Annotated in this window: 88 protein-coding genes, 6 tRNA genes and 1 riboswitch (1 of these 95 running past the window's edge); of the genes, 48 read left to right on the forward strand and 46 right to left on the reverse strand. The window is 59.8% G+C overall.

Features of this window, described 5'->3' with window-relative positions; translation table 11 throughout:
- A protein-coding gene (locus H2Z84_RS20125; protein ID WP_181837567.1) for an AMP-binding protein crosses the window boundary here: on the forward strand, positions 1-529 show its end. The gene continues 1,160 nt to the left of window position 1, outside the view; the window shows 529 of its 1,689 coding nt (coding positions 1,161-1,689); its start codon lies off the left edge, out of view; its stop codon occupies positions 527-529.
- Between the two features lie 97 nt (positions 530-626).
- Entirely contained in the window at positions 627-1,304 is a 678-nt protein-coding gene (locus H2Z84_RS20130) for a YecA/YgfB family protein (RefSeq protein WP_181837568.1), read from the forward strand.
- Between the two features lie 263 nt (positions 1,305-1,567).
- Here the strand turns inward: H2Z84_RS20130 and H2Z84_RS20135 are convergent, their stop codons facing one another.
- Positions 1,568-3,352: an acyl-CoA dehydrogenase C-terminal domain-containing protein gene (locus H2Z84_RS20135; RefSeq protein ID WP_181837569.1), complete on the reverse strand. Its 1,785-nt coding sequence runs from the start codon at positions 3,350-3,352 to the stop codon at positions 1,568-1,570.
- Positions 3,353-3,536: 184 nt separating this feature from the next.
- Here H2Z84_RS20135 and H2Z84_RS20140 point away from each other — a divergent pair, with 184 nt between their 5' ends.
- From H2Z84_RS20140 to H2Z84_RS20165, 6 genes are all read left to right on the forward strand, one after another.
- Entirely contained in the window at positions 3,537-4,085 is a 549-nt protein-coding gene (locus tag H2Z84_RS20140) for a DUF2062 domain-containing protein (protein WP_181837570.1), read from the forward strand.
- Entirely contained in the window at positions 4,072-4,629 is a 558-nt protein-coding gene (locus H2Z84_RS20145) for an NUDIX domain-containing protein (RefSeq protein ID WP_181837571.1), read from the forward strand. Before H2Z84_RS20140 ends, H2Z84_RS20145 begins: the two co-directional genes overlap by 14 nt.
- Entirely contained in the window at positions 4,616-4,933 is a 318-nt protein-coding gene (locus tag H2Z84_RS20150) for a PilZ domain-containing protein (protein WP_233578255.1), read from the forward strand. Before H2Z84_RS20145 ends, H2Z84_RS20150 begins: the two co-directional genes overlap by 14 nt.
- A 348-nt stretch (positions 4,934-5,281) precedes the next feature.
- The gene (locus H2Z84_RS20155; RefSeq protein WP_103522915.1) at positions 5,282-7,210 is read left to right on the forward strand and encodes a PrkA family serine protein kinase; all 1,929 of its coding nucleotides are present in this window, start codon (positions 5,282-5,284) and stop codon (positions 7,208-7,210) included.
- A gap of 162 nt (positions 7,211-7,372) precedes the next feature.
- Positions 7,373-8,647, forward strand: a complete 1,275-nt coding sequence (locus H2Z84_RS20160) for a YeaH/YhbH family protein (RefSeq protein WP_059287232.1) — start codon at positions 7,373-7,375, stop codon at positions 8,645-8,647.
- A gap of 32 nt (positions 8,648-8,679) precedes the next feature.
- Positions 8,680-10,194 carry a SpoVR family protein gene (locus H2Z84_RS20165; RefSeq protein WP_103522916.1) on the forward strand — a complete coding sequence of 505 codons (1,515 nt, stop codon included), beginning with the start codon at positions 8,680-8,682 and terminating at the stop codon, positions 10,192-10,194.
- A gap of 4 nt (positions 10,195-10,198) precedes the next feature.
- Here H2Z84_RS20165 and H2Z84_RS20170 read toward each other — a convergent pair whose 3' ends face one another.
- Genes H2Z84_RS20170 through H2Z84_RS20185 form a run of 4 tightly spaced genes read right to left on the reverse strand, consistent with a single transcriptional unit; the run spans position 10,199 to position 13,185 of the window.
- Positions 10,199-10,975 (reverse strand): ATP-binding cassette domain-containing protein, encoded by a 777-nt coding sequence (locus H2Z84_RS20170; protein WP_181837572.1) that lies wholly within the window; start codon positions 10,973-10,975, stop codon positions 10,199-10,201.
- Entirely contained in the window at positions 10,968-11,942 is a 975-nt protein-coding gene (locus H2Z84_RS20175) for a FecCD family ABC transporter permease (protein WP_181837573.1), read from the reverse strand. Before H2Z84_RS20175 ends, H2Z84_RS20170 begins: the two co-directional genes overlap by 8 nt.
- A gap of 44 nt (positions 11,943-11,986) precedes the next feature.
- Positions 11,987-12,793 carry a 4-hydroxy-tetrahydrodipicolinate reductase gene (dapB, locus tag H2Z84_RS20180; RefSeq protein ID WP_181837574.1) on the reverse strand — a complete coding sequence of 269 codons (807 nt, stop codon included), beginning with the start codon at positions 12,791-12,793 and terminating at the stop codon, positions 11,987-11,989.
- A complete protein-coding gene (locus H2Z84_RS20185) occupies positions 12,790-13,185 on the reverse strand; it encodes an outer membrane protein assembly factor BamE (RefSeq protein ID WP_181837575.1) in 396 nt (131 codons plus the stop codon). The genes dapB and H2Z84_RS20185 overlap by 4 nt, the downstream gene beginning before the upstream one ends.
- Positions 13,186-13,285: 100 nt before the next feature.
- On the opposite strand from H2Z84_RS20185, the gene fur reads away from it, so the two are divergent.
- Genes fur through H2Z84_RS20200 form a run of 3 tightly spaced genes read left to right on the forward strand, consistent with a single transcriptional unit; the run spans position 13,286 to position 15,133 of the window.
- The gene (gene fur, locus H2Z84_RS20190; RefSeq protein WP_181837576.1) at positions 13,286-13,714 is read left to right on the forward strand and encodes a ferric iron uptake transcriptional regulator; all 429 of its coding nucleotides are present in this window, start codon (positions 13,286-13,288) and stop codon (positions 13,712-13,714) included.
- Entirely contained in the window at positions 13,714-14,415 is a 702-nt protein-coding gene (gene aat / locus H2Z84_RS20195; RefSeq protein ID WP_181837577.1) for a leucyl/phenylalanyl-tRNA--protein transferase, read from the forward strand. The genes fur and aat overlap by 1 nt, the downstream gene beginning before the upstream one ends.
- On the forward strand, positions 14,402-15,133 hold the full coding sequence (locus H2Z84_RS20200; protein ID WP_181837578.1) for an arginyltransferase: 732 nt from the start codon (positions 14,402-14,404) through the stop codon (positions 15,131-15,133). The genes aat and H2Z84_RS20200 overlap by 14 nt, the downstream gene beginning before the upstream one ends.
- A gap of 69 nt (positions 15,134-15,202) precedes the next feature.
- Here the strand turns inward: H2Z84_RS20200 and H2Z84_RS20205 are convergent, their stop codons facing one another.
- From H2Z84_RS20205 to H2Z84_RS20240, 8 genes are all read right to left on the reverse strand, one after another.
- Positions 15,203-15,658, reverse strand: coding sequence for an outer membrane lipoprotein (locus H2Z84_RS20205; RefSeq protein ID WP_258869505.1), 456 nt, complete (start codon positions 15,656-15,658; stop codon positions 15,203-15,205).
- A gap of 29 nt (positions 15,659-15,687) precedes the next feature.
- Positions 15,688-16,728, reverse strand: coding sequence for a quinone-dependent dihydroorotate dehydrogenase (locus H2Z84_RS20210; RefSeq protein ID WP_181837580.1), 1,041 nt, complete (start codon positions 16,726-16,728; stop codon positions 15,688-15,690).
- 93 nt (positions 16,729-16,821) lie between these two features.
- Positions 16,822-17,412 carry a malonic semialdehyde reductase gene (locus H2Z84_RS20215; protein ID WP_181837581.1) on the reverse strand — a complete coding sequence of 197 codons (591 nt, stop codon included), beginning with the start codon at positions 17,410-17,412 and terminating at the stop codon, positions 16,822-16,824.
- Between the two features lie 35 nt (positions 17,413-17,447).
- Positions 17,448-18,266, reverse strand: coding sequence for a flagellar motor protein MotD (motD, locus tag H2Z84_RS20220; protein WP_181837582.1), 819 nt, complete (start codon positions 18,264-18,266; stop codon positions 17,448-17,450).
- A 25-nt stretch (positions 18,267-18,291) separates the two neighbouring features.
- A complete protein-coding gene (locus tag H2Z84_RS20225) occupies positions 18,292-19,230 on the reverse strand; it encodes a S49 family peptidase (RefSeq protein ID WP_181837583.1) in 939 nt (312 codons plus the stop codon).
- Between the two features lie 41 nt (positions 19,231-19,271).
- Positions 19,272-19,631, reverse strand: coding sequence for a Rieske (2Fe-2S) protein (locus H2Z84_RS20230; RefSeq protein WP_181837584.1), 360 nt, complete (start codon positions 19,629-19,631; stop codon positions 19,272-19,274).
- Complete coding sequence (locus H2Z84_RS20235; RefSeq protein ID WP_181837585.1) at positions 19,607-20,266, reverse strand: HAD-IA family hydrolase; 660 nt, start codon at positions 20,264-20,266, stop codon at positions 19,607-19,609. Before H2Z84_RS20235 ends, H2Z84_RS20230 begins: the two co-directional genes overlap by 25 nt.
- Complete coding sequence (locus H2Z84_RS20240) at positions 20,266-21,201, reverse strand: RluA family pseudouridine synthase (protein ID WP_181837586.1); 936 nt, start codon at positions 21,199-21,201, stop codon at positions 20,266-20,268. Before H2Z84_RS20240 ends, H2Z84_RS20235 begins: the two co-directional genes overlap by 1 nt.
- A gap of 519 nt (positions 21,202-21,720) precedes the next feature.
- Between H2Z84_RS20240 and H2Z84_RS20245 the strand changes: the two genes are divergently transcribed.
- From H2Z84_RS20245 to H2Z84_RS20270, 6 genes are all read left to right on the forward strand, one after another.
- Positions 21,721-24,831, forward strand: coding sequence for an Rne/Rng family ribonuclease (locus H2Z84_RS20245; protein WP_181837587.1), 3,111 nt, complete (start codon positions 21,721-21,723; stop codon positions 24,829-24,831).
- Between the two features lie 85 nt (positions 24,832-24,916).
- A tRNA-Asn gene (locus H2Z84_RS20250) sits at positions 24,917-24,992 on the forward strand.
- A gap of 400 nt (positions 24,993-25,392) precedes the next feature.
- Positions 25,393-27,012, forward strand: coding sequence for a methyl-accepting chemotaxis protein (locus tag H2Z84_RS20255; protein WP_181837588.1), 1,620 nt, complete (start codon positions 25,393-25,395; stop codon positions 27,010-27,012).
- A 218-nt stretch (positions 27,013-27,230) separates the two neighbouring features.
- On the forward strand, positions 27,231-28,988 hold the full coding sequence (locus H2Z84_RS20260) for a type I secretion system permease/ATPase (protein ID WP_181837589.1): 1,758 nt from the start codon (positions 27,231-27,233) through the stop codon (positions 28,986-28,988).
- Positions 28,985-30,358 carry an HlyD family type I secretion periplasmic adaptor subunit gene (locus tag H2Z84_RS20265; protein WP_181837590.1) on the forward strand — a complete coding sequence of 458 codons (1,374 nt, stop codon included), beginning with the start codon at positions 28,985-28,987 and terminating at the stop codon, positions 30,356-30,358. Before H2Z84_RS20260 ends, H2Z84_RS20265 begins: the two co-directional genes overlap by 4 nt.
- Complete coding sequence (locus H2Z84_RS20270) at positions 30,359-31,717, forward strand: TolC family outer membrane protein (RefSeq protein ID WP_181837591.1); 1,359 nt, start codon at positions 30,359-30,361, stop codon at positions 31,715-31,717.
- A gap of 207 nt (positions 31,718-31,924) precedes the next feature.
- Here H2Z84_RS20270 and H2Z84_RS20275 read toward each other — a convergent pair whose 3' ends face one another.
- From H2Z84_RS20275 to rlmD, 4 genes are all read right to left on the reverse strand, one after another.
- Positions 31,925-35,245 (reverse strand): putative Ig domain-containing protein, encoded by a 3,321-nt coding sequence (locus tag H2Z84_RS20275; RefSeq protein ID WP_181837592.1) that lies wholly within the window; start codon positions 35,243-35,245, stop codon positions 31,925-31,927.
- Between the two features lie 63 nt (positions 35,246-35,308).
- A riboswitch (cyclic di-GMP riboswitch) is annotated at positions 35,309-35,398 on the reverse strand.
- 370 nt (positions 35,399-35,768) lie between these two features.
- Positions 35,769-36,665, reverse strand: coding sequence for a GIY-YIG nuclease family protein (locus tag H2Z84_RS20280; protein WP_220272928.1), 897 nt, complete (start codon positions 36,663-36,665; stop codon positions 35,769-35,771).
- 20 nt (positions 36,666-36,685) lie between these two features.
- A complete protein-coding gene (locus H2Z84_RS20285; RefSeq protein WP_181837594.1) occupies positions 36,686-37,054 on the reverse strand; it encodes a YggL 50S ribosome-binding family protein in 369 nt (122 codons plus the stop codon).
- Between the two features lie 262 nt (positions 37,055-37,316).
- Entirely contained in the window at positions 37,317-38,903 is a 1,587-nt protein-coding gene (gene rlmD / locus H2Z84_RS20290; protein ID WP_181837595.1) for a 23S rRNA (uracil(1939)-C(5))-methyltransferase RlmD, read from the reverse strand.
- Positions 38,904-39,041: 138 nt separating this feature from the next.
- Here rlmD and H2Z84_RS20295 point away from each other — a divergent pair, with 138 nt between their 5' ends.
- The 7 genes from H2Z84_RS20295 to H2Z84_RS20325 all read left to right on the forward strand — a co-directional run bounded on the left by H2Z84_RS20295 (position 39,042) and on the right by H2Z84_RS20325 (position 45,313).
- On the forward strand, positions 39,042-39,947 hold the full coding sequence (locus H2Z84_RS20295) for a L,D-transpeptidase (protein WP_181837596.1): 906 nt from the start codon (positions 39,042-39,044) through the stop codon (positions 39,945-39,947).
- Positions 39,948-40,078: 131 nt separating this feature from the next.
- The gene (locus tag H2Z84_RS20300) at positions 40,079-40,675 is read left to right on the forward strand and encodes an Ntn hydrolase family protein (RefSeq protein ID WP_181837597.1); all 597 of its coding nucleotides are present in this window, start codon (positions 40,079-40,081) and stop codon (positions 40,673-40,675) included.
- Positions 40,672-41,553 carry an Hsp33 family molecular chaperone HslO gene (gene hslO / locus H2Z84_RS20305; RefSeq protein WP_181837598.1) on the forward strand — a complete coding sequence of 294 codons (882 nt, stop codon included), beginning with the start codon at positions 40,672-40,674 and terminating at the stop codon, positions 41,551-41,553. Before H2Z84_RS20300 ends, hslO begins: the two co-directional genes overlap by 4 nt.
- A gap of 196 nt (positions 41,554-41,749) precedes the next feature.
- Positions 41,750-42,841: a polyamine ABC transporter substrate-binding protein gene (locus tag H2Z84_RS20310; protein WP_181837599.1), complete on the forward strand. Its 1,092-nt coding sequence runs from the start codon at positions 41,750-41,752 to the stop codon at positions 42,839-42,841.
- A gap of 215 nt (positions 42,842-43,056) precedes the next feature.
- Positions 43,057-43,764, forward strand: a complete 708-nt coding sequence (locus H2Z84_RS20315) for a GAF domain-containing protein (RefSeq protein ID WP_181837600.1) — start codon at positions 43,057-43,059, stop codon at positions 43,762-43,764.
- 85 nt (positions 43,765-43,849) lie between these two features.
- Entirely contained in the window at positions 43,850-44,473 is a 624-nt protein-coding gene (ribA, locus tag H2Z84_RS20320) for a GTP cyclohydrolase II (RefSeq protein ID WP_181837601.1), read from the forward strand.
- Between the two features lie 177 nt (positions 44,474-44,650).
- Positions 44,651-45,313, forward strand: coding sequence for a hypothetical protein (locus H2Z84_RS20325; RefSeq protein ID WP_181837602.1), 663 nt, complete (start codon positions 44,651-44,653; stop codon positions 45,311-45,313).
- Between the two features lie 56 nt (positions 45,314-45,369).
- Here the strand turns inward: H2Z84_RS20325 and H2Z84_RS20330 are convergent.
- The 5 genes from H2Z84_RS20330 to H2Z84_RS20350 form a co-directional block, all read right to left on the reverse strand.
- Positions 45,370-45,445 (reverse strand) — tRNA-Ala (locus H2Z84_RS20330).
- Between the two features lie 56 nt (positions 45,446-45,501).
- Positions 45,502-45,577: transfer RNA gene (locus H2Z84_RS20335), tRNA-Ala, on the reverse strand.
- A gap of 54 nt (positions 45,578-45,631) precedes the next feature.
- Positions 45,632-45,707, reverse strand: a tRNA-Ala gene (locus H2Z84_RS20340).
- 22 nt (positions 45,708-45,729) lie between these two features.
- Positions 45,730-45,805, reverse strand: a tRNA-Glu gene (locus H2Z84_RS20345).
- 29 nt (positions 45,806-45,834) lie between these two features.
- A tRNA-Ala gene (locus H2Z84_RS20350) sits at positions 45,835-45,910 on the reverse strand.
- A gap of 130 nt (positions 45,911-46,040) precedes the next feature.
- On the opposite strand from H2Z84_RS20350, the gene hpnC reads away from it, so the two are divergent.
- From hpnC to H2Z84_RS20390, 8 genes are all read left to right on the forward strand, one after another.
- Entirely contained in the window at positions 46,041-46,853 is an 813-nt protein-coding gene (gene hpnC, locus H2Z84_RS20355; protein ID WP_181837603.1) for a squalene synthase HpnC, read from the forward strand.
- A 133-nt stretch (positions 46,854-46,986) separates the two neighbouring features.
- On the forward strand, positions 46,987-47,832 hold the full coding sequence (gene hpnD / locus H2Z84_RS20360) for a presqualene diphosphate synthase HpnD (protein ID WP_181837604.1): 846 nt from the start codon (positions 46,987-46,989) through the stop codon (positions 47,830-47,832).
- A gap of 7 nt (positions 47,833-47,839) precedes the next feature.
- Positions 47,840-49,144: a hydroxysqualene dehydroxylase HpnE gene (gene hpnE, locus H2Z84_RS20365; RefSeq protein ID WP_181837605.1), complete on the forward strand. Its 1,305-nt coding sequence runs from the start codon at positions 47,840-47,842 to the stop codon at positions 49,142-49,144.
- Between the two features lie 19 nt (positions 49,145-49,163).
- Entirely contained in the window at positions 49,164-49,922 is a 759-nt protein-coding gene (locus tag H2Z84_RS20370; protein ID WP_181837606.1) for an SDR family oxidoreductase, read from the forward strand.
- A 56-nt stretch (positions 49,923-49,978) separates the two neighbouring features.
- Entirely contained in the window at positions 49,979-50,584 is a 606-nt protein-coding gene (locus H2Z84_RS20375) for a hypothetical protein (protein ID WP_181837607.1), read from the forward strand.
- Between the two features lie 21 nt (positions 50,585-50,605).
- The gene (radA, locus tag H2Z84_RS20380) at positions 50,606-51,970 is read left to right on the forward strand and encodes a DNA repair protein RadA (protein ID WP_181837608.1); all 1,365 of its coding nucleotides are present in this window, start codon (positions 50,606-50,608) and stop codon (positions 51,968-51,970) included.
- Positions 51,971-51,973: 3 nt separating this feature from the next.
- Positions 51,974-52,534 (forward strand): sigma-70 family RNA polymerase sigma factor, encoded by a 561-nt coding sequence (locus H2Z84_RS20385; protein ID WP_103526249.1) that lies wholly within the window; start codon positions 51,974-51,976, stop codon positions 52,532-52,534.
- On the forward strand, positions 52,531-52,710 hold the full coding sequence (locus H2Z84_RS20390; protein WP_181837609.1) for a zf-HC2 domain-containing protein: 180 nt from the start codon (positions 52,531-52,533) through the stop codon (positions 52,708-52,710). The genes H2Z84_RS20385 and H2Z84_RS20390 overlap by 4 nt, the downstream gene beginning before the upstream one ends.
- A 48-nt stretch (positions 52,711-52,758) precedes the next feature.
- Here the strand turns inward: H2Z84_RS20390 and H2Z84_RS20395 are convergent, their stop codons facing one another.
- The 3 genes from H2Z84_RS20395 to H2Z84_RS20405 all read right to left on the reverse strand — a co-directional run bounded on the left by H2Z84_RS20395 (position 52,759) and on the right by H2Z84_RS20405 (position 55,668).
- Complete coding sequence (locus H2Z84_RS20395; protein WP_103526250.1) at positions 52,759-53,112, reverse strand: DUF2325 domain-containing protein; 354 nt, start codon at positions 53,110-53,112, stop codon at positions 52,759-52,761.
- Between the two features lie 94 nt (positions 53,113-53,206).
- Positions 53,207-53,974: a hypothetical protein gene (locus H2Z84_RS20400; RefSeq protein WP_181837610.1), complete on the reverse strand. Its 768-nt coding sequence runs from the start codon at positions 53,972-53,974 to the stop codon at positions 53,207-53,209.
- An 11-nt stretch (positions 53,975-53,985) separates the two neighbouring features.
- A complete protein-coding gene (locus H2Z84_RS20405; RefSeq protein ID WP_181837611.1) occupies positions 53,986-55,668 on the reverse strand; it encodes an ABC1 kinase family protein in 1,683 nt (560 codons plus the stop codon).
- Positions 55,669-55,728: 60 nt separating this feature from the next.
- Between H2Z84_RS20405 and H2Z84_RS20410 the strand changes: the two genes are divergently transcribed.
- The 7 genes from H2Z84_RS20410 to nudB all read left to right on the forward strand — a co-directional run bounded on the left by H2Z84_RS20410 (position 55,729) and on the right by nudB (position 61,153).
- The gene (locus tag H2Z84_RS20410) at positions 55,729-56,517 is read left to right on the forward strand and encodes a C40 family peptidase (protein WP_181837612.1); all 789 of its coding nucleotides are present in this window, start codon (positions 55,729-55,731) and stop codon (positions 56,515-56,517) included.
- Between the two features lie 75 nt (positions 56,518-56,592).
- Positions 56,593-56,805, forward strand: a complete 213-nt coding sequence (locus H2Z84_RS20415; protein ID WP_059286722.1) for a hypothetical protein — start codon at positions 56,593-56,595, stop codon at positions 56,803-56,805.
- Between the two features lie 13 nt (positions 56,806-56,818).
- Positions 56,819-58,066 (forward strand): lipoprotein-releasing ABC transporter permease subunit, encoded by a 1,248-nt coding sequence (locus H2Z84_RS20420; protein ID WP_181837613.1) that lies wholly within the window; start codon positions 56,819-56,821, stop codon positions 58,064-58,066.
- Positions 58,059-58,748 (forward strand): lipoprotein-releasing ABC transporter ATP-binding protein LolD, encoded by a 690-nt coding sequence (gene lolD, locus H2Z84_RS20425; protein WP_181837614.1) that lies wholly within the window; start codon positions 58,059-58,061, stop codon positions 58,746-58,748. Before H2Z84_RS20420 ends, lolD begins: the two co-directional genes overlap by 8 nt.
- A 29-nt stretch (positions 58,749-58,777) precedes the next feature.
- A complete protein-coding gene (locus tag H2Z84_RS20430; RefSeq protein ID WP_309545503.1) occupies positions 58,778-60,085 on the forward strand; it encodes a mechanosensitive ion channel family protein in 1,308 nt (435 codons plus the stop codon).
- Entirely contained in the window at positions 60,082-60,717 is a 636-nt protein-coding gene (locus tag H2Z84_RS20435; RefSeq protein ID WP_181837615.1) for a response regulator transcription factor, read from the forward strand. Before H2Z84_RS20430 ends, H2Z84_RS20435 begins: the two co-directional genes overlap by 4 nt.
- Positions 60,707-61,153, forward strand: coding sequence for a dihydroneopterin triphosphate diphosphatase (gene nudB, locus H2Z84_RS20440; RefSeq protein ID WP_181837616.1), 447 nt, complete (start codon positions 60,707-60,709; stop codon positions 61,151-61,153). Before H2Z84_RS20435 ends, nudB begins: the two co-directional genes overlap by 11 nt.
- A 13-nt stretch (positions 61,154-61,166) precedes the next feature.
- Here nudB and chrA read toward each other — a convergent pair whose 3' ends face one another.
- Positions 61,167-62,501, reverse strand: coding sequence for a chromate efflux transporter (chrA, locus tag H2Z84_RS20445; protein ID WP_181837617.1), 1,335 nt, complete (start codon positions 62,499-62,501; stop codon positions 61,167-61,169).
- Positions 62,502-62,771: 270 nt separating this feature from the next.
- On the opposite strand from chrA, the gene H2Z84_RS20450 reads away from it, so the two are divergent.
- A complete protein-coding gene (locus H2Z84_RS20450; RefSeq protein WP_181837618.1) occupies positions 62,772-63,374 on the forward strand; it encodes a phosphatase PAP2 family protein in 603 nt (200 codons plus the stop codon).
- Positions 63,375-63,429: 55 nt separating this feature from the next.
- On the opposite strand, the gene H2Z84_RS21505 is transcribed toward H2Z84_RS20450, so the two are convergent.
- On the reverse strand, positions 63,430-64,599 hold the full coding sequence (locus H2Z84_RS21505; RefSeq protein WP_181837619.1) for a HoxN/HupN/NixA family nickel/cobalt transporter: 1,170 nt from the start codon (positions 64,597-64,599) through the stop codon (positions 63,430-63,432).
- A gap of 74 nt (positions 64,600-64,673) precedes the next feature.
- On the opposite strand from H2Z84_RS21505, the gene H2Z84_RS20460 reads away from it, so the two are divergent.
- The 5 genes from H2Z84_RS20460 (at position 64,674) to H2Z84_RS20480 (ending at position 68,554) form a co-directional block, all read left to right on the forward strand.
- A complete protein-coding gene (locus H2Z84_RS20460) occupies positions 64,674-64,967 on the forward strand; it encodes a metal/formaldehyde-sensitive transcriptional repressor (protein ID WP_181837620.1) in 294 nt (97 codons plus the stop codon).
- A 181-nt stretch (positions 64,968-65,148) separates the two neighbouring features.
- Positions 65,149-65,895, forward strand: coding sequence for an endonuclease/exonuclease/phosphatase family protein (locus H2Z84_RS20465; RefSeq protein ID WP_103525445.1), 747 nt, complete (start codon positions 65,149-65,151; stop codon positions 65,893-65,895).
- Positions 65,896-66,247: 352 nt separating this feature from the next.
- Positions 66,248-66,985 (forward strand): methionine ABC transporter ATP-binding protein, encoded by a 738-nt coding sequence (locus tag H2Z84_RS20470; RefSeq protein WP_181837621.1) that lies wholly within the window; start codon positions 66,248-66,250, stop codon positions 66,983-66,985.
- Positions 66,985-67,671, forward strand: coding sequence for a methionine ABC transporter permease (locus H2Z84_RS20475; protein WP_181837622.1), 687 nt, complete (start codon positions 66,985-66,987; stop codon positions 67,669-67,671). The genes H2Z84_RS20470 and H2Z84_RS20475 overlap by 1 nt, the downstream gene beginning before the upstream one ends.
- Positions 67,672-67,744: 73 nt before the next feature.
- Positions 67,745-68,554: a MetQ/NlpA family ABC transporter substrate-binding protein gene (locus H2Z84_RS20480; protein ID WP_103525442.1), complete on the forward strand. Its 810-nt coding sequence runs from the start codon at positions 67,745-67,747 to the stop codon at positions 68,552-68,554.
- Between the two features lie 102 nt (positions 68,555-68,656).
- Here H2Z84_RS20480 and H2Z84_RS20485 read toward each other — a convergent pair whose 3' ends face one another.
- From H2Z84_RS20485 to H2Z84_RS20530, 10 genes are all read right to left on the reverse strand, one after another.
- Entirely contained in the window at positions 68,657-69,028 is a 372-nt protein-coding gene (locus tag H2Z84_RS20485) for a VOC family protein (RefSeq protein WP_181837623.1), read from the reverse strand.
- A gap of 121 nt (positions 69,029-69,149) precedes the next feature.
- The gene (locus H2Z84_RS20490; RefSeq protein WP_181837624.1) at positions 69,150-69,593 is read right to left on the reverse strand and encodes a VOC family protein; all 444 of its coding nucleotides are present in this window, start codon (positions 69,591-69,593) and stop codon (positions 69,150-69,152) included.
- Between the two features lie 140 nt (positions 69,594-69,733).
- Complete coding sequence (locus H2Z84_RS20495) at positions 69,734-70,417, reverse strand: HD domain-containing protein (protein ID WP_181837625.1); 684 nt, start codon at positions 70,415-70,417, stop codon at positions 69,734-69,736.
- A gap of 86 nt (positions 70,418-70,503) precedes the next feature.
- The gene (locus H2Z84_RS20500) at positions 70,504-71,430 is read right to left on the reverse strand and encodes a pseudouridine-5'-phosphate glycosidase (RefSeq protein ID WP_181837626.1); all 927 of its coding nucleotides are present in this window, start codon (positions 71,428-71,430) and stop codon (positions 70,504-70,506) included.
- Entirely contained in the window at positions 71,427-72,530 is a 1,104-nt protein-coding gene (locus H2Z84_RS20505) for a PfkB family carbohydrate kinase (protein WP_181837627.1), read from the reverse strand. The genes H2Z84_RS20500 and H2Z84_RS20505 overlap by 4 nt, the downstream gene beginning before the upstream one ends.
- A 137-nt stretch (positions 72,531-72,667) precedes the next feature.
- A complete protein-coding gene (locus H2Z84_RS20510; RefSeq protein ID WP_181837628.1) occupies positions 72,668-73,267 on the reverse strand; it encodes a DJ-1/PfpI family protein in 600 nt (199 codons plus the stop codon).
- Between the two features lie 331 nt (positions 73,268-73,598).
- Positions 73,599-75,218, reverse strand: coding sequence for a methyl-accepting chemotaxis protein (locus tag H2Z84_RS20515; RefSeq protein ID WP_181837629.1), 1,620 nt, complete (start codon positions 75,216-75,218; stop codon positions 73,599-73,601).
- Positions 75,219-75,468: 250 nt separating this feature from the next.
- Positions 75,469-76,158: a GNAT family N-acetyltransferase gene (locus H2Z84_RS20520; RefSeq protein ID WP_181837630.1), complete on the reverse strand. Its 690-nt coding sequence runs from the start codon at positions 76,156-76,158 to the stop codon at positions 75,469-75,471.
- Positions 76,155-76,970, reverse strand: a complete 816-nt coding sequence (locus H2Z84_RS20525) for a YggS family pyridoxal phosphate-dependent enzyme (RefSeq protein WP_181837631.1) — start codon at positions 76,968-76,970, stop codon at positions 76,155-76,157. The genes H2Z84_RS20520 and H2Z84_RS20525 overlap by 4 nt, the downstream gene beginning before the upstream one ends.
- 53 nt (positions 76,971-77,023) lie before the next feature.
- Positions 77,024-78,193: a benzoate/H(+) symporter BenE family transporter gene (locus tag H2Z84_RS20530; RefSeq protein WP_258869506.1), complete on the reverse strand. Its 1,170-nt coding sequence runs from the start codon at positions 78,191-78,193 to the stop codon at positions 77,024-77,026.
- Positions 78,194-78,333: 140 nt separating this feature from the next.
- On the opposite strand from H2Z84_RS20530, the gene pdxR reads away from it, so the two are divergent.
- Positions 78,334-79,818, forward strand: coding sequence for a MocR-like pyridoxine biosynthesis transcription factor PdxR (gene pdxR / locus H2Z84_RS20535; protein ID WP_181837633.1), 1,485 nt, complete (start codon positions 78,334-78,336; stop codon positions 79,816-79,818).
- A 226-nt stretch (positions 79,819-80,044) separates the two neighbouring features.
- On the opposite strand, the gene H2Z84_RS20540 is transcribed toward pdxR, so the two are convergent.
- Positions 80,045-81,832, reverse strand: a complete 1,788-nt coding sequence (locus tag H2Z84_RS20540; RefSeq protein ID WP_181837634.1) for an ABC transporter ATP-binding protein/permease — start codon at positions 81,830-81,832, stop codon at positions 80,045-80,047.
- Between the two features lie 227 nt (positions 81,833-82,059).
- The gene (gene dnaE, locus H2Z84_RS20545) at positions 82,060-85,494 is read right to left on the reverse strand and encodes a DNA polymerase III subunit alpha (RefSeq protein ID WP_181837635.1); all 3,435 of its coding nucleotides are present in this window, start codon (positions 85,492-85,494) and stop codon (positions 82,060-82,062) included.
- A 148-nt stretch (positions 85,495-85,642) separates the two neighbouring features.
- Here dnaE and H2Z84_RS20550 point away from each other — a divergent pair, with 148 nt between their 5' ends.
- Positions 85,643-86,245, forward strand: coding sequence for a flavin reductase family protein (locus tag H2Z84_RS20550; protein WP_181837636.1), 603 nt, complete (start codon positions 85,643-85,645; stop codon positions 86,243-86,245).
- A gap of 70 nt (positions 86,246-86,315) precedes the next feature.
- On the opposite strand, the gene H2Z84_RS20555 is transcribed toward H2Z84_RS20550, so the two are convergent.
- The 6 genes from H2Z84_RS20555 to H2Z84_RS20580 form a co-directional block, all read right to left on the reverse strand.
- A complete protein-coding gene (locus tag H2Z84_RS20555; RefSeq protein WP_181837637.1) occupies positions 86,316-87,236 on the reverse strand; it encodes a VirK/YbjX family protein in 921 nt (306 codons plus the stop codon).
- Positions 87,237-87,351: 115 nt separating this feature from the next.
- Positions 87,352-87,603: a PhaM family polyhydroxyalkanoate granule multifunctional regulatory protein gene (locus H2Z84_RS20560; RefSeq protein ID WP_124641341.1), complete on the reverse strand. Its 252-nt coding sequence runs from the start codon at positions 87,601-87,603 to the stop codon at positions 87,352-87,354.
- 76 nt (positions 87,604-87,679) lie between these two features.
- Entirely contained in the window at positions 87,680-89,965 is a 2,286-nt protein-coding gene (locus tag H2Z84_RS20565; RefSeq protein ID WP_181837638.1) for an NADP-dependent malic enzyme, read from the reverse strand.
- Between the two features lie 146 nt (positions 89,966-90,111).
- Positions 90,112-91,440 carry a TRAP transporter large permease gene (locus H2Z84_RS20570; RefSeq protein WP_181837639.1) on the reverse strand — a complete coding sequence of 443 codons (1,329 nt, stop codon included), beginning with the start codon at positions 91,438-91,440 and terminating at the stop codon, positions 90,112-90,114.
- Complete coding sequence (locus H2Z84_RS20575; protein WP_181837640.1) at positions 91,440-92,033, reverse strand: TRAP transporter small permease; 594 nt, start codon at positions 92,031-92,033, stop codon at positions 91,440-91,442. The genes H2Z84_RS20570 and H2Z84_RS20575 overlap by 1 nt, the downstream gene beginning before the upstream one ends.
- Positions 92,034-92,098: 65 nt before the next feature.
- Complete coding sequence (locus H2Z84_RS20580) at positions 92,099-93,103, reverse strand: TRAP transporter substrate-binding protein (RefSeq protein WP_181837641.1); 1,005 nt, start codon at positions 93,101-93,103, stop codon at positions 92,099-92,101.
- Positions 93,104-93,262: 159 nt separating this feature from the next.
- Between H2Z84_RS20580 and H2Z84_RS20585 the strand changes: the two genes are divergently transcribed.
- Positions 93,263-95,560, forward strand: a complete 2,298-nt coding sequence (locus tag H2Z84_RS20585; protein WP_226034293.1) for a PAS domain-containing sensor histidine kinase — start codon at positions 93,263-93,265, stop codon at positions 95,558-95,560.
- Between the two features lie 44 nt (positions 95,561-95,604).
- Here H2Z84_RS20585 and nadB read toward each other — a convergent pair whose 3' ends face one another.
- A complete protein-coding gene (nadB, locus tag H2Z84_RS20590; protein ID WP_103526016.1) occupies positions 95,605-97,185 on the reverse strand; it encodes an L-aspartate oxidase in 1,581 nt (526 codons plus the stop codon).
- Positions 97,186-97,626 lie beyond the last annotated feature (441 nt).

Here is a 97,626-nt window from a genome sequence, read left to right on the forward strand (position 1 = left end):
CGATAACGATGGCCGTATCGTGGCGCATGGCGAAACCGGCGAACTGTTGACCCGTGGCTATTCGGTGATGCTGGGGTATTGGGATGATCCGGCCAGAACTGCCGATTCCATCGACAAATCCGGCTGGATGCACAGCGGCGATCTGGCTGTGATGGACGGGCAGGGCTATGTCAACATCGTCGGCCGGGTGAAGGACATGGTGATACGTGGTGGCGAAAACATCTACCCGCGTGAAGTGGAAGAGTTTTTCTATCGCCACCCGAAGATTCAAGAGGTACAAGTCATCGGCGTGCCGGACGACCGCTTTGGCGAAGAACTATGTGCCTGGATCAAGCTGCGCGATGGAGAAACGGCTAGTGTGGACGACATGCGTGCCTTCTGTCAGGGGCAGATTGCCCATTACAAGATTCCGCGTTACATCGAGTTTGTCGACAGCTTTCCCATGACCATTACCGGCAAGATCCAGAAGTTTGTCATGCGCCAGCAGATGAAGGAAAAGCTGGGGCTGAGCGATGCCCGTACTGCCTGATGGGGGGTGGATCAAGCCTTGTGCGAAATGGCCCCGACGTGCCGGGGCTTTTTTCGATACAATGCGGCCAATTCATTCTGACCGCTAGGAGCGCACCATGACTGATATCGTATTCAATGACGCCGATCTGGCCCGGCTGGAACAGTTGCTGACGCCCCTGTCGATCAGTGGCAGTACCATGCGGCCCGACGAAGCCCAGGGTTTCTTCGCCGCATTGGCCAGCGGCCCGGATGCCCCGGAGCGCGCGATGTGGCTGGCCGAGGTGCTGGGTGATGCTCCTGCCTTTGACAAGCCAGAAGCAAAGGTCGAACTGGAAAACCTGCTGCAAAAGCTGTTCGACGTTACCGCGCATGTCCTGGCCGATGGCCGTGAGCTGGACCTCATCCTCTACGCCGACGATGACAGTGATAGCGACGATGACGAAGCCGACTACTGGCCGTGGTGCAATGCCTATCTGTATGCGCTGGATGTGGTCGACACCGACTGGTTCGAAGTGGCCGACGATGAAGGTTTCGAAGACCTGCTGATGCCGATTCTGGTACTGGGCGGCATGTTCGAGGAAGAAGAAGGCGAAGATCTGGTCACCTTTACCGACGAGGAAAAGGACGACTGCAAGGAACAGCTGCCGCAAGCACTGATCGCAGTCTTCAACTACTGGCGTGCCAAGGCTCAGGCACCGGAAACCGTGCGCCGTGAAGGCGACAAGGTTGGCCGCAACGACCCCTGCCCATGCGGCAGCGGCAAGAAATACAAAGCTTGCTGCGGTAGCAATTAAGCCTGTTTGTTTCAAGTACAAAACCCGCATCAGTGACTGATGCGGGTTTTTTGTCTTGATAACACCGCATGCAAAAAGCATGGCAGGTCGGAATGGTTTTGATTAGAATGAAAAACGAGAGTACGAGCTCTCTTTTTTTCATTCCTTTATTCATAAGCCCGGCATGCCGGGCTTTTTTTTGTCTGGATTTTTCCTGGTCATGGTATCGGCAGCCAATAAAAAAACGGCCCCGCAGGGCCGTATCAGTGGAGTCGAACAAGCAATCAGAAGGCGAAGTGTTCCTCATCCAGCGCCATCAGCGGCGCGGCACCGCCCTTGATGCGGGCGAGCAGGGTGTGCACTTCCGGGAAGAGCTTGGCCATGTAGAAGCGGCCGGTGGCAATCTTGGCCTGGTAGAAGGCATCATCACCCTGGCCCAGGCTGGCGTGCGCCACTTCTGCCATACGTGCCCACAACCAGGCATAGCTCAGGTGGCCGATCAGGCGCAGATAGTCGGTGGCGGCTGCACCGGCTTCGTCCTTGTTCTGCAGGCTGGCCATGCCAATGCCCATGGTCACCTCCCCTACGTCCTTCATCAGTTTGGCCAATGGCGCGATGTATTCGGCCAGCTTGTCATTGCCTTCGTTGGCCTGGCAGAACTGGTGAATCTGCTTGGTGAACTTGCGCAGCTTCTGGCCCTGATCCAGCAATACCTTGCGGCCCAGCAAGTCGATGGCCTGGATGCCGTTGGTGCCTTCGTAAATTTGCGAAATACGGCAGTCGCGTACCAGTTGCTCCATGCCCCATTCACGAATGAAACCGTGGCCACCGAACACTTGCATACCCATATTGGCGGCCTCATAGCCATTGTCGGTCATGAAGGCCTTGGCCACCGGAGTGAGCAGGGCGACCAGATCAGCCGCATCCTGGCGGGCAGCTGCATCCGGATGCTTGTCCTCAATGTCCAGCTGCAGTGCAAGCAGGGCTGTCAGTGCGCGGCCGGCTTCGGTATAGGCTTTCTGGGTCAGCAGCATGCGGCGCACGTCCGGATGCACGATGATGGGGTCGGCTGCCTTGTCCGGACATTTGGCTCCGGTGAGGGCGCGCATTTGTAAACGCTCGCGTGCATAGGCCAGCGCACCCTGGAACGATGCTTCGCCAATGCCCAGGCCCTGCATGCCACAGCCCAGGCGGGCAGCATTCATCATGGTGAACATGCAGGACAGGCCCTTGTTGGCTTCGCCAATCAGATAGCCTTTGGCACCATCCAGATTGATCACTGCCGTGGCATTGGCCTTGATACCCATCTTGTGTTCCAGGCTGCCGCAGGCTACCGGGTTGCGGCTGCCGTCGGCATGGTATTTCGGCACGATGAACAGCGAAATCCCCTTCACATCCTTGGGTGCATCCGGCAGGCGGGCCAGCACCAGGTGGATGATGTTGTCGGACATGTCGTGTTCGCCGGCCGAGATGAAAATCTTGGTGCCGGTAATGCTGTAGCTGCCATCGCCATTGGGTTCGGCACGGGTTTTCAGCAGACCCAGATCGGTGCCGCAGTGCGGTTCGGTCAGACACATGGTGCCGGTCCAGCTACCATCCACCAGGCGTGGCAGGTAAGTGGCCTTCTGCTCGGGGGTACCGTGGGCGTGGATGGCCGCATAAGCGCCATGCGACAGGCCGGGATACATCGACCAGGCCACATTGGACGAGCACTGCATTTCCATGACCGGGAAAGCCAGTGATTTGGGCATGCCCTGGCCACCGTAAGTGGGGTCACAGTCCAGTGCCGGAAAACCCAGCTCGCAATATTGTTTGTAGGCTTCCTTGAAGCCCGGCGGGGTGGTGACTGCCTTGGTGCTGGGGTCGAACTGGCAGCCTTCTTCGTCGGCCTGGCGGTTCAGCGGGGCCAGTTCGCTCTCGCAAAACTGGGCGGCGGCTTCCAGGTAGGAAGTGAAGATGTCCTGGGTGGCTTCCTCGTAGCCGGGCAGGGCGGGGATGATGTCCTGTACCTTGATCAGTTCGTTGAGCACAAAGTCAAAGTCACGCAGCGGGGCTTTGTATGCGGGCATGGGGTCTCTCCTGTTGGTTGCGCTGCCCGGGTTTTCCGGGTCGAATAGCCTGTGGTAGCGGTGCGTTTTTATTAATCCGCTTAATTCAAACGCTTGTTTAAATTATTCCGTGGCGTTTGACAACTTCTTTTGTCGGCCGGTTCATGTCTGTGTGGCTTTACGACAACGGGGAGCAACACCTGCGATGCGAAAATTCCTGCGCCGTGCCAGTGACTATCGACACCAGTTGTTACATCGTCCTGGGCTTGGCTGGCTGGGAAACTGGCTGGATCAGCCTGCCTGCTGGAGCCTGAACCGGCGCAAGGTGGCACGGGGGGTCGCACTGGGTTTGTGTACCGGCTTGCTGCCCGGCCCGCCCAAGCGTCTGTCTGCTCTGGTTCTGGGCCTGTTGCTTAGGGTTAATGTGCCGGCCGCCTTGCTGGCCACGCTGTACAGCAATCCCTTAACCATCCTGCCGATTTATTTTCTGGCGTATTCCTGTGGACTGCTGTTACTGGGCGACCCGGCTGCAGGTACAATGAGCCAGCCTCCGGCATGGGAAGAGCAGAGCGGGTGGCAATGGGCAGGGCAAATGCTGGACTGGCTGCTGGCACTGGGATGGCCCTTGTTGCTGGGCTTGCTGGTGCTGGGACTGCTCCTGTCGATCTTGGGCTATGTGGCGGTCATGCTGAGCTGGCGCTGTGCCGTGGCTCGAAACTGGAAGAACAGAAAGGCAGCACGTGGATCTTGTTGAAAAGAAACTGCAGTCGGAGCTGGTGTATGAGGGTGGCTTTCTCAAGGTACACAAGGACAAGGTATTGCTGCCGGATGAGTCTCATGCCAGCCGTGAGTACATTCTGCATCCCGGTGCCGTAGCGATACTGGCGTTGACGCCGGATCGGCAACTGGTGCTGGAGCGGCAATACCGCTATCCCGCCGGACGGGTGTTTCTGGAAATTCCTGCTGGCAAGATCGACCCCAACGAAGCCCCGGAGCAGACGGCCCGCCGCGAGCTGCTGGAAGAAACCGGCTACCAGGCTGCCAGCTGGCGCTATCTGGGCACGGCCTATCCCTGCATCGGTTATTCCAACGAGCAGATCAGCTACTACCTGGCCGAAGCGCTGCAAGCTGGTGAACGGCAACTGGATGAAGGCGAATTTCTCGAAGTGCTGACCCTGCCGCTGGAGCAGGTGATGCAAATGGCGCTGTCCGGTGAAATCTGCGACAGCAAGTCCATCGTCGGCCTGCACTGGCTGGCTGCCTATCTGGATGGGAGACTGCCTGGTGCCGCCGTTTGACCCCTATCATGAACGCCGTGGTGCGCGCCGCTTGCAGATGGGGTGCAAGGCCCGCATCCGCTCGCTGCACACAGGCGAAACCCACTATGGCGAATGTGTCGACCTGTCGGTAGACGGCATGGCCTTTCGTTCATCTTACGTCCCGCAGCATGGCGAACGCTTGTCGGTCATTGTGCTGGCACCTTCGCTGGGCGGTTTGCCGGGCAAGCCACTGGAAGCGGAGGTGGAAGTGCGCCGCTGCAATGAAGTCAAGCGCGGGCAGGTGTATGAAATCGGCACGCGCATTATCGAACGTAAAAGCTGAAACATCTGCTTGCAAATTGATACATTTTTCTTCCAGCTTGCTCTGGTGAGCTGATGTCTTTCTATGTGTATGATTTAAAAGCTTTATTTTATTAAAATGCCAGTGGCGAATTTGACTCCTTAGTTTTTTCTTTGGTCATATCAAGATATTTCTCAATAAAATTCAGCTACTTATCCGGCTAATGTGCCGAAAGTCCTGATTGCCTCGCTTTTATTCTTGCTCTCCAGCGCATGTGCTATACCCAGAAAAAGAGAACCTGAAAACCAGTCAGTACTCTAAATTTTGCTAGGGGAATGCGGGTGCACCATGCACGCCGTGCGCGCCCCTGCAATCAGCCAGGAGAGAGCCATGCACCCGGACATCTTGAGCCACTACGCCTCCCGCTACGACAAGACGCGTGAAGAGGAATACACCATTCAGGAGTATCTGGAGATCTGCAAACGAGATCCAGCTGCTTATGCCACGGCTTCCGAGCGCATGCTGGCAGCCATTGGCGAACCCGAGTTGGTGGATACCCGCCACGACCAGCGTCTGTCGCGCATCTTTTCCAACAAGGTCATCAAGGTCTATCCCGCCTTCCGCGAGTTCTACGGCACCGAGGAGGTGATCGAGCAGGTGGTGGCCTATTTCCGCCATGCTGCCCAGGGGCTGGAAGAGAAGAAACAGATTCTCTACCTGCTGGGGCCGGTGGGCGGTGGCAAATCGTCGATTGCCGAAAAGCTGAAAGAGCTGATGGAGCAGGTGCCCTTCTATTGCCTGAAAGGCAGCCCGCTGAACGAGTCGCCGCTTGGCTTGTTCAATGTGGAAGAGGACGGCGCCATTCTGGAAGAAGAATTCGGTATTCCGCGCCGCTATCTCAAAACCATCCCCAGCCCGTGGGCGGTGAAGCGGCTGCATGAGTTCAACGGCGACATCGGCCAGTTCAAGGTGGTAAAACGCTACCCGTCCGTGCTGCGGCAGATTGCCGTGGCCAAGACCGAGCCGGGTGACGAGAACAACCAGGACATTTCCTCGCTGGTGGGCAAGGTGGACATCCGCAAACTGGAAAAGTATGCCCAGGACGACCCGGATGCCTACAGCTACTCCGGCGGCCTCTGCCTGGCCAACCAGGGCCTGCTGGAATTTGTGGAAATGTTCAAGGCACCCATCAAGGTACTGCACCCCTTGCTGACGGCCACCCAGGAAAGCAATTTCAAGGGTACCGAAGGTTTTGGTGCGATTCCCTTCGATGGCATCGTGCTGGCCCACTCCAATGAATCGGAGTGGAAGCAGTTCCGCAACAACAAGAACAACGAGGCCTTCCTCGACCGTATCTACATCGTCAAGGTGCCGTACTGCCTGCGGGTGACCGAAGAGATCAAGATCTACGACAAGCTGATCCGCAACTCGTCCCTGGGCAATGCACCCTGCGCACCGGGAACGCTGAAGATGATGGCGCAGTTTGCCATTCTGTCGCGGCTGAAAGAAACCGAAAACTCCAGCCTCTTCAGCAAGATGCAGGTGTACGACGGTGATAACTTGAAAGACACCGATCCCAAGGCCAAGTCGCTGCAGGAATACCGCGACTATGCCGGGGTGGACGAAGGCATGAACGGTCTGTCGACCCGCTTTGCCTACAAGATCCTGTCCAAGGTGTTCAACTTTGATAATCAGGAAGTGGCAGCCAATCCGGTGCATCTGCTCTATGTGCTGGAACAGCAAGTTGAGCGTGAGCAGTTCCCGGCCGAGCAGGAGCAGAAATATCTGACCTTCCTGAAAGAGTATCTGGCTCCCAAGTATGTCGAGTTCATCGGCAAGGAGATTCAGACGGCTTATCTGGAAAGCTACTCTGAGTATGGCCAGAACATTTTCGACCGCTATGTCACCTTCGCCGACTACTGGATTCAGGACCAGGAATACCGCGATCAGGACACCGGCGAAATCTTCGACCGTACCTCGCTCAATGGCGAGCTGGAAAAGATCGAAAAACCGGCGGGGATTTCCAATCCCAAGGACTTCCGCAACGAAATCGTCAACTTCGTGCTGCGCGCCCGGGCCAATAATGGTGGCAAGAACCCGACCTGGACCAGCTATGAAAAGTTGCGCACGGTAATCGAGAAGAAGATGTTCTCCAATACCGAAGAGCTGCTGCCGGTGATTTCCTTCAATGCCAAGGCCAGCGTGGAAGATGCCAAGAAGCACGAAGACTTCGTTAACCGCATGGTGGAAAAGGGCTACACCGCCAAGCAGGTTCGTCTGTTGTGCGAATGGTATCTGCGGGTACGCAAGTCCTCCTGAGCAAGCGCCGGCAGGCGGGTTTCTGCCCGCCGGACCGGCACCGATTCTGGCCCGGACTGTCCAAACAGGGTGGTCCGGCTTGGCCGGGTCGCATGCCGCGACCGTAGCAAAGGCTGGCGCCCGCAGACCAGCCGGGCCGCAGGAGACAACAGCGAGGTTGCCATGTCCCACATCATAGACAGACGCCTGAACGGCAAGAACAAGTCCGCGGTTAACCGCGAGCGTTTCTTGCGCCGTTTCAAGGCGCAGATCAAGGAAGCCGTTTCGCGTGCGGTGAAGGGGCGCAGTATCACCGATATCGAGAGCGGCGAGAAGGTCTCCATTCCGGTCAAGGATATTTCCGAGCCGGTATTTCATCATGGCCAAGGCGGGGTGCGTGAGCAGGTGCATCCGGGCAATGAGGAATTCATTCGGGGGGATCGCATTCAACGCCCGCAAGGTGGCGGGGGCGGTGGTGGTGGCGGCAAGGCCAGCCAGGATGGCGAGGGTGAGGACGACTTCGTGTTCGAGTTGTCGCGCGAAGAATTCCTCAATGTGTTCTTCGACGACTTGGCCCTGCCCAATCTGATCAAGACCCAGCTCATGGGCGTGGAAGAGCTCAAGCAGGTACGTGCCGGCTATACCAATGATGGCACGCCGGCCAATATCAGCATCGTCCGCTCCTTGCGCGGTGCACTGGCGCGGCGGGTGGCCATGGCTGCGCCGACCCTGGCCAGCCTGGGCGAGGCCGAGGAAGATCTGGACCAGTTGCTGGAGTCGGATGAGGAAAGCGCGCTGGAAGTGCGCGACCAGCGCAAGCGCATCCACCTGCTGCGCGAAAAGCTGGCCAGCATCCCCTTCATCGACCCCTTCGATCTGCGCTACAACAACCGCATCAAGCAGCCCAAGCCCACCAGCCAGGCGGTGATGTTCTGCATCATGGATGTGTCCGGTTCGATGGATGAGCAGAAAAAGGACATGGCCAAGCGCTTCTTCATCCTGCTTTACCTGTTCTTGCAGCGGAACTACGACAAGATCGAAGTGGTGTTCATCCGCCATCACACCAGTGCGGTGGAAGTGAATGAAGAAGACTTCTTCCATTCGCGTGAAAGCGGCGGGACGGTGGTGTCCTCGGCGCTCAACCTGATGGCGGACATCGTCAAGAAGCGCTACAGCGGCAGCGAGTGGAATATCTATGCCGCCCAGGCTTCGGATGGCGACAACTGGGACAGCGATTCGGCCAATTGCGGCCGCATCATGGACGAACAACTGCTGCCCTATTGCCAGTATTTCGCCTACATCGAAATCACCGAAGGCGAACCGCAAAACCTCTGGTACGAGTACCTCAAGGTCAAGGAACGTCAGCGGCATTTCGCCATGCAGAAAATCCGCTCGGCCTCCGATATTTATCCGGTCTTCCGGGAGCTGTTCAAACGCCAGCCAGCCACGCGCGCCTGAGTGCCAGGGCCGGCCGCCAAGGGGAATGCAGCATGACACCCATTTCCACCGGGTCCGAATGGACCTTCGACCTGATCGAAGAATACGACCGCGCAATCCGCAAGATCGCCGTGGATGAATTCCAGCTGGATGTCTATCCCAACCAGCTGGAAGTGATTACCGCCGAACAAATGATGGATGCCTATTCTTCGGTCGGCATGCCGGTTAACTACCATCACTGGAGCTTCGGCAAGCACTTCGTTGCCACCGAAAAAAGCTACAAGCGTGGCCAGATGGGGCTGGCCTACGAAATCGTCATCAACTCCAGCCCCTGCATTGCCTACCTGATGGAAGAAAACTCCATGACCATGCAGGCGCTGGTGATTGCCCATGCCGCCTATGGTCACAACAGTTTCTTCAAGGGCAATTACCTGTTCCGCGCCTGGACCGACGCCTCGGCCATTGTCGACTATCTGGTATTTGCCAAGTCCTACATCAGCAAATGCGAGGAGCGCTATGGCATCGACGAAGTGGAAATGCTGCTGGACTCCTGCCATGCGCTGATGAACTACGGCGTGGACCGCTACAAGCGGCCGCAGAAGCTGTCGTTGGCCAAGGAGCAGGCACGGCAGGAGGAGCGCGAGCAATATCTGCAAATGCAGGTCAACGACCTGTGGCGCACCATTCCCAAGCGCGACAAGGACGATGCCAACCGCGAACCAGCGCGCTTTCCGGCCGAACCGCAGGAAAACCTGCTGTACTTCATCGAAAAATCCGCGCCACTGCTGGAGCCGTGGCAGCGCGAGCTGGTGCGCATCGTGCGCAAGGTGGCGCAGTATTTCTACCCGCAACGCCAAACCCAGGTGATGAACGAAGGTTGGGCCACTTTCTGGCACTACACTATTCTCAACCGGCTGTACGACAAGGGACTGGTGACCGATGGCTTCATGATGGAGTTTTTGCAGAGCCACACCAATGTGGTGTACCAGCCACCGGTGACGGCGCGCTGGTATAACGGCATCAACCCCTATGCCCTGGGCTTTTCCATGTACCAGGACATCAAGCGCATCTGCGAAGCCCCCACGGACGAGGACAAGGCCTGGTTTCCCGATCTGGCCGGTACCGACTGGCGCAGCTCGCTGGAATTCGCCATGAAGAATTTCAAGGACGAAAGCTTTATTTCACAATACCTGTCGCCCAAGCTGATTCGCGATTTTCGCATGTTCTCCATTCGCGACGACGACCATGAAGACAAGCTGGAAGTGTCGGCCATCCACGATGAAATGGGTTATCGCGATATCCGCAGCAAACTGGCCGAGCAATACAATCTGGGCTCACGCGAACCGAACATCCAGGTGTGGTCGGTGAATGTGCGTGGCGACCGCAGCCTGACGCTGCGCCATACCATGCACAATCGCCGCCCGCTGGACGAGGGCAGTGCGCAGGAAGTGCTCAAGCATGTGGGCCGCTTGTGGGGTTTTGATGTGCGGCTGGAAAGTGCCGATAGCGATGGCAGCATCACCCAGCGTTTCGAAGTGAAGTCCAATCTGGAATTACAGCGGCTGTAGCGGATCAGCGCCTAGTGTGCGGGACAAAGGCCCGGATGCCAGCATCCGGGCTGATCAATTCTGCCAGGCGGATACCGTAAATGGCTTCCAGCCGCGCTTGTTGCATGATGTCGGCGGTGCGGCCAAAGGCGATGCTGCAGCCATCCTGCAGCAGCAAGACGCGGTCGGCATGGCGCAGCGCCAGGTTCAGGTCGTGCACCACCGCCACCACGCCGATGTGCAAGTCCTGCGCCAGCTGCCGCCATTGCGCCATCTGGCTGTCGGCAATGGCGAAATCCAGCGCGGCGGTGGCCTCATCCAGCAATAAATAGCGTTCCTTTTGTGCCGATGCCAGTAGCTGGCAGAGCGCGCGTGCCAGATGGGCACGCTGCGCCTCGCCACCGGACAGGCTATCGAGCCGGCGTTGCGCCAGCTTGCTGGTGTCGGTCAAGGCCAGCGCCTGCGCCATGGCCGCAGTCTGTTGCCCGGGGGCCGCAAAATAACTGCCAGCCGCGACCAGCTCGCTCACCCGCCAGCCGGATGGTACGGTGGCTTGTTGCTCCACCACCGCCCGCAAGCTGGCCAGCCGTGCCGCGCTTAGCCCCACCGTATCCTGCTCACCTAGCCGGACACGGCCACTGTCCGGACGCAGATAGCCCGACATCACTTGCAGCAGGGTGCTCTTGCCCGCGCCATTGGGGCCGAGGATGACGCACAATTCACCGGGAACCGCTTGTAGCGAGACCTGCCAGAGCAGCCGCTTGCCCGCACGCTGCAAGGATACCTGCTCTAGTTCAAGCACGCGGTGACTCCTGTTCTCGTCGCAGCAGCCACAGGAAAAACGGTGCACCCAACAGGCTGGTGATGACACCAACCGGCAGCTCTGCGGGTGCCAGCAGACTGCGTGCCAGCCAGTCGGCGCTGACTGTCAGCCAAGCACCCAGCAGTGGGGCTGCCAGCAACAGGCGGCGGGCATCGCTACCGGTTAGCAGTCGGGTCAGATGAGGAGCCAGCAGGCCGACAAAACCGATCATGCCGCAGCTGGATACCACTACGCCGGCGGCGATGGACGCGAGGCATACCACCAGCCATGCACCGCGGCGAATGTCAAAACCCAGATGAAAGGCGGCGGCTTCGCCCAGTTGCAGGGCATTAAGCAAGCGCCAGTGACGGAACAATCCCAGCCAGACCAGCGGCGAGGCCAGCAGCAATAGCCAGGCCTGCGGCCATTCGGCATTGGCGAAACTGCCCATCAGCCAGAAGGTGATGCTGCGCAGGGCGCCATCCGGCAAGGTGGTGATCAACAGGGTCAGCAAACTGCCCAGCAAGGCGGAGATGGCCACGCCGGACAGAATCAGCCGGCTGCCATTGCCATTGGGGGAGGCCAGCAGGCGAATCAGCCACAGCGTCAGCAGGCTGCCGGCAAAGCCGGCCAGCGAAACCGGCAAGATGCCGGCACCCAGGCTGAGCGCCAGCGCAGCGGCCAGAGCCGCCCCGCTATAGATGCCGAGCAGGCCCGGCTCGGCCAGCGGATTGCGAAAGCGAGCCTGAATGGCGGCCCCGGCACTGCTCAGCAGCATGCCGCTGCAGATGGCGACCAGCAGTCGTGGCAAGCGTAGCTGCAGCAGTAGCTGTAGTTGCAGTGCCGGCAGTGTTTGATTGCCATGCAGCATGGCCCAGACAATCCCGCTGCCGTGCAGCAGCGAACCGAGGCAAGTCAGTAACAGGGCAACCAGCAGGCACTGGCAGAGCAGGGAGAGGCGGATCATCAGCGGGGGAGGGAGTCGGCCGGGCGGCCAGACTCCCGCAGGCCTTAGTACAGGCCCAGTACGTCTTGCATGTCGAACAGGCCGGAGGGCTTGGCCGACAGCCATTTGGCGGCACGCACGGCACCGTTGGCAAAAGTGGCGCGACTGGATGCCTTGTGGGTGATTTCCACCCGTTCGCCCAGGGTGGCGAACAGCACGGTATGGTCACCCACCACATCTCCGGCCCGCACGGTGGCAAAGCCGATGGTGTTCGGGTCGCGTTCGCCGGTCACCCCTTCACGGCCATACACCGCGCATTCCTTGAGGTCGCGGCCCAAGGCATCGGCAATCACTTCGCCCATGCGCAGCGCGGTGCCGGATGGAGCATCCACCTTGAAGCGGTGGTGTGCCTCGGTGATCTCGATATCGTAGCCTTCGTTGAGCACCCGCGCCGCCATGTCCAGCAGCTTGAAGGTAAGGTTCACCCCGACGCTGAAGTTAGAGGCAAATACGATGCCGATTTTTTCGCTAGCCGCCTTGATGGCAGCCTTGCCGGCATCATCAAAACCAGTGGTACCGATGATCATCTGCACGCCGCGCTGCTGGCACTGTTGCAGATAATCCAGCGTGGCTTCCGGGCGGGTAAAGTCGATGACCACATCCGCACCGGACAGCGCGGCGGCAAAGTCGCTGGAAATCCTGACTCCGGTCTGCTGGCCGATGAACAGGCCGGCGTCCTGGCCGATGAAGTCGGAACCCGCACGATCAATGGCAGCATGCAGACGTGCACCGGGCGTGGCCAGTACGGATTCGATCAGCGTGCGGCCCATGCGGCCGGCAGCGCCGACGATGACGATATTCAGTTCACTCATTGCTTGGGGGCTTCCGGGGCTTGCTTGGCGGGGGCAGAGGCATCCAGTGGCAAAATGGCACGCTCGGCTGGCTGTGCCGTGCCTTCTACCCGCACCATGGTGTCGCCTTCAAAGAAAACGGTCAGCAGCTTCTTGTCGACCAGCTTGCCCTGCTTGCTATCCTGATACGGATAGTCCCAGCGGTTGTTGTGGAAAGAATCGGTCAGCAAGGGAGTGCCCAGCAGGAAACGTACCTGGGAGCGGGTCATGCCGGGCTTCAGTTTGGCCACGGCATCTTCGGTGACATAGTTGCCTTGCTGGATTTCCATCTTGTGGGGGGTAATCCAGTTGATGGGATTCATGGAGGTGCAGCCGGAGAGGGCGATGACGGCAGCGATGATCAGGGCGCGCATGAGACTCCGATGGGCTGAGGATTATATTTAACTGGCGGTGTTAGGCAAAGCCGGAAAAAGGCTTTATCATGCTTCAAAAATCGACCTAATTTATATCACGATGAGCAAAGCCAGTCACCTTAAAGATATCGGCCTCAAAGCCACCGGCCCGCGTCTGAAAATTCTCGACCTGTTCGAGATGACCGACGATCGCCACCTGTCGGCCGAAGATGTCTATCGCAAACTGCTGGCCGAGAATATCGACATTGGCCTGGCCACCATTTACCGCGTGCTCACCCAGTTCGAGCAGGCCGGCATTCTGGTACGCCACCATTTCGAATCCGGCAAGGCCGTGTACGAGCTCAACCAAGGCGGTCACCACGACCACATGGTGTGCGTGAAGTGCGGCAGCGTGATGGAATTCTTCGATCCTGAAATCGAGGCCTTGCAGGACCGCATCGCCGAGCAGCACGGCTTTCGTATTGCCGAACACGCGCTGTATCTGTACGGCGAATGCCTGAGCTGCCAGGGCAAAACCGGCAACAAGTAATGATTCCCTGGCTCGGACACGAGCTGGTTTTTCCTCCGGTTCGCAGCGCACTGGCCGAACCGGACGGTTTGTTGGCTGCTGGTGGCGATCTGTCGCCAGCGCGCCTGCTGCTGGGGTATTCCCAGGGCATCTTCCCGTGGTTTTCCGAGGGCGAACCCATTTTGTGGTGGTCGCCTTCCCAGCGAATGGTGCTTTTCCCGCCGCAGCTGCGCGTCAGCCGTTCGCTGGACAAGACACTGCGCAATCGCCATTACCGGGTAACGCTGGACACCGCTTTCAGGCAGGTGATGGAGGCGTGTGCCGCGCCGCGTGCCGGGGCTGCCGGTACCTGGATCATCCAGCCCATGGTGGAGGCTTACTGTCATCTGCATCAGATCGGAGCCGCGCATTCTTTCGAGGTCTGGATGGAAGGCGAACTGGTGGGCGGACTGTATGGCGTGGCATTGGGACGGATGTTTTATGGTGAATCGATGTTCTCCCGCCGCACGGATGCCTCCAAAATTGCTTTTGTTCACATGGCCCGCCACTTGCAGGCACAGGGCGTCGACATGATTGACTGCCAGATGCATACCCCGCATCTGGCCAGCCTGGGTGCAACACTGATTCCAAGGGCTGATTTTATTGCTACTCTGAAGAACAAGACGCTTGAACCCCAAGCGGACAGCATGTGGAATTATTGTTTCGACCATGAGCCATCGTGATGCCGGACCGGCGGTTGCCATTCATTTTTATGCCACCGCCCCCTATGCCTGCAGTTATCTGGACGGTCGCCAGGCGCGCTCGCAAGTGGCTATTCCTGCCGAAGCCATTGATGCTGCGGTTTACAGCCAGTTGGTCAGGCTGGGCTTCCGCCGCAGCGGCTTGTATACCTACCGGCCTTATTGCGACAGCTGTCAGGCTTGCGTACCGGTACGCCTGCCGGTAGCCCGGTTTCAGCCCAATCGCAGCCAACGACGTAGCTGGAAGCGCTTGCAGGGGATGGAAGTGCAGTTGTTGCCGCTGGAGTTCCGTCAGGATCATTACCAGCTGTACCACGATTACCAGCGGTCACGTCATGCCGGTGGTGGTATGGCCGAGGATAATGTGCAGCAGTATTCCGAGTTCATTCTCAAAAGTGGCGTGGATAGTCTGCTGGCCGAGTTCCGGCTGGATGGCGAGCTGAAAATGGTCAGCCTGATCGACCGGCTGGCCGATGGTCTGTCTGCGGTGTATACCTTTTATGATCCGCAGGATGCCCAGGCCGGCTATGGCGTGTTCAATGTGCTGTGGCAGGTGGAGCTGGCGCGGGCATGGCAGCTGCCCTATCTGTATCTGGGCTACTGGATTGCTGATTGTCGCAAGATGGCTTACAAGTCGCAGTACCAGCCATTGGAGCATTTACACGATGGCCACTGGGCAGTGTTGCCGCCTGGTGCATGAGGGTAGCAGAGACGAAAACAGGCTGACAGTGTCAGCCTGTTTTGCATGCTGGCCGCGGGCCAGGCCGGATTAGTAAGGAACTACCCGGTCGTCGCCGCCACCGCTCAGCAGGCGTACGCGCTGGCCTGCGCTCAGCGGAATGTCGGCATCCTGCACGATGGAAACCATGCGGCCGCTGCCGTCGAGTTTGACTGTGACTTCCAATGCGTTTTTGCTGCCCATGCTGCGCTGGGCAGCCTGCGTGCCGAAACCACCGGCCAAGGCGCCGATGATGCCGCCAGCGATGGCACCCTTGCCGCCGCCGACATTGCTGCCGGCCAGGCCGCCAAGAGCTGCGCCACCCAGTGTCAGCAGCTCATTGTTCTGGCCTTCCATCTTGACGTTGTTGACCGACACCACGGTGCCCAGTTGTACGGTTTGTGCCTGACGCATCTGCCCCTTGGAGTAGACGGCGGCGGAGTCAGAGGTAGCGCAGCCGGAGAGCAGGCCCAGCGACAGGCTGCCAAGCATTACAAGGCGAGTCATCTTGTTGAACATATATCCTCCCTGGGATGTCAATTGCGGGTTTGTTGCTGCAGGTGGCGGGCGATGGCCTGGCTGCACCGGGCAATCAGCGGTGGTCCCTGATAGATCAGGCCGCTGTACAGCTGCACCAGTGTGGCGCCGGCTTGCAGCTTTTCTACTGCATCTTCACCGCTTAGAATGCCGCCTACACCTATGATGGGCAGGCTGCCGTCTAGTTCACGCGCCAGCTTGCGAATCAGTGCGGTAGAACGCTCCCGTACCGGTGCGCCGGACAGGCCGCCAGCTTCGTCCTGCAACGGGTGGCCGGCAATCTCTACTCGCGATAGCGTGGTATTGGTGGCGATCACGCCATCGATCTTGTTAACGGTCAGCAGGCGGGCGATGTCGGCGATCTGCTCATCGTCCAGGTCAGGTGCGATCTTTACCGCCAGCGGTACATAGCGGCCATGCTGCTCGGCCAGTTGCTGCTGGCGGGTCTTGAGTGCAGCCAGCAGGCGCGACAGTTCGTCACCTTGCTGCAGCTGGCGCAGGTTCTTGGTATTGGGCGAGGAGATATTGACCGTGATGTAGCTGGCGTAGGCATAGACCTTGTCCAGGCAGATCAGGTAGTCATCGACCGCGTTTTCAATCGGGGTAACGGCGTTCTTGCCGATATTGATGCCCAGCACGCCGTTGAAGCGGCAGTTGCGCACATTGTCGAGCAATACATCAACGCCACGGTTGTTGAAACCCATGCGATTGATGATGCCCTGATGTTCCGGCACGCGGAACAGGCGTGGCTTGGGATTGCCATCCTGCGGGCGTGGGGTGATGGTGCCGATTTCCAGAAAGCCGAAGCCCAGTGCCGCCAGAGCGTCGATATGATCGCCATTCTTGTCCAGGCCAGCCGCCAGCCCAACCGCATTGGGAAAGGTCAGGCCCATGGCCTTGACCGGTGCCCGGGTCACGGCCGGAGCAGCAAGACCCAGCAGGCGCAGTTTGTGCGCCTTGTCCAGTAGCTGCAGGGTTTGTTCGTGGGCGGTTTCTGCGTCAAATCTGAACAGCAGAGGGCGCAGAAGCGGGTAGAGCATGAGCGTCTCCGGAATGAATGTGCCCGCTAGTATAACCGGGCAATGGCCCTGAGCCGAAGCTCCATGGTCAAATCCACGCCCGATTACCCGGCTTCACAGTATCTGGCAGGCTTCGTCAAAACCAAAGCGTGGAGAGCGGGCATGCAGCTTGCCGGCCTCGCCATAGCCCAGGTTGATCAGGAAATTGGACTGGCAGCGGCCATCGGCAAAAAACTCGCTATCCACTCCGGCATTGTCAAAGCCGGACATCGGGCCGCAGTCCAGCCCCAGCGAGCGCGCGGCCATGATCAGGTAAGCACCCTGCAGTGTGCTGTTACGGGCGGCTGTCGCTTTAATGGCAGCGTCGTTACCTTCAAACCAGCTCTTGGCGTCGGCGTGCGGAAACAGTCGCGGCAGGTGCTCGTAAAACTGCATGTCCTGCGCCACGAGCACGCATACCGGTGCGGCCATGGTCTTGTCGACATTGCCTTCCATCAGGAAGGGACGCAGTCTTTCCTTGGCCGCAGCGGTCTTGAGAAAGACGAAGCGGGCTGGTGAGCAGTTGGCGCTGGTGGGGCAGAGCTTGAGCAGGTCAAACAGCTGGTGCAGGGTCTCGTCGCTTACCGGGCGTTGCTGCCAGTGGCTGTGACTGCGGGCATTGTGAAACAGCTGTTCCAGCGCAGTGGCGGATAGTGGGGTGGTCATGGGCTCCTCCTGATTGGTATTGTGTGGGCGTCTGACTATTTCCCGGCCGCAGCGGCTGCCGGGGCGGGGGGGGTGGATGGCTGCGATGGCAGCACTTCGGCCTCGTTCTGGTCTTCGGCCAGCACGGTAATGGACACGCGACGGTTGGTGGCGCGGCCATCTGGCGTGGTGTTATCGGCTACCGGCAGGTTTTCTCCCCGTCCTACCGCAACCAGTCTGGCCGGGCTGATACCGCTTTCCTGAAACAAGCGCACCACGCTGCCAGCTCGGGCGGCTGACAGCTCCCAGTTGGATGGGTAAGTGGAGGTCTTGATCGGTACGTTATCGGTAAAGCCTTCCACCCGGATTTGGTTGTCTACCTTGGACAGCAGGGCGGCCATGCCGGACATGATCTGGCGCGACTGGTCGTTGGGTGAGGCCTGGCCCACCGGAAATAGCGCCGTATCACGGATATCGACGGTAATGCCCTTGGGGCTCTGGGTGATGTTTACTTGGCCACCCTTGACCAGCGGGTCCATTACCTTGGCCAGATCGGCTGCCAGTGAACCGAGTTTGGCATTCGGCTCGACGTGGTGATCCCCCTTGACCGCCTTGGCAATCGGCTTGGTCTGGGGGATTTCTATCATGGTATTGGCCCCGCCAGTGGGCGGGGTGGTATTGATATTGACAGTGGAGCCGCTGCGAAAGGCATCAACGATGGCCGAGGACAGTACCCGGTACTTGCCTTCGTTGACCGAGGAAATGGCGTACATCACCACGAAAAAGGCGAACAGCAATGTGATGAAGTCGGCATAGGATACCAGCCAGCGTTCATGGTTTTCGTGTTCTTCTTCCTGACGGCGTCTGCGTGCCATATGTGCTCCGCGATGAGGGCTGTTGTCAGAACAGGCGTGTGTTGAACAGGCTGCGCACGCCACCGGCGAATTCGACGCCTATCTTGCGCGCCACGCGGCTGGAAAGGTCGTCCTGCTGGGTGTAGTCCACCGTCTTGGCGGCCTTGATGATGTCACGCGCTACCGAGCGGGTATTACCCAGGCCGTCGGCTAGTCCCAGTGGAATGCTTTTTTCGCCAATCCACACCATGCCGGAGAATAGCTGCGGGTCGCTTTTCAGCCGACTGCCACGGCCATCCTTGACCGCCTTGATGAATTGCTGGTGGATGTCATCCAGCAATTGTTGGCGGATGGCATCCTGCTTTGGATTGACCGGAGAGAAGGGGTCACCCATCGCTTTGTTTTCACCGGCTGTTTTCAGGCGGCGTTCCACGCCCAGCTTGTCCATCAGGCCGGTAAAGCCAAAGCCGTCGGACAACACACCAATCGAGCCGATGATGCTGGCTTTGTCGACGAAGATCTTGTCAGCAGCAGCAGCGATGTAGTAACAGCCGGAGGCACATACTTCCTGCACGGTGACATACACCGGAATGGCCGGGTGCAATTTCTTCTGGCGACGGATTTCATCATAGGCCATGCCTGACAGTACCGGGCTGCCGCCGGGGCTGTTGGCCTCAATGACGATGCCGCGCGTTCCGTGGTCGGCATAGGCGTCTTCCAGTGCGGCGTTGAGTTTCTCGGCAGTATTGTTTTCACTGTCGATGACGCCATCCAGGCTGATGACGGCAGTGTGGCCGCTGCCGGTGAGGGCCTCGGCCGATTTATCTTCATTACGAGCAAAAGCAAAGGCCAGCAGGCTGCCGATGATGCCCAGCCACACCAGGCGGAAAAAGATTTTCCAGCGGCGGCTGCGGCGTTGTTCCACCACGGCGGCCATGGCCAGTTTTTCCACCAGCTGGCGTTCCCAGTTTGGAGTGTCGTTCATTGTGCTTGCCCTGAGTGCGAATGTCGGCAGTCTAGCAAAATTCAGTCAGGCATGACATTCAGCCACACTTGGCCATCTGCTTCATGCAAGGGAAGGGGCTGCAGACTCTGGCCGCGGCAGGGGCCGCCGACGCAGCGGCCATTATTCGGCAGGTAGAGCGCACCGTGCATGCTGCACACCAGATATTGGCCAGACAGGTCGAACACATTGCCATCCTGCAAATCCAGTTCGATAGGGATGTGGCGGCAGGCATTCAGATAGCCATAGACCCGGCCCTGATAGCGCAGGGCGATGGCCGCTTGCGGCTTGCCATCCCGGCCAGGGACGTCAAAGCGTACGGCGCGGCCGCTATCAAGCAGGGCGGCACTGGCGCAGATCAGCCTAGCCGTGCCAGCAGCCATTGCTGCAACTCCGCAAAGCTGTGGACGATGGTCTGCGGCTGGCAATCCTCTAGCAGTCTCACATCGTGCGCGCCGTAGCTGACGCCAACGCCATGCGCGCGGGCGTTCAGTGCCATGTTGAGGTCGTGGCTGGTGTCGCCAATCATCACCGTGCGCGCCAGCTCCACGCCCAGCTGATCGCTCAGTTCCTGCAGCATGGCCGGATGCGGCTTGGAGTGGCATTCGTCTACGGTGCGGGTGGCGTCGAACAGCGGACCCAGCCCGGTTTCGGCCAGCAGGCGATTAAGGCCCACCCGGCTGTTGCCGGTGGCCACGGCCATGAATACGCCACTGTCACGCAAGGTTTGCAGGCCTTCACGCACGCCATCGAACAGCGTCACGCCATCGTCGCTGCTGCGGTAATGGCGGATGAAACATTCGGTCAGCGCCTTGTGCTGGGCATCGTCCAGGCCGGGGCAGGCCAGATGCAGGGCCTGGTCCAGCCGCAGGCCGATGACATGGCTGGCTGCCTGACGGTCTGGCACGGGTAGGCCCAGTTCGCGGCAGGCATTCTGGATGGAATGGGTGATGTGTGCTGTGGAGTCCATCAGCGTGCCATCCCAGTCAAAAACCAGCAGGTCGTAGTGGCGGGCCATCAGTTTCTCAGTTTCTTCAGAAAGCCTTCCAACTCAGCTGGCAGCGGTGCTTCCAGCTTCAGCGGCTCGCCAGTCAGCGGATGCGGCAGGCTCAGGCTGCGGGCGTGCAGGAACATGCGCTTCAGGCCGCGTTTGGCCAATTCTTTATTAAAGGCAAAATCACCGTATTTTTCGTCACCGGCAATCGGGCAGCCGCTGGCCTGCATGTGCACGCGGATCTGATGTGTACGACCGGTACGCAAATGGGCTTCCACCAGGGTGAAGTCGGCAAAGCGTTCGATGACGCTGAAATTGGTGTGGGCAAACTGGCCATCGTCACCCTCGGCCACCTTGACCCGGCGCTCGCCGTCGGCAGTGTGGAATTTGAACAAGGGCAGCTTGACGCTCTTGTTGCTCGGGTCCCACGAACCCAGACCGAGCGCCAGATAGCGCTTGTCCGGGATATTGGCACGCATCATGTCGTGCAGCTTCACCAGGGCTGAGCGCTTTTTGGCCAGCATCAGCAGGCCGGAGGTTTCCCGGTCCAGCCGGTGTACCAGTTCCAGATACTTCCAGTCCGGGTGCGCCTTGCGCAATTGTTCGATCACGCCAAAGGACACGCCGCTGCCACCATGCACAGCCACGCCGGCCGGCTTGTCGATCACCAGCAGGGCATTGTCTTCATATACCACCGGAAAGCTGCCGGGCGGCACGTCATTGACCGGGCGCTCGGCCACGCGGATGGGCGGAATGCGGATATTGTCGCCAGTCTGGATGCGATAGGACGCATCGATCCGGCCCTTGTTCACCCGGACTTCACCCGAGCGCAAGATGCGATAAATATGGCTTTTGGGTACGCCTTTTAGAATGCGTACCAGGAAGTTGTCCAGCCTTTGGCCGGAATCTCCATCGTCCACGTCAAGAAACGTGACGGAGTCTTTGCGAATGTCAGTCATATTGCTTATACTTCGTGCGCTCGACCGCACATTTCAGTGCGATGACAGCGTTCCGGAAAGCCATGGTCACAGGCAGTATTGCCGCGTGATGCTGCTGCGGGAAAGTGAACCGGCCGGCAGGGTGTTGACCCTGACCTGATGCCGCGTCAACCGGCCGCAGCCAAGGTTAACTCGCTCACCAAAAAGCAGCGATGGTAATGCATTTAGTCGCATAACGCACTCACGAGTATTCCATTTCCTGATGCAGAGCCAGTCAGGAGATCTTGCAGCAAAGTTTGACCCGGCACGCAGCCCTCCAGTTTGTCCAGCCCGCCCGCGATGGCGTGCTGGGAGAAAATTTCCGATGCGCTAATGCGCTCAAACCCCCGGGCACGTGTGAATTTAGTCAGGAAGTAGGCTTGATATCTCGGTTGTAATGATCTTTATACCAACACTTCTTTCGGAAAGCGCCCATCAATAGCCTCTGGGCCGTCAAATACTGGCTGCATCCCTTGCGTGAGTGCCGCGCAGGGAACGTTTATGAAACGCATGTTGTTTAATGCAACGCAGGCTGAAGAGCTGCGCGTTGCCATCGTCGACGGGCAAAAGCTGGTCGACCTCGATATCGAAACCGTTGGCAAAGAACAACGCAAAGGGAATATCTACAAGGGCATCATCACCCGTATCGAGCCCTCCCTCGAAGCGTGCTTTGTCGATTACGGCACCGAACGCCACGGCTTCCTGCCATTCAAGGAAGTGTCCCGCTCCTATTTTCAGGGCTATGACGGCGGCCGTCCGCGCATTCAGGATGTGCTGCGCGAAGGCATGGAAGTCGTTGTCCAGGTAGAAAAGGACGAGCGCGGCAACAAGGGCGCTGCCCTCACTACCTATATCAGCCTGGCTGGCCGCTATCTGGTGCTGATGCCCAATAACCCGCGTGGTGGTGGCGTATCGCGCCGCATCGAGGGTGAAGAGCGTCAGGAGCTGAAAGATCTGCTGGCCCAGCTGGAAGTCCCCAATGGCATGAGCCTGATTGCCCGTACCGCTGGTATCGGCCGCAATCTGGAAGAGCTGCAATGGGACATGGGTTACCTGATGCAGCTGTGGCGCGCCATTGAAGGTGCGGCCGGCTCGCAGAATGCGCCTTTCCTGATTCTGCAGGAAGGCAGCCTGGTCATTCGCGCCATCCGTGACTACTACCACCCGGATATCGGCGAAATCCTGATCGACACCGACGAAATCTACGAACAGGCCCGCCAGTTCATGAGCCACGTGATGCCGAACATGGTGCATCGCGTCAAGCTGTACAAGGATCACGTCCCGCTGTTCTCGCGCTTCCAGATCGAACACCAGATCGAAACCGCCTTCTCGCGCAGCGTGCAGCTGCCGTCCGGTGGTGCCATCGTGATCGACCACACCGAAGCGCTGGTCTCCATCGACGTCAACTCCGCCCGCTCCACCAAGGGTGCTGACATCGAAGAAACCGCTCTGCGCACCAACGTTGAAGCCGCCGAAGAAATCGCCCGCCAGCTGCGTCTACGCGACCTGGGTGGTCTGATCGTGATCGACTTCATCGACATGGAAAACCCGAAAAACCAGCGTGAAGTGGAAAACAAGCTGCGCGATGTACTGAAGCACGACCGTGCCCGTGTACAGATGGGCAAGCTGTCCCGCTTTGGTCTGCTGGAACTGTCGCGTCAGCGTCTGCAGCCGTCGCTGGGTGAAACCAGCCACGAGCCTTGCCCGCGCTGCCATGGCATCGGCTTTATCCGTGGTGCTGAATCCTCCGCCCTGCACATCCTGCGCATCATCCAGGAAGAGGCGATGAAGGAAAACACCGGTGCGGTTCACGCCCAGGTGCCGGTTGATGTCGCCACCTTCCTGCTGAACGAGAAGCGTGCCGAAATCCACTCCATCGAAGAGCGTCTGGATGTGGATGTGGTGCTGATTCCGAACATCCATCTGGAAACGCCGCATTACAAGATTGCCCGTATTCGCCACGATGATCTGGCCGAACTGGGTGATAGTCCGAGCTATCTGCGCGTGGAAGTGCAGGAAGAAGACATCATCACCAACTTTGGTCAGGAAAAGCCCAAGGTCGAGCGTCAGGAAGCTGCAGTCAAGGGGATTACCCCGCAGCAACCGGCTCCAGTGTCCAGCCAGCCTGAAGTAGCTGCTGCAGCCGCTCCGGTGGAGGCTGAGCAGGGTGTGGTGGGTCGTTTCTTCGGCTGGGTGAAGAGCCTGTTTGCCGAGCCGGAAGAACAGCCGAAAGAAACCGAAAAGAAAAAGCCGGCAGCCGCGAGCAATTCGCGTGATGGCCAGCGCAATGGCAATCGCCAGCGTGGTAATGAGCGTCGTCCGGGTAGCCAGGCGCGTCGTGACCACAATGAGCGTCGTCATGGCGAAGACGCAGGCAAGCGCCCGACCGAAGCCCGCCAGGATGGCGAGCGTCAGGATGGCCGTCGCCAGCCGCAACGCAATGAGCGTGCGGATCGTCAGGAACGTCCGGAGCGCGTAGAGCGTGCCGAACGCGCCGAACGCGCCGAACGCCCGGAGCGTGCAGAGCGTAGCGAACGTGCCGAGCGTGGCGAACAGCCGCAACGTGAGCCGCGTCAGCGTCGTGAACGCGAACCGCGTGAAAACCGCGAGCCGCGCGAGCAGAATGCCCGCCCGCAAGCTGAAGAGCGTAATGAGCAGGCTGCACCGCAAGCTGCCGAGAAGCCGTCGCGTCGTCGTCAGCCGCAGTCCGAGCGTAATGAAGCCGACAAGCCGCTGGTCAATGCAGCAGAAGAACTCAAGCTGAATGGCGCTGAGGGCGTGGATGCTGCTGCCGAGTCTGCCGAACAACAAGAGCGTGGTGAGCGTGGTCGTCGTCGTCGTGGCCGTCGTGACCGTCGTCGCGAACCGCTGGATGGCGAAAACACCGCAACGCTGGGCGAGAGCGGCGAAGTGGTTGCTGCAGCCGCAGCGGGCTTTGTTGCCGTAGAAGCCGCTTCTGTGCTGGAAGCGGCTCCGCAGCCGGAAGCCGTCAAGCCGGTAGAGCAAGTGGCCGAAGCCGTGGCAAGCGAGCCGGTGGTGCAGCCTGCTGTCGAGCCTGTTGCTGCCGAAGTTGCTGTAGCCGCCGAGCCGCTTGCTGAGGTCGAACCGCCAGTAGCTGCGGAAGCCGCTGCAGTTGTGGTTGAGCAGCCGGTACTTGAGCCGGCTCCGGCCCGGGTAGTGGAAGTGTCTGCCGAGGCTCCGGTCGCCGTGGCCGCTGCTGAAGCGGTGCTGGAGCAGGTAAGCACGGTTATCGAAGCTCAGCCGCTCAGCATTGAGCCTGCCGTGGCTGCAGTTGCCGAAGTAGCCGTGGTCGCCGAGCCGGTTGCGGCAGAGCCAGTGGTCGCGGTGCTTGAGCCAGTTGCGGAAGTTGTCGCTGCGCCGGTAGTGGAAGTGCCGGCCGCTCCGGTTGTGTCTGCTGTGGAAACCAAGCCGGAAGCCCCGGCCGACCTGGGTGGTCTGGTCATGGTTGCCACCAAGGCTGCGGTGCAGCAGGAGCAGCCGCAAGTCGAAGTGCCGGCTGGTCCGCGTCGCCGCGATGTGGTACGCCAGGCGGCCGAGCAGGCAGCCCCGGCAGAAGTGATGTTGCAGCAGGTGGAAACCCGCAATAACTGATGTATTCGGTCGGGCCTCTGAATTTAAGTTCAGGGGCTTGACGGCTTGATCAGCTTTTTATAGAATTGCGTTCTCTCAAGGCAATTCCCTGATAGCTCAGTTGGTAGAGCGACGGACTGTTAATCCGCAGGTCGCAGGTTCGAGCCCTGCTCGGGGAGCCAAAGCATTTAAAGCCCAGTCAGCAATGACTGGGCTTTTTGCATTGCGTGGTCTGATCGATCTGGCCTCCATAACACGCCATATGTCAGCGATGCTCCGCCCGTATGCAGTCATGTGCTGGAGGGGCAGCGGCACCGATCGTGCGCTGTTGCAATAATATTTTTGGTTTGCCGGCTTGCTGTCGGCATGCAGTTTGCAGCCCGGCCGACAGTTGCCCTGTCGTGCCGGGCTGTTTTGTTTTCATTTGCGGCAAGCGATCTTGGCCGTGATGGCCGCTATGATGTATAAAACAAGCAAGTTCCACGCAAATGCGGCCCGGTTGACGGGCCGCATTTTACAGATGGAGCAGGACCAGTCCAGAAGCTCATCCAATAAAAACAAACTCAACAGGGAAGTCAGAGGATGACAATCAAGCTCAAAATTACACTGCTGCTATCCATCGCCTTGCTGGCCTTGCTGGTGGTCAGCGGGGTTGGTCTGTTGCAGCTTAGTGCCGCGCAGAGCCGTTTCGAATACATCAGCAGTAATACCTTTCCCAGCCTGAAAGCCCTGCAAACCTCCCAGATGGCCATGTACAGCATGCGTACCTCCTTGCGTAATCATGTTTCGCATGTGCAGCAGGAGAAAAAGCAGGAGGACGAAAAGGCTATCGAAAGCAGCCGGCAACAGTTTGACAAGGCGGTCAGTCAGTATGAAACCGAGCTGGCCGTGGATGATAGCGACCGCCAGATGGTGAAGCAGGCCAAAGCAGACATGGCGCAATACCGCGCCGCCATGGATGAGTTTTTCACTAACTCGCGTTCCAACTACATGTCGGTGGCCACCGCCATGCTGGAAAGCGGCAGCCTGTTCCAGCTGTCTGGCAAGCTGGAAGCTGATCTGAACAAGCTGATCAGCTACAACTATCAGCTGGGTAATCAACAAAACGAGGCAAACCGGGCGGCCTACAATGCCGCCAAGTGGCTGCAGACAGCGCTGGCCCTGGCCGTGCTGCTGGGTACTGCCATCGGCGGCTGGCTGCTGATCCGTGCCATTACCCGTTCGCTGTCCGATATGCAGCACACCATGGAGCTGGTCAGCCAGCAACGTGATTTCAAGCTGCGGGTACGCAGCGACAGCAAGGATGAGCTGGGGCGTACCGCCACCGCCTTCAACAGCCTGCTGGACAGCTTGCAGCAAAACCTGCTGCAGCTGCGCCATGGTGCGCAGGATGTCATGGCCTCATCGCACAAGATGAACGAGGCGGCAGATGATATTTATCATGCCGCATCGGCGCAGAGCGAGTCTTCGGCAGCAGTGGCGGCCACCATCGAGCAGATGACCGTGAGTGTCAATCATGTGGCCGAGCGTGCCGACGAGGCGCAGTTGCTGTCGCAAACCTCCAGCCGTCAGGCCGAGGCCGGCTCGGTGACGATCAGCCAGACCATTAGCGATATCCGCGATATTTCCGGTGCCATTGCCAGCGCCAGCAGCGCCTTGCGCGGGCTGAATGCGCAGAGCAGTCAGATTGTGTCGGTGGTGCAGGTAATTCGTGATGTGGCAGACCAGACCAATCTGCTGGCGCTCAACGCCGCCATCGAGGCTGCCCGCGCAGGTGAAATGGGCCGTGGCTTTGCCGTGGTGGCCGATGAAGTGCGCAAGCTGGCCGAGCGCACCGCCAGTTCCACCCAGGAAATATCTGCCAGCCTGCATGCCATGCAGCAGGCCTCGTCTGCGGTGGTGGAGCAGATGAAGAATGCGGAAATGCTGGTGGAGGGGGGTGTCAGCCGGGCCGATGAAGCCGACCGCGCCATTCACAGCATTGGCGAAGCGGCTGCCGGCACCACCGGCATGGTGGCCGACATCTCGGTGGCGATCAAGGAGCAGGGCATGGCTAGCAACAGCATTGCCCAGCAGGTGGAGCGCATCGCCCAGATGTCGGAGCAGGCCAATTCGGCGGCGTCGCAAACCGCAGGCAGCGCCAAGGACTTGCGCGGGCAGGCTGAGCGGCAGATGCAGATCATTGCGCAATATCAGCTATGACGGTCCGCCAGCAACTGCCGTCACGGCCAAGCCCGAGCGGCGCTTGCGGCAGGCGTGCCGGGCATGATCAACCGGCCTGAAGCCATGCCCAGCCTTGATTGAGGACATCATCATCAAGGTGGGGCTGTGTTAACATCTCTTTCACTTTTTAGCGGCTGCTATTGGCCGCATCGCCCGGTGTGCTTGCTTCCATCTTGGCCACCCTGAGTCCCTTGCCGATGAAACATCATTTAGCATCCCGCTCCGAATTGTCCCAGGTCTTGCAAACCTTCAAGCAGACCTTTTACCAGCTGGGTGCTTTCAGTGCCGTCATCAATCTGCTGATGCTGCTGCCTTCCATCTACATGCTGCAGATTTACGACCGGGTTTTGCACAGCCGCAATGAAACCACGCTGCTGATGCTGACCTTGCTGATGCTGGGGCTGTACGGGCTGATGTCTGTGCTGGAGCTGGTGCGCTCTTCGGTGCTGATCCGGGTGGGCAACCGGCTGGATATGCAGCTGAATTTCCGGGTATTCACCGCCGCCTTCGAGCGCAATCTGCGCAAGAACAATGGCAATGCCTCGCAAGCGCTGCATGACCTGACCAGCGTGCGCCAGTTTCTCACCGGCAACGGGCTGTTCGCATTTTTCGATGCGCCGTGGGCGCCCATCTACCTCGCCGTTACCTTCATGTTTCACTGGATTCTCGGTTTGTTTGTGCTGGGTGGCATGATCATCCTGTGCCTGCTGGCCTGGCTGACCGAGCGCTCCACCCGCAAGCCGCTGGCCGAGGCCAATCAAGCATCCATCGCTGCCGGCAACTACGCTAATAACAATCTGCGCAACGCCGAAGTGATCGAGGCCATGGGCATGCTGCCGGCCTTGCGCGAACGCTGGTTCCTGTTTCAGAGCCGGGTGCTGGAAAAGCAGACCGAAGCCTCCGACAAGGCTGCCCGCATCGGTGCGCTGTCCAAGCTGGTGCGGTTGTCGCTGCAATCGCTGGTGCTGGCTGTCGGTGCCTTGCTGGCCATCCAGAATGAAATATCCCCCGGCATGATGATTGCCGGTTCCATCCTGATGGGGCGGGCATTGCAGCCGGTGGAAATGGCCATCGGCACCTGGAAGCAGCTCAACAGCGCACGCGCGGCCTATCAGCGGCTGGAAGAGCTATTGGCCGAATTCCCCGCCCGCATCAGCGGCATGAGCTTGCCACGTCCGCAGGGCAGGGTGCAGGTAGAAAATGTGGTGGCAGCTGCACCCGGCAGCGGTGTGCCGATTCTCAAGGGCATCAATTTTGCCATCGAGCATGGCGATATCGTGGGCGTGGTCGGCCCCAGTGCTGCCGGCAAGTCCACGCTGGCCCGGCTGCTGGTGGGCATCTGGCCGGCGCACTCGGGCAAGGTCAGGTTGGATGGTGCCGACATCTTTCAGTGGAACAAGGACGAGCTGGGGCCGCATATCGGTTATCTGCCGCAGGATGTCGAACTGTTTGATGGCAGCATCGCTGAAAACATCGCCCGCTTTGGCGATATTGATTCGGAGCGCGTCATCGAGGCAGCCAGCCGGGCCGGCGTGCACGAGATGATTCTGCACTTTGCCCAGGGCTACGATACCCGGCTGGGTGACGGTGGTCACCGGCTCTCCGGTGGCCAGAAACAGCGCATCGGCCTGGCCCGTGCCATCTATGCCAGCCCCGCCTTCGTGGTGCTGGATGAACCCAATTCCAATCTGGATGATGTCGGCGAGCAGGCACTCATCCATACCGTAATGGACCTGAAAGCGCATGGCACCACCGTGGTGCTGATCACCCATCGCACCAGCATTCTCAATGCAGTGGACAAACTGCTGGTGATGCGTGAAGGTCAACTGCATCTGTTTGGCCCACGCGATCAGGTCTTGTATGCCCTGAGCCAGGCCGCGCAGCAGGTCTTGCAGCAACAACAGGCGGCCATGCAGGGCCAGGCTGACCAGACTTCCGACGAGAACCACGCATGAGCCTGTTCAAAAAACTGACACGCCCGGCTCGCGATAGCGCGCAAACCCCAGCAGAAAATGCCGCAGTCGCGCGCTTTGGCCGGGTGGATACCGACGATCAGCGCATTGGTCGCTGGGGCATGAAAATCGTGCTGATCGGCTTTGGCGGCTTTTTGCTGTGGGCTGCATTGGCGCCGCTGGATGAAGGTGTTACCGCCAATGGCAGTGTCACCGTTGCCAGCAATCGCCAGACCGTGCAGCACCTGACCGGCGGCAGTATCGAAAAGCTGCTGGTGGGCGAGGGGGACGTGGTGAAGAAGGGGCAGCCGCTGATCCAGCTCAACGACACCGAGGCCCGCGCCCAAATGGGCAGCACGCTGGCACAGTTCATCAGTGCCCGTGCCATCGAAGACCGGCTGCTGGCGGAGCGTGCCGGCCTGCCCACGCTGGTTTTCTCCGACGAGCTGAACGCGTTGGCCAGCGATACGCGGGTGGCGCAGGCCAGGCAGCTGCAAACCCAGTTGTTCAACACCCGCCGCGACGGCTTGCGCAATGAACTGAAGGCGCAGGATGAAAATATCGCGGGTCTGCAACAACAGCTGCGTGGCTTTCAGGGGGTAAAGGCGGCGCGTGCCGAGCAGAGTAAATGGCAGGACAAGGAGCTGGAAGGCATCCGTGATCTGGCTGCCGGTGGCTATGTGCCGAAAAACCGCCTGTATCAACTGGAGCGCGGGGCGGCCGAGCTGCGGGGCGAACTGGCTGACACCATCGCCAATATCGGCCGCGTCCAGGACAGCATTGCCGAAACCAAGCTGCGCCGTATCGCACGCCAGCAGGATTACCAGAAGGAAGTGGAGTCGCAGCTCACCGACATCCAGAAAGAAACCGATGCCTTGCGCGACCGCCTGACAGCCCAGCGCTACGTGGTGGCCAACAGCACCATTCGCGCACCGATTGATGGCCTGGTGGCCGGACTGAAGGTCCATACCGTTGGCGGTGTGGTGCAGGCCGGCCAGGCCTTGATGGATGTAGTGCCTACCAGTCAGCCGCTGCTGATTGAAGCCGCCGTCGATCCAGCGATGAGTGCCAAGGTACGCAGCGGGCTGCCGGTGGATGTCACTTTCCCTGCCTTGAATCAGCAAACCACCCCGGTGATTCCCGGCGTAGTGGCTACTTTCTCGGCTGACCGGCTGCTGGATCCGAAAACTGGTGCGCCTTACTACCTGGCGCAAGTCAAGGTCACCCCGGCCGGCATGAAACTGCTGGGAGACCAGCCGGTCAAGCCTGGCATGCCTGCCACCATCGTCATCCGCAATGGTGAGCGTACCATGCTGCGCTATTTGCTCAAGCCAGTCATGGATCGCATGAATCTGGCGTTCAAGGAGAGCTGAATGGCCGCTTGCCACACCATGCGTCTTCCTGTCCTGCTGGCTTGCTATGCCATGCTGTGCCTGCCTGTGGCCAGTGCGTATGGCTTGCTGGAGGGGTTTCAACTGGCGCGCCTCAATGATGCGCAATACCAGGCAGCCACTGCCGAGCGCGAGGCAGGTGAAGCCAACAGGCCAATGGGCCGGGCACAACTGCTGCCAACACTGAATGCCAGCTTCAATCGCAGCAAGGTGACAGGCTCGGATACCGCGCCGGATTTCTTCGGCACGCTGAATACCTCGCCGCTCAAGTATATGAGTCAGGATGCCGCCATCCAGCTGCGTCAGCCCATTTTCAATCTGCAGCGCTGGGCCATGTATCAGCAGGGCAATGCCCGTGCCGATTACAGCCAGGCGATTTTTTCGCGCAAGGAATACGAACTGGCGGTGCGCTATCTGACCAGCTATCTGGGCCTGCTGCTATCGCAGAAGAACATCGCCTTGAGCGAGGCCAAGCTGCAGGCGCTCAGCGGCACGCGCTTGCAGGCGCAAAAGCTGTTTGATCAGGGCGATGGCACCATCACCGATATTCGCGATGCCGAGGCGCGCATGGCGCTGTCCGAGGCCGAGCTGATCGAGGCACGTAATATGCAGGCCATTGCCGAGCGCAGCCTGGCGGCCATTACCGGCGAGACCGCCCGGCAACTGGCCGAACCGGAGCCGGGTATCGTGCAGTATCTGGGGGCGAGCGGGCAGATGGCGGACTGGCGTGAACAGGCCTTGCAACACAGCCCCGATATCCAGGCGGCGCAGATGAATGTGCGTATTGCCGAGCAAGAGCACAAGAAAGCCCGGGCGGCCAATTATCCCAGTCTTGATCTGGTCGCCAGCAAGGACCGCTCCAGTGCCAGTTCGGTGTCCACCATCAATCAACGCATTACCCAGAATGTGATCGGTGTCGAGTTAAGCGTGCCGCTGTTCAATGGCGGTTTCAATTCCGCCCAGATCACCCAGAGCGGAGCGCTGTATCGCCAGGCGCTGGCCGAACTGGACAATGCCCGTACACAGGTTGAGCTGGAAGTGGCCAAGCAGTTTTATGGCGTCAGCAGCGGTGTGCGCAAAGTGGCGGCCTTGCAAACGGCGGTGAGCGCCAGCGAGGAAACCGTCAAGGCCAGCAAGCTGGGTCTGGCCGCCGGTGTAAAAACCCTGACCGATATTCTTAATAGTGAAGAGCAGCTGTACCAGGCAAAGCGCGATTTGCTGCTGGCACAGTACAACCAGCTGGTTAGCTGGATCGCGCTGCGGGCCGATTCCGGCATTCTGAGCCCGCAGGATCTGGCACTGCTGGATCAGCATTTCACGCATCCGGCTGCCGCGCGCTAGCAGCCCCTTTCCCCTTGGGCAGCAGTTTGGTCTGCATTGCACGCAGTGCTGGTCGCAACTGGCGCTCCTTCTCGTCCTGCCCCTGCTTATCTTGATGCCTGCCATCAGCCCGCAAAGCAACAGACCCGGCGTGGCCGGGTCTGTGGTCGTGCTCATCAAACAGGGTGTTGCCAGCAATGCGCTGCGCTGTTCACCTCTGTTGCGGGCTTATGCCGCATGAGCCAGCGTGGCATCGTTCATGTTGACACCCACCAGTGAAATGGCAGGCGCGTCGGCACTCAGCAGCGGGTGCGGCGAGGCGGCCACTCCGCCAATCGACAGCGAGAAGGTTTCACTGGCCGACAGGCCGGAAGTATCGGTGGCCTTTACCGTGATAGTGGCCGACTCGGTCTGGCTACCCATGGTGGCGACAAAGCTGTCGGTTTTGGGGTTGAAGGTAATCCAGCTGGGCAGCGCCTGGCCGTTGGCCTGGCTTGCGCTATAGCTTAGGGTCTGCCCTTGCGGATCGGTAAACGTGCCCTGCGGTACGCTGATATTGAGGGTGCCATTGGCGTTGAAACTGATGGCCAGCGGCAAAGGATTGACCAGCGGCGCTTTCAGTGCGGTGGCCACATCATTGATGGTAAAGGTTTCCGAGGTCGACAGGCCGGCGCTATCGGTGGCGGTCAATTTGACCACGAAGCTGCCTGCCGTGGTGGGGGCCGTGCCGGAGAAGGTTTCGGTCTGGGCATTGAATGCCAGCCAGGATGGCAAGGCCTGGCCATTGCTCAGCGCCGCCTTGTAAGTCAGTGCCAGCCCTTGCGGATCGACAAAGGTATTGGACGGCAGGCTAATGCTAAAAGCCTTGCCGGCATTGATGGTTTGCGTCGCCGTCTGCAGGTTGAGCGTGGGTGCGACGTAGCTGTCGTTCAGGGTAAAGGTTTCCGAGGTCGACAGGCCGGCCTGATTGCTGGCACTGACCAGCAGCGACAGCGTGGTGTTGGCCGTGGGTGCCATGCCGGAGAAAGTTTGCGTTTGGGCATTGAAGCTCAGCCAGGATGGCAGCGCCGCGCCACTGGCCAGCTTGGCGGTATAGGCCAGGGTCTCGCCTTGCGGGTCGGTAAAGGTGCCGGCCGGCAGGGCGAAGCTGAAACTGTGGCCAGGGGTGACCAGCTGGGTTGTCGTGGCCTTGCTCAGCGTCGGCGCATAGGCGGTATCGCTGATGGTAAAGCTTTCTGTTGCCGACAGCCCTGCCGTGTCCGTGACCTTTACCAGGATAGGGGTGCTGCTGGAGGACACCGGGGTGGTGCCGGACAAGGTGTTGGTTGCGGCATTGAATGTCATCCAGGAGGGCAGGGCCTGGCCATTGGCTTGGGTGACCTTGTAGCTGAGCGCCAGCCCTTGCGGGTCGTTGAAAACACTGGCCAGTGACAGCGAGAAGGCGTGGTTGGCTGCCAGCGTCTGGTTGGCCGTCTGGGCCTGCAGAACCGGGGCAACATAAGCATCATTCAGCGTGAAGCTTTCGGCTACGCTCAGGCCGGCTTGGTTGGTGGCAGTCACCTGCAGTGCCAGCGTGGTATTCGCCGTGGGTGCCGTGCCGGAGAAGGTCTGTGTCTGGGCATTGAAGCTCAGCCAGGACGGCAGCGCTGCACCGCTGGCCAGCTTGGCGCTGTAGCTGAGGGTTTCGCCTTGCGGGTCGGTAAAGGTGCCGGCAGGCAGGGCAAAGCTGAAACTGCGACCCGGTGTAACCAACTGACCTGCAGTGGCTTTGGCCAGAATCGGTGCAAGAGCCGTGTCGGTGATGGAGAAGGTTTCCGATGCAGACAACCCTGCGGTATCGGTCACCGTCACCAGCAGCTGTGTGCTGCTGGAGGATACCGGTGTGGTGCCGGACAGAGTGTTGGTCTGGGCGTTGAAGGTCATCCAGGAGGGCAGCGCTTGCCCATTGCTCTGGGTCACCTTGTAGGTCAAGGCCTGGCTTTGCGGGTCGGTAAAGGCATTGGCCAGCGATACCGAGAAGGCATGATTGGCTGCCAGCGTCTGATTGGCCGTCTGGTTGCTCAGGATGGGGGCCGCCGGTGTAATCGGTACCGTACCGCCCGCATTGTCGACGGTGATAGTATCGCCAGCGGCCAGCAAGCTGGCCAGACTGACTTCGAAAGTAGTGTTCCAGTACTGGCCGGTTTGCGAACCCCAGGGGTTGCGGATCTGCAAGTAACCATTGGCAGCATCGATGCCGTAAATCGACATGGCATGGCCGGCAACGAGTTGTACCTTGCCGCCAGCGTCATAGCTCCAGGTGTAGGACGACAAGACCAGATCATCACCGGCAGCCAGATCAGCCTTCAGCGTGCTCAGTACAGTAGCCGTGGAGATGCCGCTTTGTGAGCCGGTACCCGACAGAGAAGAATTATAAGTACGGCACAGCCAGCTGGTGCCATTGGCGCAAAAATCGGTAATCTGCGAGGCACCGGTGATGGCCTCCAGCGCATACTCCGGCAGGCCGCCATTGCCAATGGCAGTAAAGCTGTTGCCGGTATAACTGTTGCCGGTGGTGACATTGATCGACTGCAATTGGGCATAGGCTTTTTCCAGCAGGGTAGCCCACATATTGCTACCACTATTACAGCCGGTTTGCAGTGTGTTGTTGACGGTAACGTATTCGGTGGCGCCCTTGTAGTGGAAGGCCACGCCATAGCTGCCGTTACCGTTGACCGTAATCATGTTCTTGATGATGCCGGCGTTCTGGCTGGCTACTTCGGCAATGGAAGACAAGAAATAGCAGTCGCCCAGCTTGCCTTGATTGATATCGCTGGCAGAGGGGCCATTGCTACCGAACAGCGCCGCAGTGCTGGCGCTGTAGGTCATCTTGGAAGTGGTGCCGCTCACGGTGACGGTTGACGAAGGCAAATCCGTGCCTTGCAGCCATTTGCCGTTTAGATTGCTCAGCTGCGCTGCGCTGGAACCGACTGCCAGATTGCCCAGGCTGCTACTGGCAGCCGCGCCACCGGTCCACGATGCATTGGCGGCATTGCCGTTGACCAGGGCATTCAGGGTGTACAGGTGATAGCTGGATGCGCTTTCGCCGACATTCAGATTGGTGACAATCGTTTTCAGATCGTTGAACTGATTGGCCGACAGCGTGGTTTTGTTGGTGGTCAGTTCTGCAGACAAATCAGTCACCAGCTTGGCCAGTCCGGCTTCGGTAACGGTGCCCGCCATGGCATTCATATCGGCCTTTAGCACCGAGTCCGATAGCGTGGCAATCCAGGATGGTGCCGTGGTACTGCCCGTTTTCACCATGTTGCTGGCACTGCTCACCGTGCTGCTACCGGCCAGTGCCGTGGTACTGGCGGTGTTTGTGCTCACCGTCGTTGCCGTCAGGGTAGAGGTAGGGGTTGCGCTAAACAGCGAAGCCAAGGCCGACACGGACAGATCGCCCAGCCCGAGAAAGCCGGGGTCAGACAACAGCCCTTCGGCGGCCTTGGTCATGGCGGCATTGGCGAGGAGCTGATCTTGCTGGCGGGTCGAAGTATTCGAGGCGCTCATGGCTTTCCTTCAGAAGAGTAAGGCAAAGCTAAAGGAGCGCTTGCAGCTGGCACGGGGCGTGTCGCTGGCAACTGGCTGACATAAGCGGTAAAGCCGCCCGTAGTCCCTTTAGTTTTGCGTCGCCGGCTTTCACCGGTTTTGCCTATAACGGTCTAATTCTATGTGTGAAATTTCGTAAAAGGAAAAGGAAATTAACAATCTGTATCTGATCTGAGACAGATATCCAGCAAACGATGAATAGTGCTTCAAGCCAGTACTGCAGACGGTATGCCAGCGTGCCCATTGTTGGCCTACCACTATGCAGGCTAGCTGCTGCGAGGGACAAAAACCAAACCCCGGACACCGCGTGTTCTTGACTGAAACACGGGAGCCCGGGGCGGGCCAGATCGGATAGTACAGTTCGTACGCATGCAGTAATTGTTTCGTTTGCTGCAGGTTGGCCGCTACCCTGGCACTCAGCACTCGATAGGGTTTCAAACAAATTGATATCTAACCCATTTGGCTGCAGTCGCCGCGATAAAAGCTATATTTCGGCTAACTGGGTATTCTGCCAGTCTGCGTAGCTTTGTCCCGTATCGGGAATATGCCATTCAGTGCGGCCGTTGGCATTGCGCGCCAGGATGATGGCTGCGGCAGCGCTTGGGCTGTTGAAAGGGCAGTCCTCGGTGAAAACAAGCATGCCATTGTCAGTCGGCACCAGCTTCTTGGCGTCCTGCATGCCCTGATGCAGCTTTTTATAACTGGCCCACTTTTCATTTTCCCACTGTGCACGCGCTAGCGAACCCTTACGCACAATGAACTCACCGTCAATTTCCTGAGCGGTAGCACTGATGCCTTGCCGGTTGGTCAGGGCAAACAAAGGGGACTGCGTATTGCCACCTTGTTCTGTGCTTCCTTGTGTCACGGTTTGCGCAGGGATAGCACGGAGCAATTCCAGCCCCAGTGCCGGTAGCACGATCTGCAGTTGCTCGATCAGATACTGCATGTCGGCAATGTCGGCTTCTGGCAATACGCCATATTCGTTCTGCTTGCCTTTGACATTGGCCACAGACAAGCGCCCGGCATGGCTGGCAATTGAAATCAGCTTGCTTTCCACATAGCGCAAATGCCCTTTGGTGAGGTTGGCATCCTTGCTGGTAAAGATAAACATGCGATCCCAGAAATCCTTGCCACCGGCAGACTCTGGCTTGTTGTGCTGTGCCAGCCGGTCGCCCACGATTTCCGACTCACCGATATAAGCTACGCGGCTATCAGATTCTGCCGGGTCATCGCCCACCAGAATATACAGGCCGGCCCGCCCCGCCTCGGGCCGCTTGAGCACATCCGCCAGCCGCGAGCGTGGGGCGCTGATCACATGGCCGGTCCAGTTGATGATTTCAGCAGTAATGATGCCGCCGGGCGTGCCGTCTGCCAGAAACATGCGTATGGATTTGCCGTGGTTCACACCAGATCCATCCAGCTATCATCATGCCAGGCGTCCAGCAACTCGCTAGCTTCAGCGCTAGCAACGATGGGGTAGGCCTGCACCCAAGCCAGCAGGGCAGCGCGTTGTGCCAGGGTGACGCTGCCGCGTGTATAGGTGGTGACAAAGCCGCAGCACTCATCACCACCGTACGTCAGGCCAAGCGCTTCTACGTGTTCAATCAAGGCCGCGACGTAGCTGTCACGGGCAGCGCCTGCCAGCGGGGCGGCAAATTGTACCGACAAGCTAAAGCCCAGCTCCTGAAACTCACCTGCGTGGTGCTTCTTGAGCTGGCGGCGGTTCCAGTTGGCTTGGCGGCGACGGGACAGGGGAGCGATGTAGTTCATGGTTTACCTTGCAGTGGCCGAGGAGCAACAGATGTCCCAGGCAATAACGAATAATCAGAAAACTGTCTGCTACTGCGTACTGAACAGCCCCCAACCTATAAGCACTATTTAGTCCGCTGTGGGGCCGCCCATCGTAATAAGCCCCGGCGCAACCCTTGTGAATAGGGCATGCATCCGGGGTTTGTATGGAGGCAGGGTACTTGCAGCGTTCGCTCCGGGGTAAAGCTGGGGTCGAACGCGACAGGTAAACACCTAAAACAGCTTATTCCTTGCTGGAACCATCCTCGCCAGCGGCGGCATCACGTGCCTGCTGCTGGGCGGCACTTCTGGCGTCGTAATACTCCTTGTTATCCAGATAGTGCTGACGGCGGGCTTCCTTGGCAGCGGCTTTTTCTGCCAGTTCGGCCTGTTTACGGGCTTCTGCCTCGGCTTCCTGCTGCTTGCGGGCCTGACGCTTGGCTTCGCGGATGGCTTCTTCCGCCGCTTCCATGTCCGCCACTTCCTTCAGGCTCTTGGCCGGGCCGGTTTTTTCGAACCAGGCAACGGACTCGACGTGGGCGGTGTGCGGGAACATGTTAATGATGCCGGCGGCCTTGAGCGTATAGCCCTTGGTGTTCACCAGCACATTGGCGTCGCGCGCCAGGGTGGCCGGGTTACAGGACACATAGACAATGCGCTGCGGCGCGGTGTCGTCGGTCATGGCCTTGAGCAGCTGGATGGCGCCATCACGCGGCGGATCGACCAGCATCTTGTCGAACTTGCCCAGTGCGGCGAAGCTTTCCGGGGTGACATCGAACAGGTTGGCCATTTCATAGCTTACCTTGTCCTGCAAACCGTTATGGGTGGCATTTTCCACAGCACGTTTGACCAGTGCCTGGCTGCCTTCCATACCGTGGACATTGGCGCCGGAGCGGGCAATGGGCAGGGTGAAGTTGCCGATGCCACAGAACATGTCGGCAATGCGTTCGCCCGGTTGCGGGTCGAGGAAGCTGAGGGCGCGTGCCACCATCACCGCGTTGATCTGCGGGTTTACCTGGGTGAATTCGGTGGGGTAGTAGGGCATCTCTACGCCATATTGCGGCATGCTGTAAGTCAGCTTTGGCGCATCCAGCGGGTAGATGGGATAACAGGTGTCCGGGCCCGCCGGCTGCAGCCAGATTTGCAGCGGGCGCTGCGGCTGGCGGTGCTGGTCGGCAAACTGTTGCAGCAGCTTTTCGTCAGCTTTGCTGATGGCATCCATATTGCGGAATACCAGCACGTCTACCTTGTCGCCTACTGCTACTTCTACTTGCGGCATGCGGCTGTTGATCGACAGTTTGGCGATCATTTCACGCAGCGGCATGATCAGGTCGGAAATGTGCTTGGGCAGAATATGACACTCGCGCATTTCGGCGATATAGCTGGAGTTCTTCTCATGGAAGCCCACCAGCACGCCGCCCTTTTTCGCAACCAGGCGCGCCGACAGGCGGGCGCGGTGGCGGTAATGCCAGGTGGGGCCGGCAATCGGGGTGAGAATGCGCTCTGCCTTCACCTTGCCGATGAACTTGAGGTTGTCTTCCAGCACGCGCTGTTTGATGGCAACCTGCGCGGTAAACTCGACGTGTTGCATGGAACAGCCGCCACAAGTGCCGTAGTGCAGGCAGGCGGGCGTGGCGCGCATGAAGCTTTCCTTCAGCACGGCAGTGGTATCGGCGTTTTCGTACGTGGGCTTTTTGCGGTAGGCGCTGTATATTACCTTTTCATACGGCAGGGCACCGTCGATGAAAATGGTTTTGCCGTCGACGTGGGCGACCCCGCGGCCTTCGTGGTCAAGTGATTCGACCAGAGCAATGGTCTGTTGCTGAGTCATTGTATTCGTGTGATAAATCAGGCGGAAAAGCGTGATTTTCTCAAAATATGCGCCGCTGCGCAGGGGTTTTTGCCAGAGCGGTCGATATCGGGTTTCTGTTATGATGCCTTCAATCAAAAACTATTGGTCTGGTGCGCGATGAAGCAGTCGGTTTTTACTCTTGTACCTGGTGTGGTTCTACTGCTGGGCAGCATGGCTGGCTGGGCTGCCAACATGCCGGAGCCGGATATTCTGATCAGTCAGACCGGCCAGCATCTGGTGGTGAATCTGCCGCAGGCGCGGCTATTTTTGTACCAGGATGGCCGTCTACAAAAGATCTACCCGGTGGCGGTGGGCAAGATGCTGACCCAGACGCCGACCGGCAGCTATGCCATCACCGGCGTCTATCGTGATCCCAGCTGGCATGTGCCCAAGTCGATTCAGGACGAGCAGAAAAACCAGGGCAAGCCGGTGCTGACCGTGGTGCCGCCTGGCCCTGACAATCCGCTGGGCCCGGTGTTTATCCGCTTTGGCGAGGCCAAGCTGGGGCTGGGTTTTCATGGCACCAATGCGCCAGGCTCGGTGCCGGGCTTTCGCAGCCATGGCTGTATCCGGCTGAAAAACCCGGATGCCTTGAATCTGGCCGGTACAGTACAAAAAGGCGCGGCAGTGACCGTGGCTTACCAGACAGTGCTGCTAAACGAAGATGGTGCTGGCGAGCTGTGGCTGACTGCCTACAAGAACCACTACAAGCAGGATGACCCGTCCTTCCCCCATTTGGCCGACAGCCTGCTGGAGTGGCAGCGTACCCATTCGGTGGCGGTGGTGGGCAAGCGCGTGGATCATGCACTCAAGGAGCGCAGTGGCAAGCCGGTGTGCCTGACCTGCAAGAGCGACAGCGGCAATCCGGGTGAGCTGGCGGCAGTGCGCTGGTTGTCCCTGCCGCCGAAGGGCGGCGTTCCTGCCGAGCAACAGCAGGCAGTGCCGCAAGACCCGGCGGTCCAGTCCTACAACTCAGCAGGCAGCAAGCTCAAGCTGGTGAAGAAGCCCGCCGTGGTTTTGTAGGCTCTTAGTGTTTGCTGGATGATGACAAGGCCGACGCAAGTCGGCTTTGTGCTTGTCTGGGGGCGGCATACTTGCTTTTTTGCGTTGCGACCCTATATTAGCCCCTTCCCTTGTAAGCAGGCAGCGCAGTAATGACAACCATTGTGGCAGTGAGAAAAGGCAATCAGATTGCTATTGCCGCCGATAGCCAGACGACTTTTGGCGACGACCAGAAACTGCTGGCCGGATATGACTGTTTTCATAACAAGATTTTCCAGCATGGCGACAGCTATCTGGCGATTTCCGGCTCCGCTGCCCACGACCTGGTTTTGCAAGGTGCGTTGAAAGAGCTGAAGAAAAAGGACCTGACCAGTCGCAAGGGTATTTTCGATACCTTTCGCAAACTGCATCCCAAATTGAAAGACGGGTTTTACCTGCGTCCGGAAGAGGACGAAGAAGATCCCTATGAATCCAGCCAGATGATGGTGGTGATCGCCAATGCCCACGGTATTTTCGGTGTCTATCCCATGCGTGAGATCTACCAGTTTTCGCGTTTCTGGGCGATAGGTTCGGGGCGCAAATTCGCCATGGGGGCAATGTTTGCCGCTTATGAGCAGGATTTGAGTGCACGGGAAATCGCAGAAATCGGCGTGCGTGCTGGCTGCGAGTTTGATGTCAATTCCTGCTTGCCGATGACCGTCTATACCGTAGAAGTGGCCGAGGACGCCGCCAAGGAAAAAACAGCATGAGCCAACACGATACTTTGCAACGCTTCCTGTTTGATGGTGCACCGGTACGCGGTGCGCTGGTGCGCCTGGATGGCGCATGGCAGCAGGTGCTGGCACGCCGGGCCTATCCGGCAGCCCTGAAAACCATTCTGGGTGAAATGATGGCAGCAGCCGAACTGATGGCTGCCAATCTCAAGTTTGAAGGTGCAATGATTTTGCAGCTGCATGGCAGCGGCCCCTTGCGCCTGGCTGTGGTGGAGTGCAACCACGACCGCACGGTGCGCGCCACTGCCAAGTGGGATGGCGACCTGGCGGACGACGCTCCCATTCTGGAGCTGCTGGGCGGTAGCGGCCAGTTTGTCATCACGCTGGAGCCCCGCCACGACAAATCGCAAACCTGGCAAGGCATTGTGGCGCTGGAGGGCGACACCATCGGCCAGATGCTGGAAAACTACATGTTGCGTTCCGAGCAGCTGGAAACCCGCCTGGTTCTGGCCTGTAACGACAATACGGCGGCCGGCATGCTGTTGCAGCGTTTGCCGGACGGACATGGCGAGCCGGAAGGTTGGGAGCGCATCAGCATTCTGGGTGGCACCTTGCAGGCTGAAGAGCTGCTTGGCCTGTCGGCAGAGGATATTCTGCACCGGCTGTTTCATGAGGAAACGGTACGTGTGTTCGAGCCGGAGGGCGTCAGCTTTGCCTGTAACTGCAGCCAGGAGCGGGTGGGCAATATGCTGAAAATGCTGGGCGGCCAGGAAGTGGGTGAAGTGTTGCTGGAGCAGGGTAGCGTGGAAATTGTCTGCGACTATTGCAACCAGCATTATGTGTTTGACGAGGAGGATGCCAACACACTGTTCAATTACGATCTGCTGGCCGCGGTGCGCGAGGCGCGGCACTAGTCGCTGTGCTGTCTTGTTAGCCTGTGTCAAAACCGCCATATTCTGGCGGTTTTTGTCTTTGTGCTGGACCAAACTGCGACCTGCGAGCAGCCTGTCCATCGTGGCTGTTTAAGGAAATAGTAGATTTGATCATAAATGTGCTGATATTCTAAACAGGCACGCAGCATCAAACCTGTATCAAAGGAGTAGGGAAACAATGAAAAAAATGCTTGTAGGCGGCCTGCTGGCTGCATCTGCACTGGCTGCTCAGGCTGGCGCCCCGGTTGTTAACATCTACAACTGGTCGGATTACATTGCGCCCACCACGGTGCCTGATTTCAGCAAGAAAACCGGCATCAAGGTACGCTACGACGTGTATGACAGCATGGAAACGCTGAATGCCAAGCTGGTGACCGGCCGCTCTGGCTATGACATCACCGTGCCTTCCAATAATGTGCTGGAAGTGGGCATCAAGGCTGGTCTGTTCCAGCCGCTGGACAAGAGCAAGATCCCCAATTACAAGAACCTGGATCCGGCCCTGCTGAAGCTGATGGAAGCATCCGATCCGGGCAACAAGTACGCTGTGCCGTATTTCTGGGGCGTCATCACCCTGGGCATCAATGAAGACAAGGTGAAAAAGGCGCTGGGCGGCAAGCTGCCGGCCAATGAATGGGATCTGCTGTTCAAGCCGGAATATGTTTCCAAGCTGAAGTCCTGCGGCGTCAGCATTCTGGACTCTGCCTCTGACGTACTGCCCAAAGTACTGCATTACTATGGCAAGCAGCCGGGCAGCAATAACGAGGCCGACTACAAGGCTGTTACCCCGCAGCTGGCAGCCATCCGCAGCAGCATTACCCAGTTCTCGTCTTCCGGCTATATCAACGACATCGCCAACGGCGACGTCTGCCTGGCCATGGGTTATGGCGGCGACCTGAACATTGCCAAACGTCGCGCCGAAGAAGCCAAGCGCGGTGTGAACATCAAGGTGCTGATGCCGTCGTCTGGCGTGGCTTTCTGGGTGGACAGCATGACCATTCCGAAGGATTCGGCCAATGTGGCCAATGCGCTGGCCTTCATCAACTACACGTTGGACCCGCATGTGGCAGCCGCCAATGCCAACAAAGTGACTTACGCACCGGGTAGCCTGGCTGCACGTCCCTTTGTCGACAAGAAGTATCTGGCTGACCGTAGCATCTTCCCGACTGCAGATGACGTGAAGAAAGGCTTCATCATGAAGTCGGTTGATCCGAAGACCCTGCGCGTGTACTCGCGTCTGTGGCAAAACTTCAAGCTGGGCCGTGCCGGCTGATTCTGTTGCTGCCGGTTTGCAAAGAAAGCTCCCGCGAGGGAGCTTTTTTCATGTCCAGAGCAGCTGCCTGGCCATTGCCGCTGGCCGAAGAAGGCGGGAAACCACGCTGGTGAACGGGGCGACTTTTGCCGATGGTCTTGGTATCCTTGCAGGTTCGATCTTGTCGACGGCCAGATGGCTGCCGGCAAATGTTTATGCTAATGCCAGGAGTGTTGATGATACCCAACCGCCAGCTTAATGATTATGTGCGCGAACAGGGTTTGAAGCTTGACCGTACCGAACTGCAAATCGCCGTGATGACCCTGCAGGCGGTGCTGGACGTGGACAAGGCGCCGCTGCAGCGCGATTTGTTTCGCTATCCGGTGCCCAAGCTGAGCGAGGATGGCGCTTGCTCGCTGATCGAGGAACTGGCTGACGAGCCGTATGACCTGGCCCCCTGGTTTGACGGCGAGGGTGAGCAAGCCCGCAGCTTGCTGACCAATCTGAATGCGCTGGTGGATTCGGTGAATCACAAGATCGGTGCCGACTGGCTGGGCATCTATCGCCGCGCTGGCGAAGGCAAAGAGGCGCGCCTGGTCAAGCTGGCTTATCAGGGCCTGCCCAGCCGCGCTGAATTCCCTCTGACTGAAGCCTTTGCCGAAACCAGCAATAACAGCCGGGTGGGTCTGACAGGCTGGGGGGTGCTGATCGAAGATGTAGCGGCATGGCGGGCAGAGGGTGGCGGCTATTACGAATGCGACCCCAAGGTAAAAAGCGAAGTCTGCCTGCCTGTTGTTGACGCGCACGACCGGGTGCTGGGTATTCTGGATGCCGAATCCAGCCAGGCCGGTTTCTTCGACGAAAGCCGTTTGGTATGGCTGGCGGCATTGGCAATTGTTCTGGCCGCTCCCTTTGCGACCATGCCGCCGCTTGAAAAGATGTAACTTGCCCTCAGTTAAATAGTACTCACTATTACTAATTGCTTTGCGTGGCAAGCGCTGAGCTTTCTGAACAGATTCCGGAGCAAGCATGGCCGTGCAATTTCCCAATCCCCAGGTAGAACCCGTTGTCGATTATGTGGCGAGCTGCCGCCTGCCCACCCCCTGGGGCGAGTTCACCATGCATGGTTTCGAGGAAACCGACAGCCGGCGCGAACACGTGGTGCTGACCCTGGGCAATGTGGCCGATGGCCTGCCAGTTCTGGCCCGTCTGCATTCGGAGTGCCTGACTGGCGATGCGCTGTTTTCGCTGCGCTGCGATTGTGGCTTCCAGCTGGAAGCGGCACTGGACGCCATCTCCAAGGAAGGTCGTGGTGCCTTGCTGTACTTGCGGCAGGAAGGTCGCGGCATCGGCCTGATCAACAAAATCCGCGCCTACAAGCTGCAGGATGGCGGTGCGGATACGGTGGAGGCCAACGAACAACTGGGCTTTCCGGCCGACATGCGTGATTTCCGTGTGGCACGCTATATGCTGGATGCGCTGTCGATCAAGAGCGTGCGGGTGATGACCAATAACCCGCGCAAGCTGGAAACCCTGAAGAATGCAGGTATCGATGTGGTGGAGCGGGTGCCGCTGATGGTGGGGCGTAATCCGCACAACGACCATTACCTGGATACCAAGGCGGCCAAGCTGGGTCACATGCTGTTTTCCTGAGCGATTACTTGCTTGCTGTTCACCAATGCCAGGGCTTTGCCCTGGCATTTTTCATGGTTGCCGCGCGGACTATGGCGACGCATAAAGTTTGGGCATAATTTGTCGATATATTTAAAATAAAATAAGCGTATGGTTTTAATTGCATGGGGCTGGCCAGCAAGGCGATGAGGAATCACTGTGAAAGTCACACCCAAGCAGAATGTGTTATTGAATGCGTCGGCCTGGAATCCACAGCCGGCTTACCGCGCTGCGCCTGCCACGGCGCAGATGGCTGGTTTTCAGCCTGGTAGCGAGGCGCTGGCCGAATACCTGGACTGGGTGGCCTATCTGGATGATCTGGCCAGGCAGGCCAGGGAAGGGCAGGACGACGCTGGACGGCGGCTGGCACTGGCCAAGCTGCGCTTTTTGCATCGCCGTGTACAGCTATTGCATGAGCAGATGATGCAGGGGGGGCGCAGCCAGGTAAAGGCCGGGCTGGAGGCGCTATTGCGCTTGGCCAGCGAGCTGGAGCAGGTGGTGCAGGAACTGACCGGACGGCAGCCACCAGTGGTGGATGAGTGGCCCTTGCCCTACCGCTTGTACAGCCGGCAGCCACCGCCGGCTGACGGCATGCACTTGATGGCTGGCGGGCGCGAGCGGCGCTTGCGGCAGCGGATGGCGGGCAATGTATTGCATGCGGACGAGCAGCATGCCGCACGGCTGGTGTTGCATGGTATGCGCTTTGTCATGGCACTGGTGCGCGATGGATTCGGCATGGCCCAGCATCCGCTGTTGTTGCAGGCGGCAGATCAGGTATTGCGTATCAATCAGCTGATTGGCCCGGAGCAGGGCAGTATATAATAGAGTAGCGTGCAGCAATGAAAAAAGCCGGAATCGTGAGATTCCGGCTTTTGATTTGGTGGAGATAAGCGGGATCGAACCGCTGACCTCTTGCATGCCATGCAAGCGCTCTCCCAGCTGAGCTATACCCCCGGTGTTGCTTGACTTGCCATGCGGTCTGGAGCCGACATCACAAGCTGACTGTAGTGTGGTGGAGATAAGCGGGATCGAACCGCTGACCTCTTGCATGCCATGCAAGCGCTCTCCCAGCTGAGCTATACCCCCGATAATGCTGGACTCCTGATAACCGTCAGTGTGTCATCAAAAGCTTACTGTCTGTGGTGGAGATAAGCGGGATCGAACCGCTGACCTCTTGCATGCCATGCAAGCGCTCTCCCAGCTGAGCTATACCCCCACGGGTACTACGTCTGATACTCTGGCGTCCCCACGGGGAGTCGAACCCCGGTTACCGCCGTGAAAGGGCGATGTCCTAGGCCACTAGACGATGGGGACCCTAAGAACTTTATCCGACTGGAACGATTTGGTGGAGCTAAGCGGGATCGAACCGCTGACCTCTTGCATGCCATGCAAGCGCTCTCCCAGCTGAGCTATAGCCCCGTGTCTGTCGTTCACAGTGGGGCGCAGTATAGACAGGCTGCCGTTGGCTGTAAAGGGATCTGCGAAAAAAATTTTGCGGCGCGGCCTGCGCTATAATCGGCGGCTTAGCAATGACTGTGCGGGAATGCCGATGTCGGTTGGCCATTATGAAAACTTCCCGGTAGGTTCCATTTTGCTGCCCCGCCGCATGCGCCGGGCGGTGCATGCCATCTACCATTTTGCCCGCTATGCCGACGATGTTGCCGACGAAGGTGACAAGCAGCCGGAAGAGCGGCTGCGCGAACTGGCACACTTGCAGGACGAGCTGGATGTCATCCGCGATGGCGGCATTCCGGCCATGCCGCTGATGCGTAACCTGGCCGCCGCCATCAGCAGTCATGCGCTGCCTATGCAGCCGTTTTACGATCTGCTGTCGGCCTTCAGCCAGGATGTGGTGAAAAAGCGTTACCAGACCTTTGCCGAAGTGGTGGACTATTGCCGTCGTTCGGCCAATCCGGTCGGGCGGCTGATGCTGGCGCTGTATGGTGAAAACGACCCGCGCAGCCTGGCCATGTCTGATGGCATCTGCACCGCGCTGCAACTGATCAATTTCTTGCAGGATGTGGCCATCGATTGGGATAAGGATCGTATCTATATCCCGCTGGATGATCTGCAGAAATTCCGCATCCGCGAATCGCAGATCGCCGGGCGCGATGCCACCGGGCTGTGGCGGCCGATGATGCTGGCGCAAGTCGAGCGCACCCGTAAAATGCTGCAGGCCGGTGCGCCCTTGGGCAAAGTGCTCAAGGGGCGGCTGGGGCTGGAATTGCGGCTGGTCATCATGGGCGGCGAACGTATTCTGAAAAAGCTGCACGACAGTGGCGGCGATGTGTTCCGCCAGCGCCCGGTGCTGACCTGGCGCGACTGGATCTATATGTTGTGGCGTGCACTGCGCACCCGTTAAGTGCTGCTGACAAAGCAACGGAGCTTCTTAAGGTGCCGATCCATTTTGTCAGCCGCTTTAGCTAGCGTTACCTACCATAACAACCATATTTCGGGACGCTCCGGCAGGCCCGATGGCAGATGAGGAGAGGCGAGTGACGCCGCAGCAGTATTGTCAGGACAAGGCCGCCAGCAGTGGCTCCAGCTTTTACACCAGTTTCCGCTTTTTGCCGGCAGACCGTCGCGATGCCATTACCGCGCTCTATGCCTTTTGCCGTGAAGTGGACGATGTGGTGGACGAATGCCACGACGAGGGCGTGGCCCGTGCCAAGCTGGCCTGGTGGCGTGGCGAGGTGGTAAAGCTCTACCACGGTCAACCGGAACACCCGGTGATGCAGGCGCTCAAGCCGCATGTGGCGGCACTCGACCTGCCGCAGAACCTGCTGGAAGAAATTGTCGATGGCATGCAGATGGATCTGGACTTCGCCCGCTACGAGCGTTTCCAGGATTTGCTGTTGTACTGCCATCGGGTGGCCGGCGTGGTGGGGCAACTGGCGGCGCAGATTTTCGGCTACCAGGACCGGCAAACGCTGAAATACGCCCACGAACTGGGCATTGCCTTCCAGCTGACCAATATCATCCGCGACGTGGGTGAAGACGTGCGCCGTGGTCGCATCTACTTGCCGGTGGAAGAGTTGCAGCGTTTCAATGTGCCGGCCAGTGATCTGAGCAGCTACCGGGAAACCCCCGAATTCGCCGCGCTGATGAGCTTCCAGATCGAGCGCGCCCGCGAATACTACCGCCGCGCCTGGGAACTGCTGCCGGCAGTGGACCGCAAGAGCCAGCGCCCCGGCTTGCTGATGGCGGCCATCTACCGCGCCACGCTGGAAGAAATCCAGCTGGACGGCCCAGCCAAGGTGCTCAACCAGCGCCTGTCGCTGACGCCAGTACGCAAGCTGTGGCTGGCCTGGCGTACCTGGGTGCTGGGCTACAAGGCCTGATACATACATGGCTGCCACTCCCCGTATTGCCATCATCGGCGCCGGCTGGGCCGGCCTGGCGGCAGCCGTCGAGCTGGCTGGCCACGCCGAGCTGACGCTGTTTGAAGCTGGGCGCGAGCCGGGCGGACGGGCGCGCCGCATCAGTGCCAGTGATAGCCAGCTGGATAACGGCCAGCATATTCTGATCGGTGGCTATCTCCAGTGTCTGCGCTTGATGCGCAAGGTGGGTGTCGACCCCGAGCAGGCCATGCAGCGCTTGCCCCTGAGCTGGTATCGCCAGAATGGCGTGCGCATGCAATGCCCGCGCTGGCCGGCACCGCTGCATGTGCTGGCTGGCCTGCTGTCGGCCAAGGGTTTGAGCTGGCAGGACAAGTGGCAACTGGCCCGCGCCTTGCAAAGCCTGAAATGGCAGGGCTGGCAGCTGGCCGAAGATTGTACGGTCAAGCAGTGGTTGCGGCAGCAGGCCCAGTCCGACTGGCTGGTGGAACAATTCTGGCGGCCCATGGTGCTCTCGGCACTCAATACCCCGCTGGAGCAGGCCTCGATGCAGATTCTGGCCACCACGCTGCGCGACAGCCTGGGTGGCCGTCGTGCCGATAGCGACCTCTTGCTGCCCAGGCAGGACTTGTCCGCGCTGTTTCCGGCCCCGGCCTTGCGCTGGCTGGGTGAGCAGGGCGTGCAGTGGTGTGGCGGGGTGCGTGTGGAACAGGTACAAGCAGCTGCGCACGGTGTGCTGGTGGATGGCCAGACTTTTGATGCGGCCATCGTGGCGCTGGCGCCTTATCACGCTGCTGCCCTGTTGCAAGAGCCCACCTTGCAGGCCCAGGTCAAGGCTTTCCAGTATTGGCCGATATATACCGCATACCTGCGCTACGACGCCGACATTGCCATGCCCTTGCCGATGATGGGCTTGCAGGGCGGCACGCTGGACTGGTTGTTCGACCGTCAGGCGCTGTCCGGCGAACGTGGCTTGCTGGCCGCTGTCATCAGCGCACCGCCGCTGGCGGTGCAGGCACTGAGTCGCGAAGCGCTGCTGCGCAAGGTGGAAACCGATATCGGTGAGCTGCTGCCGGCTTTGAATGGCTTGCAGCCGACCGCCGCGCAGCTGATCGTGGAAAAGCGTGCCACCTTTGCCTCGACCGTGGGACTGACAAGACCACACTGCCGTAGCAGGGTACAATCGGTTTTTCTGGCGGGGGACTGGCTGTGCCCGGACTACCCCGCCACGCTGGAAGGGGCGGTGCAAAGCGGTGTGACTGCCGCCCGCCAGCTATTACAGGATTTGCCATCATCACGGGTCGCCGCCGGGTGACTCACAGCAGAAAATCAATATGAACCAAACATTTGCCAAAGATTGTCTGGCTGGCCGCGTCATTCTGGTGACGGGGGCTACGCAAGGGGTAGGTCGGGAAGCTGCGCTGACGTTTGCCGCGCATGGTGCTTCGGTGGTCTTGCTGGCGCGCAGCGTCAAGGGGCTGGAAAAGGTCTACGATGAAATCGTGGCGGCCGGCGGCAAAGAGCCGGCTGCCATTCCGCTGGATCTGCTGACGGCAACCGACGAGCAATTGAGCAACGCCGCCTTCCAGATCAAGCGCGAGCTGGGCCAGCTGGATGGCATCGTGCATTGCGCCTCGCATTTTTATGCCTTGTCGCCGCTGTCCAACCAGGGCATCGACGAGTGGATGAACCAGTACCGCATCAACACCGTGGCACCGTTTGCGCTGACCCGCGCCTGCCTGCCGCTGCTGAAAGAGTCGGCCGATGCCTCGGTATTGTTCATGGGTGAAACCCATTCGCTGCATCCGGCGGCGTACTGGGGTGGCTTTGGCGCTTCCAAGGCTGGCCTGAATTATCTGACCAAGGTTGCCGCCGACGAGTGGGAGGTGTATCCGAACCTGCGTGTCAATCAGCTGATTCCGGGGCCGGTGAATTCGCCGCAGCGCAACCGCACCCATCCTGGCGAAGCCAAGAGCGAGCGGGCTGATCTGGCTACGCTGATGCCCTATCTGTTGCATTGGATGAGTGCTGCCAGCAAGGGGCAGAGCGGCGAAATCGTCGAACTGGACCTGCGCAGTCAAAAGGGCGAATAAGCGGCACATGGCCGGTCACCACGGGGTGGCCGGCAGATGGTGTATGGGGGGAGAGCATGAAGAGTCTGTGGATCTGGCCCTTGCTGGTGCTGCTGGCCGGCTGCAACTGGGTCAATAATGTGTCCGGCCTGTCCAAGGAAGCACACAAGGCGCTGGGCGCTGCCTGTCGCCAGACTGGCCGTTCGCTGGAAGAGTGCTTCAAGCGCAATCCGGATGCCGATACCGCGGCCATTTACGCTGGCTGGCGCGAAATGAACGAGTACATGGCCAAGAACAAGCTGGACACCATGGAGCCACCCGCCAGTGACAGCCCCAAGCCACATGGTGATACGGCGTCTGGCGCCAAGGATGGCGCGGCGGCACCGGCTGCCGCCCCGGCAGAGGGTAAGTCTTCCAGTGCTGCGCCCAGCCCGGCAGGCCCGCCGCCGCTGAGCAGCGAGGAAGCCGACAAAGCTGCCAAGAGCGATCCCCAAGTGGCGGCAGTACTGGCCGCCATTCGACATAATGGTGGCGGTGACAAAGCCAAGGCCAAGGCCGGCAGCAGTGCCGGCGAACCTGACCAGAAGCGCCTGCTCAACATCATCCAGCAACTCAATGGCAACAAACCCGCCGACAACGGCCAGCCCCCGGCCGACAATGCCAATAACGCCAATCCCGGTTGAATCCTTCCTGCGCTTTTCCTGATGGCAAAAACCAAAACTGTTTTCAGCTGCACCGAGTGCGGCGGCCAAGTGCCGAAATGGCAGGGCCAGTGTCCCCATTGTTCCGCCTGGAACACCCTGGTCGAAGCCGTCTCCACGCCTGCAGCCAGCAATCCGCGCTTCCAGTCCTGGTCCACCACCAATGCTCGCGTGCAGGTGCTGTCCGAGGTCAAGACTGAAGAAGTCCCACGTGATCCCTCCGGTATCGACGAGCTGGATCGCGTACTGGGCGGTGGCATCGTGCGTGGTGCGGTCATCCTGATCGGCGGCGACCCCGGCATCGGCAAATCCACCCTGTTGTTGCAGGCGCTGGCGGTGATCGGCAAGCGGCGCAAGGTGCTGTATGTCTCGGGTGAAGAGTCTCCGCAGCAAATCGCCCTGCGCGCTTCGCGGCTGGCGGTCGACCCCAGCCAGGTCAATCTGCTGGCGGAAATCCGCCTGGAAGCCATTCTGGAAACGCTCAAGCAGGAGCAACCGGAAGTGGCGGTCATCGACTCCATCCAGACCCTGTATACCGAGCAGGTGACCTCGGCCCCCGGTTCGGTATCGCAGGTGCGCGAATGTGCCGCCCAGCTCACCCGCATGGCCAAGCAGACCGGCACCACCATTCTGCTGGTAGGCCATGTCACCAAGGAAGGCTCGCTGGCCGGCCCGCGCGTGCTGGAACACATGGTGGACACCGTGCTGTATTTCGAGGGCGATGCCCACTCCAACTACCGCATGATTCGCGCCATCAAGAACCGCTTTGGCGCAGTCAACGAGCTGGGTGTGTTCGTGATGACCGAAACCGGTCTCAAAGGTGTGTCCAATCCCTCGGCCATCTTTCTGTCTTCCTATCGGGATGATGTGTCCGGCTCCTGCGTGCTGGTCACCCAGGAGGGCAGCCGCCCGCTGCTGGTGGAAATCCAGGCACTGGTGGACGATTGCCATGGCATGCAGCCCAAGCGGTTGGCGGTGGGGCTGGAACAAAACCGGCTGGCCATGCTGCTGGCGGTGCTGCACCGCCACGGTGGCGTGGCCTGCTTTGATCAGGACGTGTTTCTCAATGCGGTGGGCGGGGTCAAGATCAGCGAACCGGCAGCCGATCTGGCGGTGATCCTGGCCATGGTATCGTCCTTGCGTAACAAGCCCTTGCCGGAAAAACTGGTGGTGTTTGGCGAAGTGGGGCTGGCTGGTGAGGTGCGTCCGGTGTCGCGTGGACAGGAGCGGCTGAAGGAAGCCGCCAAGCTGGGCTTCAGCCGCGCCATCGTGCCCACGGCCAACAAGCCGCGCCAGCCTATCGAAGGGCTGGAAGTGATTACCGTGGACCGGCTGGAACATGCGGTCGATTACTGTCGTGGAGACTGAGCCATGATTGCCCATGCCGATCTGGAAGCCGAGCTGCCCTATCTGCAACGCTATGCGTTGGCGCAATTGCGCGATCGTGATGCCGCCAACGATATCGTGCAGGAAACCGTGCTGGCTGCGCTGGAGTCGGGCGACAGCTTCAGTGGCAAATCCAGCCTGCGTACCTGGCTCACCTCCATCCTGCGCTTCAAGCTGATCGACCGGCTGCGCCGCAAGGGCAAGGAGGTGCTGTTCGAATCGCTGGAAGATGAAACCGACGACAGCGACTTTGACGGCCTGTTCAGCAAGGACGGCCACTGGCAGGACAAGATCAAGGCCTGGAGTGGGCCGGAAGAGTCCTTGATGTCGCGCCAGTTCTGGGAAGTGTTCGAGCGTTGTTCCGAGGTGATGCCCCGGCGCACCGCCATGGCTTTTGTCATGCGCGAGGTGATGGGGCTGGAAATTGCCGAAATCTGTAACAATCTGGATGTGACGGCGACTAACTGTTCAGTACTGCTCTATCGCGCCCGCATGAGCTTGCGCGAATGTTTCGAAATACGCTGGACCGGGGAGGCCAAGGCATGAAGATCAACTGCCGGCAGGCCAGTCGCCTGATATCACAGGGGCTGGACCAGCCCTTGAACCAATGGCAATACGTGCGCTTGCGCGTGCATTTGTGGATGTGCGGCAACTGCCGCCAGTTTTCCCATCAGCTACAGGTATTGCAGCAGTCTGCACGCAAGGCTGGTCGCGGCGAGTAAGGCTGCAAGGTGGAATGAGCAAAGCCGGGCCTATGCCCGGCTTTTTGCTTAATGGCGTTTCTTGCTGCTGGTAGCAGGCTGACAGCGCTGCGGGCAGCTGCCGCACTGCTTGCTGGAGAGGCCGGCGCAGTCCAGCGACTGTTTCAGGGCACAGACAGAGCGGCGGCAGGCGATGAAGCGGACTTGTTCTTCTGCCGCCAGTGCACGGAAATGGCGCATCACATTGTGGCCGAGAAAATCGGTAAACAGGATGAGCAGATCGGTGCCGGCCGGCAGGCGGTCGCTCTTGCGCTGATGTGAGCTGTTGCGCCCGTTCAGGTGACGGTGAATGGTGATGCCGAACTCTTGCAGCACCTCGGGAATATTGCCCAGCGTATCCGCGCCTACCAGCATTGCATTCATGACAGCTCCTGATCGATATGTTTTGCAAATGATAATCATTATTATTTACAAAGACAAGTGCCATCTGGAGTCATTGCGATGTTGCGGTAAAACCTTAGGGTAGCGCCTGTACGCGGATGCGCACCGACTGCCGGTCGTGCAGCAACTGCCGGCCTGTGCCAATCAGCAAGCTGCTGCGGCCTTGCTCGTCGCGGCCTATGCTGCCCACCTCTATCCACTCACCCAGCGGCCCGGTCACGGTAGTGGAGAGCTGGCTGCCCTCGCGCTGCTTGCCGGCAAAAGCCTGCTGGCTGACTGCCAGTTCGATGACCACCCGCTCCCCTTGCAGGCGGGGGAGGGCGTAAAAGCCGCTGACGGCCTCCTGCCAGCTGCTGCCGCGCACGATATTGCCTTGCGGCGTCAGCAGCAGCCAGGGCAGCGGGCGGCTATTGGCGGTCTGGATGAAACCGCTGCGGCCATCCAGCAGGGTGAGGCTTTGCAGACTCTGGCCGGATTGGCTGCGGCTGTTCTGCTGCGCCGACAAGCTGACGCCATTGCCCGTACTGCCGGGGATGATGTGGCCGATGCTGATATTGCCCTGTAGCTGTACCCCGGACTGGTTTTGTACGCTGCTGCCGGACTGGCTCACTTCCAGGCGCAGGCTGAGCGGGCGTACATCCAGCTGCCTGGCCAGTGCCGCCAGTTGTTGTTCGCGTACCGGGCTGGCATCGATGATCAGCTTGTTGTCCAGTGCGCTGAGCCGCTCATCCGGCAGCAGCTGCGCTTGCAGGGCGCTTTGCAGCTCACTGGCCTGACGCCAGCTCAGCTCGACAATCTGCAGCGCCAGCGCCGGCGTGCTGCTCAGCAGCAGGAGAGCGGTCATGAGCCGGCGCATTACAGCTCCTTGCCCGAGCGCCAGATCGACCAGATCAGCCATACGCTGTTGAACAGGGCAATCATGAAGCCGATGAAGCCGAAAAAGGGCAGGCCGAACAGCTTGGGCCCGGCGTTCACCGTCATCACGATGGAGGAGCCGATGATCAGGCAGCCGGTGACGATGGCCATGGTGAGGCGATTGGTACTGCGGTCCAGCTGTTTGCCGAAGCTGTCCAGCCGCTGCAGGTCCAGATTGATGCGGAACTTGCCCTGGCGGATGTCCTTGGACAGCCGCAGGATGTCGCGTGGCAGGCCGGTGAGCATGCCCAGCGTTTCCTGCAGGGTGAGCTTGCCGCGTTTGAGCAGGGTTTTCGGGTGGTAGCGCGCCAGCATCAGTTCGCGCACAAAAGGGGTGATGTGCTCCACCAGCTGGAAATCCGGGTCCAGTTGGCGGCCCAGTCCTTCCAGGGTGATCAGTGCCTTGAACAGCATGGCCATGTCCGGCGGCAGCAGAATGCCGTGGTCGCGGATCAGCGCCATGATGTCGGTGATCAGCTGGCTGATATTGAGGTCTTTCAGCGGCACGTGCTCGTACTGGAACATGAATTCGCTGATGTCGTAGGCAAACTTCTGCTCGTCCACCGGGGTGTTGCCGGTCCACTCCACCAGCACGTCCATCATGGCGTGCTCGTTACGCTCGGCCAGCGCGGCCAGCAGGTCGACGATCTCGTCGCGCCGGCCATGGCTGATGCGCCCCACCATGCCGAAATCGATAAAGGCAATACGGTGTTCCGGCAGGAAGAACACATTGCCGGGGTGTGGGTCGGCATGGAAAAAACCATTCAGCAGGATCATCTTCAGCACGGCGTCTGCGCCACGGCTGGCCAGCAGCACCGGGTCCAGCCCGCTGTCAGCTAATTGATCCAGTCGGCTGGCCGGTACGCCATCGATATGCTGCTGCACATTCACCGCCGGATTGGTGTAGTCCCAGTACACCTTGGGTACCACCACCTGGGCGTCATCGGCAAAGTCGCGGGCGAAGCGTTCCATATTGCGCGCTTCCACCGCCAGGTCCATCTCGCGTTTCAGTGAGCGGGAAAACTGGCTGACGATTTCCACCGGCTGGAAGCGCCGTGCATCGGGGAATTCCATTTCGATCAGCGTGGCCAGGTGCGCCAGGATGCGCAGGTCGGCATCCACCTTTTCCACGATGCCGGGGCGGCGCAGCTTGACGGCGACATGGCTGCCATCATGCAGGGTGGCGAAATGCACCTGGGCGATGGAGGCCGAGCCGATGGGCTTTTCATCAAAGCTGGCAAACAGCTCTTCCGGTGGCTTGCCCAGGGCCTTGATCACCAGCAGCCGCACCGAGGCCGGGTCGACCGGCGGCACCGTGGACTGCAGTTTTTCGAATTCGGCAATCCACTCGGCCGGGAAAACATCCACCCGCGTCGACAGAATTTGCCCCAGCTTGATAAAGGTGGGGCCCAGCTCCTCGAAGGCCAGTCGCACCCGCACCGGCGTGGGCAGGCCGGCGTCGGCATCCGGCAGGTGCAGGTTCAGCCATTCGCCGGCTTTCTCCATGGCGCGTGGCAGACGCAGGCGCTGGGCGAACTCTCCCAGGCCGTGGCGGATGAGGATGCCGCTGATTTCTTTCAGGCGCGGAAGGTCGCGCATTGCAACAAGAGTTTCTCTGAGCATGGGCTTATTGGTGTCCAAGTTGGCTTTACACTCCCGTCCCTGTCCGATAGAGTGCGGCCTATGAAATTGCAACTCCGATTACTCGCCGTGATGCTTGCTGGCGTCATGGTTTTTGCCCAGGCCGCACCGGAAAAGAATGTGCAGGATGCACGGCCCAAGGTCGAGGCCTCGGAAGACCCCATTGCCAAGTATGCCTCGCCTGGCGAGGATGCTGTAGGTGATTTGCTGCTGCAGGCCATGAGCCTGCTGGGCGTGGCCTACCGTTTTGGTGGCAATTCGCCGGTCAGTGGTCTGGATTGCAGCGGTTTTGTCCGTTATGTATTCCAGAAATCCCTCAAGGTCAATTTGCCGCGTACCTCGGCCGAGATGGCGCATATCGGCAAGGCTGTCGATAAAAGTGAACTGGTCGCCGGTGATCTGGTCTTCTTCAATACCCGGGGTTTTGCCTATTCCCATGTTGGCATGTATATGGGCAACGGCAAGTTCATCCATGCGCCGCGTACCGGGCGCAATGTCGAAGTGGTGAGCCTGAACCAGAGCTACTGGCAAAGCCGCTGGAATGGCGCACGCCGCATCAACCGCAACAATGCCAATGTGCAGGCGGCGGATGAGTTGCCGGGTGCCGCCGATAGTGCCGCGGCCAAGCCGCGTGACAGCAGTGTGGCGGCAGCGCCCAAGGTAAAATGTCGCAAAGGCAAGAAGTGCAAGGCAGTGGCCGAAGCACCGGCCAGCAAGAAAAAGGGCGGCAAGGCCGAAAAAGCCAGCAAGGGTGGCAAGTCGGCGCGTAGCGACAAGCCCGCCCGCGCCAGCAAGTCCGGCCACGGCAAGAAGAAAAAGGTCGCCGGCTGAACCGTCGGCGGCTGACCATCATCACGATGCCCGCCTTGGCGGGCATTGCGTTTTCAGGATTAGCCAGGCATGGTCATGAATATTGACATTCCGGTATGGAAAGACCCGCAAGGCGGCATTGTCGCCTGTGTGGAAAAAATCAAGGTAATGAACGAAAACCTGGAGGAATTGCAGCAGATGGCGCAAGACGCGCTGGAAGATGCGATTCTGATGGGCTGTGACGAACAGCAGGTCAAGGATTTCCTGGTGCGGCTGATGCAAAGCCTGCACAACCCCTATCAGCCCTGAAAGGCAGACCGGCATGCAATGGCCTTTTGAAGTCCTGATCGGGCTGCGTTATCTGCGCGCCAAGCGGCGCAATGGTTTTATCTCCTTTATTTCCCTGATTTCCATTGTCGGCATCGCGCTGGGAGTAGCAGCGCTGATCATCGTGCTGTCGGTGATGAACGGTTTCCAGAAGGAAATCCGTGGCCGCATCCTCAGCGTGGCCTCGCATGTGGAAATCTCTGCCTTTGACGGGCGTCTGCCGCAGTGGCAGGGCGTAGCCAAGGTGGCCGAGCGCGATGCCCACGTCGTGGCCGCCGCCCCCTTTGTGAATGGCCAGGGCCTGTTTTCTGCTTATGGCAATGTGCGTGGCGGCCTGGTACGCGGCATCGAGCCGGTATTGGAAGACAAGGTGGTGGATGTGGGCCAGCACATGCTGCAAGGCAAGCTGGAGGCACTGAAGCCCGGCCAGTTCGGCATCGTGCTGGGGGTGGAGCTGGCGCGCCAGCTCAGCGTTGGCATGGGCGACAAGGTGACGCTGTTCACGCCGCAGGGCACGGTGACGCCGGCGGGGATGATTCCGCGCTACAAGCAGTTCACTGTCATCGGCATTTTCAAGGTGGACATGTTCGAATACGACGCCTCGCTGGCGATGATTCATCTGCAGGATGCCCAGGTGCTGTCGCGCCTTGGCGATACCGTCAGCGGTGTGCGGTTGAAGCTGGACGACCCGATGCTGGCCCCGCTGGTGAAGGCCAATCTGCAGCAGGCGCTGGGCCAGCAGTCGCAGGTAACCGACTGGACCGACACCAATGCCAATTACTTCCGTGCGGTGCAAATTGAAAAACGCATGATGACCATCATCCTTACCCTGATCGTGGCAGTGGCGGCTTTCAACCTGGTGTCCACGCTGGTGATGGTGGTAACCGACAAGCAGGCCGACATCGCCATTCTGCGCACGCTGGGCGCGGCACCGTCCAGCATCATGAAGATTTTCATGATCCAGGGGTCGGTGGCGGGCATCAGCGGCACGCTGGCCGGGGTAGCCGGTGGTGTGCTGGTGGCGCTGAATCTGGATGTGATCGTGCCCTTGATCGAACGCGTGCTGGGCACCAAGCTCTTGTCCAGCGAGGTGTACATGATCGACTACCTGCCATCCGACGTGCAGCTGGGCGACGTGAGCACCATTACCGTGATTGCCTTGCTGCTGGCCTTGCTGGCTACCCTTTATCCCAGCTGGCGCGCTGCGCGTACCCAGCCGGCGGAGGCGCTGCGTTATGAGTAATGTGCTGAACTGCCGCAATCTGGGCAAAACCTATAGCGAAGGCCGGCTGAACCTGACCGTGCTGTCCGATGTGTCGCTGAGCGTGGACAAGGGTGAGCGGCTGGCCATTGTCGGTGCTTCCGGTTCGGGCAAGAGTACGCTGTTGCACCTGCTGGGTGGGCTGGATACGCCGACCCAAGGCGTGGTGGAAGTGCTGGGGCGTGATCTGGCCGGCTTGTCCGAGGCCGAGCGTGGCGTGCTGCGCAACCAGTCGCTGGGCTTTGTTTACCAGTTTCATCATCTGCTGCCAGAGTTTACCGCGCTGGAAAACGTGATGATGCCCTTGCTGATTCGCCGTCTGCCACGCAAGGAGGCTGCCGAACAGGCCGCCGCCATGCTGGAGCGGGTGGGGCTGTCGCAACGCTTGCAGCACAAACCGGGTGAATTGTCCGGCGGTGAGCGCCAGCGTGCGGCCATTGCCCGGGCGCTGGTCACCCAGCCGGCCTGCCTGCTGGCCGACGAGCCAACCGGTAATCTGGATTACCAGACCGCGCGTCAGGTATTCGACCTGATGCTGGAGCTGAACGAGGGCCTGGGCACCAGCCTGATCATCGTCACCCATGATCTGGAGCTGGCCGGGCGGGCGCAACGCATATTGCGGCTGGTGGAAGGTCATGTGCAGAACGCCGTGGTCGGTCACTAAGGCCGGATGGTGATGGTAAGGAGAGTCAGGTGCTGCTAGTTCGTGAAGAAATGAATTTTGATTCGGTGATGCTGGCCGCCCAGACTGGCACCGGTCTGAGCCAGTTGCTGCTGGCTGTGCTGTGCCTGCTGCTGGGAACCTTTGCGGCCCGGCAGGTGTTTCGGCGCTGGTTTCAGCACCATCCGGAACGCTACGAGCGTTTTGTCACCTACACCGCCTTCCGGCTGGTATTGCCCAGCGTGGCACTGGTCAGCATGCTGCTGTGCATTGTCGGCTGGAATCTGCTGACGCATAGCCGGCCACATTTGCTGCCGCTGTTTACCGCCATGCTGTTCTGGCTGGGGGTGATCCGGCTGTTTTCCTCGGTGATGCGCCAGGCGCTGCCCAAGGGCAAGTTCGAGCGCCATTCCGAGCACTTTATCGCCACCGTGCTGTGGCTGGGTTTTGTCAGTTGGGCCATCGGCTTTGACGATGTGATGCTGGACTGGCTGCAATCGGTGTCCTTTACCGTGGGCAAGACCCATCTGGACCTGCTGACCATTCTCAACGCCATGCTGTGGGTATCGATCATCGTGGTGGTGGCCTTGTGGGTCAGCCGGGTGATCGAGGCGCGGGTGATGGGGCTCAAGCACATGGACCTGTCGCTGCGCATCGTGTTTTCCAAGATGGCGCGCACCTTGCTTATCGTGGTGGCGGTGCTGATTGCCCTGCCTGTGGTGGGCATAGACCTGACCGTACTGTCTGTGTTCGGTGGTGCGCTGGGTGTGGGCCTGGGTTTTGGTCTGCAAAAGATTGCCAGCAATTATGTCTCTGGTTTCATCATTCTGCTGGACCGCTCCATCCGTATTGGTGACCGGCTGATGGTGGACAATCGGGTGGGCTATGTCACGCGCATCACCTCACGCTACGTGGTGCTGAAAAGCGCCGATGGTTCGGAAGCGCTGGTGCCGAACGATGCGCTGATTTCCAATACCGTGATCAACCAGTCCTATTCGGACAAGGCAATGTGGATCAGCCTGCCCATCCAGGTGGATTACGGCACCGATCTGGACCAGGCGCTGGCCGTGCTGCGCGAATCTGCCGTGCACCCGCGGGTGCCGACCGATCCCGCTCCGGCGGCCTTTGTCACGGCCTTTGCCGATAACGGCATCAATCTGGAGCTGGGCATCTGGGTGAAAGACCCGGAAAACGGCTTCATGGGGCTGAAATCGGAAATCTATCTGGCCATCTGGCGGCGCTTCAAGGAACTCGGCATCGAGATTCCCTATCCGCAGCGTGATGTGCGTATTGTCAGCGATGTGGCCGTGGCGCTGCCCGGCCGGGGAGGGCAGGCATGAGCGGCAAACGACTGGCGATTGTGGATGACGATGCTGCGGTGCGGCAGGCATTGATCTGGCTGCTGGATGGCCAGGGTTACCAGGTCAGCGGCTTTGACAGTGCCGAGGAGTTTCTGGCTACTGGGCCGGATGCCGGTTTCAATGGTCTGATCGTCGATCTGCGCATGTCCGGCATGTCCGGCATCATGCTGCTGGAGCGGCTGGCCGAGCTGGCCTATTGCCCGCCCGCCATCATGCTGACAGCGCATGGCGATGTGCCACATGCAGTGGCAGCCATCAAGCTGGGTGCGCTGGATTTCATGGAAAAGCCCTTCGATGATGAAGTGCTGCTGGCGCGGGTGGAGAAGATGCTGCAGCAGGACGAGGCCAATCGCGCCATCCATGGCCGCCGCCAGCGTGTCAGTGCGCTACTGGCCTTGCTGACGGAGCGTGAAAAGGAAGTCATGCAGCTGATCCTGCTGGGCAAGCTCAACAAGCAGATTGCCGAGGATCTTTCCATCAGCATGAAAACGGTAGAGGTCCATCGCTCGCGCGTGTTCGAGAAAATGGGCGTCAAGTCGGCGGTGGAGCTGGCCGGTTTGCTGGCAGCCAGCCAGTCTGACAATGGCGGGAGTCGTGGCGATGGGCACTAAGCAGCCGCTATCGGTGCTGGTGGTGATTCACACCGCAGATGGCCAGGTATTGCTGATCGAACGCGCTGACAAGGCCGGCTACTGGCAATCCGTCACCGGCAGCCGCGAGGGCGAGGAAAGCCTGCTGCAAACCGCCTGCCGCGAATTGCTGGAAGAAACCGGGCTGGTGGCTACCGAGCATCAGTTGACTGACTGGCAGCTGCACAACCGCTACGAAATCTATCCGCACTGGCGTCACCGTTATCCTGACGGGGTCACGCATAACGACGAGTATGTGTTTGGACTGCAGCTGGCTCAGCCGCAAAGCGTGCAACTGGCACCGGGCGAACATACCGCCCAGCAGTGGCTGCCCTGGCAGCAGGCGGCCGAGCTGGTGTTTTCCCCGTCCAATGCTGCGGCCATTCGCCTGCTACCGTCCCGTCTCGGTCTCGAATAGGCTTAGACCCTGTTCAGAGCCTGAGCAGCCAGCCGCTGAGCGCAGCGGTCGCAATCACCCGGATCACCCCCACCTTGTAGTGCAGCAGCGCCACGCCCGCTGCCAATGCAATTAGCACGGCCATCCAGTCCGGCCCCGCCTGCCAGCCCTGCGGCCATAGTGCATGCCAGCCAAAGAACAGCGCCAGGTTGGCGATCACCCCTACCACCGCCGCCGTGATGGCGGTCAGTGGCGCAGTGAACGACAGCGTGCCGTGGGTACGTTCGATCAGCGGTCCACCGGCCAGGATGAACAGAAACGATGGCAAAAAGGTAAACCAGGTCACCAGGCAGGCTGCCACAGTACCGGCCAGCCAGGGCGCGCTGTCACCCACATGCTGATAGCCGCCAACAAAGCCGACAAAAGCCACCACCATGATCAATGGTCCGGGTGTGCTTTCGCCCAGCGCCAGACCGTCCATCATCTGACCCGCACTCAGCCAGCCATAGTGGCCGACCGCACCCTGGTAGACATAGGGCAAGACCGCATACGCACCGCCAAAAGTCAGCAAGGCTGCCTTGGTGAAAAACCAGCCCATCTGGGTAAACGGATGCTGCCAGCCATAGTGGCTGAGCAGCACTAGCAGCGGTACTGCCCATAGCAGGCTGCCGGCCACCACTACCCGCAGCAGTCCACCCAGGCTGAAGCGGGCATGCGCCGGTGTGGGCGTGTCATCGTCGATCAGTGCCGGGCCGGAGGAGGTTGCAGGCTGGCCATGGCCGCCCTTGCCGGTGGCAAACAGCGCCGGATAGCGCTGTCCGGCCAGATAGCCGATGGCAGCGGCACTGAGTACGATCAGCGGAAATGGCAGGCCGAATATTGCCAGTGCAATGAAGGAGGCAGCTGCCAGTGTCCACAACAGCCAGTTTTTCAGCGCGCGCTGGCCGATGCGCAGCGCGGCCTGCAGCACGATGGCGACAATGGCTGGCTTGATGCCGTAAAACAGCCCGGCTACCAAGGGTAGCTGGCCCAGCGCCAGATACAGCCAGGATAACCCGATCAGGATGAACAGCGAAGGCAGTACAAACAGGCCGCCGGCAATGATGCCGCCCCAGCTGCGGTGCATCAGCCAGCCGATATAGGTGGCCAGCTGCTGCGCTTCCGGCCCTGGTAGCAGCATGCAGTAGTTGAGCGCATGCATAAAACGCCGCTCCGAGATCCAGCGCCGCTTTTCCACCAGTTCCTGGTGTAGCAGGGCGATTTGTCCGGCGGGGCCGCCAAAGCTGATGAAGCCCAGCTTGAGCCAGAAGGCGAAGGCTTGTCGCAGGCTGATGGCGACAGGCGCCGCTGGGGTGGGTGTGGCGCTCATGGCAGTTTTTTATAACTTGAAAAAATAAAATGACTCTACAATAGAACGGAAAGTTTGGAAAATTTCCGATAAAGTGCAGCTGCCACTTGTTGCAGGGATGGCTGTGCCATGGTGACTTCAGGGCGGAGCTGTCCCCTTGCTGCCCAGCCACTCGCTGCGATGGCGGTGGTAAATCTTGTCAGCGATGTATGCCCGATTGTCACAAAACACGCAAGGACAGCTCATGTCGTGCTGGTTACAATGCGGTTTTACTTTTGTTACCGACCCTACATGTTTGTACTGGAAAGCGTTAACCAGGCTTTGTTCCTGTCCATCAATGCCAGCCCGGCATCACCGCTGCTAGCCATCAAGCTGGCCATTTTCCTGGCCAAATACTTGGTGTTGCTGATTCCGCTGCTGCTGCTGGGAATGTGGCTGTGGGGAGAGCAGCCACAGCGGGAAAGAGCGCTGCGGGTATTGCTCAGCGTAGGCCTGGCCCTGCTGTGCAATCAATTGATCGGCATGCTGTGGGACCATCCGCGCCCCTTTGCCATCGGGCTGGGTTACCGTTTTATCGACCATGCGGCCGACCCCTCCTTTCCCAGCGATCACACTACCATCTTCGCCACTACCGCCTATGCCTTCTGGCTGGCCGGCAAGGCTAGCCTCGGCCGTATCCTGCTATTGCTGACCGTGCTTGTGGGGTGGTCGCGTGTTTATCTGGGAGTGCACTGGCCGCTGGATATCCTGGGTGGCCTGCTCTTACCATTGTTATATAGCCGGCTGCTGGCGCTGGCCTGGCCAGCCTGCGGGCCGCGCCTGTTACAGTCCTTGAATGAGGCGTATCGCCTGTTACTGGCCAAGCCGATTGCCCTGGGCTGGATCAAGGCCTGATGGCCGGAAAGATCAACGAGGCTGCGGCCTCGTTTTTTTATTCCTGGCAGCCTACTCAGGCGGCCAGCTGTCGCCAGCCTTGTACCACCATCACCAGTGCAATCAGCAGCATCAGCAAGCTGGACAGATAGGGCAGCCGCCGCGCCACGCCATCCAGATTACCCAGGCGCTGTCCTAGCTTCTGGGCTCCCCAGGCTGCAATGACCCCCACGCTGACCAGCGATAGCGCCAGTCCCAGGCTGAAAGACGCCACCATGGTCACGCCCAGCGCCACCCGTTTCAATTGCAGGCACAGCAACAGAATGGTGACGGAAGCGGGGCAGGGCATCAGCCCGCCAGTCAGGCCAAACAGCGCGATCTGCGCCGTGCTCACCGGCTTGCCGGCAAAGCGGCGGGCAATTTCATCGGCATGGGCTTTTTCATGCGCATCCTGATAGACGGTACTGGCTGCAGATTGAATATGGCCTTGCTGCGGGCGCTTGGCGGCAAGCTGGCCACGCCCAGCTACTGACGGGGCGGCCTGGCTACGATAGCGCTGGCTCGGCGGCGGGCCGAAACGGACGGCAAACTGATGGCCATGGCCGCCGTGTTGCATGTCCAGCGTGATATCAAACTGGTGTGGTGCGGCCACCGGGCTGGCTGATTGCAAAATCTTGCCATGTGGCAGCAAATCATGGCTTTCGCTGTGGCCATCATCGCGGCGTAGCTGCAGCTGATAACGTACGTCGGCCTGTGGTGGTTGCGGGCGCATGTGATTGTTGTAGCAGTAAAGCTGCAGATGTGACGGCTGCTGCGGGCTGATCAGCAGCTCGACCAGGCCATGGCCAGTGTTGATGATCTTGCCGCCGTGCGGTGCATGCTGCCAGGCACGGGCGGCCAGATTGTCCTGCCGCGTGCGCCAGAACATCCATGCGGCAATGCCCAGTACGATCAGCCCGGACAACAGCAGCAACCAGGGTTCGGCTTGCTCCACCAGCAGCTGATTGCCAAAATGCAGCGCCGCTGCAGCCAGCAGCCACACCACCAGCGAGTGCGACAGTGCCGCGCACAGGCCGAGCAATACCGCCTGGGCGATGCTGCCGCGGATGGCGATGATGAAAGACGCCATCAGTGTCTTGGAATGCCCAGGCTCCAGTCCGTGCAGCGCCCCCAGCAGGATGGCGGACGGGATGAACAGCCATAGATTGGTGGAGCCTTGCTGTATCAGTTCGGAAAGAGGTGGCATGATGACGGGCTTCGCATTGGTAATTGCACGCAATATACTACCCCCTAGTATGTTTTGAGAAGGAAAATAGCAATATGGGACATACCATCAAGGGTCAGAAGCCTTTACTGGCAAGGGTTCGGCGTATCAAGGGCCAGGCCGCCGCCATCGAGCGTGCATTGGAAGAAGGCCAGGAGTGCATGGCGATATTGCAGCAGATCGCTGCCATTCGAGGGGCGGTGAACGGACTGATGGCCGAGGTGCTGGAAGGCCATCTGCGGGAGCACCTGCTGTCGCCCGAGCCTGCTGCTGGCGAGCCGGAGGCAGATTCAACCCGGCAGGAAGAGGTGGACCAGGTGATGCGAATTGTGCGCTCCTATCTGAAGTAGCCTTGCCTCAGCCCATGACTTCGCTGGTCAATACGGGACTCGCCCGGTGGCAGGTGCTGCATGCAGTCTTGCATGACGACTGTCACCACACCGGGCTGATCTGCACAGTTTCCGGTCTTTTTTCACCTCATCTGCGCAGGGGGCTGGCGCTGCCCTGCCTGAGTGGGCTATGGATAGAGTCATGAAACCGCTCAAAGTCACCACCTACAACATCCACAAGGGCATGTCGCCGCTCAACCGTCACCTGCGCGTGGAGGAAATTGCCCAGGCGCTGGAGACGCTGTCGCCCGACCTGCTGTTCTTGCAGGAGGTGCAGGGCAAGAACCTGCTGCGCGCCTTGCGGCACGAGGGCTGGCCGCAGCTGCCGCAGCACCACTACCTGGCACGGCGGCTGGACCACAAGGTGGCCTACGGGCTGAATGCGGCTTATGAGCATGGCCACCATGGCAATGCGCTGCTGTCACGCTATCCCATCATCGAGTGGTGCAATCGCGATATCTCCGTCAACCGCTTTGAAAGCCGTGGCGTACTGCATTGCGTGATGTTGCCCAAGGGCTGGCAGCAGCCGGTGGTGGCGCTGTGTGCCCATTTCAACCTGTTGGCGCGCGACCGGCGCAAGCAATATGCCAATCTGGTGCATTACATCGGTGCCGCTATTGCGCCGGATGTGCCCATCATCCTGGCTGGCGACTTCAATGACTGGCAGGGCGAGGCCAGCCACTGTCTGCAGGCGGCTGGCCTGCAAGAGGTTTTCCTGCAAAAGAGCGGGCGTCATGCGCTGAGTTTTCCGGCGCGCATGCCCATGCTGCCGCTGGATCGCATCTATGTGCGCGGCCTGCAGGTGGTGAGTGCCGAAGTGCAGCATGGCCGGCCCTGGTCGCGGCTATCCGACCACCTGCCAATCTGTGCCGCGCTATTGCCGGCCTGAGCAGGGCGCTGGGCTGGTTGTTTTCGCAATGGAATATCGGTATTTGCCGATTGATCAAACACTGCTTGATTCCTGAGTATTCTGGTGTAATAACGCCGGTTTCCTGCAGAAAATGTCTATTCATGGCAGGAATGCTGCGTCGAGCTTGACGCAATATGAAAATCCATGTTCAAATGCATCCAAACTTGATCGCCGATTTGACACAGCTTGCGGGCGTAAAACAGCTAAAGCGTGGGTAAGCAGACCCCGAGACAACTCCTTCTGCTTATATAATCTTTACCAAGCATTCAAAGATTCCATGCCCTAGCCCGCCGCAGTCATTGGCGGGCTTTCTGCATTCTGGAGTGTTTGAATGATTCATCTGCAAAATATCCGCAAGCGCTTTCGCCGCCCCGACGGCGGCTGGTTCGATGCTGTTTGCGATACCTCCCTGTCGATTGGGGCCGGCGAAGTGTTCGGCCTGATCGGTTTCTCCGGCGCCGGCAAATCCACCCTGCTGCGTTTGATCAATCTGCTGGAACGGCCTGATGGCGGTGCTGTCATCGTGGCCGGGCAGGACCTGACCGCGCTGGATGCCAAGGCCCTGCGCCGGGCGCGCCAGCAACTGGGCATGGTGTTCCAGCAATTCAACCTGATGGCCAACCGCACGGTGGCCGGCAATATCGCTTTCCCGCTGGAAATCGCCGGCTGGAGTGCGGCGGACATCGCCAGCCGGGTGGCCGAGTGCCTGGAGATTGTCGGCCTGGCCGACCGGGCCGAGCACTATCCGGCGCAGTTGTCCGGTGGGCAGAAGCAGCGGGTGGGCATCGCCCGTGCGCTGGCGCCGCGCCCCAAAGTGATTCTGGCCGATGAACCCACCTCCGCACTCGACCCCAAAACCACGCAATCGATCCTGGACTGTCTGAAAGATATCAATCAGCGCTTTGGCGTGACGGTGGTGATCGTCACCCACGAAATGCATGTGGTGCGCTCCATCTGCCATCGCGCTGCCGTGCTGGATGCCGGCAGCGTGGTGGAGGTGGTGGAGGTTAACGGGGCAGAAGTGGATGCCCGTTCGGCGCTGGCGCGCTCGCTGCTGGAGGCCGCGTAATGGAAGAACTGACTTTTGCCGCGGCATTGACTGATCTGGCCAGCATGGCTCCGGAAATCTGGCAGGCCTGTCGCGAGACGGCGCTGATGCTGGCTGTGGGGCTGGTGGCTGCCATTGCCCTGGGCGGCCCGCTGGGCATCGTGCTGTATCTGTCGCAGCCGGGCCAGCTGTTTGCCAACCGCTGGGTGAATGGCCTGCTCGGCTGGACGGTGAACCTGGTGCGCTCCTTCCCCTTCATCATCCTGATGGTGTCGCTGGTGCCGCTGACCCGGCTGATTGTCGGCAGCACCATCGGCCCGGTGGCCGCTGCCGTTCCGCTGTCGTTTGCTGCCATTCCCTATTTTGCCCGCCTGGTGGAGCAGACCCTGCGCGAGATTCCGCGCGGGGTGGTGGAGGCCGCCGAGGCCATGGGTGCCAGCCCCATGCAGATCATCGTCAAGGTGCTGCTGAACGAGGCGCGCTCCGGGCTGATTTCCAGCCTGACCATTCTCACCATCAGCTTTCTGAGCTATTCGGCCGTGGCTGGTGTGGTGGGCGGTGGCGGCATTGGCGATCTGGCCATCCGCTATGGTTATTACCGCTTCCAGACCGACGTGATGGTGGCCATGGTGCTGCTGCTGGTACTGATCGTGCAGATCATCCAGTTTGCCGGCAACCGGCTGGCCTCGCGGCTGGACAAGCGTTGAGCTGATTGATTCCAGACCGGGCGGCCTGGCCAGCCCGGCATTTTCCCCTACCTGTATATCGCAAGGAGTTCGTATGCGTAGATTTGTCATCAAGGCGCTGGCCGCCTCGCTGCTGGGCCTGGCTGTAGCCGGCTCCGCTCTGGCTGCTGACCCGGCCAAGAAGGAAATCGTGATCGGCACCACCGTGGGTGACTTCGGCGACATGGTCAAGCAATCGATCAAGCCCATCCTGGAAAAGCAGGGCTATAGCGTGAAACTGGTGGAATTCACCGACTACGTGCGCCCCAATCTGGCCTTGCAGGAAGGCGCGCTGGACGTGAACGTATTCCAGCACAAGCCTTACCTGGACAGCTTCGTCAAGGAGCACAAGCTGAGCCTGAAGGAAGTGTTCCAGGTGCCGACCGCACCGCTGGGCATTTATCCGGGCAAGCTGAAATCGCTCAAGGACGTGAAAGACGGCAGCACTGTGTCTGCACCGAACGATCCGTCCAACTTCGCCCGCGCGCTGGTGATGCTGAACGATCTGGGCTGGGTCAAGCTCAAGCCGGGCATCAATCCGCTGACTGCTTCCGAGCGTGATATCGCCGTCAATGTGAAAAAGCTGAAGATCGTACAACTGGAAGCCGCCCAGCTGCCGCGTTCGCGCAATGACGTCGATTTCTCCGTCATCAATGGCAACTATGCCACCAGCTCCGGCATCAAGCTGACCGAGGCCATCTATCAGGAAAAGAGCTACGCCTATGTCAACTGGGGTGTGGTACGGGCGGCCGATGCCGGCAAGCCGTGGGCGCGTGATGTGATTGCCGCCTACAACTCCCGCGCCTTCAGCGACTGGGCCAAGCAAAAGTATGTGGGCTACAAATTCCCGCAGGGCTGGAAATAAGCCGGCCATGCAAAGGGCCGCTCTTGCGGGCGGCCCGGATACGGTTTTCTTGTAACACTCCTGGCTACAAGACTTGCGCGGAGGGCATAGCCCTCCGCTTTTTTATTTTGCCATGGTGAAACAACACAGCTTGTTGCCATCCGGATCGCGGAAATAGGCGCCGTAGAAATCATCACCACGCAGGCCGGGCACGCCCTCGTCCTGGCTGCCCAGCTGCAGCGCGAGGGCGTGCAGTTTGTCCACGTCGGCACGGCTCTCCAGATAAAAACCCACCATCACTCCGTTGCCGACCGTGGCCGGCTCGCCATTGAATGGCTGCATGATGGCCAGTTGCGGCCGCTCGGGATGGGTACCCCAGCAGATGCCGCGGTCCATTTCCCACAGACGGCTGGCACCGATGCCGGCCAGCAAGGTGTCGTAGAAGGCAGCGGCGCGCTGCAGGTCGTTGCTGCCGAGGGTGACATAGCCAATCATGATGCTCTTCTGGGTAATGATTCGGGGGTATTGCCCAGCGCATTGCTTCGGCTTTGCTGCCAGGCATGTGCTCACTGGTGATCCGCCACACTACGCCGGACCGGTTGCTGTTGTCAGCGGCTTACTCGCACACGGTAAACGGTGCCGCGACATCCTGGCAGCGCGGCTGCACCTGGATGGAGGCGGCGCTGCGCCAGTGCGGGCCGTGGAATACTGCTTCGATATTGTTGCCGTCGGGGTCGGTGAGGTAGGCGGCATAATAGCCATCGTGGTAGGGGCGTTCGCCCGGCTGGCCATTGTCGCCACCGCCGGCGGCCAGTCCGGCCTGATAAAAGCGTTGCACCCGGGCCGGATCGGCAGTCTGGAAGGCCAGATGCACATGGCTGCGGCTGGCCGGGCTGCCGCAGGAGACAAACAGTTCGTCGGCCCAGAAATAATCCGGACCTTCACCGGTCAGTTCTCGCCCCAGCGCCTGCAGCACGGCAGTGTAAAAACGCTTGCTGGCCGGCAGGTCGGCCACGACGAGGTGAATATGGTCGAGCAGTCTTCCGTAATGGTATTCCATGGGACATCTCCTCTATGGAAGCGCCATTGACTGCCGTGGATGTGCGGCAAAACCAGAGGTCAGGGCGCTTCTTTTCTTGACGACTTTTGTCCCATCATACGCCGCAGTCCTGACGCTGCCCATCCGGTGAAGTACGGCATTCAGCGTGCCAGCCATTCCTCGACAAACTGCTGGCGGAAGGCCCGCAGCCGCTGCAGCCGTTCCTCGGCCATGGTGCGGCCAGCTGCGGTCTGCATCATGCCGGGCAGCTTTTCCAGCTTGACCTCGATGTGATCCAGCGCGTATTCGCGGTCGTCCAGCGGGCGTGAGCCGGCCAGCGGATCATCTGCGTGCGCCAGCTGGCGGCCCATGCGGCCGGAGGTATAAAACATGCGCGCCAGGCCAATCGCTCCCAGTGCGTCCATGCGGTCGGCGTCCTGCACGATCTGTGCTTCCAGCGTGCGCGGCGTGATATTGGCGGAAAAACTGTGTGCCTCGATGGCATGGGCTACGTCAGCCAGCTTGTCTGCCGGGAAGCCGGTCGCCTGCAGCAGCGGGCCGGCCTTGGCGGCGGCCATGCGCGACGCCTGTTCGCGCTGCGGGTGGTTCTTGGGCAGGTTCACCAGATCATGCAGATAGCAGGCTGCCAGCACCACCAGGGCGTCGGCATTGCTGTGCTGTTGCAGGATGTGCCGTGCCGCAGCCCAGACGCGATGGAAATGGCTGAGGTCATGCGCGCCATCATCGTCGGTGGCTTGTTGTTGCAGCAGGCTGATCAGCTGTTGTTGCCAGTATTGCAGCAGCGGGGTGTCAAGCGGGGCGAGGGCAGCAGTGGCAGCGTTCATGGCAGGGTATCGGTTGGCGGGCCGTTGATTACACCCCTGCCGCCAGCCGGCGTCAACCATGGCAGCAGCAGGGGTGGTCAGGCGGCTCAGCCGTGCAGGCGGCAGTAGTCGCTGGCAATGGCAGCGGCCAGCCGGGCATTGTTCAGCACCAGCTGGATATTGGCGGCCAGGCTGTTGCCGCCGGTCAGCTCGCATACCCGTGCCAGCAGGAAGGGAGTGGATTCCTTGCCACCAATGCCTTGTGCGCTGGCTTCGGCCAGCGCCTGTTCGATGGCGGCATCGATGCTGGCGCTGGACAGGGCGTATTGCGCGGGAATCGGATTGGCTACCACCATGCCGCCTTGCAGCTGCAGGTCCCACTTGGCCTTCATCACCGCGGCGATGGCGGCCGCGCTGTCCAGGCGGTAGTCAACCTTGAAAGCGCTGTCGCGGGTAAAGAAGGCGGGCAGGGTGGCGGTTTGATAGCCGATGACCGGCACGCCGTGGGTTTCCAGATATTCCAGGGTCAGGCCCAGATCAAGAATGGATTTGGCACCGGCACACACCACGGCCAGCGGGGTTTGCGCCAGTTCCTGCAGATCAGCAGAAATGTCGAAGCTTTGCTGCGCACCGCGGTGCACACCACCAATGCCACCGGTGGCGAAGACGCGGATGCCGGCCATGGCGGCCACGATCATGGTGGAGGCGACAGTGGTGGCACCGGTCTGGCCGGCTGCCACGATAAAGGGAATGTCACGGCGGCTGACCTTGACCACTTCGCGGCCGTTCTTGCCCAGCACTTCGATGTCATCACGGCTGAGGCCGGCTTTCAGGCGGCCATTGATGATGGCAATGGTGGCCGGCACCGCGCCATGGGCGCGCACTTCTGCTTCCACTTGCAGGGCGGTTTCCACGTTTTGCGGATAGGGCATGCCGTGCGAGATGATGGTGGATTCCAGTGCGACCACCGGCTGGCCGGCGGCCAGGGCGGCGGCGACTTCGGGGTGGATGTCCAGGTAGGCGTGTTGGGTCATGATGGCTCCGGGTAAGACAGGGTTGGGCACAGCTGCTGGATGGCGGCCAGCGACAGGGTAGGGTTGTTGGTGGCAGCGCAGCTCAGGGTCAGCGCGGCGCAGGCCTGGGCCAGGCGCACGGCATCGGGTAGCGGTAATTGTTGCAGCCAGCCCCAGGCGAGGCCAGCCATCAGGGCATCGCCGGCACCGGTGGCATTGACGATGTCCACCTGGGGGGCCGGACTCCAGCCCTGGCCTGCGGCACTGCTGTAGAACACACCGTCACCCGCCAGGCTGAGGATGACTTGCTGCACGCCTTGCTGGTGAAACCAGTCGGCAACGGCTGCTGCATCGGCTGGACTTTCCAGCGGCAGGCCGGACAGGGTGGCGGCTTCGATGCGATTAGGCTTGATGGTGTGGATGCGGCTCAGCCAGGGGCGAATGCGTTCGGCCTTGAAGGCTGACACGGTATCGACAAACACCGGCTGCTGCTCGGCCTCGGCAAACAGCCAGGCTAGTGCCTCGGCCGACAGGTTGGCATCGGCCACGATCAGGCCGGCATGGCGGACCAGCTCGCGCTGCGGGGCCAGCCTGGCGGCATCCAGCCGGTTCAGCACCTGCATGTCGTTGATGGCGATGGACATGTCGCCATCCGGGCCATGGATGGACAGATAGGTGGAGGTGGCGGCATCCGGCAGTACCAGTACCGGGCGGACATCCACCCCGGCACGCTGGGTCGAGTCCAGCAGCGAGCGGCCATACAGGTCGTCGCCCACGGCGCTGAGTAGCCGGCAATCCGCCCCCAGCCGCGCCAGATTCTCGGCAATATTGCGCGCCACGCCACCGGGGGAGCAGCTGACCTGACCGGGGTTGGAGTCGCCAAAGCGCAGGCTGGCTGGCGTGCTGCCGCGGATGTCCATATTGGCCCCACCCAGCAGCACCACATAGCGGGTCTCGGCCAGGATGTAGCCCTTGCCCAGAATATGGCCTTTTTGCATCAGCTTCATGATGTGGCCGGCGGCGGCTGAGCGGCTGATGCCCAGCTGGTCGGCCAACTGTTGCTGGGGGATCAGCGGGTTCTGGCGCAGCAGTTGCAGGATTTCCTGCTCACGTTGTGTCATCAAACAAATGTCCGTAGTGCTAACTTTTGTTTGATTGTGTCGCAGTCGCTGGCCGGGGTCAAGCCAGCAGCCTGCCTTGCGCTATTCGCTAGCTGCTGGCTGGCACCCTGTGCGGATTGGCTGTCACCCGGCTGGTATCAATCGATGAAGGGCCGCACGGTGTCCAGCAGCTTGTTGATGTAGCTGGCCTTTTCCCCGACCGGCACGACGTAATCGAGTGCTTCACGGGTGGCGGTTTCGCTGCTGCGCTTGAGCATGACCCAGCTGGCCAGGTATTGCGCCGACAGGCAGCCGCCCGCCGTGGCCAGATTGCCGATGGCATGGAAGGGCGCATCCAGCACTTCGATGCCGGCCTGCTCTACCCAGGGTTTGGTGCGCTGGTCGGTACAGGCCGGCAGCTTGTCGATCAGCCCCAGTTTTGCCATCAGCAGGGTGCCGGAGCATTGTGCGCCAATCAGTTGGCGGGCCGGATTGAGCTGCAAGCGGGCCAGCAGCTCCTGGTCGTTGGCAATGTCGCGGGTCATGACGCCGCTGCCAAACAGCACCACGTCGGCTTGATTGGCGAATTCCAGCGGCTGCTGGGCGCGCACGGTGACACCATTCATCGAGGTGACCTGCTCGCTCGGGCTGGTAATACAGGCTTCCCAGCCATGTTGCTGCATGCGGTTAAGCATGCCGGCGGCAATGAACGAGTCCAGCTCGTTGAAACCCTGAAAAGTGATGATGGCGATTTTCATGCTGTCTCCCTGGGTGGGCAGTCGGCCAAGAGTGGCTAACAAAACAGTCTTGCCTCCCTGCTGCAAGGGACCGGCGACGCTGACCGTACAAGAGTAGGGTCTGGCTGCGCGGCGTTGCGCTCGGGCTTTTGTTAGCAGTGCTTAGGGGCTGCGGGGTGTTGTTTGGCTGGCTGCAGGAGACAGGATTATGCGGCTGTTATCGATTGCTGGCGATAAAGATCTTGCTTGGCGGGAAATCAGGCTATAAATCTGCGCGGTGGCGAGGGGGGCCGCTGCGGGAGAGAAAGAGCATGGCCGCCAGCGTGAGCATGGCGGCCATGGCCGGAGGTGCTTACAGCCGGTACTGGCTGAGAGTGCTGATTTGCTGACGGGCCAGCTCATCCAGATGACGGGCACTGCTGGCGGCTTCCTGTGCTGCGCTGGAAGACTCTTCGGTCATCTGGGCAATCTGCTCCACTTGTACGGCAATATTGTTGGTGGCCTTGCCCTGCTCGGTGATGGCATCGGAGATTTCACTGACCATGTGCACGGTATTGCCGGTGGCGTCCCCAATCTGCTTGATGGCGCCATCAGCATGATCGGCGCGGCTGACGCCGTTGCGTACCAGCTCTTCGGCCGAGTGCATCTGCTCGGTGGCCTGGCGTGAGCGATCACGCATGGCGGTAATGGTTGAGGAAATTTCCTGGGTAGAGCTGCTGGTGCGTTCGGCCAGCTTGCGCACTTCGTCGGCCACCACGGCAAAACCACGGCCCATTTCACCGGCACGGGCGGCTTCGATGGCGGCATTCAGGGCCAGCAGATTGGTCTGGTCGGCAATATCCTTGATGACGCCCACCACGGTATCGACCTGCGCGCTGTAGTTATCCAGCTCGCGAATGCTGCCAGCTGCGCTGTCAACCGCATGGGAAATCTCGCGGATATCGCTGATGGTTTGCGAGATGGTGCTGGATCCCTGCTGGGCCAGTGTGCCGGCATTGTGGGCCAGATCACGCGACTCGCCCGCACGGTTGGCTACATGGTTGATGCTGACCGTCATCTGTTCGATGGTGGCCGCCATGCTGGCGGAGGAGGCTGATTGCGAGTCGGCGGCAGCGGCGACCTGGGTAGCCGTCTGCGACAGGCCTTGCGAGGCATCTGCCACCGAGCGTGCACCATCCAGAATCGACTTCAGATTGCGCTGCAAGCCGTCCAGTAGATTGTTGAAAGCAGTGGCGGTCAGGCTGATTTCGTCCTTGCCTGCCACGGGTGCGCGCTGGGTGAAGTCCAGCGACTGACTGACCTGCTGCATGGTGGACTGGATGGACGACAGGCCACGGCTGATGCTGCGAAACAGCACCACGCCCATGTACAGCACGATGGCAAAGATGACCGCTATCAGTGTGGCTGTTTGTAGCAGCGCACCATTGTAGGCGGCCTTGTTGGCCTCAATGGTATCAAAGGCCAGTTTGAGGTTGTATTCGGTATGTGTATTCAGCGCCTTGCGCAATTCGGCGCCGGTGGTGTTCAGCGGGCCATCGCGTAGCATGGCATCGGCCAGATCATCCTTGCCGCTGCGCGACATTTCAAAATATTTGCTGCGCTCGGCACGATAGGCGGTCAGCTTGGCCTTGTCATCTTGCAGCAGCTGGCGGTCGTGATCGTCGGTGATCAGGTTTTTCTCGTAGTCGTTGAGCAGGTCTTCCAGTTTCTTGTCGGCTTCACCGGACATGGCTTCGGCAGCGGCCTTTTCGCCGGTGGTGTGGGAGACCGAATGTTTGGTGACTGCCCCACGGATATCCATGAAGGCATAGACCATGCCATTGAGGTCACGAATACTGGGGGCCAAGTTACTGATGGTGTCCTCAAAACGGTTACTGGCCTGTTTTTGTTGATACACACCAAAGCCACCCAGCAGCAGCAGGGCGAGCAGGGCGATGGCCAGGGTCAGCATGAGGCGTCTGATGATGGTCATGGGGATGTCCTTGCTAGGTTAAGGGCCAGGCTGCGATGGTAGCTGGCCGGTATTTTTTCTAAGTGACTATACGTATAGCATCAAATCATGACGTTCGTAGGGTTAATTCATCCATGGCGCGCATGTTTAATCGGTAAGCCTGTGCCGGTTGCAGTCGACAACAAAAAAGACCGCACTGTCAGGGTAGTGCGGTCTTCCACTTTCTGTAGAGTTTGGCTGACTTTACGGGGTGCTGTTTAATTGCCAGCGGCTATTGCAGGCGCCTGATCTGCTGTCCCGTTGCATCGAAGTTGTCTGGGGCCAGCCACTGCTGGAAGGCAGCCTTTACCAACCGCCACTCCTTGTCGAGGATGGAGAACCAGGCGGTATCGCGATTGCGGCCTTTGTAGACCATGGCCTGCCTGAACGTGCCTTCGTACTGAAAGCCAAGGCGCTCAGCAGCATTGCTGGAGCGTTGGTTAAGGCTGTCGCATTTCCATTCGAAGCGGCGGTAGTTCAGTTGGTCAAAGACGTAAGACATCAGAAGGAAATGCGCTTCGGTTGCGATGCGCGAGCGTTGCAGGACTGGGGAGAACGTCACGAACCCAACTTCGATGACACTGTGCTGGGGCTGCTGGCGCATCAGCGCCAGAGTGCCTAAAGGAAGGCCTGTACCCAGATCAACGACCGCGAAGTGCAGTGGGTCGGTTTCCCTGGCCATCCGCTCGCTGTAGGCCCGGTAGGCTTGTGCATCCGGGAATGGACCGACCAACATATACAGCCAGTCCCGGCCGCCAGGGGCCTCGCTGTATGCCTCGAACCAGGCATCAGAATGGCGAGCAGGGTCTACAGGCTCCAGACGGCACGCATTCCCCGTCAGGACGACACCGGCGGGATGAGGTCGGGCTTGCCAATCCGGTACGGGGGCACCAAGCGTCAACGAAAATGTTTGAGTGTTCATATTGATGGTTCCTTGGGGTTGCCCTCGCCAGGCCAGTAGTAGGCATCTGGCGAAGTGCGAGCACCAAAAATGGCTTGTCCCACGCGCACTACGGTGGCGCCTTCCTCGATGGCGATCTCGAAATCCCCCGACATGCCCATCGACAATTCGTCCAGAACGATGCCGGGCGGCGCATCCTGGCGCAGACGGTCGCGCAACTCGCGCAGAAGAACAAAACAGGGGCGCACCCGCTCTGCCTCAGCGGCAAACAGCGCCAGTGTCATCAGCCCGCGCACGCGCAATGCGGAAAACGCCGGCAACTCCTGGATGAAGTCCGACACGGCATCCGGGGCCAGGCCGTACTTGCTGGCCTCACTCGAGGTGTTGACCTGCACGAACACGTCCAATGACCGCCCCTCGATCTGCAGACGTCGATCCAGTGCCTCGGCAACACGCATACTATCCAGTGCCTGGAACTCGCTGGCGAACTGCGCCACCAGTTTGGTCTTGTTGGTCTGCAAGTGGCCGATGACTGACCAGCGCAGGTCCGCTAGGTCCTGCATGGCTTTCCATTTGCCAAAGGCCTCTTGCACCTTGTTCTCGCCCAGCAAGCGGCAACCGGCTGCGTAGGCCTGGCGCAGACTGGCCTCAGGCTTGGTCTTGCTCACCGGCAGCAGCCGCACTTCCGTAGGGTCGCGGCCGGCGCGGCGACAGGCGGCCTCGATGCGCGCCCGTACCGCAGCCAGGTTGCTCTGGAAATCTTCGACCGTCACGGCCTCGGGATAACGGCCGCACTTGTCGTGACGGGGCTGTGTCTCGGACAGGCTTTGCATCAATTGACCGCTCCCGTGCTGGTTACAGGTTCGGGCATAGCCTGACTCGCTTGCTACGGTCGCACCCACTGCGGCCACCGGCCATTAAGCACCGTATAGGCCACCAGTCCTATCACCAGTCCCCAGAACGCGCCGCCAATGCCAAGCAAGGTGATATTGGCGGCGGCTGCCAGGAAGGTGATCAGCGAGGCTTCGCGGGTTTTGGCATCGGCCATCGCGCTGGCGAGACTGCCGCCGATGGTACCCAGCAGCGCCAGACCTGCCAGCGTGGTGATGAAGGTCGCCGGGAAGGCCATGAAGACGGCCGCCAGCGTCACCCCGAACACCCCGACGAGGATGTAGCAGACACCTGCGGCAATGCCCGCGATCCAGCGCTTGGACGGGTCTTCGTGTGCTTCCTTGCCAGTGCAGATTGCCGCCGTGATGGCGGCGATGTTGAACGCATGCGAACCGAATGGCGCCATCAGCAGCGAGCCGAGTCCAGTTACGGTGACGATAGGGTTGGCGCTGGTTCTGAATCCATCGTTGCGCAGCACCAGCATGCCGGGCATGTACTGGCCGGTCAGTGTGATCAAGAACAGCGGTAGCGCAATGCTGAGCAAGGCATTGAGCGAGAACGCGGGCATGGTGAAGACCGGCGCAGCAAGCTTCAACGTCAGTCCCGACAGATCGACCCGGTCCTGGATGAGCAGAAAAGTCAGCCCCAGCACCAAAATGCCTACCACGGCATAACGTGCACTGAACCGCTTGAGCACCACATAGGTCACAATCAGCAGCCCGGCCAGCAGCGGGTCGATGCTCACGCCGCCGAAGGCCTTGATGCCGAATTGCAGCAGGATGCCTGCCAACAGTCCAGCGGCCACGCCCGGCGGGATCAACCGGATGACCCGTTCGAACCACCCCGACAGCCCGAGCACGACGAAGGCAGCCGCAGAAATCAGATACGCACCGACAGCTTCGGCATAAGACGTCGTGGCCAGCGTGGTCACGAGGAACGCCGCGGCCGGTGTGGACCACGCCGTGATGATCGGCTCGCGTGAAGTCCAACTGAGTAGGATGCCCGTCACCCCCACGCCGATCGAAATCGACCACACCCACGAGGCCGTCAATTCCGGGCTCAGGCCGGCCACCTTGGCCGCCTGGAACACCAGAATGAACGTACCGCCGTAGTTGACGATGACCGAGATCAGACCAGCTACGATGGGATGGGTGAGATCACTCAAGCGAACGGATGAAGGTGAAGTGGCAGATGACATGGCTTGTATGTGGCTCCTGGAAAACTGGGGTATTGATCTGATTGAGAAACTTTAGACTAAAAATGGTATGCTGCGCCCATCCACTTTATTGATTTGATACCAGCCAATTGTTCAAGCACGCCCAACTCGAATCCGTAAAAGCCTGGGCCTGTGACCCGGCACATGGCGCCTTGCCCCTGCATGCGCGCATCCAGCGCGCCATCCGGCAACTGATCCTCGACGGCTCGCTCGGCGTCGGCAAACCGCTGCCTGCTTCACGGGCGCTGGCAAAGTCACTGGGCGTCTCTCGCGACACGGTTGAGTCGGCGTATAGCCAGTTGCATGCGGAAGGGTTTATCGAGCGGCGCGTAGGCAGCGGCAGCTTCGTATCGGAGCGGACACAACGTTTGCCAAGACATGACACGGCGCAACATCCTGGATCACAGCGTGCGTCGCAGCGCCTGAGTCAGCGCGGCGCCGCCATATACCGGGGTGGCGGCGTGCGTGATTTCTTGACTCCTCGCCCCTTTGCCCCCGGCGTGCCGGAAACGCGCAGCTTTCCGTTGCAAACCTGGGAGCGTTTGGAACGACAGGTGTTGAAGGAGTACGGCACCCAGGCCTTGCTGCACAGCCCACCGCAAGGGATGGAGCCGTTGCGGCGCGCGATTGCTGATTACGTCAATCTCGAACGCGGCGCGCGCGCCACACCCGAGCGCGTGCTGGTGCTGACCAGCTCACAACAGGCCATGACGCTGTGCGCCAACGTATTACTTGATGCAGGCGAGCGGATATTCATCGAAGACCCCGTGTATCACGGCGCGCGCAAGGCATTCGATGCCGCTGGCCTGGAATGCGTGCCCGTGCCGCTGGACGCCGACGGCGTGCGGGTGGAGCACCTGCGCAATGCACAGCAACCAGCCAAGGCGGTGTTTCTGACGCCTTCGCACCAATTCCCGACCGGGGCGACGTTGGCGTTGGACCGGCGGCTTGCGGTCATCGAATGGGCGCAGCAGCACCAGGCGTGGATCATCGAGGATGACTACGACAGCGAGTTCCACTACGCCGGCAAGCCTACCGCCTGCGTGCAAGGGCTCGATGCGCATGACCGTACTCTCTACATTGGAACCTTTACCAAATCACTATTTCCTGGCTTGCGTATTGGCTTCATGGTGCTGCCCCTTCAACTTGTGGCCCCCATGACGGCAGCACGCACCTTGCTCGACGGGCACAGTGCCCCGATTCCGCAACTGACTCTGGCGCGCTTCATGGAGGGCGGGCATTTCGGGGCACACGTGCGGACCATGCGCGCCGTCTATGCCGACCGGCGCGATGTACTGGCACGGCTCGTGCGAAAGCATCTGGCCGACTTCGTTGAACCAAGGGTACCAAACGGCGGAATGCAAATGCCCTGCATCTTCATCCGCGATATCCCCGAGCGCGAAGCCATTGATACGGCACGCCGTGCCGGCATTGATCTTCTGGGGCTGACGGCGCTGCATGCGTCGAGCAAGCACAAGGCCGGATTCCTCATGGGGTTTGCCGCCCATGATCCGGTGGAGTTGGAAATTGCGGTGAAGAAACTTGCGGATATCCTGCGCGCACTAGCTCGCTGAATATAGTCGGCCAGCCAACTGGTAACAGTTGCTGTCCATATTCTACTGTTTCGTCCGGTAGAGGCCATCGTCTGGCCTCTAGCATCAAAGCATGACGTTCGTAGGGTTAATTCATCCATGGCGCGCATGTTTAATCGGTAAGCCTGTGCCGGTTGCAGTCGACAACAAAAAAGACCGCACTGTCAGGGTAGTGCGGTCTTCCATTTTCTGCTGAGTTTGGCTGACTTTACGGGGTGCTGTTTAATTGCCAGCGGCTATTCCCCAGTATTTCCAGCTGCAGGCCGTGGTGCTGCAGCAGGCTGCTGCGGTGGCCCACGCTGATTACCGTCGTGCTGGGCAATTGCTGGCGCAGCAGGCGGTACATGGCGTCTTCCAGCCCTTCATCCAGCGCCGAGCTGGCTTCGTCGAGGAAGGCGATGGCCGGTTTGTTCAGCAACAAGCGGCCAAAAGCCAGCCGTTGCTGCTCGCCCAGCGACAGGGTCTGGCTCCAGTCGCGTTCTTCATCCAGCCGTGCCTGCAGATGACCCAGCTGTACCGCTTGCAGCACGCTGGCGGCATCCTCTCCATCCGCCGCCGGCGGGCTGGCCGGGTAATACAGCGCATCGCGCAGCGTGCCACCAGGCAGATACGGCTTTTGCGACAGGAACATCAGCCCTTGTAGCGGGCGGATGATCTGCCCGCTGCTATACGGCCACAGTCCGGCCAGGCTGCGCAGCAGGGTGGTTTTGCCGCAGCCGGAAGCGCCACGGATCAGCAGGGCGCTGCCGCTGTCGATGTTCAGATTGACCTGCTCCAGCAGTTTGCGGCCATCCGGGGCTTGCAGGCTGAAGTTTTCCAGTGCCAGCCGTTGCCCGTCGCTGCGGATGTCCGGGCGCGGTAGCGCAGCGGCTTCCTGCATCGAGTCGCAATAACCGGACAGACGGTTCAGTACCGCACGGTAGCCGGCAAAGTCGTCGTAGGCATTGCGGAAGAAGGACAGATTGTCATGCAGGGTGCCGAAGGCCTGCGAAGTCTGCATCAGATCGCCCAGGGTAATCTGCTTGGAGAAAAAGCGGTGTGCCTGCACGATCAGCGGAAACACCACGGCAGTCTGGCTGACGATCAGGTTGAAACCCTGGAATTTCAGCGACCGGAATACGATGCGCCAGTTGTTGTGGATGATCTGGCCGAAACGGCTGCGCAGCAGCATGCCTTCCACTTTTTCACCCGCGTAGAAAGCGATGCTTTCCGCGTATTCCAGCAGCCGCACCAGCAGGTAACGGTAATTGGCGTTGTACTGTTCGTTAAGAAAGTTCAGGCGCACCAGTGGCCGGCCGATTTTCACCGCCAGCACGGTGGCGATCAGCACGTACAGGAACACGGCAAACACCATGGCGCGCGGGATATCCACCCCCAGCAGGTGTAGCGGGCCGGACAGGTTCCACAGGATCAGCGTATAGGCCAGGGTGGAAACCAGTGAGCCGACCACGCCCATCGACAGGCCCAGCGAACTGCCGACAAAGCTGGAAACGTCCTGCTGAATTCGCTGGTCGGGGTTGTCACTGCGCTGCGGCAGGTATTGCAGGCGGTAGAAAGAGTCGTTCTGCAGCAGTTTTTGCAGTAGTTGTTCGTTTAGCCAGGCGCGCCAGTGGATGGAGAAGCTCTGGTTGACGTAAAAACTGAACAGGCTGCGCAGTACATGGATGCTGGCCAGTACGCAGAAGATGCGCACAAAGCTCCAGAACAGGCTTTCATTGAGCTGCTGCAATGAGTTGTACAGCCCGTTGCTCCAATTGGACAGCACCACATCCAGCCGCACGCCGGCCAGGGTCAGCAACAGGATCAAGGCCAGCCCCAGTAGCGGTTTGGCGCTGCGCCGCAGGCTGAAATAGCTGCCGCTAAGCTGCCAGAATTGCCGCCCCCAACTGGTGAGGCGTACCAGCGCCCACACGCTCAGTACAAATAGCAGGCAGGTAATGCCGTAAGCCTTGGCTACCCACAGCAGGCTACGGCTCAGTTCCTCGTTCCAGTTCATATGTTTCCAGTGTTGTACCAGACAGGGCTGACAGAATGCGCCGGCGCAAGGCCGGCGAGAGAATATCAGCCGAGAAAATACCAGTGCAGGCCTCAAGCTCAGCTGGCCAAGCATACGTGGCGGCCGGCAGCAAGCCAATCGCGGCAGCAGGGATAGTGCTGAAATCCGGCTGCCGCGCGTAGCCGTTACCGCAGCAAAGGCTGGCGGGCTGTGGCCGGATCAGCGGCTTACCACAGCAGTTTGACCGACTTTTCTCCCAGCCAGTCCTGCAAGGCCAGCAGCAGGCCGTCATCCAGCCGCACGCCCCAGGCTTGCGGCAGGGCGACATCGCCACGGGCCTGGGCATTGCTGTAGCTGATGCGCACCAGACAGCCGTTCTCCTCGTCGCGGTAAGGGCCAAGCAGGTTTTTCAGCTTGCCGACATCGGCATTACCATTCATCTGCAAGGACAGGCCACGGGCAAAGCGGCTGCGTGCCTCGCCCAGATCGTACAGGCGGTCGGCCATGATGCGCAGGCCTCCGGAGAAGGCATCTTCCGTTACCTTGCCCTGCACCACCAGCACGATGTCTTCCTTCAGCCGGTTGCGGTTGGTTTCATAGCTGTCGCCAAACAGGCTGATTTCGCGCTTGCTGCTGCCATCGTCCAGCTCGACAAAGGCCATCTTGCCGCGATTGCCCATCTTGACGCGGATGCCGGTGACAAAGCCGGCCAGCAGTTGCGGCTCTTTGCGTGGCGATAGCCGCGACAGCGTGGTCTTGATGAAGGCGCGCACTTCCTGGGCATAAGCGGCAAAGGGGTGGCCGGACAGGTAATAGCCGATGGCGACTTTTTCCTCCGCCAGCTTGACTGCGTCGCTCCAGGGGCGGGTTTCCACCATTTCCACTGCCGGCGCGACATCGTCGCCAAACATGTCGAACAGGCCGCCCTGATTGATGTTGGCGTGGGCCTGATCGGCCGCTTCCATTGCCAGGCCGACATTGGCAAACAGCTTGGCCCGGTTGGCTTCGATGCTGTCAAAGGCACCGGCGCGGATCAGCGCCTCGATCACCCGTTTGTTGACCAGCTTTTTGTCGGTACGCTGGCAGAAGTCAAACAAGCTGGTGTAGTGGCCACTGGCTTCGCGTACCGCCACGATATGGTCGACGGCAGATTCACCGCTGCCCTTGATCGCACCCAGGGCGTAGCGGATTTCCTGGCGGCTGACTGGCACGAAGCGGTAGAAGCTGTGATTGACATCCGGCGGCAGGAAACGCAGGCCGTTCTTGGCGTCGGTGGCGTCGTCGTAGAACACCTTGAGCTGGTCGGTATTGTCCAGTTCGGTGGACATGGTGGCCGCCATATAGGCGGCGCAGTGGTGCGCCTTGAGCCAGGCGGTGTGATAAGCCACCAGCGCATAGGCGGCAGCGTGCGACTTGTTGAAGCCGTAGCCAGCGAACTTCTCCATGTAGTCGAAGATTTCGTTGGCCTTGGATTCCGGAATGTCCTGCTTGGCCGCACCCTCGACGAACATGGCGCGCTGCGCCACCATTTCTTCGACTTTCTTCTTGCCCATGGCGCGGCGCAGCAAGTCGGCACCACCCAGCGAGTAGCCGCCAATCACCTGGGCGGACTGCATCACCTGTTCCTGATACACCATGATGCCGTAAGTCGGAGCCAGCACCGGCTCCAAGAGCGGGTGCAAGTATTCGAACTTGGCCCCGTGCATACGCTGGATGAAGTCGGGAATCAGGTCCATCGGGCCCGGGCGGTACAACGCCACGAAGGCGATAATTTCTTCGAACTTGCTGGGCTTGGCTTCCACCAGCATTTTTTTCATGCCGGAGGATTCAAACTGGAATACGCCAGTGGTATTGGCGCTGGCAAAAATCTTGTAGGCGTCGGCATCGTCCAGCGGCAGGTGGGCAACGTCCACGTCCTGGTTGCTCACCTGCTTGATGTAGCGCTGGGCCAGCTCGATGATGGTGAGGTTGCGCAGGCCCAGGAAGTCGAACTTCACCAGGCCGATCTGCTCCACGTCATCCTTGTCGAACTGCGATACCGGCGAAGCGCCATCGGCACTGGCAATGTATAACGGGCAGAAGTCGGTGAGCCGGCCGGGGGCAATCAGCACGCCACCGGCGTGCATGCCGATGCCGCGGGTGAGGTCTTCCAGCTTCATCGCCAGTTCGATCAGCTCGCCCGCACCTTCGGACTCAATCACTTCGCCAATCTGTGGCTCCACCTCCATGGCCTTTTCCAGGCCCAAGGGCTTATTGGCTTCCAGCGGAATCAGCTTGGACAGGCGATCGCATAGGCCAAAGGGCAGGTCCAACACGCGGCCCACGTCGCGAATCACCGATTTGGACGACATGGTGCCGAAAGTGGCGATCTGGCTGACCGCCTCCTCGCCGTATTTCTGCCGGGTGTATTCGATGACGCGCCAGCGGTTTTCCTGACAGAAGTCCACGTCGAAGTCGGGCATGGATACCCGTTCCGGGTTCAGGAAACGCTCGAACAGCAAGGCGTAGCGCAGTGGGTCGAGGTCGGTAATGCTCAGGCTGTAAGCCACCAGCGAACCGGCACCGGAACCCCGCCCCGGGCCGACCGGGCAGCCATTGCCCTTACCCCACTGGATAAAGTCGGCCACGATGAGAAAGTAGCCGGGGAAGCCCATCTGGATGATGGTGTCGCACTCAAACTTGAGCCGGGCATCGTATTCCGGACGGCGCGCCAGTCGTTCGTCTGGATCGGGATAGAGTTGTTCCAGCCGCATCTCCAGCCCGCGCTTGGCCTCGTACACCAGGAAGTCGTCCAGTGTCATGCCTTCCGGGGTGGGGAATAGCGGCAGGTAGTTCTTGCCCAGCACCACCGAAATATTGCAGCGCTTGGCGATTTCTACCGTGTTTTCCAGCGCTTCCGGAATATCGGCAAAGCGTTCCAGCATCTGCTCGGTGGTGAGAAAATGCTGGCATTCGGAGAAATTGCGCGGGCGGCGTTTGTCGCCCAGGGTATAGCCTTCGGCAATGCACACCCGCGCCTCGTGCGCCTTGAAGTCGTCCGGGTCGAGAAACTGGATAGGATGGGTGGCCACCACCGGCAGTCCGGTCTCGCCGGCCAGCCACAGCGTGGCTTGCAGCACGCTTTCCACCTGCGGGTTGTCCACGCGCTGGATTTCCAGATAGAAGCTGCCGGGGAATAGGCTTTCCCAGTATTGCGCCCGGCGCATGGCTTCCTCGCGCTGGCCCATGGCCAGCGCCACGCCTACATCGCCATGCTGGGCACCAGACAGGCACAGCAGATTGCTGTTGTCACCCTGTTCCAGCCAGGCGCGCTTGATTTCAGCGCGGCCACGGTACTGGTTATCAGTAAAGGCCAGGGTCAGCAGCTCGCACAGGCGGCGGTAGCCTTCGCGGTTTTTCACCGTCAGCAGCAGGCGGGTAGGCTTGTCGCGATCTTCTTCGTTTTCCAGCCAGATATCGGCCGAGACAATGGGCTTGATGCCCTTGCTGCGGCAGGCCTTGTAGAACTTGACCATACCGAACAAATTCATCAGGTCCGACATGCCCATGGCGGGCATATTGTCTTTCTGGGCGCGTTTTACCGCGTCGTCCAGCCGGACAATACCGTCGGTGATGGAAAACTCCGAGTGGAGGCGAAGATGGATAAAGCGGGGTGCGTTCATCCCGGCATTTTACCGGCAGCCGCGCATCTGTACCATGCGCGCGGCAAGAATATCGTTACTGTCTGCTGCAGCGACCATTCGGCCTTTTCTTGTGCTGCGATGCAGCATTAGAATGGTGGCATTGCAGATCAGCCAAACGGTGACAGAGATGGATTGTGATGTCAGGGAGCTGGACGGCACCAGCCTGTATAAATTACTGACTGGCAGCGTGCTGCCGCGTCCCATTGCCTGGCTCAGTACCCAGGATTTGCTAGGGGTGGCCAATCTGGCACCGTTTTCCTTTTTCACGGTAGCCGGGCTCAATCCACCGCTGCTGGCCATCACCATCCTGAAAAAAACGGATGGCAGCGACAAGGACAGTCTGGCCAATATCCGCGCCACCGGCGAGTTCGTAGTGAATATCGTCAATCAGCAACTGGTGGAGGAAATGAACCAGTCCTGCGCGGCCTATCCGGCGGAAGTGGACGAGTTTGATCTGGCCGGGCTGGAAAAAGTGCGCAGCAAGCAGGTGAAAGCGCCAGGCGTGGCACGCTCACCGGTACGCTATGAGTGCGTGCTGCATAGCTGTCTTGACCTGGGGCATGGTGCCAGTGGCAGCACGCTGGTGCTGGGCGAGATACGGCACCTGCATGTGGATGACGCGGTGTATCACGCAGGCCGGATCAATCTGCAGGCCCTGCACCCCATCGGCAAACTGGCTGGCGATGGCTATACCCTGGTGCACGAGGACTTCGCCCTGGCCCGCCCCTGAGCATGACCCTGGCAGCAGCAAGCAAAAAAGCAGCGCGAGGCTGCTTTTTTTGTGGCTGTTCCGGCAGGTGTCAGTGCAGTGACTGCACGATCTGGTTGGCCATCTCATCCAGCAAGGCATAGCGGCGGTTGTATTCGCTGCGCTTCTTGCTGGCAATGTCCTCCATCGGCTTGCGCGGAATGGGGAAGGGGATGCGGAAGTATTCGGTGTTGATTTTCTCGGCACCGATATCCAGCCAGAAGCTGTCGTAATCAGCCTGAAAATCGCGTCGATAGCGCCAGGAACTGTAAATATGACTGTCCTTGCACACCGCGAGCACCTGCTGGCAGCCCATTTCACGGGCAATGATGGTGAGGGCTTCCAGCGCCAGCCGCTTGGGGAATAGCCCGTGGCAAGCTTTGGTGGCGGTGCGAATGCATTCGTGGCCAAACTCCTTGCGCGGTCCTTGCAGGCCGCCAACCAGTGCCACGCTCTGGCCCTGGTACTGACACAGGGTAAAGGTGAGTGTGGCCAGGGCCACCTGTTGGCCATCGATGAACTGCAGCGACAGTTCGCCCTCCTTGTCGAAGGTGTGGTTGTGGCCCAGCACCCAGCCAAACTGGCTGTCGTCCTTGCCGCTGACGCTGGCCAGCTTGAGGTTTTCCAGCGACAGCAGCTTGCTGCGCACAGTAGCGGGCAGCTTGAGTACCTGGCTGTAGTGCTGCTGCAGCATGTCGGCCTTGGCGGCATTCCCTAGCCCCCGGTACAGATATGGGCGGTGTAGTTTTTGGGCCAGGCGTGGTGCCAGCCGCAGGTAGTCGAGCATTAATGGCTGACTGGCGAGAAAACCCAGCCAGCGGTAGCTGGCGGGCAGGGTAAGCAGGGTGCGCAGCGCTAGCTTGATGCGGTTTTTGCCTTCGTCCAGATAGTCGCGGCGGGAAAATGTTCCGCTGGCCAGTTCGCCTAGCAGGCGTACGGGATGCGGCCCCGAAGCTGATTCGATTGTTTTCACGCAGAGTTCTTCTAAAAGCTGTTCATGCACGGAAGAGCATTATTGTTTATCCGGGAGCCGGCGTCTTTGGCCGGCTTGTCCCGTGGTGATGACCGTTTGTGACGGGCGCGCTGGTTTATTTTTTTTCGTCGCGCGGTTTCATTGCCACCATGGCCGCGCGCTGCATTTCCAGGGTTTTCATTTGCATGGACAGCATGCCCAGATTCATGGTGAGCCAGCCTTCCACCACGCGCAGCTCGGCCAGCTTACGGTCGATTTCCTCCTCGCTCATCGGCGGCAGGAAAGGCTGGGCGCTGGCCGGGGTGGCAGTTTGCCAGAACTGGCGGAACATGGCGAATGGATCTGTGGGATTGAAATCGGCGCTCATGGCTGGCTCTCCTTGTCATATAAAAAAACGGGCAAGCTGCTGCTTGCCCGTTCAGTATAAGACCAAAGATGGTAGCTTAGCTGTTGCTGGCTGCTACCTGCGCATCCACGGCGGCCAGGGCTACCATGTTGACGATGCGGCGTACCGAGGAGATCGGGGTCAGGATGTGTACCGGCTTGGTCATGCCCATCAGGATAGGGCCGATGGTCACACCGTCGGAGGCCGATACACGCAGCAGGTTGTAGCTGATGTTGGCGGCTTCCACATTAGGCATGATCAGCAGGTTGGCCGAACCCTTCAGCGTGGTTTCCGGCATGGCCTGGGTGCGGATGGCTTCCACCAGGGCGGCGTCGCCCTGCATTTCACCATCGATTTCCAGGTCTGGCTGGGCTTCACGAATCAGCTCCAGTGCAGTGCGCATCTTGTCGGCGGATTCGCCGTTGATGGTGCCAAAGCTGGAGTTGGACAGCAGGGCAGCCTTCGGCGCGATACCAAAGCGTTTCATGGCTTCGGCGGCCATCTTGGTAATGCCTGCCAGTTGCACGGCATCCGGCTTGGCATTGACATAGGTGTCGGTGATGAAGATGTTGCCGGTCGGCAGGATCAGCGCATTCATCGCACCGGCCACCTTGTCGGCATTATTGTAGCCGAGCACGGTTTCCACGATTTCGAAGTGCTGGCGGTAGGTGCCGTAGGTACCACAGATCATGGCATCGGCATCGCCGCGACGGACCATCAGTGCGCCGATCAGCGTGGTGTTGCCAATCACGCGGCGACGGGCCTGTTCCTGCGAAACGCCCTTGCGCTTCATCAGGTTGTAGTAGTCCTTCCAGTATTCGGCAAAGCGCGGATCGGATTCGTTGTTGACCAGCTCGAAATCCTTGCCCATCTCCATCTTCAGGCCCAGCTTTTCGATACGCTTTTCAATCACGCTCGGACGGCCGATCAGGATGGGCTTGGCCAGGCCGGCCAGCACGATTTCCTGGGTGGCGTGCAGCACGCGCTCGTCTTCGCCTTCGGTCAGCACGACACGCTTGCTTTCCTTCTTGGCTTGCGAGAACACCGGCTTCATGAACAGATTGGTCTTGTACACGAACTGGGTGAGCTGATCGACATAAGCATCGAAGTCTTCGATCGGGCGGGTGGCCACGCCGGAATCCATGGCAGCCTTGGCCACGGCCGGAGCGATCTTGACGATCAGGCGCGGGTCGAACGGTTTGGGAATCACGTATTCCGGGCCGAAGGACAGTTCTTCGTCGCCGTAGGCGGTGGCAACCACGTCCGACTGTTCGGCCATGGCCAGGTCGGCAATGGCGCGTACGGTGGCCAGCTTCATTTCTTCATTGATGGTGGTGGCGCCAACGTCGAGCGCACCACGGAAGATGAAGGGGAAGCACAGCACATTGTTGACCTGGTTGGGGAAGTCGGAACGGCCAGTGCCGATGATGGCATCCGGGCGTACTTCTTTCACCAGCGGCGGCAGGATTTCCGGTTCCGGATTGGCCATGGCCAGAATCACCGGGTGCGCAGCCATGGTTTTTACCATGTCCTGGGTCACCAGGCGCGGGCCGGACAGGCCCATGAAAATGTCGACACCCACCATGGCATCGGCCAGCTTGCGCTTGCCGTTGTCAACGATGGCGTAACGCTGCTTGGATTCATCCAGCTTTTCGTCACGGCCCTGGTAGATCACGCCCTTGGAGTCGCAGACGGTGATGTTTTCACGCTTCACGCCCAGTGCTACCAGCAGGTCGAGGCAGGCGATGGCGGCAGCGCCGGCACCGGAGGCTGCCACGCGGACATTGGCGATGTCCTTGTTGACCAGGCGCAGCGAGTTCAGCACCGCAGCGGCGGCCACGATGGCGGTACCGTGCTGGTCGTCATGGAAGACTGGAATGCCCATGCGTTCGCGGCATTTCTTCTCGATGTAGAAGCACTCGGGTGCCTTGATGTCTTCCAGGTTGATGCCACCGAAGGTCGGTTCCATGGCACAGATCATGTCAACCAGCTTGTCCGGGTCGTTTTCGTCCAGCTCGATGTCGAAAACGTCGATGCCAGCAAACTTCTTGAACAGCACGCCTTTGCCTTCCATCACCGGCTTGCCAGCCAGCGGGCCGATATTGCCCAGGCCCAGCACGGCGGTACCGTTGGTGATGACGGCTACCAGATTGCCGCGAGCAGTGTATTTGTAGGCATTGAGCGGGTCTTCCACGATGGCGTCACACGGGGCGGCCACACCGGGGGAGTAAGCAAGGGCCAGATCACGCTGGGTAGCCAGCGGCTTGGTCGGGGATACTTGAATCTTGCCGGGCTGAGGGAACTGGTGGAAATCGAGTGCGGCTTGGCGCAGTTGCTCGTCCATTCGTGAACTCCTGGGTGGTTTCTTATGGTCGTTTTGAATTTAGCTCAATATTATAAGGGCTAACCCTCTACTGGGGCTATGGTCCTGTCAGACAAGATACGCGGCGAGGGATTCATCCCGGCCGCGTACCTTGTCCTGTCCTGCTTTTAATGCATCATACCTAACATTCGCGGCAGCCACAGCGAGATGCCGGGAATATATGTTACTGCGACCAGGAATCCAAGCATGGTGAGCAGCCATGGCCACACTGCCACGGTCAGTTCGGTAATGCCCATCTTGGTAATGCCCGATGCCACATACAGGTTCAGCCCCACAGGCGGGTGACACATGCCGACTTCCATGTTGACCGCGATCAGGATGCCGAAGTGGATAGGATTGACCCCCAGCTTGACGGCCACCGGGTACAGGATGGGGGCCATGATCAGCACGATGGCCGACGGGTCCATGAAGTTACCAGCGGCCAGCAGCAGGATGTTGGTGACCAGCAGGAAGGCAACAATGCCCAGACCCTGTGCCGTCATCCAGGCGGCCATGGCTTGCGGAATCTGCTCGGATGCCATCAGGAAGGAGAACAGGACGGCATTGGTGATGATGTATAGCAGCATCGAGCTCATCGATGCGGCGTTGATCAGCACGCGCGGCACATCTTTCAGTCCCATGTCCTTGTACACGAACACGGCGATGATGAAGGCGTACACGGCAGCCATGGCGGCAGCTTCGGTCGGTGTGAAAATGCCGCTGTAAATACCACCGATCACCAGCACGATCAGCAGCAGGCCCCATACGCATTCACGGAAGGCTTGCAGGCGCTCGCCCCAGCTGGCGCGCGGCAGGCGCGGGTAGTCGAACTTCTTGGCGCGATACCAGGTGGTCAGGCCCAGCAGTACTGACAGGCACAGGCCGGGCAGCACGCCGGCCATGAACAGCTGGCCTACCGAGGCCGTACTCACCGGAGAACCATCCGGGCCGGTGACATCCATGCCGGCGGTGGCAATGGAGTACATCACCAGGTTGATGGATGGCGGGAACAGAATGCCCAGCGCACCGGAAGTGGTGATGACACCCGCGCCAAAGCGTTGCGGATAGCCCTGCTTGACCATGGCCGGCAGGATGATGGAGCCCACGGCCACCACGGTGGCGACGGACGAACCGGTAATGGCGGCAAACAAGGCGCAGGATACCACGCCGGCCAGGCCGAGGCCGCCGTACCAGTGACCAACCAGGGTGGTGGCAAAGCGGATCATCCGTTTGGCCACCCCGCCGTGCATCAGGAAATTACCCGCCAGGATGAAGAAGGGAATCGCCATGATTTCGAACTTCTCGATGCCGGTAAACAGCTTGAGTGCTACCGACTGGATAGGTACTTCCGTCATGGTGAACAGAAAGGTCAGTACCGTCAGACCCAGTGAGATGGAGATCGGCATGCCGGTCAGCATCAGGGTAAGCAGCAGACCGAAAATGATCAGTGTGGTCATTAGTGCTTGCCTCCGTGGTTCAGGTCGTGCGGGTGCAGGTTGTCCAGTTCTTCAGCGCCTTCTTCCAGGCCATCGACATGGCCGTGATCATGCTTGGGCAGCTTGCCGGTCTTGATGAAGTTCCAGGTCACTTGCAGGAAGCGGAAGCACATCAGCGAGGAGCCGCAGGGAATGGCCAGATAGACCAGCCACATCGGTGCTTCCAGATCAGGCGAAGTCTGATCGGTATGGGCGATTTCCCAGACAAAATCACTACCCAGTGCGGCAATGACGCCGGTAAACAGCGCGCCGGACAGCAGGCCGAAAATGATGAACTTGGCGCGGTTCTTGTCCGACAGGCGGTTGATCAGCACATCAACCCCCACGTGGATGCCGGTGCGCACGCCATAGGCAGCACCAAACTTGGCCATCCATACGAACAGGTAGATGGTCAGTTCCTGGGCCCAAGCCATATTGATGTGGGCGAGATAGGGTTGCAGAGTTTCGATGCCCGAGCCGTAGCGGTGCAATACTGCGGCAAAGGTGATGAGGGTGGCGCTTCCCATCAGCAGGGCAATCATCCACTCCTCAAGGTGATCGAGGAATTTCAGCATGATTGTTCTCTTTCAGCAAAAAAGAGCGTGGGTGCCTGCGCACGCACGCTCCATTCATGGGCCGATCAGTTGTTGGGATTAAAGCCGGTTTCTTTGTAGATCGCCTTCAGCAGGTCCGGACCGATACGGTCGGCCATCTTGGCGTGAACCGGCAGCATGGCTTTCTTGAAGGCAGCGCGTTCAGCTGCGCTCGGGGTGTAAACCTGGGTCTTGCCGGAAGCCTTGATGGCGGCCAGCGAGCGGTCGTTTTCCTTCTTGGCAATGTCGTTGGCGTACTTGGAGGCATCGACGATGGCGCCATCCAGCTGGGTGCGCACGTCAGCCGGCAGGCCATCCCAGAATTTCTTGTTGACGATGACGGCATAGCCCAGGAAACCGTGCTGGGTCAGCGTCAGGTTTTTCTGCACCTCGTAAGCCTTGCTGGTGTACAGGTTGGAGGCTTCCAATTCGGTGCCGTCCACCACGCCGCTTTGCAGCGCCTGGTACACTTCAGAGAAGGCCATTACTTGCGGCAGTGCGCCTACCGAGCGCATTTCTTCTTCCAGTACCTTGGACGACTGGATACGGATCTTCAGGCCCTTAAGGTCGGCGGGCGACTTGATCGGCTTGTTGGAAGAGAAGTTCTTGAAGCCGTTGTCCCAGTAAGCCAGGCCCTTGATGCCCTTGCTTTCCAGCTTGCCCAGCAATTGCTTGCCGATGGCGCCGTGCATCACCTTGTTTACTTCTTCATAGTTGTCGAACACATAAGGCAGGTCAAAAACTTCGAATTCCTTCACGCCCAACGGCCCGAATTTGGCCAGCGACGGGGCCAGCATCTGAACCGCGCCCAGTTGCAGGGCTTCCAGTTCTTCCTTGTCCTTGTAGAGCTGGCTGTTGGGATAAACCTGAACCTTGACCTTGCCGTGGGTACGCTCTTCCGCCAGCTTCTTGAAGTATTCAGCGGCCTTGCCCTTGGGGGTGTCCGGCGATACCACGTGGCTGAACTTGATGACGATTTCACCAGCGGCCTGGGCCATGCCGGCTACACCAAAGGAAGCGCCAATCAGCAATGCAGCAATTTTCAGTTTCATGAGTGTCTCTCCGTTTCTGTTTCCGTTTGCGTTGAATGTTTTTGCTTTGTATTACAGCCCTTGTCTGTGGGCTGTTAATAGCGTGTAAAGTAGAAGGCGCGCCAACAACATGCCATTGGGGACTTCATCATTGGGGTTTTCCCGTACCTGCTTATGCACGTGATCGATCTGCTTGCCCGCCGCCGTTCTCCCCGCCTGCTATGGCTGGGAACCTCGCTGACTCTCATTGCCCTGGTCATGGCGCTGGGGGGGTTGTTTTATCTGGTTTACCGCGACTGGGTAGATGAACAACACGACAACCTCATCCAAGAAGTATTGTGGCTGGAGCAGTCGATGCGCCTGCACATGGAGGCGCAGCAGGAGTGGGCAGAAGGCGTGGCGGCGGATCTTGCCGGTGGCAAGATGCCGGCTGAGCGCTTCGTGCCGACGGCCGCATTCTTCATGCGCGAAAGCGCAGAGATCCTGCAGGTGCAGCAGTTCGACCAGAACGGCATGCTGATACGCGACCAGCACGGGCAGGTTGCTCCCGGCAAGGTATTGCATGGTGACGAGTTCGACGCAGTGTGGCGGGCCTCGCGCTTGCGTCGCGCCTCTTATGGCCAACCCTACCGTCGTGCTGATGGTAAGTACCGTTTCGACCTGGCCGTGCCCATCATTGCCAATGAGAAATACCTGGGCAGCATCCGGCTGGTGTACCAGTTTGATCAATTGCTGCACCGCCAGGTGCCGTGGTGGATTGCCTCCAAGAACTACATCAGCTTTGTCGATGTTGGTGGTCGCACCCTGGCCAGCAAATTCGACCCTTCCGAACACCCCGGCACCATTTCCCACCAGACCAGTTTCGATCCGCCGGGCTTCGGCGTGTATTTGCGTGCCGTCAGCTACCGTTCCGGACTGGGGCTGACCCTGCCGGTGCTGACCGGGCTGATCATGCTGCTGGCAGCGGCGCTGCTGTACTCCATCTGGCGCATCCGCCGCCATATGCGCGAGCGTTCTCGTGCCGAGCATGCACTGGCCACCGAAGTATCCCTGCGACAGGCTATCGAGGACTGCATGAAAAGTGGCCTGGTCGCCATTAGCCTGGAAGGCGAAATATTGCGGGTTAACCGGGCATTTTGTGAAATGCTCGGTTATGCGCCCGAACAGCTGGTGGGCCAGCGCCCACCTCATGTTTTTTGGCCCAGTGCCGATCACCAGCAAATGCATGCGGCTATGGATGCGGTGCGGGATGGCATGCAGCCGGAGCAGGGCTTCGAGCTGCGCTTTCAGTGCCAAAATGGCGAATTTGTTGAAGTGCGGTTGTATGCCACACCATTGATCGAGCGTGATGGCAGCCATCGAGGCTGGATTGCTGCCTTGTTTGACATTACCGAACGCAAACGCCAGCGGCTGGCGCTGAATGCTTCGCACCAACGCTTTCTTACCGTGCTTAACGGCATGCAGGCGGGTGTCTGTGTGGTCAGCCAGCAAAGCGGACAGCTGCTGTACGGCAATCCCACCTTTTCCTATCTATGGCTGGCCGATGAGCCGGATGCGCCGTGCTGCCTGTTGTTGCCCGGCTTGCGAGAGGAGCCGGAGCAGGATGATCTGGCCAGCGAGTTCACCCTGCAAGACGGCGCGCAATGGTTCCAGATGCACCGTCGCCGGCTGGAATGGGTCAGTGGCGAGCCTGCCTGGCTGGTGATCCTGAGTGATGTCACGGAAGAGCGCGAACGGGAAGGGCGGGCGCAGGCACAGCAGGAGCGCTTTCAGACCACTTCGCGCCTGATCGCCATGGGTGAGATGGCCTCCAGTCTGGCGCACGAACTGAATCAGCCACTCACCGCCATCAGCACCTACTCGGCCGGCCTGGCGCGACGCCTGCCGGAGCGGCTGGAGCTGCCCTCTGGCGTGCGCGAAGCCGTGGCCGCCATCAGCCAGCAGGCGCAGCGCGCCGGGCAGATCATCAAGAGCATCCGCGCTTTCGTCAAAAAACACGAACCACAGCTGGAGAATGTCGATCCTGCGCGCGTGGTGGCGCGGGCGGCAGGGTTGGCGGAGATGATGGCTTTCAAGGCCGGGGTACAACTGGTGATCGAGCAGGACGGGGCGGCCTGCAGGCTGGACATGGACCCGGTGTTGATCGAGCAGGTCTTGCTTAATCTGATGAAGAACGCCATCGAGGCCATGGTCGAGGCACAAACCCGGCGGCCGCACATCGTGGTGCGCACCACGGTGGGACCAGCGTTCTGGCGGGTAGAGGTGGCTGATAACGGGCCCGGCCTCAGCGACAATATCAAGAAAGAGCTGTTTACCCCGTTTTATTCCACCAAGCCGGATGGTATGGGCATAGGCCTGAATATCTGCCGGTCGATTGTGGAATTCCACCGTGGCGAATTCAGTGTCAATTCCACGGTGGCGGGGGGCTGCGTATTCTGGTTCACCCTGCCGCTACGGCGCAGCAGCGACGGCACATGAAAAACGGCACCCGAGGGTGCCGTTGTCACATCGCCAGCCAGTACTTAGTGTTGACTGGGCTGCAGGATGGTTTCCTGTGTTTCTTCCAGCATATCCGGATAGTCGCGGCTGTAATGCAGGCCGCGGCTCTCCTTGCGCAGCAGTGCCGAGCGCACGATCAGCTCGGCAGTCTGTACCAGATTGCGCAGCTCGATCAGGTCGTTGGTCACGTGGAAGTTGCTGTAGTAGTCGTTGATCTCTTCCGACAGCAAACGAATCCGGCTTAGTGCCCGCATCAGCCGCTTGTTGGTACGCACGATGCCGACATAGTCCCACATGGCGCGGCGCAGCTCGTCCCAGTTATGCGAGATCACCACTTCCTCGTCGTTGTCCGTCACCTGGCTATCATCCCAGTCCGGGATCGGCGGCAGGGTGATGTCCGGTGCAGCCAGAATGTCCTCGGCGGCTGCCTTGCCGATGACCAGGCACTCCAGCAGCGAGTTGCTAGCCAGACGATTAGCACCATGCAGGCCAGTGCAGGCCACTTCACCTACCGCGTACAGGGCATCCACATCGGTATGGCCGGTCAGGTCGGTTACTAGGCCGCCGCAGGTAAAGTGTACTGCCGGCACCACCGGAATCGGCTCTTGGGTAATATCAATGCCCAGTTCAAGGCAGTGGGCGTAGATATTGGGGAAGTGCTCCTTGATGAAATTGGCCGGCTTGTAGGAAATGTCCAGATAAACGCAGTCCAGGCCATGCTTCTTCATCTCAAAGTCGATGGCGCGCGCTACCACGTCACGCGGTGCCAGTTCGGCACGTGGATCGTGATCCGGCATGAAGCGCGTACCATCCGGCAATTTCAGAATGCCACCTTCTCCACGTACCGCTTCGGAAATCAGGAAAGACTTGGTGTGCGGGTGATACAGGCAGGTGGGGTGGAACTGGATGAACTCCATATTTCCCACCCGGCAGCCAGCCCGCCAGCCCATGGCAATGCCATCACCAGTGGCGGTGTCCGGGTTGGTGGTATAGAGGTAAACCTTACCCGCACCGCCGGAAGCCAGCATGGTGTGCTTGGCGGCAATGGTGACAATCTGGTCCAGCGTCTTGTCCAGTGCATACACGCCATAGCAGCGCTTGCCTTCCAGCCCCAGCTTGCGTGAGGTGATCAGGTCGATGGCAATGAAATCTTCCAGCACCGTGATATTCGGATGTGCCTTGATCTTCTGGCCGAGCGTAGAAGTCACGGCCGCCCCGGTGGCATCGGCAGCATGGATAATGCGGCGATGACTGTGGCCGCCCTCACGCGTCAGGTGATAACCCGTCTTGTGGGTATCATCGCGGGTAAACGGCACGCCAAGGGCAATCAGCCAGTCAATCGCCTCCTTGGAATGCTCCACGATAAAACGCGTTGCTTCTTCATTACATAGACCAGCACCGGCAATCAGCGTGTCGCGGATATGCTCCTCAACCGAATCCTCAGTATCCAGCACGGCGGCGATACCGCCCTGGGCATAGGTCGAGCTGCCTTCCAGCAGATCGCGCTTGGTAATCAGGCCAACTTTGCGAGTAGCAGCCAGATGCAGGGCCAGCGTCATGCCGGCCAGACCACTACCGATAATCAGAACATCAAACTTGAGCATGGCAGATGCCGCCGTCAGGGCGGAGTAGGGCAGTTTGCAGAAGGCTCAAGATTAGCAGAACCGTCGTCGGGCGGCATCTGCGTTGACTATATATATGCAGGCAGCTCAAGCCGGTATTGGGCAATGCGCAATGAACCGCGAACCCAGACGGCCAATTCGGCGCAGACGGCGAAGTCAGTGAGTAACTAAAGGTGTCTGGGCCACCTTTTAGCGCCAGCCAAACTGGTTTTCAGTACCCGGCATAGCCGCTACTCCATGCATTGCTGTGCATCCGCAGCAAAGCTGTAATAAAACCCCGTCGGCATAGTTGTTTGCCCCTCAGTCACTTAGCGCGCTGTGGGGCGGTATTTGGCCAGAATCTGCAGATTTCTTCGCGCAAAGTGTTGACGAGGGTGGGTGGTGGCGGTATAGTTCGCCTCCTCAGCAGACAACGCAGCGACG

Source organism: Aquitalea aquatica (genome assembly GCF_013911085.1).
Classification (GTDB): Bacteria; Pseudomonadota; Gammaproteobacteria; order Burkholderiales; family Chromobacteriaceae; genus Aquitalea; species Aquitalea aquatica.

Excerpts from the sequence above, each read along its gene's own strand:
- ribA (WP_181837601.1), top strand. The coding sequence starts at position 43,850 with ATGGCCGTGCAATTTCCCAATCCCCAGGTAGAACCCGTTGTCGATTAT.
- motD (WP_181837582.1), bottom strand. The coding sequence starts at position 18,266 with ATGGCACGCAGACGCCGTCAGGAAGAAGAACACGAAAACCATGAACGC.
- H2Z84_RS20560 (WP_124641341.1), bottom strand. The coding sequence starts at position 87,603 with ATGAGCGCCGATTTCAATCCCACAGATCCATTCGCCATGTTCCGCCAG.
- H2Z84_RS20490 (WP_181837624.1), bottom strand. The coding sequence starts at position 69,593 with ATGGAATACCATTACGGAAGACTGCTCGACCATATTCACCTCGTCGTG.
- fur (WP_181837576.1), top strand. The coding sequence starts at position 13,286 with ATGAGCAAAGCCAGTCACCTTAAAGATATCGGCCTCAAAGCCACCGGC.
- H2Z84_RS20300 (WP_181837597.1), top strand. The coding sequence starts at position 40,079 with ATGACAACCATTGTGGCAGTGAGAAAAGGCAATCAGATTGCTATTGCC.
- H2Z84_RS20395 (WP_103526250.1), bottom strand. The coding sequence starts at position 53,112 with ATGAATGCAATGCTGGTAGGCGCGGATACGCTGGGCAATATTCCCGAG.
- H2Z84_RS20235 (WP_181837585.1), bottom strand. The coding sequence starts at position 20,266 with ATGGCCCGCCACTACGACCTGCTGGTTTTTGACTGGGATGGCACGCTG.
- H2Z84_RS20550 (WP_181837636.1), top strand. The coding sequence starts at position 85,643 with ATGGATTGTGATGTCAGGGAGCTGGACGGCACCAGCCTGTATAAATTA.
- dapB (WP_181837574.1), bottom strand. The coding sequence starts at position 12,793 with ATGAGTGAACTGAATATCGTCATCGTCGGCGCTGCCGGCCGCATGGGC.
- nudB (WP_181837616.1), top strand. The coding sequence starts at position 60,707 with ATGGGCACTAAGCAGCCGCTATCGGTGCTGGTGGTGATTCACACCGCA.
- H2Z84_RS20390 (WP_181837609.1), top strand. The coding sequence starts at position 52,531 with ATGAAGATCAACTGCCGGCAGGCCAGTCGCCTGATATCACAGGGGCTG.
- H2Z84_RS20450 (WP_181837618.1), top strand. The coding sequence starts at position 62,772 with ATGTTTGTACTGGAAAGCGTTAACCAGGCTTTGTTCCTGTCCATCAAT.
- H2Z84_RS20525 (WP_181837631.1), bottom strand. The coding sequence starts at position 76,970 with ATGCAAAGCCTGTCCGAGACACAGCCCCGTCACGACAAGTGCGGCCGT.
- radA (WP_181837608.1), top strand. The coding sequence starts at position 50,606 with ATGGCAAAAACCAAAACTGTTTTCAGCTGCACCGAGTGCGGCGGCCAA.
- H2Z84_RS20255 (WP_181837588.1), top strand. The coding sequence starts at position 25,393 with ATGACAATCAAGCTCAAAATTACACTGCTGCTATCCATCGCCTTGCTG.
- H2Z84_RS20270 (WP_181837591.1), top strand. The coding sequence starts at position 30,359 with ATGGCCGCTTGCCACACCATGCGTCTTCCTGTCCTGCTGGCTTGCTAT.
- H2Z84_RS20135 (WP_181837569.1), bottom strand. The coding sequence starts at position 3,352 with ATGCCCGCATACAAAGCCCCGCTGCGTGACTTTGACTTTGTGCTCAAC.
- H2Z84_RS20140 (WP_181837570.1), top strand. The coding sequence starts at position 3,537 with ATGCGAAAATTCCTGCGCCGTGCCAGTGACTATCGACACCAGTTGTTA.
- H2Z84_RS20510 (WP_181837628.1), bottom strand. The coding sequence starts at position 73,267 with ATGAAAATCGCCATCATCACTTTTCAGGGTTTCAACGAGCTGGACTCG.
- H2Z84_RS20370 (WP_181837606.1), top strand. The coding sequence starts at position 49,164 with ATGAACCAAACATTTGCCAAAGATTGTCTGGCTGGCCGCGTCATTCTG.
- H2Z84_RS20385 (WP_103526249.1), top strand. The coding sequence starts at position 51,974 with ATGATTGCCCATGCCGATCTGGAAGCCGAGCTGCCCTATCTGCAACGC.
- H2Z84_RS20435 (WP_181837615.1), top strand. The coding sequence starts at position 60,082 with ATGAGCGGCAAACGACTGGCGATTGTGGATGACGATGCTGCGGTGCGG.
- H2Z84_RS20280 (WP_220272928.1), bottom strand. The coding sequence starts at position 36,665 with ATGTTTCTGGCAGACGGCACGCCCGGCGGCATCATTACTGCTGAAATC.
- H2Z84_RS20155 (WP_103522915.1), top strand. The coding sequence starts at position 5,282 with ATGCACCCGGACATCTTGAGCCACTACGCCTCCCGCTACGACAAGACG.
- H2Z84_RS20500 (WP_181837626.1), bottom strand. The coding sequence starts at position 71,430 with ATGACCCAACACGCCTACCTGGACATCCACCCCGAAGTCGCCGCCGCC.
- H2Z84_RS20470 (WP_181837621.1), top strand. The coding sequence starts at position 66,248 with ATGATTCATCTGCAAAATATCCGCAAGCGCTTTCGCCGCCCCGACGGC.
- H2Z84_RS20495 (WP_181837625.1), bottom strand. The coding sequence starts at position 70,417 with ATGAACGCTGCCACTGCTGCCCTCGCCCCGCTTGACACCCCGCTGCTG.
- H2Z84_RS20275 (WP_181837592.1), bottom strand. The coding sequence starts at position 35,245 with ATGAGCGCCTCGAATACTTCGACCCGCCAGCAAGATCAGCTCCTCGCC.
- H2Z84_RS20505 (WP_181837627.1), bottom strand. The coding sequence starts at position 72,530 with ATGACACAACGTGAGCAGGAAATCCTGCAACTGCTGCGCCAGAACCCG.
- H2Z84_RS20130 (WP_181837568.1), top strand. The coding sequence starts at position 627 with ATGACTGATATCGTATTCAATGACGCCGATCTGGCCCGGCTGGAACAG.
- H2Z84_RS20480 (WP_103525442.1), top strand. The coding sequence starts at position 67,745 with ATGCGTAGATTTGTCATCAAGGCGCTGGCCGCCTCGCTGCTGGGCCTG.
- H2Z84_RS20310 (WP_181837599.1), top strand. The coding sequence starts at position 41,750 with ATGAAAAAAATGCTTGTAGGCGGCCTGCTGGCTGCATCTGCACTGGCT.
- H2Z84_RS20475 (WP_181837622.1), top strand. The coding sequence starts at position 66,985 with ATGGAAGAACTGACTTTTGCCGCGGCATTGACTGATCTGGCCAGCATG.
- H2Z84_RS20285 (WP_181837594.1), bottom strand. The coding sequence starts at position 37,054 with ATGAACTACATCGCTCCCCTGTCCCGTCGCCGCCAAGCCAACTGGAAC.
- H2Z84_RS20240 (WP_181837586.1), bottom strand. The coding sequence starts at position 21,201 with ATGACTGACATTCGCAAAGACTCCGTCACGTTTCTTGACGTGGACGAT.
- H2Z84_RS20245 (WP_181837587.1), top strand. The coding sequence starts at position 21,721 with ATGAAACGCATGTTGTTTAATGCAACGCAGGCTGAAGAGCTGCGCGTT.
- H2Z84_RS20260 (WP_181837589.1), top strand. The coding sequence starts at position 27,231 with ATGAAACATCATTTAGCATCCCGCTCCGAATTGTCCCAGGTCTTGCAA.
- H2Z84_RS20485 (WP_181837623.1), bottom strand. The coding sequence starts at position 69,028 with ATGATTGGCTATGTCACCCTCGGCAGCAACGACCTGCAGCGCGCCGCT.
- H2Z84_RS20580 (WP_181837641.1), bottom strand. The coding sequence starts at position 93,103 with ATGAAACTGAAAATTGCTGCATTGCTGATTGGCGCTTCCTTTGGTGTA.
- rlmD (WP_181837595.1), bottom strand. The coding sequence starts at position 38,903 with ATGACTCAGCAACAGACCATTGCTCTGGTCGAATCACTTGACCACGAA.
- H2Z84_RS20575 (WP_181837640.1), bottom strand. The coding sequence starts at position 92,033 with ATGCTGAAATTCCTCGATCACCTTGAGGAGTGGATGATTGCCCTGCTG.
- hpnE (WP_181837605.1), top strand. The coding sequence starts at position 47,840 with ATGGCTGCCACTCCCCGTATTGCCATCATCGGCGCCGGCTGGGCCGGC.
- H2Z84_RS20375 (WP_181837607.1), top strand. The coding sequence starts at position 49,979 with ATGAAGAGTCTGTGGATCTGGCCCTTGCTGGTGCTGCTGGCCGGCTGC.
- H2Z84_RS20210 (WP_181837580.1), bottom strand. The coding sequence starts at position 16,728 with ATGCTCTACCCGCTTCTGCGCCCTCTGCTGTTCAGATTTGACGCAGAA.
- H2Z84_RS20225 (WP_181837583.1), bottom strand. The coding sequence starts at position 19,230 with ATGAACGACACTCCAAACTGGGAACGCCAGCTGGTGGAAAAACTGGCC.
- lolD (WP_181837614.1), top strand. The coding sequence starts at position 58,059 with ATGAGTAATGTGCTGAACTGCCGCAATCTGGGCAAAACCTATAGCGAA.
- H2Z84_RS20410 (WP_181837612.1), top strand. The coding sequence starts at position 55,729 with ATGAAATTGCAACTCCGATTACTCGCCGTGATGCTTGCTGGCGTCATG.
- H2Z84_RS20185 (WP_181837575.1), bottom strand. The coding sequence starts at position 13,185 with ATGCGCGCCCTGATCATCGCTGCCGTCATCGCCCTCTCCGGCTGCACC.
- H2Z84_RS20570 (WP_181837639.1), bottom strand. The coding sequence starts at position 91,440 with ATGACCACACTGATCATTTTCGGTCTGCTGCTTACCCTGATGCTGACC.
- hslO (WP_181837598.1), top strand. The coding sequence starts at position 40,672 with ATGAGCCAACACGATACTTTGCAACGCTTCCTGTTTGATGGTGCACCG.
- dnaE (WP_181837635.1), bottom strand. The coding sequence starts at position 85,494 with ATGAACGCACCCCGCTTTATCCATCTTCGCCTCCACTCGGAGTTTTCC.
- hpnC (WP_181837603.1), top strand. The coding sequence starts at position 46,041 with ATGTCGGTTGGCCATTATGAAAACTTCCCGGTAGGTTCCATTTTGCTG.
- H2Z84_RS20200 (WP_181837578.1), top strand. The coding sequence starts at position 14,402 with ATGAGCCATCGTGATGCCGGACCGGCGGTTGCCATTCATTTTTATGCC.
- H2Z84_RS20515 (WP_181837629.1), bottom strand. The coding sequence starts at position 75,218 with ATGACCATCATCAGACGCCTCATGCTGACCCTGGCCATCGCCCTGCTC.
- H2Z84_RS20540 (WP_181837634.1), bottom strand. The coding sequence starts at position 81,832 with ATGAACTGGAACGAGGAACTGAGCCGTAGCCTGCTGTGGGTAGCCAAG.
- H2Z84_RS20415 (WP_059286722.1), top strand. The coding sequence starts at position 56,593 with ATGAATATTGACATTCCGGTATGGAAAGACCCGCAAGGCGGCATTGTC.
- H2Z84_RS20175 (WP_181837573.1), bottom strand. The coding sequence starts at position 11,942 with ATGATCCGCCTCTCCCTGCTCTGCCAGTGCCTGCTGGTTGCCCTGTTA.
- H2Z84_RS20315 (WP_181837600.1), top strand. The coding sequence starts at position 43,057 with ATGATACCCAACCGCCAGCTTAATGATTATGTGCGCGAACAGGGTTTG.
- H2Z84_RS20160 (WP_059287232.1), top strand. The coding sequence starts at position 7,373 with ATGTCCCACATCATAGACAGACGCCTGAACGGCAAGAACAAGTCCGCG.
- H2Z84_RS20215 (WP_181837581.1), bottom strand. The coding sequence starts at position 17,412 with ATGACCACCCCACTATCCGCCACTGCGCTGGAACAGCTGTTTCACAAT.
- H2Z84_RS21505 (WP_181837619.1), bottom strand. The coding sequence starts at position 64,599 with ATGCCACCTCTTTCCGAACTGATACAGCAAGGCTCCACCAATCTATGG.
- H2Z84_RS20520 (WP_181837630.1), bottom strand. The coding sequence starts at position 76,158 with ATGAACACTCAAACATTTTCGTTGACGCTTGGTGCCCCCGTACCGGAT.
- H2Z84_RS20405 (WP_181837611.1), bottom strand. The coding sequence starts at position 55,668 with ATGCTCAGAGAAACTCTTGTTGCAATGCGCGACCTTCCGCGCCTGAAA.
- H2Z84_RS20230 (WP_181837584.1), bottom strand. The coding sequence starts at position 19,631 with ATGGCTGCTGGCACGGCTAGGCTGATCTGCGCCAGTGCCGCCCTGCTT.
- H2Z84_RS20420 (WP_181837613.1), top strand. The coding sequence starts at position 56,819 with ATGCAATGGCCTTTTGAAGTCCTGATCGGGCTGCGTTATCTGCGCGCC.
- chrA (WP_181837617.1), bottom strand. The coding sequence starts at position 62,501 with ATGAGCGCCACACCCACCCCAGCGGCGCCTGTCGCCATCAGCCTGCGA.
- H2Z84_RS20295 (WP_181837596.1), top strand. The coding sequence starts at position 39,042 with ATGAAGCAGTCGGTTTTTACTCTTGTACCTGGTGTGGTTCTACTGCTG.
- H2Z84_RS20400 (WP_181837610.1), bottom strand. The coding sequence starts at position 53,974 with ATGACCGCTCTCCTGCTGCTGAGCAGCACGCCGGCGCTGGCGCTGCAG.
- H2Z84_RS20460 (WP_181837620.1), top strand. The coding sequence starts at position 64,674 with ATGGGACATACCATCAAGGGTCAGAAGCCTTTACTGGCAAGGGTTCGG.
- H2Z84_RS20265 (WP_181837590.1), top strand. The coding sequence starts at position 28,985 with ATGAGCCTGTTCAAAAAACTGACACGCCCGGCTCGCGATAGCGCGCAA.
- H2Z84_RS20205 (WP_258869505.1), bottom strand. The coding sequence starts at position 15,658 with ATGACTCGCCTTGTAATGCTTGGCAGCCTGTCGCTGGGCCTGCTCTCC.
- nadB (WP_103526016.1), bottom strand. The coding sequence starts at position 97,185 with ATGCTCAAGTTTGATGTTCTGATTATCGGTAGTGGTCTGGCCGGCATG.
- H2Z84_RS20165 (WP_103522916.1), top strand. The coding sequence starts at position 8,680 with ATGACACCCATTTCCACCGGGTCCGAATGGACCTTCGACCTGATCGAA.
- H2Z84_RS20465 (WP_103525445.1), top strand. The coding sequence starts at position 65,149 with ATGAAACCGCTCAAAGTCACCACCTACAACATCCACAAGGGCATGTCG.
- H2Z84_RS20565 (WP_181837638.1), bottom strand. The coding sequence starts at position 89,965 with ATGGACGAGCAACTGCGCCAAGCCGCACTCGATTTCCACCAGTTCCCT.
- aat (WP_181837577.1), top strand. The coding sequence starts at position 13,714 with ATGATTCCCTGGCTCGGACACGAGCTGGTTTTTCCTCCGGTTCGCAGC.